We start from the raw sequence: 115,343 nt of genomic DNA, 5'->3' as shown, positions 1-115,343 counted from the left end.
CCGACGTCACTAATAACCCCCGCAGCATCCCAACCTAAAATGATGGGAAAGGCAAACTTGAGCCGTTCTTGTAAATGACCTTCGCGCACTTTCCAGTCAATTGGATTAATGGATGTGGCGTACATCTCAATTAATACCTCATCAGCTTTCGGCATCGGCTTTGGATAACGTGCCATCATGAGTTTGTCCCTGCCGCCATATTGATTAATCACGACTGCTTTCATGGTGATGCCTCCTTTGGCCATAGCTGTTTTCGTCTATAAGTCTAATGTGGTCTATGTTGCAGAGTTTTATGTTCACTAAGTGAGGTCACTGAACATATTCAAGGCTAAGTAAAAAGCTGCCTCAATGTTTGAGGCAGCTTTTTACTTATTAACTCATGTTATCTGGATCAGGACCCACGCGTTCATCACGATTGAGCGCATCAATTTGTTCAATATCTTCTTGAGATAACTCAAAATCAAAGATATCGGCATTTTGCTTGATGCGTTCTTCATGAACGGATTTTGGAATGGTGACAATGTTACTCTGTAAATCCCACCGCAAAATAATTTGCGCCGGTGATTTATTATATTTTTTACTTAATGACTCGATGACAGGATCATCAAAGACTTTGCCGCGCATCAACGGGCTCCAAGCTTCAACGAGAATCTCGTTTTTCTGACAAAACTCCCGAACGTCTTCCTGGGTAAGGCGTGGATGCAACTCAATTTGGTTAATCACTGGTTTAACGGTGGCATCAGCTAAAAGCTCTTCTAAATGGTGAACTTTGAAGTTACTAACGCCAATGGCCCGAACTTTACCGTCATTATAGAGTTTCTCCATTGCGCGCCAAGTGTCTTTGAACTTGCCTTTAATAGGCCAGTGGATGAGGTAAAGATCAATCACATCCAGTCCAAGTTTCTTTCTAGAATTTTCAAAGGCTTCTAATGTTGATTCATAGCCTTGCTCATCATTCCAAACTTTAGTGGTTACAAATATGTCATCGCGTGGAACACCAGAGGCTTTAATCGCTTGACCAACGCCTTCTTCATTTTGATAGAAGGATGCGGTATCAATTGCGCGATAGCCGTTCTGCAAGGCTGATTGGACACTTGTATGTACTTCTTTTCCGTCTTCCACTTTGTAGACACCAAGACCAAACCATGGCATCTCGACACCATTATTCAATTTCACTGTACTATCAAGACTCAGTGACATGCGGTAATCCTCCTCTGGTTTTCTTAAAGATTTGTGAGCCGCCAATCCACTTCCTCAATACCGTTCTCTCGTAAAAAAGCATTCGTCCGTGAAAACGGGCGGCTGCCGAAAAAGCCCCGATTGGCTGAAAATGGGCTCGGGTGCGGCGACTTAATAATTAAGTGCTGCGGGGAAGTGATCAGCGTGCTTTTTGCTTGCGCATTCCTACCCCATAGTATAAACACAACTGGACGCTCTCTTGCATTTAATTTGCTTATGACGGTATCCGTGAACGTTTCCCAGCCCATGCCTTTGTGGGCATTCGGTGTGCCCTGACGAACCGTTAATACCGTGTTCAACAATAGTACACCTGATTTCGCCCAACTCGTCAAGCAACCATGGTTCGGTATCGAATGGCCCAGATCCGATTGCATCTCTTTAAAAATATTTTGCAGGGAAGGGGGTTGCTTGACCCCGGGCTGAACGGAAAAACTAAGACCGTGCGCTTGTCCCGGACCATGATAAGGGTCCTGTCCAATAATAACCACTTTAGTGTTTTCATAGGTCGTATAGTGAAGCGCATTAAAAATATCGTACATGTCAGGGTACACCGGCATACGAGCATATTCCTGCTTTAAAAACACCCGTAATTTCTGGTAATAGTCTTTTTCAAACTCGGAGCCGACGTGGTTTTGCCAATCATTCTCCAAAATGGCAGTCATAACAATCCTCTCCTAATAAATCACTTTCCAATTACCATCAACCGTGGCTTCGATTTCCTTGTGTCTTAAAATATAGTTAGCGATCAGCTCAGACATATCAGTCTGAATGTCTTTGATCACAGGCTTATCCTTATACATTAAATAGTCGCCACCGCCACCCGCACGATAATTATTCATGACAACATCATAGGTTTCGTTCATTTGTACGGGGGCGCCTTGATAATCCAACTGCGTGATGCGCTCACCCTCAGGACGACGAATATCGATGGTATAATCAATCCCTTCCCACATGTCATAATTATAATGCTGCGGCTTCGGGGTCGTGAACCGTTCATTAATTTCAATATCACTGCCGTTGTACTGTTTAAAATAAGTCGCCGATTGCTCTAACGCATCTTTTATATCTTGACCGCTGATACGGATCACCTGTAACGTGTTCGGATAGATATAATTGGAAACAACATCACGCATGGTCACATGGCTCGGAAATCCGGGCGAATCATTGTTGAACAAAGCGGTATGCGAAATGTTAACACCGGCCACATCCATCTGGACTTGATTAATAAATTCAATCAATGGATTGTCTTGCAACCGGATCGCCAGCGGATCATGGACGACCATGTCACCTTTAATAGTTCCGATAGGCTGGTCAAGCCACGCCTGCGTTGCTTGTTCATATGATGTGACAGTCTCTAAAATGGTCTGATCGGGATTTACACCCCCGGTTGACAGTAGCTGTGACTGTGTGTCCACAATCTTCCACTTGTCACCGTCATGAGCTAAGTCAACGATCACTTTTCCTAAAACAATCCCGTTATTTCCCGGCTGAAGCACAGTCACGCCATTGATCGTTTGATCAGCAATGAGACGATGCTGATGACCGGTCAAAAGGATATCTATCCCCTCAACTTCTTGACACAATTGGTAGCCTTGGTTTTCGCCTGTAAGCTTCTCCGTTGCCTCACCTGTATCTAAGTCCCGTTCAAACCCGCCATGATAGGAAATAATCATGACATCAGGCGTTTCTTGTTCTTTTATGTAAGGCACCCACGTCTTCGCGGTCACGACAACATCTTTAAATTCCATGCCTTGAATATGGTCTTGCTGCTCCCAGTTCGGGATATATTGAGTCGTCAGTCCTAGAACTGCCACCTTTAAGCCTGACGGGAATGTTTTAATGATATAAGGCTGTCCGTAGAACGGTTCGCCGGTTGTGTCATCCACAATATTCGCCGCTAGCCACGGGAATTGTGATGCCTGCACAGTGCGATCAAGCAAATCCCGTCCATAGTTGAATTCATGATTGCCAAAGACACTGGCCTCATAGCCTATCTGATTCATGGCAAGTGTCATCGGGTTCTCTTGATTATTGTTCATACGTGCATAATGATATGTGAACGGCGTCCCTTGAATCACATCACCATTATCCAAAACTAATGTGGCTTCATTTTTGGCTTTCTCCTGTTTAATCAATGTCGATATTTTAGCCAATCCTACATCTGCATGCTGATTCGTACCATAATTGATTGGAAAGACATTACCGTGAACATCACTCGTCTCAAGAATCGTTAATGTGATCTCATCCATAGACAGGCTCCTTTTAAATGCTACATTCCATATCCATTTTACAATTTTTCCGGAGTGATCGCACCCGTTATTGGATGTTAAAAATCCTTTTGTTTTAAAGTACATTCCCTACTCAACAAACAAATTTCCACAACTTGGTGTAAGTTCAGTCTTGGGTTATGTTATAATCAAATGAACAATAGTTAGTTTTCTCAAGGTGGGTCGGCGCACTCCCGGTTGATTGTTGTGCCCTGCGAATGTGGGAACAAAAGGGGGGTGACGCCTTAATGACAGTTTACCAAATCATTATGATGTCCTTAACTGCGGCATCTCTTGGCGTGGCCATACTGTCGCTTTTCATTAAAAAAAAGAAATAGACCCCCTTGAGTATCCGGCTCGGGTGAGGTCTATTTCCTTGCTCCTGCGCCGTCCCCCTTTGTAGGGGAACTGACTATTGCCGGCCGTCCGGTGTACCAGCACCGGCGGCCTTTTTTATTATATTCAATATAGCTATTTCTATGTTCATTGTACCACGTTTTGTGAGCTTGTACACCCACGCTAAAGCACAGCGACCAACTTCAAGACCATTTCTACAATAGAAGAAATAATATTCTAAACACTAAAAACTCTGATTATGGATATAATAATAAAGATAATATAGAATGAACATGAGAAATGAAAGCCAAGGTGGTGCTTACATGCGCTCAGTAAAAATCACTCAAATTGAAGACAACATTAAAAGGAACCGCCAAAAAGTCAACGCAGCATTACGGGATGCCCGTGTGAATCAACCGCGTATTCGTCGTAAGAGACCCCGTTCAATGGATGAGCGAGCTGCATTAACAAAGATCACCAAGGCAACTATTGAAAGAGCCAAGCGGGAAGGCAAAATGAAAATGATCGGAAAGCGAACGATGTATTATGATTACACTGAATGAGTTGAAAACGGAAGTTAAACATTTGATAAGCTTGCCCAAACACGAAAGAATGCTTGAGATGTGTGCTCTGTTAACAGACTTTCTCCAACAGGATGGCATCAGGCCCGTCATTGTCGGTGGCTTATCAGTTGAAGTTTTTACGCGTAATAACTACACCACATATGATATCGATTTAATTTGTGATGGCAGAGACAAAATTGACGCATTATTAACAAAGGAATTAGATTTCAAGAAGGAAGGTCGCAGCTGGTATAACGAAGAATTAGAAATTTCGATTGAAATACCGGATAACTTTCTAGAAGGGAATGGCGACAAAGTTCTCCTCTTAGAACTACAAAGTGGCCGAAATATCTTTGTTATTGGGATTGAAGATATCATTATCCATCGATTAGAATCAGCAGTCGTTTCCCATCCTAAAAATCCTGAATGGGCAGATGATTACGAGTGGGCAGAGCGCCTTTATCAAATTCATAAAGCAGACCAGGAAATCATGGATTTAGATTACTTAATGAAGGCAGCTAATAAAGCAGGTGTCAAGTCTATTATAGATGAGTGGCTAGAAAGTGAATAGACCATAATACACAAAAATGGAAGCGCATCCTAAATCAGATGTATCTTCAGCCCTGCATTATGTTATAATTAGCAAAAGAAATAGACCCCCTTGAGTGTCCGGCTCGGGTGAGGTCTATTTCCTTGCTCCTGCGCCGTCCCCCTTTGTAGGGGAACTGACTATTGCCGGCCGTCCGGTGTACCAGCACCGGCGGCCTTTTTTATTATATTCAATATAGCTATTTCTATGTTCATTATACCACGTTTTGTGAGCTTGTACACCCGAGATGTAAGCTATGATTGCGCTGTTTTAACATGGAATTGTGCTCTTCTTAAACGGAATTGCGGCGTTATCACATCGAATTGCGCTCTTTTTACACAGAATTGCGCTTTCACCCATGAAATATAAAAAGACGACCTGATCAGGCCGTCTTTTTTTACTTAATAAACGTCTCTTCAACGAAAGAAACGACGTCTTCAGTTGTACCCATATTTAAAATCGTGTCACGGTGCTTGGCAGCGTCTTCGCGGTTCAAACCACGCAGTTGGCTGCGCGCTGGCAACACGGAGGTTGCACTCATGCTGAACTCGTCCAAACCAAGAGCGAGTAACAACGGTACCGCTTTTTCTTCGCCAGCCATCTCACCGCACATGCCAGCCCATTTGCCTTCGGCGTGGGCCGCTTGGATGACACGGTCGATTAAGCGCAAAATCGCTGGGTTAAACGGTTGATACAAGTACGATACATGTTCGTTCATCCGATCAGCCGCCAATGTGTACTGAATCAAATCATTGGTGCCGATGCTGAAGAAATCAACTTCCTTAGCAAAGATGTCAGCCATCGCAGCAGTGGATGGAATTTCGACCATCATGCCGACCTCAAAGTTGTCAGAAACGTCAATGTGGCTCGCAGCAAGCGCGTCTTTCTCTTCATTCAAGATTGCTTTCGCTTGACGCAATTCATCCAACGTTGCAACCATCGGGAACATGATTTTCAAATTACCGTAAACACTGGCACGCAATAACGCTCGCAGCTGCGTTCGGAAAATTTCTTGTTGATCTAAACAAAGACGAATCGCACGATAACCAAGAAATGGGTTCAATTCCTCAGGCATGTCAAGATACGACAATTCCTTGTCGCCGCCGATATCCAATGTCCGGATCACAACCGGCTTGTCATCCATTTTTTCAAGAACGGCTTTGTATGCATCGAATTGTTCATCTTCAGTCGGCAATTGGTCGCGGCCCATGTACAAGAATTCCGTCCGGTATAGACCGATACCCTCAGCACCATTATTCAATGCCCCATCAGCATCATCAGGGTTACCGATATTTGCAACAAGCTCAACTTGGTGACCATCTTGTGTCACCGTGCCCTCATCCTTAAGCTTGGCCCATTCAGCTTTCTGCGCTTCATAGTCCGCTTGCTTTTGACGATACTCGGCTAACTGTTCTTCCGATGGGTCAACAATCACATGACCATCAAGGCCGTCAATAATGACCAAAGTGTCATGGCTGGCCTTGTCTGTGATGTCCTTGGTCCCGACAACCGCCGGAATTTCCATGGAACGGGACATGATCGCTGAGTGTGACGTCCGGCCGCCAATGTTCGTGGCAAAGCCTTGCACATATTGCTTATTCAATTGAGCCGTGTCGGATGGTGTTAAATCATTGGCAACAACCACGACTTCTTCTGTGATACTTGCTGGTGTTGCAAAAGTCACACCCATAAGATGACTAATCATTCGTTTAGATACATCTCGAATATCGGCTGCGCGTTCCTTCATATATTCATTATCCATGTTCTCAAACATGCTGATGAACATATTAGCGACATCATTTGTTGCTGCTTCAGCGTTGACTTGTTCGTTCCCTATTTTATCCTTAACGGCATCAAGAAACTCTGGATCTTGTAACACGAGAAGATGGGCGGCAAAGATCTCCGCCTGTTCGTCGCCCATATTTTCTCGCGCCTTTTCCTTAATGGCTTCTAATTCCGTTTTCGATGTCGCTACAGCATCATCTAATCGCTTGATTTCACTATCAGCATCCGTAATTGACTTGGCGCTAGTGTCTAACGCCGCATCTTCCATTACAAATGCTTTGGCGATTGCGATGCCTGATGAAGCAGCAATTCCAGTGAGTTGCTCAGGCATGAATTACTCCCCCAAACCTTCATCTTTCATCACTTGTTCAATTGCAGCCAAAGCATCTTCTTCATCGTGACCATCGATTTTGATTGTCACTTCGGAATCCTTTTGGATACCCATCGCCATGACGCCCATAATTGATTTAAGGTTAGCGTCTTTACCATTATGTTGAATTTTTATTTCTGAGCTGAATTGACCAGCTTTGTTGACAAGCGTTGTTGCCGGGCGTGCATGAATACCTGTTTCACTTGTTACTGTAAATGTTTTTTCTAACATAAGACACAATCTCCTTACTGAACATTTATGATACTTTCTTATAGTATAGACTAAAATCAATCCAACATCCATTATGCCTTTTTTGTTCAAATGATGCTAGTGTTATGCATCATTTGTCACAAAAAAATTGACACATATCGACATCGCCCAAGCCGTTTATTCTGATTTTTTCCATATGCCATAAATAATACCAGTCACAATCGCGCCTACTATAATGGATATGGCATACATAAACCAACTGCCGCCAACACTCCATATTACGAAAATACCGCCATGTGGTGCTTGTAGTGATATATTGAACAGCATGGACAGTCCTCCGGCTAGCGCTGAACCGATGACACTTGAAATAATCACACGAATAGGGTCAGCCGCCGCAAATGGAAGCGCCCCTTCAGTAATAAACGAAGCCCCAAGGAAGTAGGCTGTTTTACCAGCACTGCGCTGCGATTGATTGAATTTCTTACCAAAGAAGGTTGTCGCAATAGCCATTCCTAAAGGCGGAACCATACCGCCCGCCATAATTGCCGCCATCGGGTGATAATTTCCCGATGTAATCATCGCAATACCGAAAGCATATGCGGCTTTATTGATAGGTCCGCCCATGTCAATCGACATCATCCCGCCGAGAAGAATGCCCATGATGACAAGATTACCTGTTCCAAGACTGTTTAACCAATTTTCCACACCATTCATAATTGCTTCTACCGGAATGTTAATATAATGCATCAAAAAACCGGTGATGAAGATACCAAATACCGGAAATAATAACACCGGTTTCAAACCATCTAACATATCAGGCAGATGATCGAATAGACGTTTCAGTCCGATAGTGACATAACCGGCAAGAAAACCGGCGATCAATCCGCCAAGAAAACCAGCGCCACTGCTAGCCGCCATTAAACCGCCGACAATACCTGGCGCCAAACCCGGACGCTCCGCAATACTAAAGGCAATATAGCCAGCTAAGATCGGAACGAGCATTGACATAGCTTGGCCGGCAATATCATTCTTTAATATATCAGCAAACCAGTTGAACTGTTCAGGATATTGATCAGGTTCAGCTGAATGAATACCGAAGAAAAAGGACAATGCTGTTAGAATCCCGCCGCCGACAACAAATGGCAGCATGAAGGAAACCCCGTTCATCAAATGCTTATAAAAAGCCGGCTGTTTCGATTTCTTTTCTTGTTTCTGTTCTTCGATCTCTTCTTGATAACTTGACTGGCCGTTTTGGTAAACGTTCGCTTCCCCAGTTGTGATTTGATTAATTAATGCTTCGGGTTGACGAATGCCATCAGCTACCGGCGCCTCAACAACAGGCTTACCGATGAAAGGGTCCATATCTACTTTTGTATCAGCAGCAACGATAATCCCCATTGCATCCTTAATATCTTCATCCGTCAGCTTATTTTTAACACCGGTTGAACCATTCGTTTGCACCTTAATGTCATACCCTAGTTCACCTGCTTTTTCTTTTAACGAATCTGCTGCCATATACGTATGGGCAATACCCGTTGGACACGCTGTTACCGCAAGAATTTTCCCTTTGTGTTCCTTACTCTCTGTTTCCATTTCATCATCATCGGCGTCTTCGTTTTCCTTGAGTCCAATCAACTCGATGACATCTTCCTTAGAGTCAGCGGCTAACAAAGCCTGGCGAAAATCTTCCTTCAATAAAAATGTCGATAACTTAGACAGAGCTTCCAAATGAGTGTTGTTCGCTCCCTCACCTGCTGCAATCATGAAAAACAAATGAGCCGGCTGCCCGTCTAATGAATCATAATCAACGCCTTGCTGACTACGTCCGAAGGCAATAGCAGGCTGCTTGACAGCGGCTGTCTTCGCATGAGGGATCGCCACACCTTCACCAATCCCTGTTGTACTCTCTGCTTCTCTGGCTTTGATAGCTTCTTGATAGCCTTGAAGGTTATTCAACTTCCCGGCCCCTTCAAGCTTTTGCGTAAGCTCTTCAATCACATCAGCTTTATTGGTTGCTTCTAGATCCAAAATAATGGTATCTGTTGTTAATAAATCTGTAATTTTCATATTATTCACCTACCCCATTGATCGGTTCCATACCGACTTGTTCAACTAAATCATCCACAGCCTTTTGCTGACATAAATCGACTGAGAATGCAGTCGCACTGCCAGCAGCCACACCATAACGGAACGCTTCATGGGCGTCATTAGTTGATGACCATTTTGCCAAAAATCCAGCCACAAGCGAATCACCGGAACCAACTGAATTTTTTAATTCACCTTGTGGCGTTGTTGCTTTTATAGCGTGTTCCTCATTGACAAAAATTGCCCCTGCACCCCCGAGGGAAACAATGACATTCTGTGCGCCTTGTGCCAGCAATTGTCTAGCATAGAACACCGCTTCTTCAGACGTCTGTATATCAATATCAAATAGTGCTCCAAGCTCTTGTTCATTAGGTTTGATGAGAAAAGGCTGTTCACCTAGACACGCTTCAAGCGCATTTCCTGACGTGTCAACAACGGTTTTGATCCCTTGGTCTGAAGCTGCCTTCATGATCGTCTGATATATAGTTGCAGGTAAGTTTCCAGGGATGCTACCTGACAGCACTAAAATATCACCAGACGACATTTGTGCCACTTTTTGCATTAAAGCTTCCACGGCTTCATCAGGTATCACCGGAGATATACCGTTAATTTCTGTTTCAACATCAGATTTGACTTTCACATTGATTCGGGTATCATCATCGACTTCACTAAAGTCACTTTCCACACCCTCACTAATCAGACGTCTGCGAATAAAGTCACCTGTAAAACCGCCAATAAAGCCTAAGGCGCAATTTTGTACATCGAGTCTGCTAAGCACCCGAGAAACGTTAATCCCTTTTCCGCCGGGCATTTTATCCTGACCATCAATCCGATTTAAAGTCCCAGACCGAAATTGATCGACTTCAACAAAGTAATCCAAAGATGGATTTAATGTACATGTGTAGATCATGCTGTCACCACTTCTATTCTTGTTTGATCTTGATAATCCGTTAATGCGTGTTCAACATTGTCATCGCTATTCGTCACAATTGCAGCTGCCGCTAGATTAGCGACACGTGCAAATGATGTTTTGTTAAATTTGGAACGATCCGCCAAAACATAGCGCTCGTTTGATAACTGAAGTGCCGTTTGTTTAATCAGCGCCTCTTCCGGATCAGGCGTCGTCATCCCATCTTTTAGGCTCAATCCGTTCATTCCGATAAAGCATTGATCGAACCGGTATTGATTCAAGGCGTTTAGCGCACCGTGACCAATCATGGCCTTCGTAATATTTTTCACCCGACCACCAATCAAGTATGTTTGTAACCCACGTTCGACACATCGTTCAATGAGGGTGAGTCCGTTAGTCACAACAATAGTATTTTCCCTTAAGTGATCAATCATATGATAAGTTGTCGTTCCCGCATCTAAATAAATGCAATATCCGGATTGCACATGATCTGCTGCATGACGAGCAATCATGATTTTTTCTTGTGTATATTGATCAGCCCGGTCCGTCACAGATACTTCTTCTGACTTTGTCCGTAGCCTTTCCGCCCCGCCGTGAAAACGCCGCAATTGATTGTCCTGCTCTAACTGTATAAGATCACGCCTAATCGTTGATGCTGAACTCGATGTCGCCTCAGCTAACTGCCCAGCCGTCGCAACCTGATGGTCCTCTAGAATTCTGAGAATCATTTGATGTCTTTCCGGTGTTAGCATCGCCTCACCTCATTTCTCCCTATAAAACTATACAACGAAATCGCCTTCATTTTCAATCATAAATAATCATATTTATTCATTAAAATTCATTAATAATCAAACTTGTGAATATCAATTTAACTTTAAAATTAAATCTAAGTGAGTCAATTTCATCATTCAAGACTAAAGCAGAAAACCCAAACATTTGTAAGTGTGCTTGGCCTGTTGATTTCCACTTTAGGCGGACGCTTTCCGCGGGCATGGCTTGAGCCTCCTCATGCTTCGCATTGCGGGGTCTCAAGACTCATGCTATTCCCGCAGGAGTCGCCGCCTGCCGTTCCAATCAACGATGTTAATGCGCTGAATTGACAAACATTAATACATTAGACCGTTCGAATGTTCGGATCAATGATGAATATAAGCATTTATGAAATTGACTCAAGATAAAATCCGAAATCGTCAAGCACAAATTTTGAACTTTTTGTGTTATTTTTAAGGATAATTTGTTACAATAATAATAAGAAAACACTTACACTTAATAAATTAGGGGATGAATGCGATGCCAATTGTTTTAATGTTTATGTTAGCAACGACAATAACCCCATTTATATTTATCCATTTGAAAAAAACAACACTTGCAATCGTACAAACAGCTCTTCTTGTAGGTATGTGGCTGTACTTTTTTGAAGCCATGTTTGATATAGCACCCGCACCGTTCTCTTTTCTATGGTTCTTGTTCTACGGTAGTCTCGTCATTTCAGAAGCGGGCTGGATCATGTTGATTATAGACATCGTCAAGTCGGGCGAAAAACCCAACAATCGAAGCAGTTATCAATAAAAAACTCCTTTTCCGAAATGGAAAAGGAGCTTTTTTTATCTTTCATTTTCTAATTGATGTGAACGGACATACAACAACTGCCGGACAGCCTGTAAGAAAGCGAAGATTGAGATCACGCTCACCAGGGATTTCATTGAAACATCCGAATATAATACTGTCCAGAGTGATAAAGCTGCTAATATAATCGAAAGGACAAACCCCACCACGTGCCTCCATGGAGATTCGCTACTTTCGTATATAGACTCAGTGTTCATATTTTTCATTTGTGGCATATCACAATCTCCCCCTGTGTTTTGTCCGTTCTTTCTCCTACATCATATAACCAAACGACATGACCCAAATCGATCCAATGACAATAACAAAAGCGGTAAAAAGACCAAAAACAATAGCTGTGATTTGATAGGCTGCGTTTCGCTCAGTCAAGTGCATGAAGAACAATAACTGAACCAGCACTTGAAAAATAGCGAGTGTAACAATTAGCCCAATGGTCATATCAGTAGATAACGATGTCCCTATTACCAGCCATAGCGCAAGAAAGGTTAAACCAATCGAAAGCAAGAATCCAATCACGTGTTTCCATGGAAAACCCTCGTGCCCATGTGACGGATTTTGGGCCTGTGCATCAGTACTCATCTATAACACCATCCCTGTTAGATAAACTGCCGTAAAGATAAACACCCAGACAACATCGAGAAAGTGCCAATATAAACTCACAATGAATAATTTTCTTGCCGTGACAGGCGTCAATTTATACCTTGCTAATTGGATTAATACGCCTATTGCCCACAAAATACCGAGTGATACGTGAGCACCATGGGTTCCAACAAGAGTGAAGAAGCCAGACCAGAAAGCATCTGTTGTAATGGCAGCTCCTTCATGCACATAGGTGATAAATTCACTAATCTCTTCGTATAAGAAGCCAAGACCCAGGATGAGCGTTATAATCATCCAGATCATAATGCCCTTGAGATTACCGCGACGTAATTCGTAAGTGGCCAACCCACAAGTAAAACTACTCGTTAATAGCAACAGCGTTTCAATCATAAAAGCTTTAACTTCAAATAGTTCATCACGAGTCGGGCCAATCGGATTATGGTCAAGATACAAGAGGTACGTCGCAAACAAACAAGAAAATAACACAATTTCCGCGCCAAGGAAAATCCAAAAACCGAAGATCTTCAATCGCCCATCTTCGGATTGATATTCCAAGGGCGTATGAGGATCAATTGTTGTACTATGATCAGACATGTTTGTTACCTCCTGTCCTTAGATGTTCAGTTTCGGCGACTTCTTCCGCTGGAATATGATGACCCGTATCATCCTCAAACGAACGAAGCAGCATACACAATAGTACAATTGCTAGTCCTGGAATGCCCATCCAGTACCATCCAAATATAAAGCCAAATCCAGCAATGAAGAAAGCAACAGACATAATAAACGGTCGCCCTGAATCATCAGGCATGTGTATATCATGAAAGGGTCCTTCATGAATATGATTCGCTTCGCCTTTATCTTTCATTATTTTAAATGCATCCATGCCTTCCACTTTCGGCATCTTAGCAAAGTTATATTCAGGTGCGGGCGACGGTATTGACCATTCCAGTGTGCGACCACCCCATGGATCACCCGTTAAATCACGTTCACCATACCGAATGCTGTAATAAATGGCATACACGAGAATGATAAAACCAACGCCCATCAAGAAAGCACCTATCGTTGAGACAAAGTTCCAAGATGTCCAACCCATTCCTTCTGGATAAGTATAAGTTCTCCGGGTCATGCCCATCAAACCAACAAAATACTGCGGAAGGAATGTAGCATTAAAACCAATGACCCAAAACCAGAACGCCCATTTCCCTAATTTTTCATTTAGCTTGTGACCGAACATTTTTGGATACCAGTAATGGAAACCAGCAAATAGACCAAACACAGTACCAGCAATCAACACGTTGTGGAAGTGCGCCACTAGGAAATAGGTGTTGTGGTACTGATAATCGGCAGGTGCCATCGCTAACATAACGCCTGTCACACCGCCAACAACAAAGTTCGGAATAAACGCTAATGCCCACAAGTGAGCAGTGGTAAACCGTATTTTTGAGTTATATAATGTACCGAGCCAGTTAAAGATTTTAATGCCTGTTGGTATCCCAATAGCCATGGTTGATACGGCAAAGAATGAGTTCACGGGCGCATCAGCCCCCATAGTAAAGAAGTGGTGAACCCACACTAAGAAGCTCAAGCCCGAAATTAAAACCATCGACCAAACCATCGCTGTGTAACCAAACAACTTCTTACCAGCAAAGGTTGATATGACATCGGAAAAAATTCCAAAGGCCGGTAAAACAACAATATAGACTTCGGGGTGTCCCCAAATCCAGAACAAGTTCGCCCACATCATCGGCATGCCACCCGCTGCAACGGTGAAGAAGTGAGCACCAAATAGCCGGTCAATCGTTAACAAGGCTAAAGCCACGGTTAACACCGGAAAAGCAAACACAATGATCATAGACGTAATCAGGGATGACCAAGTGAACATCGGCATTTGCATCAATTTCATACCTGGAGCACGCATTTTTAAAATCGTGACCATGAAGTTAATCCCTGTCGTCAATGTACCAATACCTGCAATTTGTAAGGCAATTAAATAATAATTAATGCCAACCCCTGGACTTAATGTTGCACCAGCCAATGGTGTATAGTTGGTCCAACCGGCATCAGGTGAGCCGCCAATAACAAAAGATATATTAAATAGCATGGCGCCGAAAAAGAAGAGCCAAAAGCTCAGTGCATTCAAATAAGGAAAAGCAACATCCCGAGCCCCAATTTGTAATGGAATAGCAACGTTCATCAAACCAATGATAAACGGCATCGCAACAAAAAGAATCATAATTGTTCCATGTGTTGTGAAAATCTCATTATAGTGCTGAGAATTTAGAAACTCCAAATTCGGAAGCGCAAGCTGGGTTCGCATTAAGAGCGCATCCACGCCCCCCCTAAATAACATCAATAAAGCAGCAATGATATACATAATACCAATTTTTTTATGGTCAACGGTTTTCAACCAGTTCGTCCACAGCCATTTCCATTTTTTAAAATAAGTGAGGACAAAGACAATACCAATCACGGCCAAAATAATTGAAGCATCTGCAGCATAAATCATCGGTTGTCCCGTGACGAAAAAATCACCTAAGAATTCTTTAATCTTGTTCATAGAGTTCCGAACCTCCTCTCATGACAAAGTCAAAGTTTTTCGGATAAGACGAAAATGTCATGCGTTCAGCCAATCCTGGTTTTAGAATGTCATCAAATTTATCCTTTGACAAGTCGGGTGCGTCTTGCTTCACATTTTTTACCCATTGATCAAAGTTACTCTCTGTCTGTGAGTAGACCTTGAATTTCATGTGCGTATACCCTTCACCGGAAAAGTTAGCATTTTGCCCAAGATAAACACCTGGATCATCAGCCGCTAACCAAAGATTAGTCTTCATACCTGACATTGCATATTTCTGCCCACCTAATTCTGGTATCCAGAAAGAGCACATGGAGCCTGCAGATGTCAACACGAAATTAACCGGTCTTTCCTCAGGTATGTGTAAATAATTGACTGTTTGAATCCCTTGTTCCGGATATTGAAAAACCCATTTCCAATCAGCGGCAATGACTTTGATCGTCAAGGGTTCCGCATCTTCATATTTTTCGGGTTTGTTTTTCAAATCAAACGTTGTGGTTACTGTCGGAATCGCCAATAGAATCACGATAATAATTGGAATCCCTGTCCAAATGAATTCCAATTTCTTATTGCCTTCATATTCAGGATCATAATGTTTTTCACCAGAGCGGTTACGAAATTTCCATACAATATAAGTAAAAAGGGCAAAAACAACAACAACGATGCCCATGACCAAGTAAAACGACCACATAATCAATTCTTTCTGTCGGTCTGCAACAGGGCCATCGGGACTTAAAACAAGAACGTTATCCCAAGAACACCCTGATAACATCAGAGTTAAAATTGTAAGTAACGCTCCAGATTTAATCAAACGTCGTAACATCTCTCAAACCTCCTTCTATCTATACATCCATTGACCAACGTCACAGAATATAAAAAAACATTTTATTCATTGCTAGTATCTTCACTAGTTATATCCTATCAAATGTTTTCCCATTCTGACCGTGTTTATCACATTGTTCAACAAATCATCACGTTTTGATAAAAACTTTGTCACGTTTCCTACGCTTTTTGTTCACAATTACCTTCACAGGTTTCCCAGTGGGATATTGTTGACAGAAAAAAAGAAAATTGCTTTCGTCGGATTGCGAATTATGTCGCCCCCATCTATAATGAAAATAGTCTCAATAACTATTAATCTTTGACTAAATTATCCATATTATGGTTTTTATAAATATCATTTTTAGAGGGGGTGACATCTTATGGCATGCCCATCCTGCGGGCAACCAGTTAACGACGAAGATCGGTATTGCGCCCAATGCGGTCACCGGCTGAATACAGAAGATAAGAAGATGAACCGATTATGGTTATTACCTGCAATTACAGCATTCGCTTTCATCATCACTTTCACATCTTATTTTCTCTATCAACATCAAAAAACCGTCGACGCCATGAACTTTTTCGATAAAGGTGAACGCCTGTCACTTGATGGCGACTACACTTCAGCCCAAGCCGCTTTCCAAAAGGCTCTGGAACACCGGTCAAAGTTTCAGGCCGCTCAAAAAAATCAAAATATCACTGGCCTTGCCATTAAAATTGATGACAAAATTCAAGAAGCTAAAGCGTTGAAAAAAGATGAAAACTACCAAGAATCCTTAAATAAACTTCAAGAAGCTGAAAATGGTTTGATACAGACAAAAGGCAAAGTAGCTAACCACTTAAATGAACGAATTAAAGAGTTACGTGACAAGGTCTCAATTGCGCAGATTAACGTCAAATTGAAACAGGCTGATACGCTGACAGAATTGAAAGCTCTTTATAATCAATCGCAAAACCTTACCACAGATAAAGGTAAAGAAGTGGCAAAAACCGTTAAAGACAAAATTGTAACAATCGCCAAGCAACAGGCAACGAGTTACCTTAAAGAACAGCGTTATGAGTCGGCACAGACAGTTTTAGATAAGTCACTAGCCCTTTTTCCTGATAACAAAAATTTGCTAAGCCTTCAAAAAACAGTTAAATCCAAAAAAGAAAGTTACTTGAAGGCACAAGAACAACGATTGCAGGAAGCCCTAACGGCCGCTGAAAAAGAACGCAAACATAATGAAAATGAAGCCGTTGAAGTCGCTAATGTTAATCTGAAAGTCAATAAAAACGGGGATATGACGGTGCAAGGGACAGTTAAAAGTACGGCTACTGTGTCCATCCACTCTGTCAACGTTTATTACACAATTAAGGGAAAAAACGGCAATGTAATTAACAAAGGTTCATGTTATGCGACACCTTATAAAATTTATCCAGATGAACAAGGAACATTTAAAAATACACATTACAACGATTCTAAGAAGGCAAACAAGACTAAGAAACAACACTATCAAGTCTCCGTTAGCAAAGTCCAATGGTATCTTGATTAGACGGGTGAGTTTTTTATGAGAAAATCGACAATTGTCTATATCTTTCTGACCCTATTCATTATTTTTGGTAGTTTGGTGGGCGGCTATTTCGCCATTGAGCACTACACCAATTATACGGTTCAAGCTAATTCCGTACTGGGTCAATACAATGACAAATCAGAAGTGGGTCGTTCAAAGACACTCAGTTTAAAGAAAATCATCCATAATAGTCAGAAAGCCGTTGTTCAGGTTGAGACATCAACGACTGAAGGTAAAGTGATCGGATCTGGCTTTTTATTTAATGACAAAGGTGATGTCATTACGAATGCCCATGTTGTTGGAAAGTCTAACACCGTCTATATTAAGACAGCTGATGCCAGTAAGTATGAAGGTACGGTTATTGGTAAGGGGGAACAAACGGATATTGCTGTAATCCGGGTCCCTGGTTTAGCTGGGCAGTCCCATCTATCTCTACAATCAGACAGTAAGGTGGAAATCAGTGATGATGTCATCGCACTCGGAAGTCCACTCGGCTTTCAGAACACGGTGACCACCGGTATAATCAGCGGCGTCGGACGCAATTTCGATCTTGAAGGCTATCAATATAAAAATGTTTACCAGATTTCTGCACCGATCGCACATGGGAATAGCGGCGGCCCCCTTTTAAATCGTAAAAACGGGAAAGTCATCGGTATCAACTCGGCCGGTGTCAAAAAGGGCAATATGGGTTTCAGCATTCCAATCAATAATGTGATTAACAAAGTCAGTAACTGGTCAAAGCATCCAAAACGCAAGGTAACGGCTAATGCCGAGCCGCTTCCCATTGGTGAACAGGCATTACAATTATCCAAGCAGCAATCTAAGTATATCGTCAACTATTTTTATGACAGCATTTCCCTTGGCGACTTTGTCTCCGCCTACTCTCTGCTTGGAAGTGAGTGGCAGAAGAAGACAGCTTACAAAGACTTTCGCTCAGGGTACATCAAAACTGTCGATGTAAAAGTGCTCAGTATCAGCGCAACACGAAACAATGATGTCATGACCGTCAAAACCTTGATTGAAGCCACCAAGCGCAATAACGGCCGTAAGAAAACGAAACAGAAATACAACGCCACTTACACTATAGGTATTGAAAACGATCAATTGAAAATACTAGAAGGCAGCGCAACAAAAGCCAATCAAAATAGTGACAAAGCCGATCAAGATAAGAAAAAAGAAGAGTAAAACATAAATTAACCGCCGATCATCATCGGCGGTCATTTATTAGCATTTCTTTCAGGGACCTATCCTTTAAGTTACATTTTGATACTTTACGGGCATTTGCTAATAAAAGCAGACCATTGTCTATTGACTTGGCCTGCTCTTCATTTTATCCCCAGTAAACCTCAACAAATCACCGAAAATAACCTGATCAGAATGGTGGAGTTCCTTTTTCGCTTTTTGCATATAAGGCCAACATTTATGGCGCTTTACTTTTTCACCCGACTGGGCATCATAACAAATGTTCTGCGTATAGACGTACTTATTCGACACAAAATTACCATTTCGGAACACAACGAACTGATCGTTTTGCTTTGACAGCAAATCTTGGCCAAAAGAGACATACTGATCGGTTTTCACACCTAACAGATGCAAAAGCGTCGGTCGAACGTCAATTTCCCCGCCAACCGTATGAATCACTTGACCTTCCTGCCCAGGGACGTGAATTAGCAAAGGCACCTTTTCAAACTGAACTTCGGTCATTGGCGTTATTTTTTTGTCCAAAGCCTCTCCAAGTGCTTCACTGTATTTTTCCGAAATACCATAATGGTCACCCATGAGCACAATGACCGAATTTTGATAAAGTCCTTTTTCCTTCAGCCGTGAAAACAGGTGCTTCACTGCTTCATCCTCATAGCGAACCGTCGTAAAATATCGGTTGACAACATCTTCCTCTGTGTCAGCTTTTTGAATCAAGCGATCTTCTTTGTCCAATAAAAATGGAAAATGATTCGTTAATAATAGAAACTTCGCGTAAAATGGCTCAGATAATGATGATAAATAGGGCATAGATTGCTCGATGAATGGTATATCCTTAAGACCATAGTTAACTGAATTATTCTCTGTGACATGATAATCGCGCTTGGAGTAAAAATGGTTGTATCCTAAATTGTCATACATATCTGCACGGTTCCAAAAATCTCGGACATTACCGTGTAAAGCGACGGACGTGTAACCTTGCTTCCCCAAAATATCCGGCAGACTATTGTAGGCATTCTCAGGTTTCCTTACAAATACCGATCCGCTCGGCAACGGATAAAGACCCGTATCCACCATTAATTCCGCATCAGATGTCTTGCCTTGAGCCGTCTGATGATAAAAGTTATCAAAATAATAGCTGTGTTCCTTGAGTTTGTTCAAAAACGGTGTGACCGCTTCCCCGTGCAGTTTCTTATCAATCGCGAAGCCTTGAGTCGATTCCAGCATGACAAAAATTAAATTTTTCCCCTCGGCAACACCGAATGAATCTGCTGGTCCCCCCTTCACGTTATTCTGGACAACATAATCCTCTGTCTCCTCCGTATCCAGTCCGTCAGCCATAGCTTTATTAAATGGATGAGAGATTTGCAGACCGATATCATATAAATGATAGTTGAATAGACCGAGCGACGATACCAGCAATTCACGGTTATAATATTTTGAAAGAAACTGGGGGTGACTGATGAGCGACAAACCCATGCTTAAAGCTATAATAGCAACACTTGTCCCCGCGACCTTGTATTTCAACCGCTGGGTCATGAAACGTCCGTTTATTTCACGCCGTTTCATCAACCAAATGAGAATGGGAATATCCAAGAACAACAATACATCCCATCCATGAATCAACTCCAGTGTGCTTTGGCTGAGCCCGCCAACGTTTTGAAATTGAAACAAGACCGGTACCGTTACAAAATCAATATAAAAGCGATAATAAAGCATGTTAGCATATAAAATGCCGGTAACAACGACAACCAAACAGATGACGAGCCACGGGCGCAACTGTTTAGAAAAGAAAAAGCTGCAACCAAGGATCAAAGCAATAGAACCAATAGGATTGAGAACCAGTACGATTTGCTCAAGAAACGAATGGGCTGGAAAGTCAAAAACGAGCTTATAAACAACATAAATTTTGATCCATATCATCAAAGTCGCTAATACATAGAATAAAAAGGCTGATAAAGGCCGCTTAGTGTTTAATAATCGAATGATGATGACCTCCTGCCAGTGTAGAGATATGTTCCAGCTCAGCGACCGCACCTTCGATTTTGTCTGCAGAATGATCCCCCATCAAGGATAATTGAATCCAATTCCGCATTAACAAGTAATCACTTTGATAACTGACATGATACCCTTTCTTAAATAATTGATCACCGACAGATTGTGAGGATAAAGCATCAGGAAGTTCAATGGTAATAACAGCCGGGGACGTCTGCCTGTCATCCCCCACTAACTGAAAGCCTTTCTCTACCAATACTTCTCGCAGCCATCGAGCGTACTTTTGCAGTTCATCGTTCATCGTTTGCTTGCCTCTTTCTCTAAGCGCTGTCAGTAACGACGATACGAGATTGGATGAATGCGTGAACGGCACACCCTCTTTTTTAGCATACAAACCAAGGTCAAGATACCGTGGTAATTGCTCGGAAGGCCGGACATTGTGATTGTAAAAAACAATCGTCAATCCTGCGTAAGACCCCAGCGCTTTACCACTTACTGTTGTCGCTAAATAAACTTGCCCAAGGTCAATTGGAATCGCGCCGATGGAACTGCTGCCATCCAGACACAACTTGACATCATACTGTTTTGACAAAGTCATTAAGGTCTCAGCATCAAAAACATAACCCGTCGATGTTTCACAGTGAACCGTCCAAATCCATCCAATCTCAGGATGATTACTTAAAAAGTGTTCAATTTCCTTCTGATTAAAGGGTGTTCCCCATGCCTTTTTCAAGACTTCAAATGACAGTCCAAATCGGCTAGCATGGTCAACTAATCGCTCACCAAATTCACCGCCCACAAGAATCAAACCCGGTTCTTGCAAAAGCGACAATTGACCGGCGACCACATCATTACCTAATGTACCCGTACCGACGAATAGTTCAGCATGAGCTGCACCAGTATAGTTACACAATGCGGTTTTCGTACGGTGCAGCTCATCCTTGAAAGCATTCGAACGATGCGACAATGGCTCAACGCCCATTGCCTGTCGAACATCTTTGGAGACATTAACAGGACCCGGAAGCAAACTATAAGTCTGGCTTTGGCGCTCAAGGACCCGTTTAAAGGCCACAGTCTTCCGATCAAACCGCTCCTTAGTTAAGTACATCGGCTGATATTGCGCCTCACCCGTTCCGACCAAGGGCCCGAATGATTTGAAACCAAGATGCCGGTACAACTTTTCCTGTCTCGTTGTTCCCGAAATGAGTGCCATATCGTAGCCATTCTCAAGACAATAGGAAACCAAAGTTTCACACAAACCAAAAAAAACACTTGTATGCCGATAGGACTTTTTGACCGATAATAAGCGGATTTCACATGCTGAAAATCCATCCGGTAAATAATCATCTAAATGATCTAATTTTTGATCAAGAGAAAAAGGACGGTTGCCGCGGATAGCAATCATGCCGACAAGGACACCGCCATCAAGAGCAATGATGTAAGTATTTTCATCATGGAAACGATCGATCAGCTGCCGTTCCGAATTTTGCTCATGCTGGGGGATTTCTTCCACAAAAGTTTCATAATTGAGTGCATAGATTTGTCTGAATTCATCAGACTTTGATGCTATCTTATATGTAAGGGATGTTGTTTGATTGTTCATCTTCTTCCTCCTCAGACACGCCACTCTTATCTTTTCGTAAGTTTGTCCGATGGGCATAAAGTAACAAGGCCGCCATTAGAAGCAAACCCACACACATCACCCACGAATGCTGCTGAACGATAAGGACGAGCGGTAAAACGCTAATGGTGAGCAAGCCACTGATCGTAAAGCGTCGCAGCCATAACCAAATGATTATAAATAGACCAACTAAATAGAAAGCCAACCATCCATTGATGGTAAGAATAACACCTAGATAAACAGCAATGCCTTTTCCACCTTTAAAGCCAAGTTGGAACGGCCAGAGATGGCCAAGCACAGCAGCTAAACCACAGATTATGACCCAAAACTCATTTATATTTAACCATATAGCTGGAGTAACGGCCAATACACCCTTCAGCATATCACCGAGTAATGTTAAGATAAACCCTGGTTTACCTAGGTATCTACTAACATTGCGAGCCCCGGGATTGCGACTTCCCATTGTTCTGATGTCTTTTCCAGTACGGATCCTGTATAGGTAATAGCCGGTGATAAAACACCCAAATAAATAAGCAACGATGATCAATCCATATGGCAGAACACCCACATGACCGCCCCCAAATCTTTGTCATGTCAATAGTAGCAAGACCTTCAGAAAATGACCAGTCTTAATTTGAAAATATCGTCAATTTTTCTTAACTATACAATGATCCCTTTTAAACAGTGCCTGCTTAAAAGGGATCATCGCAAATGGTTGCAGCCAAGCTATTGTTTCTCAGACGAATCCTCAAACAAGGCCTTATATTCACCGTAACCTTCTTGATCCAGATCAACTTTCGGTATAAATCGCATGGCAGCAGAGTTGATACAGTATCTAAGGCCATCTTTGCCCGGCCCATCGTCAAATAAGTGACCGAGGTGTGAATCGGCAAATTTGCTGCGAACTTCTGTCCGGATCATCCCATGGCTTTGATCTAAGTCCTCATTAATATGATGTTTGTGTAACGGCTTGGTGAAGCTCGGCCATCCGCAACCAGCGTCATATTGGTCTTTTGAACTGAACAACGGCTCACCTGATACGATATCAACGTAAATGCCTTCCTGCTCATTGTCGTAGTATTCATTCTCAAAAGGACGTTCCGTCGCATTTTCCTGTGTCACCTTATATTGAATATCTGACAATTCCTGCTTCAGTGTGTCCTTATCCTTGGCCAATTGCCAATGATGTTCAGTAAAACCTTTACGTCCGGAGCCTTCGTAATAACGGCTATAATGGAATGGATTTTTCTTATAATAGTCTTGATGACCTTCCTCTGCTGGATAAAAAGTAGCTGCTGGTAAAATATCCGTCACAACCGGATCTTGGAATTTCCCACTAGCATCCAAATCTTGCTTAGACTTTTCAGCGAGTTGTTTTTGCTTGTCATTGTGATAATAGATCGCTGTCTTATAATGTTCACCACGATCATGAAATTGGCCGCCAGCATCAGTTGGATCAATGTTCATCCAAAAAATGTCGAGCAATTTTTCGTATGGAAAAACAACCGGATCATAGGTGATTTGAACGGCTTCCCTGTGACCCGTTCGATCTGTTGATACATCCGCGTAGGTTGGATTTTCCGTTGTACCGCCCGTATAACCTGAAACCACTCCATGGATCCCCGGCATTTCATCAAATGGTTTGACCATACACCAGAAACATCCACCGGCAAAGGTTGCATGCTCAAGCTTTTTTTCTGTCATCAATAACACCCCTTAACATCATTTCTCTTTAATTTTAGCGCCGTATCAAGCTTTTATCCAAGTACGGTGCTTAAAACTACCATTGATTATGAGTAACATATGTACCGGCGGCCAAATCATGAATACTTCGTTTGTCCGCCCGCAATCCAACCATAAATGCACTGACAATGCCGCCAATACCCAATGTGATCGTAAAGCTTATGGCCATGGTCAAATACCTTATAAGCATCGTCCAAATCGTTACATTCTCACCATCCACTTTAACGATACGAATCCCCATTGCCCTCTTTCCAATCACATAACCGTGCCAATAGACAGGGACAAGAATCCAATATAATGCGAGGAGAATATCCGTCCACCAGCCTCCCATAAATGTATCCTCTGTTGTCACTTGACCCGTTATTAAATAAATCACAATTGATATTGGGATGCCCGTTGCTAATCCATCTAATATTGAAGCGACTAGACGAATCCAAAAGCCGGCGGGGCGATCAATTGTCATTGTTCAACTCCCCCCTTTTTTAGTTGCCTTAATAAGCAAACTCAGCTGCGCTTTTGCCCGCGTTATACCCAGTGGTAAATGCTGCTGTGATATTATAACCGCCTGTGTAACCATGGATATCCAAGACTTCCCCACAGAAAAACAAGCCTTGCATCCATTTCGATGCCATTGTTTTCGGATGGACTTCTTTTAATGACACGCCGCCACCGGTAATAAAGGCTTTTTCAATAGACAGGGTTCCGTTTACTTTGACAGGAAAGACCTTTAACGCTTGGGCTAACTCACGAGCAGCTGATTTTGGTAATTCATGATAATTGGTTTCACCGCTCAATCCGATTCGTTCTAATAGAAATAGGAGATACCGTTCAGGAACGAGCCCTTTCCAAACATTTTTTACAGCCTTTTTTGGATCGTTCTTGCTTCGTTTTATCAACATTTGGACAACTTGTTCTTCATTATTGTCGGGTTGAGTATCAATGCTGATATCCAGCGTATCTACCGCAAACTTTTTAAGCGCCTTAACGATAAATTGGCTGCATCGCAGTACCGCCGGGCCAGATAGACCAAAATGAGTAAAAATCATATCCCAGCGATGCGTAATGATCGCTTTACCTTTCGGATTATGTACCGTTAATGCTACATCCTGAAGTGATAAGCCTTGGAGTGTCTTATTTTTAATAAAAGGCTCATTTGATGTAACGGGGACTTCGGTTGGATACAATTCAGTGATGGTATGCCCAGCCATTTTCGCCCATGCGTATCCATCACCTGTAGAACCTGTCCGCGGGACTGACTTGCCGCCAACGGCAATGATGACATTGGTAGCCTCTATTTTCTGACCTGACTTTAACTTGATACCCTGCACCGATTGTCCGTTATACAGAACCGTTTCGACCGGTTCATTTGTTCTGATGTCAACATTCAAATGCTTTATTTTTCGTAAAAGGGCATCAACAACGGTTTTTGCGGAATCCGATACCGGGAACATACGTCCGCGGTCTTCTTCCTTAAGGGCAATACCAAGGTCCTCAAAGAATTGGATAATCGCTTCATTATCAAACGTGGCAAACGCACTGTATAAAAACTTCCCATTTCCCGGGAGATATTCAACTAATTCTCTAGCAGGCTTCCGGTTCGTTACATTACAACGGCCGCCACCTGAGATTTCTAGTTTGCGCCCAAGCTTATTACCTTTATCAACTAATAAAACGGCAGCGCCATGTTCAGCCGCTGAAACTGAGGCCATTAAACCCGCAGGTCCGCCGCCAATTACAATAACATCATAACTCAATCGTAGCCACCTCATTTCCATCCTTATACAATACCATATATTGTTGACTGAACAAAGATGGGTGAGCTTGGCACGTATTGAATCATCGTCCGCCTGCTGACTGTAAAACGATACTCATTGCAAAAACCCGGCCTCAGCCGGGTTTTCTTCATCATTTATTTAGGCATTCGCTAAGGATGAATCTTCACTTTCATCTTCATCGTGCTTCTTCTCAGTTTCTGACACAACTACCGCGCAGGCAGCATCGCCCGTAATATTAAGAGCTGTCCTTGTCATATCAAGAATCCGGTCAACACCAATAATCAAGCCAATCCCTTCGACAGGCAAGTTAACTTGGTTAAGCACCATCGCCAGCATAATTAAACCAACGCCTGGTACACCTGCTGTTCCAATACTGGCCAATACAGCCGTCAAAACAACTAAGACTAACTGTGTGAAAGCCAGGTCTGACCCATACACTTGAGCAATAAATATGGTTGCTACACCTTGCATAATTGCCGTACCATCCATATTAATGGTCGCACCCAATGGCTGAACGAATCCGCTAACCGACTTCGGCACCTTCAAATTCTTTTGCGCCATATCCATGGACACCGGCAATGTTGAACTACTGCTAGAGGTACTAAAGGCAACCGTAATTGCTGGTAAAAAACCTTTGAAAAATTGAATCGGACTGCGTTTTGCAATAAAGGCAACGGCTGACCCATAAGTAACAAAAGCATGAACAAATAGGACCAACAAAACAACGATCATATATAATCCCATCGCTTTTGCAGCATCCCATCCCATTTCACCGACAGCGGAAGCCACCAATCCGAACGCACCATATGGCGCAAATTTCATGATGACATTGACAAGATACATCATTATATCATTGCCCTGTTCGATTAGCTTCTTAATTCCCTCTGTCTTTTTGCCCAACATCGTCAAAGCCAATCCAATAAAAATCGAGAAAGCAATGATTTGTAACATGTTACCTTCCACCATTGCCTGAATCGGGTTCGTCGGAATAATGCTCGTGAACGTGTCAACCACAGATGGCGCTTCTTGACTCTCATACGCCGCTCCAGAAGTATCAATATTCCCAAAATTACCGGGTTGAATCAGGTAAGCAAACGCAATAGCCAATGAAATCGCTATAGTTGTTGTTATTAAAAAATAAACAATCGTTTTCCCACCGATTCGACCCAACTTTTTTGGATCACCCAAACCAGCTGTCCCAAGAACAATCGAGAAAAACACGATCGGAACAACTAACATTTTAATAAGGTTGAGGAAAATCGTTCCTAAAGGATTGAAGAAATACTTATCAATGGGCTGGAACACGTCGGGTGCAAATAAATTAAGTAATAGACCGATAGCAAAACCAGCGATCAAATAAATGATAATCTTCGCTGTGAGTTTCATGTTGTTTCCCCCTTTTATCATCATTTTTCAAAGATTGAGCTTAAAAACCAGACAAGTCACATAACTCGTCTACATTGGTATTCAATTGTTATCATCAATATAAAGAGGTATTTGTGGAAAATCCATTGTTTTAACATGCTTCTCAAAAGCACTTTAAATTGAATAGGAAATGAGTTGGGGTATAGTGAGCAACAACTGCACATTAAATTTTTGTGAAAATCGCCATACTTATATTAAAATATGAATAAGTCAAAGTGTCAAGGTCATAATTTTCCAATAACAACTCAATGGCCTTTTAAAGGACGTGAATGAATGACTCCTGAAATTGAAACTGTGATTATTGGAGGCGGGCCAGCAGGGATTGCTGCTGCGGTATGGTGTCAGCGTTTGGAGATCAAACACTTCATGATCGAGAAACGCCCAACGTTAGGTGGGCAACTTGAAAACATCAAAAACAACATTATGGATTATCCGGGGCTGCCTCATGTTACAGGTGAGAACATGCGGCAAGCATTTATCCAACACTTAAAACAAATGACGGATCATTATGAAACAAACTGTTTGATAAAAGACCTTAATTTGAGCCATCGTACCCTAACTTTATCTGACCAAAAGGGGCACAACCGCAGCCTATCTTTTCAATCTCTCATCATCGCTACTGGAGCGGCGCCTAAACGATTACATATTTTAGGTGAATCTGAATTAACGAGACATAATGAGGTCTATTCAGCATCACGTGATGCCCATCTTTTTAACAACAAACATGCAGTTGTGATTGGTGGAGGTGACCGCGCGTTTGAAGGCGCATTTCTCCTCGGAGAGGCGGGGGCGAATGTCACATTAATTCACCGTTCGAACCGGTTTAAAGCGCAGCCATCGTTCCAGAAACGTGTATGGCATCATCCCAACGTTCAAATGATGACACATGCCGAGGTCACGCGGATTGATGTTAACCAAACGGGGCAAACGATTGAGATTATTAAAAATGGCGCAGATAGAAAAATCATGGACGTAGACGGTATTTTTATTAGAATTGGCGTTGAACCGAACAGCCACCCGTTTCAGTCATTCATTAAAACGGATCAAAGCGGCTATATCAAGACTAACGAAGTCATGCAGACGAGCAGTCCATATATTTACGCTATTGGCGATGTTTGTACGCCTCCTGAATATTCAAGTTTGTCATCCGCCACTGGACAAGCGATGCTAGCTGCAAAAGCGATAACCAATCAAAGTGAACAAAATTAACTTATTTAGCCAAATGGTTGCGATGAGCATAAATAGCGGCTTGAGTGCGATCTTCAACTTCTAATTTGGACAAAATGTTTGTGATATGCGTCTTGACAGTCTTAATAGCGATAAATAACTCGTCCGATATTTCTTGGTTGGTTCTGCCATCGGCAATTAAGCATAAAATTTCTTTTTCCCGCTCTGTCAGAGCCTCATGCGGCTTGAACTCCGTCTTATCACGCATGCGTGATAAGACTTTGCCAGTCACCTTCGACTCAAGCACTGGTTGACCTCGCATTGCCGAGCGTATGGCTTCCGCAATATCCTGTGCTCGGGAGGTTTTTAATAAATAGCTCATGGCGCCTGCTTCAATTACAGGATAGACTTTGTCATCATCAATAAAGCTCGTTAGCACAATGATCTTTGGGTTATCTTGCACGCGGCAAATTTCCTTTGTTGCTTCAACCCCATCCATGCCTTCCATAACGAGATCCATCAATATCACATCGGGTTGGCGTTCCGCAGCCAACTGAACGCCTTCTTCGCCATCCGAGGCTTCTCCGACCACCTTTATATCTGATTGTGATGATAAAAAGGCCGATAAGCCCATACGTACCATTTCATGATCATCGACTAACAGGACTTTAATCATATCCATCCCCCTCTTGTTCCAACAATGGTATTTTAACCTCAATTTGTGTCCCCTTATCTGGAAAAGACACAATTTCAGCAACAGCCCCAATTTCATGGGCGCGTTCTTGAACCGAACGCAAACCATAGGACGCTCGCTTCTGTTCATCCATATAAAATCCCACACCATCATCAATGATTTTCAAATGGAGTTGTCGATTTAACACATGTAGGCGCAGACTGACCTTTTGGGCCTGTGAATGTCGGAAAACATTTGATAGACCTTCTTGGACAATCCGAAAAAGGTGGTCCTCAACACCTTTGGTGAGCCGAGGGATATCATTAATTCGCCAATCCATATTAAGGGATTGCTTAGCTTGAAACTCTGTTAAAAGATCCTCTATCCCTTCCTTTAGACCTTTCCCTTCCAAAGTTGCTGGCCGCAAATGCAGCAACAATGCGCGCATCTCATTTTGAGCATTGCCCGCCATGTTTTCAATCATGCCTAACTGTTGCGCAGCTTGGCCATCCATTTGTTCATCAGCTGTTTCTAAAATCGCTGATGACATCATAGAAATAGCAAATAATTGCTGACTAACAGCATCATGCAGTTCACGCGCCAGACGCTGTCGTTCTTCCGTGACTGCCGCCTTTTTCATTTGCTCATTCCACTCTGCCTTCTCAGACGACAGTTTTTGTAAGGAAGCCACTTGTTTTTCAATTTGAACGGCCATTTGGTTCAAATGTTCAGCGACCATTCCTATTTCATCCTCGCCTAACTCTGGAACCCTATAAGTGAAATCGCCTCGCTCATACTTTAAAATGGATTCTGCGAGACGTTCGAGTCGTTTTTTTAACAAATTACCATAAATATAACCAGAGATACCGCCAATCACTAATGCAATCACCAGTAACCACATAGCAAACGGTATAAGCAGCCATCGTCCAGTTAGTAAAAATTCAGGATCCAAATGATGAGTTGAGTAGATCATACCAACTGTCAATAGTGCGGATATGACTGCTATCCACAGGCCAAAACGCAGCATGCGCCATTGGATATTCGTCAATTTCTTCTGCCCCATCTATAAATACCTCACATCGATGTCACCGATAAATAGGGATAGAATCAGTTTCACTTGACGGGTTGATGTTGGATAGTCTTTTGTTTGGAGAGACAAGTGACGATTGATGCCGCCTTGATTATGACCCATCACCTCAAGGTCACCAATCGTGACCGATGCATTCACTGCAACGTCCAAGTCATAGGGAATATAAACATCAATATCACCGACCCATCCATTAATCATAATGACGGTTTCACCTTCTGAAATGATCGCCTTTGTTAAATCGATTTTTACATCGCCGACCCCATGCCAGATATTCATGTCATCTAGTTCAAAACGTTGATTCATCAAACGTAAGTCACCGATTAGCGCACTTCTGATTTTCGGTGTAGTCACAGTCACATGATCATAACCAACCGTCTTTTTCGTCTTTTGTGCTCGTTCTTCTGCACGCCGGCGTTCCTTTTTTAATTGCTCAATTTCCTTATCGATCCAGTCATCGTCGTCTTCCTTCATTTCTGTCGCACTATTCGAATGTTTGGCCTTCTTATATTTTTTATCCGTTCTCTTACCTTTACTTTTCCCGCTTAATAAACGATAACCGAAATAAATAAAGAGACAGGCCACCACCAATCCACCGATATCTATGTTCAGAAAATGATTAGCGAAGGCGATGATTCCTAATATAAAAAACGTGTAAGCAATATAACGATGACCATAATGATAACTAAGCACACCAATAAGTACGAGGAATGCTGGTCCTACCAACATGCCGCCAATGCCAACAACGTTAAGAAAAATAATCGTCCCAATTATAATGATAATGATTCCTATATACTGATTGCCTGATCGCCGCATCACATCGCCTCCCTTCTAAAGTGTCTGTCTTTACCTATTGTATCAACCTTTGGGTCTGAAATGTGAATACAAGTTGCCTTAGGAGGCGGTCAGCCGCCACCTAAGTTCTTGCCCTATTTCCTACGCCTCATCCAAAGCAGTATCATCATGCTTTGTTTTCTTCTGTCTCATTTTTTCGATTTCATGTTCAACATCATCAGCGTATTCTAAGTGCATGTTACTACTATGATCACTTGACCACTGACTTGTATAGCCCGTATCCACACGGAGCTCCATTTCCATAATACGATCTTCAAGTCGCTGGAATTCCGTAAAGGCACTTTCTGAATGCACATTCTCCATAGAATATTGCATATGTTCTTTGGCTCTAGCAGCATTGGCCCTTGCGACTAAAGCATGTTTTTGATCTTTCAACTGTTGGAACTTCTCTTGGAGTTCTTCCAATTGCGATTTTAACTCTGCGACTTGTTGTGAGGCTTTTTGATACAAATCTTTATAATAATCAACTTTAGCTTCGTAATGCTTCATCTCACCAAGTGCTTTGCGCGCCAGTTGCTCTTCACCGGCATCAAACGCTAATTGTGCTTGTCTTTGCCGTTTGCTTGTCTTTTCAATGGCCTGTTCCATTTGCTTTTCAAAGCCTTTTTCAATCATCTGTTGTTTGACAACGGAGTCCTTCGCTTTTGCTAATTCTGTTTCCATATCTCTGAGATATTGATTTAACATCACAACAGGATTTTCCACTTTATCCAAACCATCGTTCACCGACGCTACCACTATATCACGAATCCTTTTAAATACCATGTTAATGCCCCCTATTTTTCATGATTTTATTCCATTCCATATCAAAATGTTCCCCATTGTCATTGTGATCGTCAAAGTGAATATCGACTTCCGGTCCTTCTGCAGCTGGCTTGTCACGGTTATCTGGGTGTTTCATCAACCGCCAACCAAGATAGATACATCCGATTGAAAGAACCGCAGCAATCATGAATGGCAGTGAACCGACTAACAGCATCAAGCCGATAATCAAAACAATCCAACCCAATATGGGGTGCTGATTCTGGATGTGCTTCCAACCATAATAGGTAAGGACAACGCCTAAGATGAGCGATATGATCCCACCAAGGTGAATACCGAGCATGCCAAATAATGTGATGATCCCTAAGGTGAGTAAAATGAGACCTGCTACAACTTTACCCGTCATATGCTTCCCTCCTTTGCTAACTAGTTATAGTTTAAGAAAAATCAAGATTTCCCATAACGTACTAGAGAAGAGTTTTGGCATAAGACCTTGGTCTTAAGTCGTATACGACTGGATTGTTCAGCTTTCTAAAAAGTGGTTATAAAAAAAGATTGACGGTCTTTAAGACGAGTTGTTAGAATAAATTATTGTCAGCCAAAACAAAATATCCTTGTATATGTTCGAGAATAAGGCTTGAACGTTTCTACGAAGCTACCGTAAATGGCTTTGCTACAAGGTGTGCGTCAGGTAAAAGAATCACTTTTCCCTGTTACGCCCCCTTATTCGCAAAGCTTCGGTAAGCATTCCTTACTGAAGCTTTTTCGTTTATCGGGACAATTTTAAAAGGAGGGATTGGGAGTCAAATGAACGCTTTTTTTAAATTTAATGAACGCGGGACCAATCTCAAACAGGAGACGTTAGCAGGGGTTACAACCTTTCTCGCTATGGCCTATATTATGATTGTTAATCCCATTGTCCTTAGCGATGCTGGAATGGATAAAGGTGCTGTTTTTACAGCCACCGGGCTTACGATTGTCTTCGGCTGTCTTTTAATGGGGATTTTAGCGAATTTTCCTATTGGTGTCGCACCTAGTATGGGGCTGAACTCATTCTTCACTTATTCTGTTGTTATTAATTTAGGCATCCCTTGGGAAAATGCACTCACGGGTGTGTTCATCGCAGCTATATTATTTCTGATCCTTAGCTTATTAAAAATCCGTGAAAAAATCGTTAACGCCATTCCACAGGATTTAAAATTCGCTGTATCAGGCGGGATTGGTTTTTTTATTGCTTTAATTGGTTTGAAAAGTGCAGGGATCATTAAAGCCAACGAAAGTACATTGGTCACACTTGGTGATTTGACTAAGCCGAATGCACTACTCGCCATTTTAGGATTTATTCTCATCGTCCTTATGATGGTTCGCGGTTTCCGGGGCGCCATCTTCTTTGGGATCATTATTACCACGATTGTCGGTATCTTGACCGGCGTGATTGATGCACCGAAGCAGATCATTGGGGCGGTCCCTAGTATGGCACCGACTTTCGGCGTTGTTTTCGACCATATCCCCGATATTTTCTCTAAGGATATGCTGACGGTCATATTCACCTTCTTATTCGTGGCTTTCTTTGATACGGCAGGAACGCTAATCGCCATTGCCAGTAAGGCAGGCTTGGTCAACAAAAATAATGAAATTCCAAACGCCGGACGTGTCCTCTTATCCGACAGCTTAGCTTCAACATTTGGTTCGATTACCGGGACGTCGACAACCGCATCGTTCATTGAGTCTACAGCGGGCATCGCCGCTGGCGGGCGGACAGGATTCACGGCCATCGTCATTGCGATCTTATTTGCGTTATCCTTACTATTTTCACCTTTAATTGCCGTTGTCACTTCCGCTGTCACAGCCCCAGCCTTAATCATTGTTGGCTCGCTCATGGCAGCCCAAATTAAAGAAATTCGTTGGGATGAACTGCATTATGCCATTCCCGCATTCATCACGATTATCATGATGCCGTTAACCTACAGTGTTGCAAACGGTGTGGCGCTTGGCCTGATCATCTATCCACTCACCATGCTTGCTGTGAAGAAGCACAAAGACATTCATCCGATTATGTATGTACTGTTTGTGATTTTCATCCTTTATTTTGCTTTCGTCTAGATACAAGGCTAGGAAAAAAGTATATGAGTCACAGAATCCATCCGAACTGATTAATCAGTTCGGATGATTTGTTGAAAATAGCATTTCTGTCGTTGCTTCATCAAAATCCTTCGCTTGCCGCGGGCAACACTTCAGCGAGGTCTTCAGCTGTTGCCTTTCCCGCAGGACGCTAGTAAAGGCTTCTTGAGTAAGCGGCGTTGAGGAACACACTAAGTTTCAGTGTTCCGAACCTCGAACGCCTTCCTCTCCAATCAACGAAGGGTAAAAAAAACCCTAGCCTTAATAATTAAGTGAATGTCATGGATTCATCAATCTTAAAATCGCCTGTGCGACGCCATTATTGTCATTGGTCGCTGTTACCCAGTCGGCTTCATTCCGAATATCATCATTCGCATTGCCCATCGCAACAGCTGTACCCGCAGTTTGGAACATACTGATGTCATTATAGTTGTCACCTATAGCCGCCACTTGTTCCAACGGGATCTGTCTTGCTTCAGCAAATGTTTGTAAAGCGACACCTTTCTGCGCCTGCTTAGCTGTGATTTCCAGATTATCATAACCTGATGAACTGACAGCAATTGATGTTAAACGATTGATCTGTTCCTGAGCCTTGGTGGTTTTGGCTTGATCCAATGAGAAAGCCAGTAATTTAAAAACTTTAATGTCACTGCGGCCTAAAACGGAGTCATAATCGTCAATGACTTGAATTCGCCCTTCCTCTAACCGGCGCCTGGCACCGCGGACAACTTCTTGATAGTCATGCTCAGGGTCAGCACTCATGAAAATATCCACGATAAGTGACAAGGCTTTATCGCGATCGTTAGTATAGGTTCCATTGTTTGTATAAACTTCATAGTAAATGTCGCTTGCTTGTAAAATGTTGCGAGCGGATTGAACTAACTCCGTGCCGAGCGGCGTACTGCTGACTTCACTGCCGTCAGGATGTCGAACATCGGCGCCGTTGACACATATCTTTGGTAAACTCAAACCCGCCTCATCAAGTACATAATCGGCCTCAGGGTTGGAACGTCCCGTCGCAATCACGATCTCGACACCCTTAGATCGCGCTTCCCTAATAGCGGCTGCATTTTCCTCACTAATCACATGTTTATTGTTAAGCAAGGTTCCGTCCATATCAATAGCAATACAATTAATCATGTCACCAGGCTCCTGTATATTGTCTTTTTAGTTGATCGTTTATAGATATGTATTGGTTTTTGCAACAAAAGAGCAAGCCGCAGCCTGCTCTCTTTATCATATATTATTCCATTTCCGATGCAAAGGCTTCCGCAATGAGACGATAAGAATTGATCTTAGCTTCAATATCCGGGATAAGCGACACGAGCATCAATTCATCCGTATTGTAGAGTTGGCTTAACGCTGTCATTTGCTCTTTAACCTTATCCTTTGTACCGACAATCATCCGCTTCCGGTTTTCCTGAATGCGGTAGCGGTCATAAGGTGAATATGGATAGTTCATCGCATCTTCGACTGAAGGAGCTTTCTTTCTTTCACCTTTTTCTATCAGTAACAGAGACAAATCAAGCGCTGAAGCCAGTCGCTCGGCTTCATCCTCCGTTTCACCACAGATGGCAAAGATGGCCACCAGCGTCTGCGGTTGGTCATTAATGATGGATGGCTGAAAACGATTCTGATACCAGCGGACAATTTCGGCGCCGCCTTCACCGTTAATGAATTGAGCAAACGCGTATCCAGCTCCGCGCTGGGCGGCTAACATGGCGCTGCCCCCACTGGAACCTAAGAGCCACATCTCGGGCGTTGTTTCTAGCTGTGGTGTGGCCTTCAGCCCTCGAAAGCGGTGATTGTCATCTGCAAGGTCGTACGTATACGTCATCAAATCATCAAGCTGTCCAGGATATTGATCGATGTTTGTCATTTTTCCTTCTTGTAATGCTTGTGTCGCAAGTGGCATCCCGCCTGGTGCACGGCCAAGCCCTAAGTCAATGCGATTAGGGTATAGTCCCTCTAAAACCTTGAAATTTTCGGCAACTTTATAGGCACTATAATGCGGCAGCATGACACCACCGGAACCAATACGCAGTCGCGATGTTTTGGCACCCAAATGACTGATTAGCACCTCTGGGCTTGATCCTGCTAAACTTGACGTGAAGTGATGTTCAGAAACCCAAAAGCGGTGGAAACCTAATGTCTCAGTTTCCTGTGCTAAACGCGCGGTATCCGCCAATGCCTGTGCGGCGGTTTTGTCTTTAGGTATCGGTGATTGATCGAGCACACTCAGTTTTACCATAGCCTGATCACCCTTTCTCACCTATCATTATATGCGCCTAAAATGATATTACGCTTGGAATGTGCTCGAAGTAAACTTTGTATGAATCTGACCTTTACAACGCGGCATAATTCTGAATTTATAAACTTCTTTCTGAGATGCTGGGACAAATCTAAAACAGGATACTATATGAAAGCAAGTTTTAGCTGAGGCCGTGCCCGCAGCAAGCGAAGTATTTTGACGAAGCGATGCCTCAAATTAATCATACAACCGAAGGGTCACTTTCCCCTTGCTGCAGGAGATACATCTTATGGTACAGGCCTTCTTGCGCCAATAAATCCTGATGGTTGCCGCTTTCGACAATTTCGCCGTTGTGTAAGACTAGGATTTTATCAGCGTCTTGGATGGTCGATAACCTATGAGCAATCGCAATCGTTGTCCGGCCTTTGCGCATTTTTGACAAAGCCGTTTGAATGGCTTCTTCCGTTTCGGTATCAACGTTGGCCGTTGCTTCATCCAGAACGAGAATTTTAGGATCAATCGCCATAGTTCTAGCAAAGGACAATAGTTGACGTTCACCGCTCGAAAACATCGATCCCCGTTCCGGGATGGGCTCATCATAAGTGTTCGGCAATTTTTGTATAAAATCATCAGCTTGAACAAATCTTGCGGCCGCTGCCACGTCCTCATCAGAGATATCTTGGCGGCTTAATCTCACATTGGAAGCGACATCTCCTGAGAATACAAATGGATCCTGCAACACCAGACCGACTTTCCGGCGCAATTCACTGTCATCATAGGCCATTAGCGACGTACCATCAATCGTGATGTCACCCTTTTCTATCGGATAAAAGCGCATTAATAAATTTGTAATCGAGCTTTTTCCGCTGCCGGTATGTCCAACAAGCGCAACGGTCTCACCAGGATTTGCAGCAAATGTAATGTTCTTAAGCACATTGGTCTTGCCGTCATAGGAAAACGTCACATTGTTAAATTCAATTTTCCCGTCACTGATAGCCGGTTGTTCCTCCTTCAATCCAGACTTAACTGGGGCCACCGTTGTCTCATCTAAAAGGCCAAAGACACGTTCAGCTGACACGGTCGCTTGCTGAAAATGTTTCAATTGTTGCATTAAATCATTTACCGGCTCAAAGAAACGATCCAAGTAGTTCGCAAACGCGTAAATGACACCAACTGAAACAGCGGCATCAAACGATTGGACACCAAAATAACTGAGAACAACCACAAGTCCAATCACGTAAATCATTTGGACAGCCGGTCGCAGCAGTAAGCTATTTAAACTAATATTTTTACGTTCGGCATTTCTATGTTCCAAATTAATTGCCGCAAATTCCTTGCGCAGTCGCTTTTCTTGGCGCATCGCTTGAATCATGTTCATGCCTTGAAGCGATTCATTTAATCTTGCGTTGAGTTCGCTTAACTTTCCCCTGGCTAGCCGAAATACGGCGGAACTGAGTCGCCGATAGAGATACATTAAAACAAATAAGATTGGAAGAATGATCAAGCAAAAAAGAGCGACCCTCACATTCAATGCAAACATCCCGATGAATATCCCAATCATGAATACAGAGCTTTGCAAGATCGTTGACAGCACAGTCACGAAAAATTCCTTAATCTCCTCGGTATCGTTTGTCATCCGCGAGATCAAACTGCCACCAGGGGTCTTATCAAAAAAGGCCAATCCCAGCCGTTGAACTTGATTAAACACATCCACACGAAGCTGTTGCACGATTCTTAGTGCGACTTTCTGAAAAGTTATTAATTGGAAATAATTACAAACAGATGAACCAACATAGAGTAAAACAAAAGCTATGCCTAGACCCGCTAAAGCTCCCCAGTCAAAATCACGCGGTGTTAAATAGCTATCGATAAATACTTTAGCAAGAATCGGACCGAGTACGTCGGCAGCAGTAGCCAATATTAAAAGAATAAATGCTCCCACTAACGTTTTCTTGTGCGGCTTAGCATAACCTAGCAAGCGGCGGAGCACGTTATCCTTCGATAGCTTTTCAGTCGTATAAAATTGAGACACTTTACATTCCTCCTCTGGCTACAAAGGATTCTAGTTGTTGTCGGCGGTACATCGTTGCGTACCAACGGTCATCGGTCATCAAGCTTTCATGCGTACCGCGCTCAATGATACGCCCATCATCAAGAACAATGATGAGATCAGCGTGTTGAATGGCACTAAGACGGTGAGCTGAGATCAACGTTGTTTTATTTTGTCTATGACTCTTTAATGAGGCTAAAATCCCTTCCTCAGTACGTGCATCAACCGCTGACAGGGCGTCATCCAAAACAAGGATTTCTGGATTGACGAGCAAGGCTCGAGCAATGGATATCCGTTGCTTTTGACCTCCCGACATCGTGACACCCCGTTCCCCGACAACCGTTTCGTAGCCATCAGCAAAATTCATGATATCCTCGTGAATATGAGCGATGTTTGCTGCTCTTATAATTTCATCCCTCGTTGCATCAGGATGTGCAAATGCGATATTTTCACCAACCGTTGCCGAAAATAGGAAATGATCTTGCGGCACATAGCCGATCGCTTCTCGAAGTCTGTCCACCTTATAATCATAAATGGATGTTCCTCCAATTTTAATATCGCCGTCTATTCCATCATCTTCACGCAGCAGCAACTTAAGCAGTGTCGATTTTCCACTACCTGTTCTGCCAACAATCCCTAACGTTTGGCCTTGGGCCAAAGCAAAATGGATGTCGCTTAATGCTGCAGGCATATCCGCATCATAATGAAATCCCCGTATATCATAAGAGATGTGACCACTCGGGACTTGATCCAAGGCGTTATCGCGGTCAACAATATCGGGTTTAACTTGTAGAAGATGATGAATCCGGTCATAAGAGGCCCGGCCACGCTCAACGATGTTGAACAGAAGGCCAAAGGCCAGCATCGGCCAGACCAACTGTCCTAAATAGAGTGTAAAACTCGTCAATTCACCAATTGTCATCGTTTGATGAACCACAAAGACCGCTCCGAAAACGAGGGTCAAAAAATAAGATAAACCCACAATCAATGTGATCGTTGGATCAAAGAGAGCATCCACCTTGGCTACGGAAATATTTTTATTAACCACATCTTCCGATTGCTCCCGAAATGAATGCTGTTCCGCTTGTTCCTCACCAAACGCTTTAATGACGCGAACACCTGAGACATTCTCCTGAACTTTATCATTTAAGTCAGCAAAGGCTTCCTGCGCTTTATGAAAATGCTTATGAAGTAGCGAACCATAATGACTGATTGCCCAGGCCATAAACGGCATCGGAATCAGCGCAATGATAGCCAAACGCCAATCAATCACAACGGCCATCGTGACAATGACCATAGCTCCCATCGTAATTGAGTCGACCAACATTAAGATGCCCTCACCTGCTGCTTCTTGGACAGCCTTAACATCATTCGTGGAATGCGCCATTAAGTCGCCGATCCGACGCCTGCCAAAGAATTTCGATGACATGTTAGTAAAATGTTGATAAAGACGATCACGTAATTGCTGTGCTAAGTTGATGGCCGAACCAAAAATCAGCAAACGCCACCCATAGCCAAATCCATAAGCTGCTAGCCCTGATCCAAGTAAAATCACGAGCCACATCATGAGATTTGTCCCAGTTAATGTATCAAGTCTAATGTCATCGACAATGACGCCAACAATATAAGGCGGAACCATGGACATGAAACTTGAGCACATCAAGAGAACAGCCCCACATAGATACATCCACTTTTTTTCTTTAAAATACCACACAAGATCCGCAAAAATTTTCATACCCATACCCCCAAACTGCCTATAAAGACATAGGAAAATACCATGGACATCAAACCCAACCCATGGCATGACCCAGCTGTTTCTATTTTTGAATTTTAATATCAGTAAAATTGCTAACGTTGATATTATACTGAAAATAGCGACGGAAAGTAAAGCGTCAATCCCTCTAACGTCCCTGATTTTCACGATCTATAGAACAGAAATATTAAAGAACAGAATACCTATTGAACAACCACTATTTTTAATAAGACACATCCTTATGATTCATGTTATATTGTAACAAGAATTTTCCGTTAAGGTGTGGAATTATGGACCGCTTAGAGATGACCTTTGTACCGCAATTGCCGGGTGACGGTAAATGTTTTGTTTGGCTAACCGACGGGCGCGGCAAACCTAGACCTCAGAAAAATAATAACTTATATTTTCACTTGCTTGATCGTCCGGAATGGCGGGAGGTTTTTGATAATGAACAGCCTAATCAAACGACCTTGACGATTCGTTCGGATGAACGTTCAGATCACATTACCGGCTTATGTTTGTCCATGACAGCAATTCAGCGATTGTTAACCAACCATTGGTTTCATGACAGTTTGACAAGGCAATTTAGGTATGGCGAATCCTTCAACTATTTTGACAACATGCTTCATAGCATTCAACCGATGTTGGCAGAGGGACACTTTTTTCCGATGATCACCCACTTTGGTCCAGATCATCACCTTCATTATTTCAGTCATTGGTTACTGGACCATCGCATCTTAACAGAAAGCCGTGTTCAGCAGGAGTGGCTTAAAGGTATGCCGCAACAAGTATTAACACCCGCACTCCTAGAACCGTTAACACTCAACCAGTGGCTCTATCTCGTGATTGACACATTTGCGCATCAACTGATCAACCAATCATTAGGCACGTCCAACCCCATGCAGGGCCAAAACCAGCAAGATGCGTATTCGCGATGGTTAAATGCATTAATGTCAACGGACGACCAAACTTTGGCTACCACTGACACAAAAGATGATCAATCGTCGTTGGCTAGGCTAGAAGCCACCGTTAATGAACACAGCAAGAGCTTTTTAACAGGAGCCAACCTTCAAGCTTTAAAACATTTGAAAACGTTTAAAGAAAAGCACTTTGAAGCAGTCATTCAACCAGAAGTTATAGAATGGCGTCTAGAACCCGATGATGATCAGGAACCGTTTTCCGGACATACTGAGTGGGCATTAGATGTTAAAGTGACTGGGACTCAAGATGGCGAAAGCGGCACCTATGATTTAGATACGTTTCTTAGCAACCATCCCGATCATTCGATATGGTTCATGAATGCTATCCAGCCAATAAAAGACCGTCATCCATCCTTATATATGGAGCTCTCCCAGTTTAAATCATTGTGCTTCTTTTCAACGGATCGTGTGCTCCGGTTAAACGCGGATAAAGACGATCTGGCTCAAGCGGGCATTCAACTTAAGTTCCCGTCATGGATGAAATTAAGTAAACTTAAGCAACCGGTTCAACTTGACTTAAATATTGATACGGACGTATCCCATTTTGATTTGTCGACCATTGTCGATTTTGACTGGCGCATCTCGTTAGGGGATGCGGACATGTCCTATGATGAGTTTCAACAATTGATGGAACGACAGCAACAGATCATCAAGTCAGGGGATGAATGGATTGAACTCCCCTTAGAAGCGGTTCAAAAGGCCTATGAAACGCTCAAACAAGTTGAGGGAAAACAATCCCAGACAACCGGGTGGGATGCGTTAAGAGCAACATCTTTGCAAGGTGATGACACAGATGTTCAATTCAATATCCACACACCGGAAAAAATGAATGATTACTTACAATCACTAACGGAACTTAAAGGTAAAACGTATCAGAAACCCCGGAACTTTTACGGTGATCTACGACCTTACCAGAAGAAAGGTTATCAATGGCTGGTTCATTTATATGATAAAAAGATTGGCGGCTGCCTTGCTGATGATATGGGGCTCGGAAAAACGATTCAAACCATTACGTACTTGTTGAAAACAATCAAACGCGGAGAGCCCGCATTAATTATTTGTCCGACGTCGCTAATCCGTAACTGGGCCAATGAGTTACACACATTTGCGCCATCTCTAAGCGTCAGTATTCATCACGGACCAGAGCGTATGGGGCCGGACTCATTTGCAAAGGAAGGACCGCAGTACAATGTGATTCTGACGAGTTACTCGTTGATAGCCAAAGACATCGCTACGTTCAAGGCCATGGGTTGGAACAACATTATCATTGATGAAGCGCAGACGATCAAGAATCCATCAGCGAAAAAAACTCAAGCGATCCGGCAGCTTGAAGGCAAACACCGTCTAGCCTTAACAGGTACACCCATTGAGAATAAACTTGAAGAGCTTTGGTCGATTATGCAGTTTCTCAATCCTGGTTATTTTGGCTCGCTAACCGATTTTCGTGAGCAATTTATTACGCCAATCGAAAAACATCAAAATGATGTGAAAACAACCGTGTTGCAGAAATTAATTCATCCATTTATTTTACGGCGGAAGAAAACAGATCGGCGGATTATCAAAGACTTGCCTGATAAAGGTGAACACAAAATGACGTGTCATCTCGCACCACAGCAAGCGTCCCTTTATCAAAAAACCGTTGAAAATCTTATGGAACAAATTGAAGAAACAGCAGGCATGAAACGGCGCGGTCTAATATTAACTTCCTTAAATCGGCTGAAACAAATTTGCAATCACCCAGCCTTGGTACAGACAGACGCCCAACCTGATCTCATATCATCCGGCAAGTTGTCCGCCTTTTTTAACATTCTAGATCCTTTAATGGCCGAAGATGAAAATGTCCTTGTGTTCACGCAGTACGTTCGCATGGGCCATATGATTCAAAGCACAATCGAACATCAATATCCGGATGCTCAGGTCGCGTTTTTCCATGGACAGCTTAATGCAAAAAAACGTCAGACCGTCGTTGATCATTTTCAAGACCCAAGTACACAGAAAAAAGTCCTGATTTTATCATTAAGGGCTGGTGGACTAGGTTTAAATTTAACCGAAGCGAATCACGTCATCCACTTTGATCGTTGGTGGAATCCGGCGGTTGAAGAACAAGCAACCGACCGCTCGTACCGGATCGGCCAATACAAAAATGTCGAAGTCTATAAATTAATCTGTGAAGGCACACTAGAGAAGCGAATTGACGAGCTTATTGATAGCAAAAAGGCATTAACAGAAAATATCCTTGGTCAAGGGGATCAGTGGTTAACAGAAATGAACGACCAGGAAATTTACGAACTGGTTCAATTACGAGAAAAGGTTGATCTTTAATGAATCGTGGATCGATAAGACTTAGAGGGGTCAAAGAACGTCTTGAAAATGATTGTTTGGATTTAGCTGATGATAGCCGTTTAACCCGCGGAAGACGCTTATACAAAAGCGGTAGTGTTGAATCCTTTCATCTTAATGATTATGGGCGGGAGGCCATGGCTGCTGTTCAAGGCAGCCGCGCCTACACCTATCAAGTCATGCTGCGGCTAACGACAACCCCAGATTATGTCGTCAACAACGTCATGTTCGGCTGTGATTGCCCTGACGATGCCAGAGTATGCAAACACATCGTCGCCGCGGTCTTGTACTGGCTGGAACATATGAATGACCTTCAGATGGTATCAACAGACCATCGAAAATCGAAAGCTAACCCAAATCAAGATCGTTTGCATGAACAACTAAATCAACCAGCAGCGATTGATACGCTTATCAAAAACTGGCGCACCCATGGCACGCACAAACCAAGTCAAGATTTTCGTGATATCAGACAATGCGTCCGGGATGCATTTAAAAATCAATAATGATGTAAGCTGCATCATCCTGCTGATGCAGCTCAGGGTATACTATGAAGTCAAAAGGGATGACTGATTTAAAATATGAAATTAGTACAATAACCTTTTAAGTCAACTGGATGTTGAGATAGAAAAGGAATTAAATCAGTTAAAGTAAAAAAAGACATCTCAACCAAGAGATGCCTCCACCCGTCTCCTTATATTCCCTTAACCCTTCACAATCGCCTGGTAACCTTTATGCTGTAACTCATCTTTGAGTTCATCCGCATTCTGTCGTTTCTTAAAGGCACCCACTTGCACTCTATAAAACGTGCCGCTCATATCTACGGACTGTTTTACATGCTCGGGCTTTCGGTAGTCGGCTCCGATCCAATTGCACATTGCACGGACTACAGCTTCCGCAAAGATTTGCCGTTCTTTTGATGTATTTAACAGGTTATAATCATGTTCATTATCGATAAAGCCGTATTCAACAATGATCGTTCGAACTCTTCCAGTTAGCCGGTGCATGTAGTAGTAATCGAGACCGTTCTGATCTCTTCGACTATAAGTCCTGCGGTATGACATACCACCAACATCCGCAATGCCGTGACCCAGCTTTTCGGCAAGTTTGGCATTCGTAAATATCGAATGGATCGTTTCACAGCCGCTACCACCACCAGCGTTGAAGTGGTTACTGATACAGAAATCAGCGCCACTGTTTTTGACAATATTAGAGCGTTCCGATGAATCTAATGTGATATCATGATCTCGCGTAAGTGATACGGAAACGCCAAGTTCCTTAAAACGGTGGTATTGATAAAGCGAAACATCTAACGTCCAGTCCTTCTCTTTTGCTCCGAAACCATGAGTGCCTGGATCTTTTCCACCATGTCCAGCATCAATGATGATTGTCATCATCATCACCCCTTCCTTAGATTTGCGATCGATGTTTCATCCGATACGGCCAGCGGCTGCTCTTTCATCCGTTCCGGAAGCATCACAATAGATTGATTCAACGTATCCAGCTTTCGTTCAATGCGATGCAACAGATACAGTGTCACAACAGCCGGAAAACCAACATCACTAATGAGAGACAACCATTGTTCCACGATCTTCACTCCTCCTTATCTTGAAGATAGAAAAAAGAGAGAGCCTAGCCCTCCCTTTCCTTTTAACCTTTTAACCTTTTAACCCAATTCAATATCTGTAACATTTCGTTCAACGATGCGAGCACCCTTTTTGGATACAAGATTACCGCCAGAGGATGAGAACGCATCTTGCTCAATGATGCTATCCATCGCCGCTGAAATAGCAGCAGCATCAGCCGGTTCAACAGGGTTGTCAAGACTATAGGTAACGGTGTGCTCTTCTTCATTATAGAATTGCAAATCGAGTTGCTTAGCCATTTAAATCCCTCCCTTCCTTTCCTGTCATTCATCTTTCGTACTAACCAGCAATCGTTAACGTGTCATCGCGCTCAACGTTAATGAGCGGCAATGTCTGAAGCGGTTCAAGTGCTGTTGCAATCGTGTACAGTTGATCAGGTGTTGCTGAAATTTTGACGTTATTGAAGCTTTTGTGCTTAGTTACCGGACTGCCTTTTTCATCCACTCCGGCATCAAAGCTTAACTGCATGCGGGAATCCACTTTTGTTGAAGTCGCCATGTCTGTCACCTCCCTTCACCCTATATATAGAAGACAGACAACAAAAAGGGGGTGAGTTAACTCATATTTTTAAAATAAAATATCTCTCCATACAAAAAACCCGTATCATTATTCGATACGGGTTTTCGTTACTTCATTTGTATGACTAGTCATTCCGTTGTTGACGGCGGTTTTTGTGTTGACCGCCGCGACGGTTAGAGGATTTATAATTATTGTTCCGGCCTTTTTGGTAGCCTCTGCCTTTATTATGAGGCCGACCGCCGCCTTTGTTACGATTGTTGCGTTGGCGGGAACCGCCTCCACCTCTGTCTCGTTTTACGCTAACAGGCGGAATATCTGTAATTTCGACCGGCGTCTGGCTCGGTTCTTTGGTTAGAGCTTTAAGAGCTGCTGATACCAAATCAACGGCTGTATGCTCTTTAAGAAGCTCTTCAGCTTTCCCTTGATGCTTTGATTGAGAACCGTCGTTCACAACATCCAACAATTGTTGGATCGCATGCTGTTGACGGCCTTGAAGGGCTTCAGCCTCCGACGGTTTCGGCTGTTTGCTTAATTGCTTTTTCGTCATGCCCTCAATTTTGCGCAAATGATCCATCTCCGGCGGGGTCACAAATGTAAAGGCCCAACCACTCTTACCTGCCCGACCGGTCCGGCCGATGCGGTGCACATAGCTTTCAGGATCCTGCGGGATATCAAAGTTGATGACGTGGGTTACGCCACTAATATCAAGTCCTCTAGCCGCAACGTCCGTAGCGACAAGGATATCAATGGTTCCTCGCCGGAACTGCGTTAGAACGCGGTCACGTTGTTTTTGCCGCAAATCACCGTGAATCCCCTCAACGTTAAAGCCGCGCTTTGTCAGCGCCTCCGTCAATTCATCCACCCGGCGTTTCGTCCGGCCAAAAATAATGGCTAGTTCTGGGGTGTAAATATCAAACAACCGCGTCAGAGTATCAAACTTTTCTCTTTCCTTAATTACATAGTAATGCTGTTCAATATTGGTGACCGTCAATTCTTGAGCTTTAACCGCAATGACCTTGGGTTGATGCATAAACTTCTCAGCGATGTTTTGCAGTTGCTTCGGCATAGTCGCGGAGAACAACATTGTGTGGTGTTGGGTCGGGATTGCTCCAAGGATTGTCTCAATATCCTCAATAAAGCCCATGCTAAGCATTTCGTCAGCTTCATCAAGAACAACTGTCGACACATCATCAAGGCGAATCGTTTTACGACGCATATGATCCATAAAACGTCCCGGGGTCCCGACAATAATCTGTGGCCGGCGCTTTAAAGCTTTAATTTGGCGATCAATATCTTGGCCGCCGTATACAGCCAAAGTTCTAATACCTTTAACTCTGCCGATCTTATTCAATTCATCGGCGACTTGTATCGCTAATTCACGGGTAGGAGCGAGCACAACACCTTGTGCGTTTCTACTTTCTGTTTGCAGATTTTGAATGAGTGGAATCCCAAATGCAGCCGTTTTTCCTGTACCCGTCTGTGCCTGACCGATGATATCCTGACGTTCCAATCCCGGAGGAATCGCTTCTTCCTGAATGGATGTCATTTCTTCATAGCCCATTTGGCTAACAGCTTTGAGAAGTGGTTCGTGAAGATTTAACTGTGAAAATAATACCAAAAACCATTAACTCCTTTACTTTTTATATAACTTTTTATTCAAGCTCTTGCCGGTCTATCCATACACCGGTCATGTCTAGTGAAAAAAGGGCGTGATTCCATACACGGAATACGCCCTTTCTGAGATTCAATGTGGATCACATGTATTATAAGCGAACGACATTGACAGCTTGCGGTCCGCGTCTGCCTTCTTCAACATCGAATTTAATTGATTCACCATCTTCAAGCGTTTTGAATCCTTCACCTTCGATCGCTGAGAAGTGAACGAAAACATCGTCGCCGCCTTCTCTCTCAATAAATCCGTACCCTTTTTCGGAATTAAACCATTTAACTGTACCTTCCATTTGAGTCGGCCTCCCTAATTAAATTGGATAAAAAGTTGAATACCGTCAAACACTTCTTTCGTCCATTAGGGCAATTCATCAGAGGCCGATAAAGGTTTTTCGATGTCCGTACTTTTTAACTTTATAAGCTTATCATAAGATCATATCAAAAGCAATGGATGAAGGAAAGTTTATTCAAATCAAGCCGATGCTCCTATCTAACAAGATACCATGTTTTCTTAAGAATTATACAGTCTGACTCAAATTATTTATGTAATCAAGCATCCTTCACTGATTTCCTTGATTTCTGTTCTCGATATCTCCCAACGCTGTCTTAATTTCCAACAAAATTCGACTAAAGTCTGTAAATACACTGCCTAAATTCATGATCACTGTCGTATCTTTCTCTTGTTCATGAATGATATGGTAATTCGATTCTAATTCTTGCTGCGCTTTATTTAAAGCATCCCGTAACAATTCAACAGAAACTTTATTTGAATAACTGACAAAACTTCCAAATAAGTTCAGACATCCTGAGACGGATCTAATAGTCTTGCTAAGATTGTAGACATGATCCGTTTTCGTATTAATATCCATTAAACTTCTAACAATTCCCCTCACTTGAATGATCATTCGTTCAATCACTTTCATATGATGGATAAGCTCACTAATTTGACTTCGAGCTTTCTTCTGCAGCGGGCTATAGCGAAGGTTTTTTCTGGCTGATTCTAATTCTTGAAAAATATCCTCGGCTTCAGCCACCAAGCGTCTCGCTTCCAATAAGCTGTACATCACATCATGGTTGGATTGATTGGACATTTCCACGCCACGTAAGACCGTTGCGGTTTTATGACAAAGTTCAGGCATTCTGCGTTCAAACGCTGGTATAGGGTTCGGCGGGCGAATCAAAATATTGATTAAGACGCCTGTGACCGAACCAATTAAAGTTTCAAAAATTCTTGCAAGCGCATAGGCCTCCTGTTGACCGAAAAATAACACGAGTAAAGCACTAACGCTAATTTGTACCAATAAATAAGGGGGAAATTTTAAAGCCGTCGAAATGCCGAAACTGATTAACACAACCAATGTGATTGATAAAGCATTAAGCGGCAACCACTGTCCAATGATAATGCCGATACAGACGCCGCCAACCGCCCCCATGACTCGATAAAAAGCCCTTTCTAACGTATCAAACACAGCCACTTGGATGATCAAAATCGCTGCCAACGGCGCAAATATTGGAAAGGCACTATCAACAACATTATTAGCAAAAAACCAAGACAAACCAGCCGCCAGAGCTGTTTTGGCCACTTGAAACGTCAGTCCGATCTTCTGAAAAACATTGATACTCTCTCTGAACAGCATGTTGAATCCCTCATTTATAAACGACCATCTTCCCATATTATGTACGAGAAAGGGTCCTTGCATAATGTTTCAAATAATATACGAGGGTACCCTAGAAATAAAATACTTGGGCACCCTCGTATTCGGTTGATTTTATGATTAATTGTGGCAATTGTAAAGTGATTTGCGGCTTCTTTAAAGAGAATTGCGCTTTCCTGCACATAATTGCGCTGTTTTTAAACGGAATTGCGCTGTTTTACATTTATTATGATGTTATTTTGCCACAGAACGATCTTCACGACACACAATTTCCGATTTGATTTGCTCCGTGATATCATCAATTTTAGTGAAATCCATGGCGTTAACGTAGATGGTTTCAAGTTGATCATGCCATGCCTTGGCATTCGCCAAATGGGCTGTTGCTTCTTTCATTCTTTCCGAATATCGTTCCGATACATCTTTTAATCCAACGGCATATTTTTCATCAACACCTGGTTCGATGACCCGCTCATACATATCAATCACTTCGTCACTGTCACGTTCTGGATAATGTTCATGCGGCGCCGTGCTATCAAAAATCGCAAAATCTAATTCTCTAACAATAATCATATCTAGACTATACGGATCAAAACCACAATGATAAACCTCAACATCAAAACCACGGTCTTCAGCCATCTTTGCCAGCGTCTTCAACATGGTTGATTTACCCGATCCCGGACGACCTTTAATAAAATAACGTTTAGCGACGTCTGATGTTAAATTCGGTATGAAATCAACGGCACCTTGTGGCGTCGCAGCTCCCAAAAAGCGATGCCGGACATCCGCCGTCTTATTCAATACTTGGTCCCCATAAAGTCTATTGATCAATTCATCTGTCAGTTGGTTGGCTTGCTCACGATCAAGATGGTCAATGTAATACGCCTCCCACTCATCGTGAATTGTTAACGCTTCTTGAAAGCAAGCATATGCGGCGTCATATGCCGCACGATTATTTTTCTGAATGCTTAAAATCTGATCTTTTTCTTTGGCTAATGCTTCCGAATCCCATGCTACACCTAGATTGACATACTCCTCGATAGCTCCAGGAGCTTTTGGCTCAATCACATGCGGTGCCGTTCCATCAACAATACCCACTGTTAATGTCGGAATAATCACACCATCAATGGAACCATTATCGGATGCGCAATGTAAATATTCAATATCAAATCCTTTTTCGAGCCATGTTTCACCAATGGTTTTCATTAACGAAGATTTACCTGTTCCTGGACCGCCTTTTAGAATAAATACACGTTCAAGATGTTCTAGATTCGTAGCAAAAAGATCATGAAAGCCTCGGGCGGTATTCCCGCCTGCATAGTAATTTAAGACCTGACCTGACATGTACTGACGCCTCCCATTTAAGATCAATCATTGACTCAATACTCTAAGGTATGCGCAGCCTTTGTAATAGGTGAGTGCCTAGGATACAAAAATTATGATTGACAGTTGTGTCATGATCTCGTATCATTATTTTTAAATTAAAAACCCTATACGGATAACTTCTTATCCAGAGAGGTGGAGGGAACGGCCCTTTGAAACCTCGGCAGCGGGCTTCAAAACATGAAGCACCGTGCCAATTCCGACAAGTCTTTAGGCTTGTAAGATAAGAAGAGCGTGGTTGTTTCATATGCAATAATGATTTGAACCCCTCTTCTTACTGAAGAGGGGTTTTTATTATGCTTATTTACGTTTACAAGGGAGTGAGGCAGCAATGATTGAACTGAAAGGACTCACGAAAGTCTACGATTCGGGTGAATCACAAATTAAAGCCATCGACAACGTGAACTTAACTGTTGAGAAAGGTGATATATATGGTGTCATCGGCTTTAGCGGGGCAGGTAAAAGCACACTGTTAAGGTGTGTGAATTTGCTTGAATATCCTGACCACGGTCAGGTCATCATTAACAATACTGATTTAACGAGACTAGCCAAACCTAAACTCCGTGAAGAACGGAAGAAAATCGGGATGATTTTCCAACATTTTAATCTTTTAGAATCCAAAAAAATCTATGACAATATCGCTTTTCCTTTGAAACTTCTCGGTGAAAATTCATCAGCTATTAAAAGACGGGTTGAGGAATTACTAAAATTTGTCGGACTCAGTCAACAGGCTGATCAATACCCAGACCAGCTCTCCGGCGGACAAAAACAACGTGTCGGTATTGCGCGGGCGTTAGCCACTTCACCTGATGTCCTCCTATGCGATGAAGCAACATCAGCTTTAGACCCGGATACCACGGCATCTATTTTAAAGTTGTTAAAAAAGATTAACCGTGAATACAAAATAACCATTCTCATGATTACACATGAGATGCAGGTGATTCGTGATATTTGCAACCGGGTAGCTGTGATGGAAAACGGACAAATCATTGAGGAAGGAAGCATTTTTGATGTGTTTTCCGCCCCTGAAACCACAACCGCCCAAAATTTTGTCAGTTCGGTTATGCAGGATGACATACCGGCATCCATCATAAAATCGCTGGAAAACGGTGCAGAACATATTTATCGCGTTACATTCATTGGTGATTCAACAAGTCAGCCGATTCTGTCCGATGTCGCAAAACAATTTAATGTCAACGTCAATGTCTTATACGGGCAGATTACCGAACTCCAGGAGACACCGTTTGGCCATTTAATGATTGAACTTCAAGGTGAGGCGAGTGAAATTAACAGGGCCAAACATTATATCAATCAAAACGTCCAAGTTCAGGAGGTCTTAGCTCATGCAAATTGAATGGAGCAGCTTTTGGCTGACCGTTGCCAATGCAACCTATGAAACCTTTCTAATGGTGGGGATATCTCTCATATTTGCAACCTGCATCGGGTTACCCTTAGGCATTGCTGTGGTCGTTACAAGACCGGGTCACCTATTAGAGAACAAAATCATTTTCAATATTTTAAATCCAATCATCAATATTATCCGTTCGGTCCCGTTTATTATTTTACTCGTTGCCATCATTCCATTTACCCGGTTGCTTGTACATACATCGATTGGTACTACTGCGACGATTGTGCCGCTCGTTATCTTTGCCGCTCCATACATCGGCCGGCTCGTGGAAACAAGTCTTTTGGAAGTCGATCCTGGTGTGATTGAAGCTGCTGAATCCATGGGGGCAAAACCTAGGCAAATTATTTTCCGCGTCCTTTTACCAGAGGCCCTCAGTTCACTCGTTCTTAATATTACCATTGCAACCATTGGTCTCATCGGTGCGACTGCGATGGCCGGCTTCGTTGGCGGCGGCGGTCTTGGTGACTTGGCTATTACTTACGGTTATCAAATGTTCAAAACAGACGTCATGATTGTCACGGTTATATTATTAATTGTTATCGTTCAATTGGTGCAAACAACAGGTAATCATTTATCCCGCGCAATCAGAAGGCGATAAACTCAATTAAAAGGGAGATTGACTCATGAAAAAATACATCGCTATCATCACATTGTCTTTACTCAGCATCGGTGTCTTAAGTGGTTGTGGTAACAGCGCATCAAGTTCAGAGAGCGGCAACACCGAAGACAAAACAGTAAAGGTTGGCGTCAACCCTTCAGGCGTGCCGATTTGGAATTATGTTAAGAAAAAGGCGGCTAACAAAGGGATTAACGTTCAACTCAAAAAATTTTCCGACTATGTTCGCCCGAATCTGGCGTTAGCGGCCGGCGATATTGATATGAATGCATTCCAGACGGTTTCCTATTTCGATTCGTTTATTAAAGAACGTGATCTTGATTTAAAACCGATCGCAACAACAATTATTGCACCTATGGGCCTATATTCAGATAAATTCAAGTCACCTAAGAACATTCCTGATGGCGCCCAAATTGCCCTGCCTAAAGAAGCCACTAACATGGGGCGGGCGCTCTTACTTTTACAATCAGCTGGTTTAATTGAACTGCCAAAAGATTTTGATGGTGTCGGTACCTTGAAAGCTATTAAAAGCAATCCAAGGGATCTCAAATTCAAACCTGTTGCTGCTGCACAAACACCGAGGTCCATACCAGATGTTGCCGCATCTGTAGTTAATAATGGCGTTGCCGTTGAAGCTGGATTCACACCTGTGAAAGATGCAATGTTCCTTGAAGACGACACAGCAACACCTTATATCAATATCCTGGCGGTCCAAAGCAAGGACGTGGATGATCCAACATTACAAAAACTCGCTGACATCTACCAACAAGAAGATGTGGCTGAGCACATCAAAGAAGTCTTTGACAATTCATTAATTCCAACTTTTGTACCCCTTAAGAAAATTGGATGGTAAGCATACGTACGCGAGAATGATACCGTCGATCTCGACAACAAGGAAATAATACTCATTGCTTTTGAAAGCCACCCTGAATATACAAAAAATCAGAGGATATAGGTCAGATCAGTGTGCCTATATCCTTTTTAACCTTGCCGCTTAAATTTCATAATCAGTTCATAGTAAAGCAAAGTTATTGTTTGGACAACGAGAAAAACTGGGACGGAATAAGGGATTTGATAACCTCGTTGGTGATGAGTGACACCCATCACAGAGGATACCCACTCGGCCCCTAAGCCAATGATCGTCCATACGATAATGAACCCAATGACGGTTTTTTTATTAATGCCTAATGCATCATAGATGTAAATAAAAAAGTAACTGATCGGCGCGAACATAAAGTAAGTCACCACATCAAACAATTCATAATCCCCTGAATCATTGACCTGGTAGAAATTAATGAGCCCTCCTCCGATGGTAAAATCAAATAAAGTTGCAATAGCAAATCCCCATACTAAATACATCATGGTCACATCCCGAGGGAATCGCTTTGGCAAAAGGAAAAAAATAGCATATACGATGACAAAGGCGATCGATAAATATATTTCATTTTTGTCAAAATGTTCCCATAACATCATGAAACATCCACCTCACCATGCGTCAATTTTCTAAATAAGTAAAGTGCGAAAAACGTGATGACATACATGACGATTAAATAGATCACATCATAGCCAAAGTTCCACTTAACATAGGTAATGATATTAAAATAGAGGGAAAAGCCTCTCATTATAAGTAAAAATACCAAGGAAGCCATCATCGTTAATAGGGATCCTGTAAAGGTCTTGGTTCGATAAACGAGATTTAATTGCGTAATTAATGTCATTGGAATGATGACACTCCGGTTCAGTAAAAAGGAAACGTGCTTCATCCCCTCTTGCGTTTCTTTAATCAGGGACATTTCCTCAAAAACGATCCATGATACATTAATCGTTAAGATCAGTAAGATTAAAAACACAAATGTATTCTCTACAATAGAGAATTTTTTTGGTATAAGGGCAAATATGACAATAATGAGCCATGAAGCCAAGCAAAAAACGGCAAATCCCATGATGTAACCTCCGTTCAAATTCTTTTGCTATGATTATTGTTTTGATTTCCAAAGAAAATATACAGAAATAAAAAGGTAAGGACCTATTAACATGATTAATAAGCCCTTACCTTTTTTGGATCGGTTAATGAACTGACTTAGCCTAACGGATGCTTAGACTTTTGTTCCTGTGGCGTATTCTAATTGCTCGCGCAAATATTTCGCAATCTCCAACATACCGTATTTGTTAACTTTAGCTTCAGCATCTGAGTTATAGTTCGTATTTGTATTCACGTCGTAAGTGTAAATTTGCCCATCTTTGTCACGAATAAATTCAATACCGGCAAAGGCGATCTGATTCTCCTGCAAAAATGCTTGATATTGCTGAATGATGGATTCATTAAAGTTCTCAATAATTAAGAACTGTTCGCCTGAACTTTCGCCATCGATCGGGCAATTTAAGTCGTCAATGGTACATGCATCAGCGGGGCATAGTTCAAAGCCTTCTGAAGTGTCCACTCTCACCGCATATAAAAATTGGCCGCCGACAAACTCACAACGGGTAATAGAGGATTCAGGTGAATCAATGTATTCCTGAATGAGTGTTATGCCGTCAATGGGCACCTCAAATTCAGGGGACTCAACGTATTGCTCTAAAGCTGCAATGGAATTAAACAACTGCACGCCCAATCCTTTTCCCGCTCGATTGTGTTTTGTGATAAACGGTGTTGTACCAAATGCCTTTGCTGCTTGAATAACCTGCTCCTTCCCACCAACCGCTGCAACGGTTTTCGGTGTTCGTACACCATGCACACCGAGCGCCTGATATTGCGCCACTTTACTCACTTCAAGTTCCAGTGCCCGCCGGCCATTGAATACTTTCCTCCCATGGCTTTCTAACCAATGGAGGACAGCTTGCGTATATTCAGGTGCAAACCGGTGATCGCGGGTATGGGAAGAAGCACTCATACGATTATAGAACACACCCTCAGGCGGTTCTTCTGTTAAATCCAAGGTTCCTTCATCGAGGAACCATTCTTCGTATGGGACGTTTAATTCATCCAGTCGTTGCGTTAGATGTTCAGTCCAATCTGAATTCTCATGAATAATGTATACCTTCGCCATCGTGCATCACTCCTTCCTCATTTTCATTGAACGGCCTGACGTCTTTGTTCAACAAGCGGCATAACTTGTTTTGAAAAGCGTTCCATTTCTTCGAGCTGCGGTGAGCATTGTAGCAATAATAGATTAACGCCGGCATCTTCAAATTCTAAGATTTTATCAGCGATTTGCTCTGGTGTGCCAATCAACCGTGGTCTTAGTCCACGATTGGAGACAGAATAATCAAACCGTTTGACCTCTTGCTCCAACTGTGACTTATTCGTGAAATCCGCCATGCTTTCGAAACCGGCAGCCGATTCGTTGTCTTGAGTAATCCGCTCGAGTTCAGCCAACGCTTCTTCCTCAGAATCCCGGCAAATCACGAACGCAGCGAGTCCAAACGATTGGAAAGGATCCTTGCCCGCTTCTTGGCGACGTTGTTTCATATCCGTTACCTTGTCGTGAATTTCATCCACAGTACCCCCATGCATCACATAAGCATCACATTGGGAGGTGATGATGTTTTTCCCTTGTTCACTTTCACCACCCGCATACAGCTTCGGATTCGGTTGCTGAACAGGCTTTGGCTCTAAGCGTGTGTTTTCAATGTCATAGAATTTGCCTTTATAACTGAACTGATCTTCTGTCCAAAGGCCTCTCATCACATCTAAAAATTCTTTCGTCCGCTCATAACGTTCGTCATGTTCTGTAAAAGCGCCGCCATACTGGCGGGCCTCTTCCGCCCACCAACCGGAAACAATATTCAGCGTAAACCGTCCGCCGCTGATATGATCAATATTAGCAGCCATCTTAGCTGTCACCGCTGGATTATGAAAAACAGGACGGACCGCCGCCATGATTTCCATCGAATCCGTTACCGACGCTAGCCCCGCCGCTGTTGTCCATGCTTCAAGCGTATCGGCTTCGGTGCCTTTGATATCATTTAAATACAGTTCCGCAATTAATGTTGTATCATAGCCCCATTGTTCCGCTGATTGGACCACTTCTTTGGCATAATCAAACGTTGGCGGCATCTGCTCATCATTTACGTTCCGTAACCAGCCGCCAAAAATAGGCAGCCAAAAACCATATCTCATCAAGCTCAACTCCTTGTTGTCAATTAAACAAAATGTTCCCACAGTTTAAAATTACACTAAGCCTACCACCTTGCTTGGGTTTTGGTCAAAGGTTTTGACTCGGTAAGAATTGCTCGCTATTTTATTAGGTATGAGTATGCCATGGAATTGCGGTGCTTTTGCTGAAATCACGCCGATATTCCTAAATATGAAAAAACAAAAACAGGCCCTCAAGTTACCTTGAGAGCCCCAATCCATTTTGATTTCCGGGAAATAATATGACTCATTAATCTATATATCTTCTAGCTCCAGCAAACTCCTTGGCATAGGCTGAGTCAAAGACATCAATGATTTCAACAGTGCTGCTAGAGTTCGGGGAATGGATCATTTGGCCATTACCGATATACATACCTACGTGATGTACGCTGCCTTTTCCTTCATTATAGGCAAAAAATAGGAGGTCGCCTTTTTTCAAGTCTTCCTTAGCCACTGGCTTTCCGTTTTCTGCCTGAACGCTTGAATCACGCGGAATAGTGACGCCATGTGCCCGATGAATGGTATAGGTGAAACCTGAGCAGTCAAAACCAAATCCAGACACACCTGCCCATAGGTACGGTAAGCCTAGGAATTGCTTCGCCGTTTCGACAAGATCTTCACCCGTAGGCTTAGGAATATCTTTTTCAGAGTCATAGATCGTAACGTCAGATGCAGCGATCCATTTCATCCCGTTACTCGGTGTCGCGACTAGGGCTGTATCCCCTACTTTAGTAATTACGGGAAGACGCGTATTAAAACTGATTTCTTTAAATTTTCGCTTCTGTTGCTTATCATCATAAAGCCATGCCGTCGGGTCGGTTACTTGAGCAAAGGCTCTGCTGTTTTTCATGTGGTCATACATCGCATGATTGGCAAGCTGGCGTTTCGGCATCCAAGCAGGATAGCCTAACTGATTCTTGGGTGTCGGCTGACCATGGACAGCGACTTTAGCCCATTGACCCTGTTCCTCAAGAATGGTCACTTCCTGCCCATAAAGTCCCTGGGTTTGTAGGTTGCCAACTAAATTTAACTTCTGATCTAAGGTCATGCTTGTCGTCCACTCCCACATATCGACGGGATTAGAAATCGTTGGTGCATCAACGGGCCGATTCAATCCTGGTTCAGACCATAGCGTAGCAACAGATACATCAATATACGATGTTTTTTGCACTTGATGTTGTGTAGCGGCATCGGCATGACCATATAAAGGATTTAACACACTCGCAATGAGCACAACAACTAAAGCATAAATGAACTTAGAGTAACGTTTTGTCATATAATAATACCTCCAAAAAGTTATTTTTCAATGCCAAGTCCTGCACCATCCGGTAACGTGATCACTTTTCCGTCGAATTGCATCCCCCCACGCATTGATTCATGATTAAGCCATAATGGCGCATCGAGGTCATAATGGGTGATATTCCGATGAGCAGTGGCCACATGAGCGGCAGCTGTCACCGACAATTGGGATTCCATCATACTGCCCATCATACATGCCACACCCGCTGCTTCTGCGACATCGGCAATTTGACAAGCTCGGCGAATGCCACCGGATTTCATTAGTTTAATATTTAGTAGATCAACAGCCTCTTCCTTTAGAAGATGGAAAGCGTCATGGGATGAAAAGACACTTTCATCAGCCATAATCGGGGTTGCGACGCGGTCGCGAACAAATTTTAATCCTGCAAAGTCATGCATAGCGACAGGCTGTTCGACCCATTCAATCGCGATATTATGATCTTCAAAGTACTGAATCATTTTCACAGCCTGTTTACTGGTCCACCCCTGATTAGCGTCTAACCGCAAGCGCACATGATCACCAACAGCTGCCTTAACCGATTGTATCCGTGCAATATCCTCTTGCTCATGGTTACCCACTTTTATTTTCAGCACGTCATACCCTTGTTGCAAGCATTTGGCAGCGTCCGCCTTCATCACTTCAGGTTCATCAATGGATATTGTCATATCGGTTTCTAACCCTTGCATACGACCCCCAAGCAAGGCATAGAGCGGCAAATCAAACACATGGCAATATAGATCATGGAGCGCGATGTCCACGGCAGCTTTAGCACTTGAGTTAGCGACACAACTGCGATCAACATCCACCAGTAAACGTTCCAAGTCCAGAATGCTCCGGTTTTTAATAGTCTCATAGATCGGTCCGGTGATAGCAGCTTGAATACTGCTTAAAGATTCTCCAGTGATCTTCCAGGTTGATACAGCCGATCCCAAACCAATGTGTCCTGTATCCAAATGAAGGACGACTTCAACTGTTTCTATAGCGGTTGCTGTTCTTAGTGCGGTTTTAAAAGGTTGATTTAATGCTACAGACGTCTGACGGCATTCTAAATCGACAATTTTCACTGCTCATATCTCCTTATAATACTGATAAAATCTTGGCCGTTATTAATCCGAAGTAAGTTCCCATAAATGATCCCGCAAGTGCCATTAATACACCGATGGGAATGAGAGCCCGATTGTACGCCCCTGCTAAAAGCGGCGCTGACGCCATACCACCGATATTGGCTAAGCTTGAGACACCTAGTGTGAACAAGTCGAGTTTGAACAACTTAGCCACCAACGCCATGATCACAGCGTGCACAAGAAGGATCATGAAACCAGAAACAATATAGATCGGTGCCTGTAACAGATCAGAGAAATCGGCACGCGAGGCGATCAGCGCTATGACGACATAAAGCAAAACATTGGCCACATCCATCGAACCTGGGATCTTCGAAACCTTTGTCATCGCTAGTAAAATACCAATAATAGATACAATAAAAATGGTCCACGTCGTCGTACTCACAATCGTTCCAAACTCCGGTAACAGACTGCCTACTTTTGTCGCAACTGCAGCCGTGAACAGACCGATCGCAAACAAACCAATGATATGAACAAAGGACACCGATTGGTCCTGCTTTTCTTCGTGTTCAGCGATGAGTTCAGAACTCACTTCATCTAAGTGCGATGTATTCGCCTTCGCCCAGCGATTAAAAATCGCTGCAAAAGGAACCAGCCAAAACATAGCCATTACCCATGTCGAATAATTGATGGTATCCATAATAAGGGCATAACCAAAAATATTTTCCGGAACATCGAGAATACCTTGAATGATGACCATATTGGCTGAGCCACCTGTCCAGCTTCCCGCTAGCGCCCCAAGCGCCTGCCACGTATCAGATACGTATAGCCCTTTAAAGATAAGAAAAGTGATGACAAATCCTAAGATAATACTGACAACAGCTGTAAAATACCCCAGCAGCATTTTCGGGCCTAACTTGATCAATTTCCTCAGATCACAGTTCAATAACATTAATAAAATGAGGGTTGGCAGTAATGCGCCGCGAACATTGCTATAGGCTGAGTCAATGGCATCTGAAGAACCGAGAATTCCGGTTGTTTTCAGAAAGGCGCCAACCAAATAAATAAGGATAATACCAGGAACAACATTGAAAAACCGGCTTGCTGAACTTTTTTCGATATAGGCGATAAGTCCAGCTAATCCAATCATAACGCCAAGGTATAAAAAACCATCTTGTATCATATCGATACCTCCCTTTTTAATGATATATATGATAAAAACCCAGCCAATAGGAAAAGATTGATTCCTATCAGCTGGGTTTTACCTACGCATCAAATAGATAAAGCAGCTTCCCTACTTTTGCAGGGTGTCATCATATTTTTTCTGGGCATTCTTGAATGCGACAATCAAAGCTTTTTGTGAAGAGCCAAAGTATCTTTCCTCGATGGCTTTAATGACCCCATCTGGATCACAAAAACTTTTGCCAATAAACAGGGCTTGAATAAATTGTTTCGTAGAGTCGAGAATGGCTGTACAATCAACATCTATAATTTCGCCATTCTCACGGTTTATGACAAACCCAGCGAAAAACGTCGTGTATTGTTTCGTAATTGGGTTATTCTCCGGTGATTTAGCTTCACCGACAAAATCAACGGTATTCTGTTCGTACACTTTATCACTCCTCAGAAAGTTCCAACATCTTCCGCATGGGATACCTGTCGATGAAAACAGATAGACATTACAGAATGTGCGCTTTCCGGGATTTTGAATTTTTGAATTTTCATCATTACTTTAGCATATGGTGTATGCGATTTCAATATGATTGTTAAAAAATATGTCGAACTTTTGATCTGTCCTGCCCATAAGGGGTTAATTGCGGCGAGTTGAATGAGAATTGCGCTATTTTTACGTGGAATTGCGGCCTTTCTACAAGGAATTGCGCTCTTTAGACCGTTTATTGCGCTCTTATCCATTTTTAGGAAGATAATAATGTCTACCTTTGGTTGATCCTTGAGAGCATAGATTCATTGAATTTAAAATTCTATTGGCAACATGTCGGGATGGAATATGGAGAAATTGACAACACGCTTGGTTGGTGATAAATGGATGAATAAGAAGAAGATAGTCTCTTATCGCTTGTTCATGAGCTGCTTTCGAATAGGATTGACAGAAGGGGCAATACCAATTTCGAACAATACGTTTCATTGCAAAGGTTCCACAATTAGGGCATTGGACACCACGTCTAATGTCTTTTTTATCAATACCATAAGTCTCAAGGATATTAAATGCGGGCGGTTGATGTGCCTGCAATAAGCATTCACTGATTTGATCTAGCCTATTAGAACTCATAACGGGATTGTGATATTTCGTTTTTAATTCATTGATTTTATTTAGCAGTTGCTCATTATGAATGACCTTTTCATACACAGCTTGATTGTTAGGTGTTGTTTTGAGGATGGTTTTGGGGTTACTAATGCTGACGAGCGTTTCAATCGGCAAAGGTGTGAGGTTATTATTATGTAAAAATGTGTGCCATTCGAACTTATGACGTTCAACCTGTGAGAGTGGATCGATAAAGCCTTCTTCCTTGTCTAGATATGATCTAATCAGCTGATGGAAAGATGTATCGAAGAACAGCGTCCCAGCTATATTTTTGACTTCAATAATGAGAGCAAAGAACTTTGAGAGGACTAATGTGTCGATTTGAAAGACACTGCCATGGCGTGCAGGAAGTCGAAGATCATTAAAAATCCGATATTCAGTCTGGGGTAGGCCGTCGAGGTAATAATCTAATGACATTTCACCGCGGTAACCAGCGCTTCTCTTGGTTGCATCCGTTTGAATGTCCTGCCGTTTTACGTGACCATGGACCAGTCTTCTTAACAATGCCTCATCCATTTCTAGTTTAAGCGGAACAGATCTTTTTTTGACAATCAAATAAGTAACCCTCCTATATTATTATTGCCCTCTTTTTTGCGGACTTTTTCACCTAACATTCCACCGCTTTTCTATATAATAATGATTCATAGATCAAACGTAAATACATAATTTAAATTTTTACATACAGAGTTATTGCGGCGAGTTGAATGAGAATTGCGCTATTTTTACGTGGAATTGCGGCCTTTCTACAAGGAATTGCGCTCTTTAGACCGTTTATTGCGCTCTTATCCATTTTTAGGAATATATCCATTTGACCTTCATGACTCATTATAAAGATTGCATAGATACCACGACCATATTAGAGAATAGTGAAGCAATTAGGGGATGATATACGCTTACATCATTTTTGGTGTTTTGACATTATCATGTTATGATGTTTTGGTCTGAATAAAAAATATCAAGCTTAGTTTTGCTTTATATATAATTAACTATTTTAAAAGGAGGTACAGTCTTTGAATCTAGCAACAATTAAACAACAATGGTTTTCCAATATTCGCGGGGATGTCTTAGCTGGAATGACCGTGGCACTTGCTCTGATTCCCGAGGCCATTGCCTTCTCGATCATCGCCGGTGTTGACCCGATGGTAGGACTCTATGCATCTTTCTGTATCGCCGTTGTCATTGCCTTCACGGGCGGACGTCCGGGTATGATTTCAGGTGCCACGGGAGCAATGGCTTTGTTAATGGTCACACTTGTCGCCGATCACGGTCTTGAATATTTATTCGCAGCCACCATTTTAACCGGCATTATTCAATTGATTATGGGTGCGTTAAAACTCGGCCGTCTTATTACTTTTCTACCACAAACGGTCATTATTGGATTTGTCAATGCCTTAGCGATTCTGATTTTCATGGCCCAGCTGCCACATTTTGAAGGACAATCCTGGATGATGTACGCCATGGTTGCAGGAACCTTAGCAATTATTTACTTGTTACCTCGACTCACAACAGCCGTTCCCGCGCCATTGATTGCCATCATCATTATGACGATCATTACCATTTCATTTGGCCTTGAATTAAAAACCGTCGGTGATATGGGCAACATAACGCAGTCCCTTCCAACTTTTCATTTGCCTAACATTGATGTATCATTTCACACTTTCATGACCGTTTTACCTTATTCAATTACTTTGGCCATCATTGGTATGACTGAGACCCTACTCACGTCAACCATCGTTGATGAAATGACCGAAACCAAGAGTGATAAAAATCGAGAAATAAAAGGACAAGGCATCGCTAATGTTGCGACTGGATTTTTCGGCGGTATGGCTGGTTGTGCCATGATTGGACAATCCGTCATTAATGTTAAATCAGGCGGCAACGGACGACTGTCAGCTTTGGTGGCCGGTGTCTTCTTACTATTTCTGATTATGATCCTTGGTGATGTTGTGACACAAATTCCGATGGCTGCGCTTGTCGGTGTGATGTTCATGGTGTCCATTGGCACATTTGACTGGCAGTCCTTACGTGACTTGTGGAGAATGCCGCGCTCAGATGCATTGGTTATGATTCTGACCGTCGCCGTTGTTGTCTCCACTCACGATCTATCTAAAGGTGTCATTGCCGGTGTGATTGTAAGTGCCTTGATTTTCGGTTGGAAAATGGCCAAGATCAAAGCAACAAACAGCTACCAAGACGACGTTAAAGTCTACACGATATCTGGACAGCTGTTTTTTGGCACAATGAGTCACTTTATTGATTTATTTGAAGTTAAAGCAGATCCTGAAGTGGTCACCATTGACTTCAGCCATTCCCATGTCTGGGATCACTCAGCCGTCACGGCGATTGCCAAAGTCATTGCTAAATACCAAAAAGCCGGAAAAACCGTCCATATCATTGGTCTTAACGAAGAAAGTCAATCGATTGTGAATCAAATTGGCCTCTCGTCGACGGGTCACTAAACGGCAATGTTAAGCCCCCTCCTTGTTAAGAGCGGGGGGCTTTTTATATCTTCTGATGTAAACATCACTGACCGTTTATCCTTGTTATTGAAAAAAACACAGTGAAAAAGTGATGAATACGATTATGTCTACGCCTAACCTTAGGCTTTTGCCTGCCTTCATTCGCAAATTCGGCACCTTTAAGTGCTTGCATGGCTTGACGTCGGTATTGAGATTCCATGATCATTGAACAATCACCCAACCTTTGTAACCGCTTTCTTTTTATGATAATCCTTATACCTTCTCATGTAAATACCTTTTAAAATTCTATTTTGCCCCTTATACAATATGCCCGACTTACGCTATAATAAATCATCCAGGGAGGGTCATTGATGAGAGTAGTTAAGGAAATACAAAGTCAGCAGGCAACCATGCAGTATCAACGAATCGCTCAGCTCGCTTTTCCAGATTTAAACGTGATGAAGTGGCCGACGCTCAAAGTCCATCCCAATCAGCACTTGTACGGATTGTATGAAAATGATCAGCTACTTGGTGGGATGAGGTTATTTGACTTTGACATGAATGTTTATGGACAATACATGCCTACCGGTGGGCTCGGTTTGCTGGCCGTTGATCTTTTGCATAAGAAGGAGAAAGTCGCTCGTGACCTTGTCCAATTCTTTATTGAATACTACCGTCAACAAAACGCTGCATGGGCAATGCTTCACCCCTTCAATACACACTTTTATAAACAGATGGGGTTTGGCACAGGCACTGAAGTGAGACAATACCACGTCAAACCAGAGGCTTTTCCAAGTCATGGATCAAAAGCCTACCTTGTCCACTTAACAGATAGCGATAAGCCCAACATAATGGATTGTTATAATCGTTTTGCTGCACACAATCATGGTTTGTTCTATCGTCCAAAATTCGAAAGTGAACTAAATCGCAGTTACAACGCTTGGTCCATTATTGGATACCGGTCGTACTCTGGTCGATTAACGGGCTATCTCATATATTCCTTTCAAAACGATCAGCTGCTTATCCATGAGTTCGTCTATGAATCACCTGCCGAGTTAAAAGCACTCTCGCGGTTTCTGTACGATCAACGTGACCAAGTTGACCGAATCGTGTTGAATACTACTGACGAAGCGTTTTATTTTCTTTTAGATCATCCGGAAAATGGGTACCACCACATGACGGATGGCTTTATCGCCGATTATCACGAATCTTACATAGCTGGTGTTGGCCCCATGTACCGCGTGCTTAATATTAAAATGGTGCTTGAATCTTATGGACAGCAACACGCCAACCTTACCGATACTCGATTTAAGCTGACCATTAACGATCCGTTTATGACAGACGTTCATGGGGATTATTGGGTCACAACATCTCCAGAAGGTATCGAAGTAAGCCGCAGCGAACAATCCTATGATTTTGCAATGAAGATAGGTATTAGCGAATTTTCCTCCCTTATGATGGGAACCGCATCCTTCCAGAATCTCTATCAAATAGGGCTCGTGGAACTATCTGATCCAGAGGCCTATGCTGTAATCCAAGCGATCTTTCCAGCTACGAAGAAACCAATGTGTATGACGGCTTTTTGATAAAGGCTATTTTCGTAAACTTTGTTGCTATTTGAGAGGAGAGGTTGATTTTCGACCTTTAGCTTTCATAGGTCTATTTAAAATAGGCAACAATCTCTTAGAAAGAGCCCTGATAAAAAACAGCGTTGCTCGTCTTTGAGCAACGCTGTTCAATATCTTATCTTCGATGGAACCTCGTCCGGTCACCGGCGATCTTCTTCCACTTTTTCTTTTCTTCTAATTGCGCTTTCTTATCATTCTTTCTCTGTAAAAAGGCAAGTTCCCTTTGTAATTTTACATAACTGTCATAACGTCCTTGATCCAATTGACCATCCTTAATCGCTGCTTTCACCGCACAGCCAGGCTCCGAGTCGTGGCGGCAATCATTGAACTTGCATTCACGTGCGAGCGCTTCTATATCAGAAAAACTGTGATCAATACCATCTATTGAATCCCACAATTGCAGTTCACGCATGCCGGGTGTGTCAATGAGAACCCCTCCACTTGGCAAAAGGATCATTTCCCGATGGGTCGTTGTATGTCGACCTTTATCGTCCCCTAGGCGGGTATCCTGTACATGTTGAACAGCTTCACCGTAAAGATGATTAATCAATGTTGATTTTCCAACACCTGAAGAACCTAATAAAGCGATGGTTTGCCCTTCATCCAAGTATTGAGTTAGTCCATCGAAGCCTGTTTCATCCACCACACTGATGACATGAATCGGGACACCCAACGCCACTGACTCAACGTCGCTGACTTTTTCATCTGTATCGTCACAAAGATCTGCTTTACTTAGAATGATCACAGGATTGGCGCCACTTTCCCATGCCATGACAAGATAACGCTCGATTCTGCGAATATTAAAATCATGGTTTAAAGCCATGACGAGAAAGACCGTATCAACGTTCGCTGCGACAATTTGCTCATCACTCTTCACACCCGCCGACTTTCTTGAAAACTTACTCTTCCTCGAAAGAACAGCGTGGATCATGGCTTGATTCATTTCAGGCCTTAGCGAAATCACCACCCAATCACCGACAGCCGGGAAATCCTCCCGCGTCTCAGCTTGATAGTGGTACTTCCCTGAAATTTCAGCCCGTAACGAGCCATATTCGGCAAAAACTTGGTAACTTCCTTTATGCTCCAAGGCAACCCGTCCGACGGTTAAACCTTCTTTTCTATAACCTGTAAATGCCTCTTCAAAATCTGTATGCCATCCTAATTTATTCAAATTCAATACAAACATCTCCATTAAATGATTTTGTAAAACACAAAAAACCCCTGAGCAACTGGCACAGCCCACGGGTCATCCATTTCACCTATAAACAATCATCAATGGAAATGAAAAACTATAAAATTCGTCCGGCGGGCTGTGCTATGAAATTAACGGCAACTTCAAACATGATGTTCACTTGTGTCATAACACATCACCCTTTCGTTTCATTGTTAATCGTAGTATAGATTAAATGTCACTAAAAGTAAACCCTTTCATTGTGCTATAACGTCGCATTTAATAACATTATCGCTTACAATGGGGACGACAGTTAACGCCGACGTCATTGAGAGACCTTTGCCTTGGCATGAAGTTATTGTAGGATGTGAGGTGAGACCATGATACGAACACTGATTGTAACAACTAACGGACGTTTGGAAACAGACGCTTCCCTAACGCGCTTAAATGACCCAGATATTGACCGTTATTGGGTCGATTTTAATCAGCCAACTGAAGCGGAAATCTTGCAGTTGGAGACCTTCTTTCATTTTCACCCATTGGCCATTGAAGACAGTGTTAAAACCCTTGAACGTCCAAAATTAGATTATTATGATCAATTTTTTTTCATTGCTACCCATGCTATTGAGAAGGGTCATTTAGACAAGCACGAAATTGATATGTTTTTAGGCGACAATTTTATTGTTACCTTTCATAAAAAGGCAACAACAGAAATCAACAATGTATGGCAGCGGATTGAGAATACGGCAGACAGAGAACAGAGATGGGATGAGTACTATATTGTCTATGAAATTCTGGATAAAATGGTCGATAATTATTTTCCATTACTGTATGAAATCGAAGACCACTTAAATAAAATTGACGAAAACACGGATGAGGAACCGATGCAAGTATTAATGGAACAATTATTTGATACGAGGAAGGATTTATTGAATATTCGACAGACCATCAATCCCATGCGTGACTTACTATACCGGATGTTAAATTCAACCCATTTGCCAGGGGTCCACGAACGGCGAGAGTATTTTGCCGATATCCACGACCACCTTTTAAAACTAACGGACATGATCCAATCCAACCGGGAAATGACCGCAGATATCCGTGATAGCCATCTTTCAGTCAACTCTTTTCAGCAAAACCGGACAATGATGGTATTGACCGTGATTACCGTTATTTTCAGTCCACTAACCTTTATTGCCGGTGTTTACGGTATGAATTTTCAATATATGCCCGAACTTACATGGGATTATGGCTACTTTATCATTCTTGGACTGATGCTTATAGTCGGGGCCGGTTTGTTCATTTGGTTCCGGAAGAAAGGTTGGTTTGACTAATACAAAGGACATCCAGATGACTACTAGTCATGACTTGTCACAAAAACGTTATTTTCATCTCTCTATCGCCGAGCAGCCGTTGTTATAATAGCTGTAAAATCAGTCTCATAGGAGATGATGACATGTCAAAAAACCTTCCAGGCATATTCCGCATGATCGGCTATGCAGAAGGTGTGTCCTACTTAGTATTACTGTGTATCGCCATGCCTTTAAAGTATATCTTTGACTATCATATGGTCGTCACCATTGTGGGGGGCCTTCACGGCGGCCTGTTTATTCTATATATCCTTGGAGCCCTCATTATGACAGTTGTCTACCGTTGGCGGATAATTAAAACATTGTTAGCCGCATTAGCATCTGTGATCCCGTTTGGCCCGTTTATTTTCGATGCGAAGTTTGTAAACAATTAGAGTATAATAAAGCTGGGACAAAAAGTATTTTAGTCACAGAATAATCCGAACTTGTTTTAATCAGTTCGGATTATTTGTTGAAAATCGCCATTCCTGTCATCGCTTTATCAAAATACTTCGCTTGCCGCGGGCGTCTACATATTTTGACGACGCTTAGAATTTGCTTTTATATCTAATTGTTCGGCTCTTGAGTATCCTGTTTTAAATTTATCCCAGCCTCTTTTCACTATTCATTGGCTGCAACTTTTTTTGTGTGATTCGGTTTTTGACCCTGCTTATTGTCTGATTTAGCCAATACCGTCAATAATGAAACCGCAACAAAGCAAAAGCTCGCAATCTGAAAAAGAGCGCCGTAAGACACAAACGTTGAAATAAAGCCGAACACAATCGCGCTCAAACCAATACCGCCATCAATGCACGAGAAGTACATTCCGTTGGCGACACCGCGACGTTCGGTTGTTGTTTTGGACAAAATCCACGCTTGCAATGAAGGCAGCATGGATCCATAACCAATCCCGAATAATATGCCGGCAATAATGATGTAAATATCTGATGTTGCGAACGACAGTACCCACAGAGCCGCGAATGCAAAGATGGCACACACGGAAACCATCGCTTTTGGTCCATGGCGGTCAAACCATTTTCCAGAGAATGGCCGAGACACTGATGCAAATGTCGCGTTAAACAAATAGAAAAGAAAAATATGCTCGAGACCACGCTCTTGGGCAAAAATCACAATATACGTAACAATAGATCCATAAGCAAATGTCGTTAGTAAGGTGATCAACGCTGGGTACCAACTTCTTTTTTCTATTAAAGATCCAAAGTAGGAGAAATGAACATCCTTACGCTCTGTTTGTTTAATGGCCTCAGGTGTTTGAAAACGAACGCGCGACATGAGAATGAATGACGTTACACAGAGAAGCGTCGATATGACAATCACCCAGTTAAAATTAAACTGTTGATACACATAAATCCCCAAACTCGGGGCAATTGCTAAGGATAAGGTTACTGATAATCCATAATAACCCATGCCTTCACCGATCCTAGAATTCGGAACAAGGTCAACTGCGGCGGTTCCGTTCGATGTTGACGTCCATCCCCATGCCAAACCATGAACGAGACGAAACAAAAGAAAGATAAAAATGATTTGAGTCACAGGATAAAGGATGGTTAGCACCAAAAGCGTCGCTACACCCAGTAAGACCATTGGTCGTCTTTTATTAAATGACAACAGATAGCCGATAAATGGGCGGGCAAACACAGCACCAACTGAGAAAAGCGTCGTGACTAGGCCAATTTCTAGACTCGATGCGCCTAAAGATTGAATATAAGGCGGAAATGTTGGGATTAACATTTGGAATCCCATGAACACAAACCAGTTTGCAAATATTAGCATAAAAAATGATTTCGTCCAAAGTGGGGCTTGCTTTGTGTTAGCTGACATACACTCACCTCTTTCCATTTCTCAAAAATAAACCCCTCTCCTGTCTGTCACATAAAGAGAGGTGGTTCCTATTGAATCTAAAAATATATCATTAGGTAAAGCACATTTTATAATCAACCTTTTAATTATACCGATATTGTCCGAATATGTCAAAACCCAATTTCCTTCAATGATATCGTTCATGCGTGGTTAAAACGAATACAAGCAGATAACAATAACGGACAAAAGGAGATGATTCAAATGAAACAACATGAGCATAGCAAATCGAACGTAACCGAAGCTGGGACAGCTATCGATAAAGTCAAGCGTCAGAATGATGATTCAGGAATGTCATATAATGAGGCCATGGAATATATTGCCCGGACAACGGGTGGGCAAGATACACAGTTTCTTAGCAATACTGATGTTGAGACAGTCAGACAACAGATACAAAGATCAGAAGAACATTAACAGGATAAAAACGACTCATTGGAATGGTTGACTTGAATTTTGGTGATTATATTTCACCTGGAGGGTTCATAAACCTTTTTAACTGTCGCTTAACGATTACCAGCGGAAGACCGCTGGTTTTTTTGCCATATAGATACCAACCCAAACGGCAAATACAACAAACTGAAGATCAATAAAGCCACGGCCTCCAAAGACAAAATATAATAAGGATAAGGCCCAAGAATATCCAACATACTAGATGAATCAGGTTTCCCTGCCAAATACATATAATTAACATTCAACCAGGCATCGATGACAAAATTAACAAGCGCAATGCCATTCACTGCGATAAAAGACTTCAATAGTGATTGCCATGTGATCTTATATTGGTACAGCCAGGTCATAATAAGTGGTGCTATCAACACCAATAAATGGGCGAAGAAAAATTGCATATAACGAAATTGTGGAAATCCATAATTTAAAAAAGGTGTCATGACTGCCTGAATAGCCCCACCAATAGCAATAAAATAGATGATTTCAAATAATACCCTGTTCTTAGTCAACAACATAATACCGCCCAATATCAAGGAAATACTACAGAGCTCAAGCGGCAAGGCAAACTCGTAATGCCATTGACCCGTTGCCAAATACCAGATGTCCAGGGCCAACCGGGTACCAATCATTGCCCAGCCAATGGTGATGCGGATGCCCTCACGATAGGGTAATAGCTTTTTTCGAAATAAGTAAAACGCAATAACGAGTAACGCAACCGTCCCGATGGTTACTATATGAGCGGAACCAAACATATCAAATTCAACCTGTGGATTATAAAACCATTCCGACATATCCATCACCCCGAACCAATGATACCATACAGAAAGGATCAGGCCCCCATTGCTTAAAAGCAGCGGGGGCCTGACCCCAATTGTTAAATAATCAGACTGATAATCAGGGTAACTACAAATCCGACAAGCGCAATGATCGTCTCCATCATCGTCCATGAACGTAGGGTATCTTTTTCAGATAAGCCAAAGAAGCGGTTGACCATCCAAAAACCAGAGTCATTAACGTGAGACGCAATCGTTGCACCTGATGCAATTGCAATCACAAGAAGACCTAGCATCGGCCCGCCAATACCGAGGGATTCAATCATAGGATGAATCAAGCTTCCAGCCGTTACCATAGATACTGTTGCCGAACCTTGGGCAATCCGGACAACTGCTGCTACAATAAAAGCAAACACAATGATTGGCATGTTCAGGTCCGCCATAGCATTCGCCAAAATATCACCGACACCGGTTTCCACTAACATTTGCCCGAAAACGCCGCCGGCACCCGTAATCAAAATGATCACGCCGGCTGGTTCCAATGCCTTCGACGCAATTTGTTGGAGGTCTTCCTTCGAGTAACCACGGCGGGTCCCCAATAAATAAAAAGTTAGCAAGGCGGTAATCGTTAGAGCAACACCCGGGTTACCGATAAATTCAAAAACAGCCCGAACATTGTTGCCTTCTTCTAAAACAGCTGTTGAAAGTGTATTCGTTAAAATGAGAATGAGTGGAATGAGCACGAGAAACACGATCATACCAAAGCTCGGAAGTTCCTTTTCATCTTTTTGTTCCGGCATTTGTTCTAACATAACTTCAGGGACTTTAACATGAATTTTTTTGGCAATATATCTACCGAATACCGGACCAGCTAAAATGGCAGCTGGAATACCCGCACATAGACCGAAGAGAATCACCCAACCAATGTTTGCCTCTAGCAAGGAAGCTACGGCAATCGGCCCTGGCGTTGGCGGCACAAAACTGTGCGTAACGGCTAGACCCGCTAGCAATGGAATACCAAAGTATAGCAAGGATTTTTTAGTCCTTTGCGCCATACTATATAAAATCGGCACTAAGATAACAAAAGCAACATCGAGAAAGACGGGAATGGAAATAATAAAACCGGTTAACATAAGGGCCCAGTGTACGCGTTTTTCACCGAATTTTTTCATAAGAGTGAGCGCCAATCGCTCAGCACCGCCGGATACTTTTAACACCTCGCCAAACATGGCACCTATACCGATAATAACGGCAATCTCACCAACAGTACCACCCATACCATCCTGTACAGCCTTAAGAATTTCCGATGTGTTCATCCCCGATAGAAGTCCAACGATATAACTGACAACGATTAGGGCAAAAAACGCTTGTAATTTCGTCCGCATAACAAGGAAAAGCAGCAAGGCAATCCCAAATGCGGCAATTAATACGAGTGCTGTTGAAGACATGATGTTCCTCCTAAATATTGAATCATTAATGACTATGCCAGACTACCATTCAGCAATAGTGCCATCTTCATGGCGCCAAATTGGATTTTTCCACCGGTGATCTTCCTCTACCGCAGCCTTAACGCGGTCCTCATTAATTGTTATGCCAAGGCCGGGTCCTTTCGGCATTTCTACAAATCCATCAGTATATTTAAACACAGTCGGATCTTCCAAATAATCTAGTAAGTCACTGCCTTGGTTGTAATGGATCCCTAGACTTTGCTCCTGAATTATACAGTTCGGCGTACAGGCATCGACTTGCAATGAAGCTGCTAGATTAATCGGCCCAAGCGGTGCATGTGGCGCCACAGCAACATCGAAAGTCTCGGCCATAGCAGCAATTTTTTTTGCTTCTAAAATACCACCTGTATGGGATAAATCGGGCTGAATAATATCAACATGGCCATCGATGAGCATTTGCTTAAAGCCCCAACGTGTATAATTACGCTCACCCGTGGCAATAGGCGTTGTTGTATGATTAGCAATCTCTTTAAATGCTTCCATGTTTTCAACTAAGACAGGTTCCTCAATGAACATCGGCCGATAAGGTTCAAGCTCTTTAACTAACGTTTTGGCCATTGCCTTATGGACGCGCCCATGAAAATCAATGCCAATCCCGAAGTCATTCCCAGTCGCTTCCCGAATTGCGGCCACACGGGAAACAGCCGCTTCAACTTTTGAATAACTATCAATATAGTCGATCTCTTCTGTGCCATTCATTTTAATGGCTGTGAACCCAGCGTCAGCTTTTTCTTTTGCTGCTGCGCCCACATCTTGTGGACGGTCACCGCCAATCCAGGAATAGACACGAATCTTATCACGGGCTGCACCTCCGAGCATTTCGTATACAGGCATATCATGATACTTGCCTTTGATATCCCAAAGAGCCTGTTCAATGCCGGATATCGCACTCATGAGCACGGGCCCCCCACGGTAAAAACCGCTGCGGTATAACACTTGAAAGTGGTCTTCAATATACCTAGGATCTTTTCCAATTAAATAATCCATCAATTCATCAACACATGCTTTTACTGTATGAGCACGGCCTTCAACAATCGGCTCGCCCCAACCCGTAATGCCTTCATCTGTCTCAATTTTGAGAAACAGCCAACGCGGGGGGACCTGATAAAGTTCAAAATGTGTGATCTTCATATAATAAAGCCTCCTCATTAATCATCAAGAATGTATCGTCTCATAACCTAATTTGTAAGATATCGCCTCAGCCGTTGACTTGAGTTCATTGACAATCGATGCCTTTCTGGAAAAAACTCTGTCCTTGGGCCCGGCAACACTGATTGCCGCTTCCATGCGTCCCTCAACATTGAAGACAGGCGCTGCCAAACAATAAAGACCTTCTTCACTCTCCTCGTCATCAATCGCATACCCTTGCTGCCGGTATTGCATCAGCTGAGTCTTCAATTCATAGGCATCTGTGATCGTGTTAGGCGTGACAGCAGGCTGACCAGACTCCGAGATCATGTCTTCTCTAATGTCGTCCGGTAAATAGGCAAGGAAGGCTTTCCCTAGCCCTGTACAATATAGTGGCTTCCGTGCACCAATTTGTGCACTTGTCCTAACGGAACGATGATTGTCAACCTTAGAAATGTAAACCAGCTCCCGATCAAGAAGGACGGCCATAAAAACCGTTTCTTCCACCGTCTCCATCAACCGGCGAAGCTCAGGCCCAGCTTCCGCATTAATATCGATGGATTCCAAAGCTTTGGTTCCAACTTGGATTAACTTTGGTCCTAATTTAAACGTTTTCAAATCTGTTTGAATTAAATAATGATAATCAGCCAACGTCCGAACTAAATGAAAGGTGCTGCTCTGCGGTAAGGACAGACGCTCAGCAATGTCATTCATCGTCAATCCTTCGGGATAATGAACAAGCAATTCGAACATATCTAATACCCGTACCGCTGACTTTACTGCCATCTGTCACCCTCCTTTATTTATGTATGTGATTTCAAAATCATATCTGTGAATTCGTTTTCACATATGTATTTTAATAGATAACTGTAAGCGTTTCAATGATTATTTAAAAAAAGACGCAAAAAAAGCTCTTACAATGTCGTCTAATGGGACATCGCAAAAGCCTTTATAAAGATTACTTACATTTCTTTGGTCATCGAATTATGCTTTGACTGCTTTTTAAATATATACCGCACCCCCAACGTTAACATCGGTAACGCATAGACAATGATCATGCCGTAACCCATCCATGTATAACCTTTGGAAATCAAGTTGATAACACCGACCCGGGCTAAGATAACGGATAGAGCGAGTGCTCCCATCGCAACCAACGCTTGTTGAGGTTTTGTTAATTGGCGATGCCTTTTTTCTACGATGTGCTGGTTGATACGGTCAAGGAAAGCATGGATCATGCCCGATGACGTTTCGATTAACGTCCAACCGACAACAATACCAAATAAAATAATAACCCAATAGGAATAACCATTAAGCATTTCTAACCATGGAACGGATGCTCCTAAGACGTTCTCTGACGGATAGAAACCTAGAATACTAATATACGTTAAGAACCAGGGAATGGTCATGAGCACACCAGCAATGATGCCAGAAATCACACTTTCTTTTCTCGCCTTCTGTCTTTTAATAGTAAATAATGTAGCTGGATAAACGGCAAGGTTATAACCAACATATAAAATACCGCTCCATAACACACTTAAGAGACTAACCTCTCCGCTCATATAGCTTGTATCACCAGATGACAACACCTCTTTTGCTTGATCCCAAGTCGTTGAAATAACAAGTATCCCAAAAATAATATAACCAATAAAGAGTGCGGCTGTCCCGAAAGTTTTGAATTTCTCGATTAAACCTTTGCCATAAAAGTTAAGAACACCGACAATCGCCGCCACGCCAATCACACCGACCCAGTAATTGAGCCCCAGTGTATTCTCTAAAATTTCACCGGTCGCTGAAGCCATAATGGAAATGATTAAAATCGCTAAAAGTAAATAAATAATGTCATATAACACCCAAAACGGACCAATCAAGCGTTTCATAAGACTTCGATAATCATAGGCTTGGAACATTCGAGCTAATTCAAAAGTGAGGATGGCCATAATCGTAAAACCAATGAAGATGGTCAGACCACCGATCCAGCCTAGGGCCCCATACTTAGCTCCATATTCCACAATTTCACGGCCAGTTGCGTACCCTCCTCCGATTAAAACCGATTGGAGAACGATCCCTGGCACGAGATACCTTCCAAATGCCCCGTCAAACAAACGATTCATACACATCTCCCCCCTTAAAAAATCCTACTTTTGATCTGTAAGGACCTTCTTAGAAACCGTATAAGCCTCCATTGCCTCGCGATCGATATGATAACCAATGCCCGGTTGATCCGGAACTTGAATCACACCATCGTTCACAACCACTTCAGGCTTAATAATATCCTTTTCCCAATACCTTGAAGAACCAGCCGTATCACCAGGTAAAATAAATTGATTGAGCGTTGTTAATGCAATATTATGAGCCCTCCCGACACCTGCTTCGAGCATACCGCCACACCAAACGGGAATACTGTGATCGCGGCAATAATCATGGATTTTTTTCGACTCAGTAAGCCCCCCGACGCGTCCGATTTTAATATTTATGATTTGGCAGCTACCCAAATCAACAGCTTTCTTTGCATCTTGGAGAGAATGAATACTTTCATCTAAACAAATTGGTGTATCAAGCGCAGCCTGCATCCGGGCATGGTCAATGATGTCATCATGGGCCAGTGGTTGCTCAATCATCATCAAGTCCAAATTGTCTAACTGTTGCAAATGTTTGGTATCATGTAGAGTATATGCTGAGTTCGCATCAGCCATTAATGCAATTTCGGGAAATTGCCTCCTAACCTCTTTTAAAACATCAACATCCCACCCCGGCTTTATCTTGATCTTTATCCGCTTGAACCCTTCCGCCACATGGGTTTCGATTGTGTTTAGAAGTGCCTCAATTGAAGGCTGGACACCAATACTTATACCAACATCTATGCTAGTCTTGTCGCCGCCTAGTGCTTTATAAAGGGGAAGCTGTTCCCGTTTAGCATAGAGATCCCAAATCGCACCTTCAATCGCTGCTTTAGCCATCCGATTACCACGAATCGTTGAGAAACGCTCCATGAGTTGGTCGGGATGCGCTACCGGTTGCTCGAATAGTAATGGAATCAAAAAATCTTCAAGCATATGTTCAGTGGTTTTCACAGTCTCCTCGCTATACCAAGGACTGTCAAAAGCCACAGATTCACCGAAGCCTTGGTTTCCGTCAGGATCTATCGCTTCAATAATGAAGAACGTTTTGTCCGTAAACGTCCCAAAACTGGTTGAAAACGGATTTTTTAGCTTCATTTGTAGTTTATGTAAAATGACTTTCTCTACGGGTATCAATGATTCTATAGAACTCATCCGATCCCCTCCTTATCTAAAGTGATAACTGCTGACGCTTTTTAAAAATATAATAGCTTGTTTTAGATTGCTTTTGCCGAACGAAATCCACAGCAACAAAACCGTTAGCCAAGAGAAGCTGAAAGGCGGTCCTTGTTTTCAGACGCCAATCCCGCGCCAATTCGGCATGACTTTTTTTGATCGATTGAAACTGATTGGGAATGGGAACAAGCCACGCTTCAACACTTGAATCAAATGTTTCGATCAGATCGCGATAAATGAATGGCTGCGCGTCCCGGTTCAGTTCCGTCTCAAGAAGAGGGCTAGCAGCAGAAGAAGTTTCGCTTCGCTGTTTCTTCAGGTAATCACTTTTGAGCCACCATTCAATTAAAAAACGATCCGTGGGCAAACCTTTGTTTAACTTATCGTTCATCTCTCCATAGTGATTTTTTAAATAAACGGCCCCTATACTGCATAGTTTATGAAGATTTAAATAGCCATTCACACTTTCAAGCGGATCAAATGTCCATGTTATGAGCTCATAACCCATGTTAATCGCTTCTTCCTTCTGCCTAAGCTTCATTCGTTCACCAAGACCGGTCATCTGATAATCCGGATGGATCCCTAACATATGCGAACAAAGATAAGGGTGACCATTTTTAAAACCTGGAAAACTATATAGGAATCCGACTAATCTATTCTGATCATAAGCGCCAAGGATGATTCCGCCGTTTTGAGCCACGGTATACGTTTGGTGAATCGGTATGGGATTCATATTCCAAACATCCGCTTCAATCGTTTGTATGTCTTGTATGTCATCTAATTTTGTGAGTCTTTGAATATCAATGGAATGTCGCATTGTTCTAATCCCTTTCCTTATTAAGCGTTCGTAGAATGACGTCTGTCAAAATATCGACACCATTCAAAATCGCTTCATGATTAAATGACATATGTGGATGATGCAAACCCGGCTCAAGATCACACCCCAATCCGAGCATGGTTGCCTTTAATTCTGGACGCTTGATCGTGTAAAAATGAAAATCATCGCCACCGGTTGTGACAAGCGGCGCTCGATACTGTTCTGATCCTAATACACTGATAATGGTCTTTTCCATTAAGCTTTGTGCTTCCGGGTGAACAACCGCCGCGGCAACGTCAGCTTGCCTTTGCAACTCAATAGTGACACCATAGTCTTCTTCAAGTGTGCGCACACTTTTTTCCAATTGGGCAGTCAATCCTTCCATTACCTCATTCGACTGCGCCCGCAAGTCAATACTGAACTGCGCTGAACCGGGAATAATGTTCGCACTTTCTCCACCCGCATGAAAGGATGTGAGCTTCGCTGAGTGAGGGATCATCGGATCCTGATGTATGCTATTAACCCGATTAACAAGCGCCGCCCCTATATCAATGGCATTGGTATTTAAATGCGGACGAGCACCATGAGCATCTTCACCTTTTATTTTCCCGGAAATAAATCGTGCAGCACCATGATAAAGCGATGGAGAAGCCGTCCCATGAGGGATTTCTTGAATGGGGCGTAAATGAACGCCATAAAGATAATCCACATCATCGACAACCTGTTCGTCAACCATTTTCAGAGCGCCGGTCCCCTTTTCCTCAGCAGGCTGAAAAATAAACCGTACTGTTCCGTTCAATGGCTGATCGCTCTGTTTAATGGTCAACAAAGTCCCAAGCACCACGGCCATATGGGCATCGTGACCGCAAGAATGATTGCCCTGGAAGTCACCATCAACCTCCTGCCATAATGCATCCATATCCGCCCGAATAGCAACAACCGGCTCACCTGCACCGATGTCACCGACAACACCTGTGCAATCAGCAAATGTCCTGACACGGCATCCGTTTTCTTTTAATAGATTCGTAATGTATGCCGTCGTTTCGACCTCATGCCAGCTTGTTTCCGGATGACTATGAAAATGATGAAATAAATCTAAAATAGGGTTTTTTAACGTATGGTTCACGGAGATCACCTTTCTCTTCTTTAAAAGGATGGTATAAAAATTAAAACACAAACATTAAATTTTCGCAATATTTTGCCTGTAAGTATTCTTATAATAAAACTATAGCATCACAAAAACAAAACCCTAAGCAAAAATGTTGCTCAGGGTCGACTTCACTACTCCTCTGGTCTATTTCATATCCTCTATGAAAATTTGCTTCCCCATTTGGTGAGACCGGGCAGCGGCCTGATTCATGACCGTCAATTGATACATGTCATCCTTCGTAATCGATGGTGCTGAACCCCTTTTAATTGCACGAACCCATTGTTCCATCGGCATAGGCAGAGATTCAGGCAGATGATCAGGCGTATACCAATCATCAGTTTCCATATAATCACTTTTTAATCGCACGTTGTCATCTTCAATAAGCAGCGTTCCCCCGGTTCCATACAATTCCAGTTGAAAGGGGCTACCATTGGAAATGAAACTGGTCTCAATCGTTCCAAGAGTGCCGGACTGATAGTCAAGTAAAACCATTGCGTTGTCATCCACTTCAGAAGCAAAAACAGATGATAGACGGGCGGTCACGGCTTTTGGAAGTCCTGCCAGCCGATTCGTTAAATAAATTGGATGGGCACCCAGATCAATCAAAGCCCCGCCACCACAGGTTTCTTTATCAAAAAAACGCTCAGGCAGCCAGCCGCCCGGATGTTCATTGGATGGCACAGCACCATTATGTGCGACCCGGCAACGAATCATGCTCAATTGACCGAGCATGTTCCGATCAACGATATCCTGAGCATATAAATAATAATTTTCCGTTAACCGGGGCAGGGATAACATGAGTTGGACCCCCGATGCTTCAACGGTCCGAAAAATGGTCTCGCAGTCTTCAACCGTCAAACCTAACACTTTTTCCGTGAAAATGTGCTTGCCACTGGCTGCTGCCTGAACGATGACATCTTTATGCATATTGGTCGGCGTATCAACGATCACAGCATCAATATTGGGATCCGTTAGCACGTGATTTAAATCTGCTTCAAAGCGCACCCCTAGCTCCCCGGCCCATGCTTTGCCACGAGCTGGATCCTCATCCCAAACCATTTCAATGGAAAGATCCGGATGATCTTGGGCTTGTTGAGCATAATCTCCGGCGTGAACATGCCATCGACTTAGTAAAGCTATACGAATCACGTCATTTCCCCCTTACTAGACCCACCACATATCGGCAGGTTTATCCCTGATTAATACGGATTGCAAGTTATTGACAGCACGATTGAATCCTTCATCAATGGACATCAGTGGATCCTCATGTTCAATACTCACGGCATAATCATAGCCATAAGTTCTTAGTGCGCTCATCATATCAGACCATTCCTGAACACTATGTCCGCAGCCGACGGATCTGAACGTCCAAGCCCTTGTCTGCACCTTGTCGTATGGCTGCATATCCGTTAAACCATACATATTCACATTATCTTGATCAATGTAAGTATCTTTCGCGTGGAAGTGATGAAGCGCACCAGCTTGACCTAAAATCTTAATCGCACCCACAGGTTCAATCCCTTGCCACCATAAGTGACTTGGATCAAGATTCGCACCGACAGCATCACAAGTTTCCTCGCGTAACTTTAATATCGTGTACGGCGTATGGACTAAAAATCCGCCATGGAGTTCGAGTCCAATTTTGACATTATGATCCTTAGCGTATTGTCCCCATTTCTTCCAGTAGGGAACGAGTTTTTCTTCCCATTGCCATTTGAGCACTTCACTATATTCATTGGGCCAAGGGGACACTGGCCAATTCGGATATTTCGCCCCTTCATGGTCACCTGCTGTTCCTGAAAAACAATTAACGACGGTAACACCCAGAAGTTCAGCCAATTGAACCGTTTTAACGAAAGTTTCATGCGATTCCTTAGCATAATTGGGATCAGGTGAGATGGGATTGGCATGACAACTGAACGCACTGATGGTCAATCCTCTGGAATGTACAGCGTCAAGGTACTTCTTTCGTTTGTCTTCACTTTCAAGTAATTCATCGAGGGGACAATGAGCTTCGCCAGGATTGCCACCTGTGCCGATTTCTACAGCATCAAGGCCAGCAGCCTTCACATGGTCAAGCATCTCCTCAAAGCTTTTATCGGAAAATAAAACAGTGAATACACCTAGTTTCATAGTTTCACAACCTTTCACATTGATTGGGAATTAACTAAATTTGCACAAATTGTTTCGTTTCATTGGACTTTAAGGCAGCTAGAATCACTTCAAGTGACTTCTTACCTTCATCTCCTGACACGGGCGATGGTCCCCCATTCAACACGTAATCAACAAATTGCTCAATGACATGGGAATCCGATTGCCCATCGTTATCATTGAATTGAATTTGTCCTAACTGATAATTGACGGTTTCACCATCTTTATATTGAACAATCAACGAATAATCTGGATCATCCTCAAGCCGTATAATGCCTTTTTCCCCATAAATAATAGTCGAATTGTCTTCTCGGGACACATAGGACCAGCTGGCTGTTAAAGTCCCGATAACGCCGTTTTCCATTTTGAGCACGCAAACAGCATTATCATCAACATTGGTATTGGACTTGGCGCTCGTTTCCACCATCGCTGAAACTTCAATGACTTCTTGACCGAGCAAATTCCGAATCAAATCCGATTTGTGCACGCCCAGGTCACCCATGGCACCGATAAAAGCCTCATGTTTATTGAAAAACCAACTCTCCTTACCGTCAATACTCCAATCTTCAGGGCCACCATGGCCAAAGGTGGTCCGAAAGCTATATACCTTACCTATATCACCGTTTTCAATAAGCCGTTTCGCTGTAACATGAGATGGCACAAACCGTTGATTATGGGCAATCATGAGCTTTTTACCGTTCTTTTCGGCTGCTTGCATCATATCATGGGCTTCTTGCTCCGACGTTGCCATCGGTTTTTCACAGAGCACATGCTTACCGGCGTTTAAAGCATCAATCGTAACTGGTGCATGCAAATAATTGGGCAAGCAAATACTAACAGCATCAACGTTGTTATCAGCTAGTAGCTTTTTGTAGTCCGTGTAGGCCTTAGCACCATAGTTCTCAGCCATAGCGGCGGCCCGTTCTTCAATAACATCACAAACAGCAACAATATTCACCTGCTCATTGGCGTGATATTCTGGTAAGTGACGATGTTTAGCTATGCTTCCGTTTCCGACAACACCTATATTTAATTGCATGGATCACCATCTCCTTCTCTGTATATCTTCAACTATTCCTTCTCAGCAATTGTTTCTAATGGCTTGGCGTTCCCGCGAATCGGTTGTGGACGTGTCGTTGGCTCTGCCCAGCGAACCGCATTGGTGATCACGCTTTGAATTTCCGAATGATGGTACGTCGGATATGTTTCATGACCCGGCCGGAAGTAAAAAACTTTTCCTAAACCACGTCTATAAGTGCACCCACTGCGGAAGACCTCGCCACCTTCAAACCAACTGACAAATACCAACTCATCAGGGACCGGAATATCAAAGTGTTCGCCATACATCTCTTCTTTATCTAATTCAATGGTTTCCCCGATGCCGTCAACAATCGGATGACTTGGATTAACGACCCACATCCGTTCCTTTTCATCAGCTTCACGCCATTTTAAGTCACAAGACGTCCCCATTAATGTCCGGAAAATCTTTGAAAAATGACCGGAATGCAAGACAATCAATCCCATGCCATCAAGTACGCGCTGCTGAACTTTAGCGACAACATCATCATGGACATCATCATGCGCTTGATGTCCCCACCATATCAAAACGTCAGTCAGACTCAATACGTCATCTGTCAAACCATGCTCCGGCTCATCAAGTGTCGCCGTCCGAACACCAAATCCTGCTTCCTTCAAAAAGCCCGCTATCGCACCATGAATGCCTTCAGGATAAACCTCTCTAACTTTTGGATTCGATTGTTCATGACGATTTTCATTCCATACTGTAATGTTCATTCTATAACTCTCCTCTTCTATTTATTCTTTGACCGAACCGGATGTCAAACCTGAAACAATGCGTTTCTGGAAGATTAACACCATAATGACAAGTGGTATCGTAACGATCACTGTAGCCGCACTAATTTCACCCCATGGAATCGTGTACTGCCCCTGAAACATGGCGATGCCAACCGGCACGGTTTTATACTCCTGGACGGTATTGATTGTTAATGCATATAGGAATTCATTCCATGCGGCGATAAAGGCAAGAATGGCGGTTGTAAAAATACCCGGAACAGCCAATGGAAAAATAATTCGCCAGTACGTCTGCATAAGAGAAGCACCATCAATTTTCGCTGCTTCCTCAAGATCATGCGGTATTTTTTTAAAAAAGGTCACTAAAATCCAGATCGATAAAGGAAGCGTAATCGTCGTATAAGGAATAATCAAACCAAGATAACTATTCGTTAGCCCTAAGTTTTTCAAAATAATATAAATCGGTGACAACGTTGCGATTTGTGGAAACATTGAAACTGATAAGACAAGACCCAAAATCACAGCTTTTCCGCGAAATTCTAGACGTGCAATGGCATAAGCCGCAAACGAGGCAATAAAAACAGTATAAATGGTGGTCACCGATGAAACGATGAAACTATTTTTCAAATACGTTAAAAACGGGTGATCAAAAAAAACTGAAGCGTAATTTTTTAAAGATGGGTGATCTGTAAACCAATTAAAAGCCTCTGCCCCGAACAGTTCTGAAGGAGGTTTAATTGAACTTAGAAACACCCAAATAAATGGAAACATTACAACAAAAATAAAAGTAACAAGAAATATATAGAAAAATGGGCCAGCTTTCCTTTCCATGTTCATCCCCTCCTTATTTTTTCGAGCCTTCCGGTAACAGGTCGGAACCAAGCAGTTTGACATATATAATTGATATGATCGCAACACAAATAAACACTATAACGGATATAGCAGATCCTGCTCCAAAGTTTGTTTGGGAAAACATAATTTCATAGGCATAACCTGAAATAGTTTCAGTCGCGTTCGCAGGTCCACCTCCAGTAAGAATATAAACCAAGTCAAACACGCGAAAGGCATCTAATGTACGGAACAACAGAGCAACTAGAATACTTGACTTCATCAGCGGTAAGGTGACGCTAATAAATTGCTTCCACTTACCTGCACCATCAATAGCTGATGCCTCATAAAGCGATCTCGGGATCACCTGCAAACCGGCCAATAATAGCAAAGCTATATAAGGCGTTGTTTTCCACACGTCTGCTAAAACAACAGCAAACATGGCTCCCGCATCGGTCGTGAGTAGGGAACCCATGCTATCGATCAACCCAATTTCCGTAAAAAACTTCGCGATGATACCATTCTGACCATCATAAAGAAATTTCCACATCATCGCCGATACAGCTGTGGGAATCGCCCATGGAATAAGCACAGTTGCCCGAACCATTCCCCTACCAATGAACACTTTATTAATTAAAAGGGCTATTGCGAAACCAAGCACAAATTCAAAGAAAACTGAAAGGACGGTAAATACAACTGTATTCCATAATGACGACCACATCCTTGGGTTCGTTAATTGATTAGCGTAATGTTCAAAACCGATAAAGTTGGGTTCAATCACTGCACCACGTAGACCATCAGCAAGACCAATTAGTTCCTTGGCATTTGAAAGGGCCTCTCTATTTTCAATGCCTGTTAATCTTTTATTAATACTGGCAATTCTTTGGGTAAATTGGTTGGCCATTTCATTACTTATTTCAACCGTTGCCAATTCTTGAGATGGGGTTTCGTAATTATTTAGGGTTTGATTAACTTTTTCATAGGCACCTTCTGAGTCATCGCGAATTTGTTTATTAAGTGCCGTTAAGTCTTTTTTAATATCAGTGAGTTTGCCTTTCAACGGTTCATCTACTTCACTTATTTCATTTGTGAGTTCATCTTCTAAAAAGGGATAATATTTTAAGTACTGATCCAGTTGAATATTGTATTTTAAATGTGTTGATGACTTTGTGGGCGTATTCAGTTGCAAATCAAACAAACTAAAATAAAACGATTGAAGGACAGGATATATGGATATCGCAAGGATAAGGATCAGAGATGGTGCAATCAGCAACCAAGCCGCGTTCCTGTCAGATCCTCCTATCTTACGTTTTTTCGGTGGTTTATTGTCATTCCTCATCTTTGGTACCTCCTTTTCAAAAAGGACATTAGCCTCCTACCTAATAGAAGGCTAATGTACGGCCTATTATTTACCTACTGCTGCTTTGAGTTCCTTTTCCATGTTTTTGGCCGCCTCTTTGACTGTTGCTGCACCAGAGATGGCTTCGGAAACATTGGTTTGGATAATTTGGGATACCTCTTGATAATTTGGCACAACAGGACGTGATACTGCACTTTCTAAAGCCTTTTGAAATCCTCCCTTTTTGAAATATGGATTAGCCTTAATGACCTCTTCATCCTCATATAAAGACAGAATAGTTGGTGCATGACCACCGTAAATGGCATCAATTTTCTGCCCTTTTGGCCCAGTCATGAATTTCAAAAACTCCCATGCAGCTTTCTTATGCTCAGAATACTTGTTGATGCCTGCCATCCAGCCACCTAATGCTGCTGCATGACCTGCGTCTCCAGCAGGAAGTGGTGCAACACCGACATTGCCGGCTATCTCTGACTTCTCTTTATTATTAGCTGTGGACCATTGATATGGCCAGTTACGAACAAATGGTGATTCACCTTCGATAAACGCGATGTTCGATTCAATCTCTGTAAAGGTCGTTACATTTCCAGGTACAAAATCGGAAGTTGCGACCTGAACCATTTTCTTTAATCCTTGTATCGTATCCGGACTGTTAACAACGACATTACCGTTTTCGTCAATGATTTGTCCGCCGTAAGCTGCAATAAATTCCACTGCATTAGTTACAAGCCCTTCATATTGCTTCGCTTGCATAACATAGCCGTAATCCATGCCCTTTTTACCTTGTAATTTTTTCGCCTTAGCGATGAGTTGATCCCACGTCTGAGGTACTTCTTTTACGAAGTCTGTGCGATAAAACATCATCCCTGCATCGATAAATTTCGGTAGCGCCCATATTTTCCCATTAAATTTAGCTGCGGATAATGCTCCTTGGTTATATCGATCTAAATTGATATTATCTTGCTTAATAAAACGATCGAGTGGAAGCGTATAACCCGCCTGTGCAAATTCAGCTGGCCAAACAACATCCATCTCAAAGACATCAATCTTTGATGATTTGGCATTTAATTGCGTGACGTAGGCATCATGCTGTTTGCCGCTGTCACTAGGCATTTCCCGAAATTCTACTGTAATATTTGGGTGAGACTCTTCAAATGCCTTGATGGTTTTGGCAGTAGCTGAAGTGACATCTTTACCACCTGCATAAACAATCTTGACCTTTTTCTGATCACCTGAGTTTTCCGTTGATGCGCCTTCCCCGTTGCCTTCACTCCCAGATGAATTGCTTGAGCTACAAGCGGAAAGGGCTAATACGACTGCCAAAATAATTGAAAGGAATTTTACTTTTTTAACCATCGTTATGCCTCCTTTATGAAATCGATTCCACATTTTTAAAAAATTTGCTTTGATCGTCACCATTAGGTTGACTCCCTGACAATGAGATGCAATGACAGATCAATTGTTTGCCGTTCTAGTTTTCCTGGATTTTTAAGCATATCGAACATCGCTGCCATCGTCTGATAACTAATCGTTTTAATAGGTTGATAAATGGTTGTTAATGTAGGCTCCATTAATCTCGCTAATGGTTGGTCATCAAAACCCACGACAGCAAAGTCATTTGGAATTTTAACATTGAGAACTTTGGCTTCTCTTATAATACCTGCCGCAACCTCATCACTGCCGGTAAAAATAGCCGTTGGTGAATGATTCATTTGGACAATTTTGCGCATCAACTGTCTGCCATCTTCAATTTTTGAAACACCTGTAAACATCCAGTCATCATGACTCGAAAGACCTGATTCCTCTAATGCATATAAAAACCCGTCTTTCCGGTCCTGAGTAAGGTTTGTCAGATGATTTCCTCTTGAATGGGCGATCTTATTATGACCTCTTTCAAGGAGATGTTTCGCCCCAATATAACCGCCTTCAAATTGATTCAGACGAATCATTGGCACCTCAGCTCGATCATCATATTCATTGCACATCACAATAGGACCATACTGAGTATAATCCTGAATATCGTTCCAATCATTTTCAATGGAAGCAAGAATGACACCATCAAACTGTTTTGTTTTAAATAGATTAAGATAGACAAGTTCCCTCTCTTTACTATACATCGTTTGACAAACGACCAGTTGATAACCGTTTTCCGCCGCAGCATTTTCCATAACTTCCACCATCACACTAAAAAAGGGATTGGATATTCTTGGGATCAGTACAGCGATCGTTTTTGTTACCTGTTTGCGCAAATTTTGAGCAATGGAATTCGGGACATAACTTAGCTCATTCATCGCTTGACGGACCAACGCCTTTTTTTCTTCTGATACATAAGGATGATGATTTATCACTCTGGAAACCGTCGTCCGAGAAAGACCCGCTAACTTTGCAACATCACCGATTGTAGCCAATTTAATCTCCTTCCGCGAACACCTCCCGACTCATAATGGGATAGAATGATATTGGGTCGTTTGGATTGCGATTAGTTCATCTTATAGTTGTGATTAATGTGAAATCGTTTCCACAATCAATATACAACAATCAATTCTCCGTTGCAACATTATTTTCTAAATTTTAAAAACAAACCTGAAATTAAGAAATATCAATAACTCAGATATCCTAACTTATGTTATATTTTCAATTTTATTTATGGTGGGATTTAAGTGTTATTTTGAAAACAATAAAATAGTATGGGGTTTGAATAAAGAAAAGCATTCAAAAAGCCGCCCCATTCTGGAGCGGCCTTTGTCATACAACATTTAGTTGCTTAACAAGCCATTGTCTAGAAGCCATTGTTTTGCAACTTCTTTAACTTGTTTCCCATCAATATCAACTTTGTAATTCAATTCTCTCATCGTCTTAGAATCTAATTTCTCAGCAATATCAGCGGTTAAATCCTTTAATTTAGGATATTTATCAAGAACCGGTTGTCTGATCGATACAGCCGCATAATAACCTGGGAAGAATTGCTTATCATCTTCTAACAATCTTAAGTTAAAAGCGTCAATTCTTGAATCCGTCGAAAATGACATGGCCACATCAATCTCACCTTGTTTTAATGCTTTATATTGAATACCCGCTTTCATTTGTTTGATATTGTCTTGGCCAAAAGAAAAGCCATAGGTTTTCTCAACACCCTTAAGGCCATCAGAACGATTGGCGAATTCCGCATCCGTACCCATTGTTAATTCGCCAGGATGATCGTTAATATAAGCCGCTAAATCACTAATGCTCTTAATCCCTAATGCCTTAGCGTCTTTTTCTGTCATTATAAGACCATACGTATTGTTGACATCGGTCAAGTTTATCCAACCCAAATCATTTTTTTCCTTGTCCATTTTCTTAACAGCATCAAAGGACTCTTGGGCATCGGCGATGGGATCTTGTTTTAAATAAGTCACCAGGGCGGTCCCCGTGTATTCCCACGTAAAATCAACTTGTTCATTTAATAAAGCTTTCCGCAGAGCTGTACTTCCCAGATCACTCTTTTCATCAACAGTGAACCCGTTATCCTCCAAATAGAGACCTGTTATTTTGGAGAGCAAATATTGCTCAGTATAATTTTTCGCACCAATGGTGACATGCTTATCACCACTGCCTGATGTTTTATCGCTGCCGCAAGCAGCAAGTAAAGCTATAGAAAGTATTGCAACCATGACTAACGAAACATATTTTTTCATGCTTATCCCCCTTGGTTAGCTTGCTTCTGCTAATGATTGACGTAATGACTTCGGAACTATCATATATTCAACAAAACGTAATAGATAGTCAACAGCAATCGCCAACAAGGTGACTGGAACGGCACCCGATAGTAAATAAGAGTTATCAAACAAGTTAATACCTGTGATAATCCAGCTTCCTAAACCGCCACCACCAATTAAAAATGCAAGCGCTGCGGTTCCGACATTAATGACAATTGACGTCCGTATGCCAGCGATGATGGAATACGAAGCATTTGGTAATTCGATACGAAATAGGATTTGATAGGGTTTAAAACCCATACCCTTAGCGGAATCAATCACATTATCATCAATAGAATCAATCCCCGCTACTGTATTACGAAGAATGGGCAGGATGGAATAGATAAATAAGGCGAATACTGCAGGCTTAAAGCCCAAGCCTAAGAACCCCATCGATAAAGCCAACACCGCCAGACTTGGAATGGTTTGGCCCAAATTAGCTATATTAATGATCAACCACTCTAGCTTACGAAAGCTTGATCGTGTGATCAAAATGCCCAGTGGAATAGCCACAATAATCGCCGAAAGTGACGACAAACCAACAATGCCTAAATGTTGACCTAGCAAAACCAAAAACCTATCTGGTTCATTAACAATTTTTGAGAAATACCCTTTTTGTATTGCCCAGAAAAAAAAGGCAACGACAAGGAGCACAAAGATCCATCTAACGATCTGAGCCACAAGATTGTTCGGCTTCATTTTTCCACTCCTTGTTGAAGACTCTTTCCATCTATGGTTTGATGCAGGAAGGTCTCAATATGATTCATTGTTATTGAACCTAAAGGTTTTCCTTTTTGATCAATCACAGCCAAAGCACCTGTATCATTATTAAGAAGGACAGACAATGCCTCCTTCAAATCGCTGTCGGCCACAATTTGTTCTCCTTTGTGCCTTTTTGCATCAATCGGGCGCAGCTGCTGTCGATCCATTAAATCCCATATTTTGAATAGGCTTAGGCTCTTCAAAGCCCGATCTTCTCCGACAAATTTAGCAATAAAGTCACTGTTGGGATGAGCCAATAATTCTGCTGGTGTGTCATACTGCATAAGCTTGCCTTCCTTCAAAATGGCAATCTTATCACCCATTTTAATCGCCTCATCAATATCATGACTGACGAAAACAATCGTTTTATTCACTTCTTTTTTGATCTGTAAAAATTCATCTTGTATATGCGTACGAATGATGGGATCAAGCGCGGCGAATGGCTCATCCATCAACATAACGGGCGGGTCTGCAGCAAGGGCACGTGCCACACCAATCCGCTGTTGTTGTCCACCCGACAATTCATGGGGATAGCGTTTTCGGAATTGGTCTGGATCAAGTCCCATTAAATCCATTAATTCGTTGTAGCGCTTTCGCTTATCACGTTTACCCCAGCCTAAGAGATCAGGTACAACAACAACATTGTCTTCAATGGTTAAGTTCGGAAACAGACCGTTACTTTGAATGACATAGCCGATCGTTCGACGCAACTCAATTTTATCCATTGAATGAATATCTGAACCATTTATGGAAATAATCCCATCCGTAATGGAATTCAGACGATTAACCATACGAAGTAACGTCGTTTTCCCACATCCAGAAGGCCCAAGAAGAACAACGGTTTCACCATCTGGAACCGTCAATGAAACATCATCTACCGCCTTCTGATTTTCTTCATAAATTTTAGTGACATTCTTGAATTCAATCATTTATCATTCACCTCTGCAATCATCCCTTCCTTCTACGATTGTAGGCCTTTCGGTGTCAGCCATCTCTGCAATAGGGCAAGAAGTACATCCGCAATAATCGCTAGAATTGAGACAGCAATCGAGCCGGCTATAACCATCGTTTCATTGGTCCGGGCAATACCTTGGTTAATGATAACCCCAAGTCCCCCTGCTCCAATAAAAGATGCAATCGCACCGATGCCAATACACAAAACAACTGCGGTTCGAATACCACCCATAATTAACGGCATCGCATTAGGAATTTCAATTTTGATAAGCCGTTGCCAAGCCGTCATTCCAATGCCGTTTGCGGAATCACGGATCTGTGGATCGACGTTTTTAATTGCAACATAAGTGTTTCTAATAATGGGGAGTTGTGAGTAAAGAATTAAGGCAATGACACCGGGTACAAATCCAATGCCTTTATTGATTATAGATAAAAGAGGCATCATAATCCCAAATAAAGCAAGGCTAGGAATCGTCATCATGATCGAAGCAATTTGCAGAACCGTTTCAGCTAGCTTTTCATTAACGGTTAGATAAATTCCTGTTGGAACTCCTATAATAATCGCGATGATAATAGCTAATCCCACTAACTGAATGTGCTCTCCTGTTAATGTGATGAGCTTTTCTTGGTAGCTAACAAAGAATTCCCATAAACTTTGATCCAATCTGTCACTCACCTCCTGTTACTTGCGTGACAGCAATTGGTACGATCCATATGTCTGATAACATGCACAACGTCATTTATTTTAATATTAATTAAACAAACCGTAAAGTTTAATATTTTTTAAATTGGTTTGATATATTGTTATCATTAAACAAATTTTGTTGCAAATGTCGATATTACTTACAATTGCTCGAAATAACAATCCCTGTTTTATATTATCGGTAATAAAAAAGGGGGGGCTGAGAGGTTTCCAGAGGCAAAAAAACGACCACATGGATGTGGTCGTTTTGCAGTCATTAGCTTTCAGTTGCTGTTTGGTTACTATTTTGCTGTTCGCTTCCCTCATGATCGTCTTTCTCAGGCTGACTACGTTTAATAAAGAAGGCTAAAACAAGGCCTACAACCGCAACACCTGCAGCAACGTAGAATGATACGTTAACGCCATGAATCGCTCCGCTAGGGTCTTGAGGCGTTGACTTGTGTAAGACGTTGTTTACCATAACAGTAACAAGCAACGCCGTTCCAACCGCGCCCGATACTTGGCGCATGGTATTATTCATTGCTGTACCATGTGGAATTAGATGCTGCGGCAACTGGTTCAATCCAGCCGTTGTCACCGGCATCATAACCATCGCAACACCCAACATCCTAACGGAATTGACTGCGGCCAAATAAGTGAATGACGTCTGTGCCGTCAAGTCAGTAAACATAAACGTCGTAACGGTTACCACAATTAAACCAAAAACGGCAAGCCATTTGGCCCCGAATTTATCAAATAGCCGGCCCGTAATTGGGTTCATAATCCCCATGACGACAGCACCTGGTAATAACATGAGCCCCGAGTCCAATGCTGAGTACTGCAACATATTCTGCATAAAAAGCGGTAGAACCGTTTGACTGCCAATCATGGACATAAACACAATCATACCAACAGCCGTGGTTAACGTGAACATAGCATATCGAAATACCCTAAATTCAAGGATGGGCTCTTGCAATTTCAGCTGTCTAAATATAAACCAGATAAGTGCTATCACACCAATTGCTAGTGAAATGATAACCTGTTCATCTCCCCAGCCGCTATTTCCTGCTGTACTAAATCCATATAACAAACCGCCAAATCCTAATGATGATAGGATAATGGATAAGATATCAACTTTCGGAAACGTCCGTTTCGTTACGTTAATAAGAACGAAATAAGCAACAATAAAATCAATAACAACGATTGGGAAGATAACATAGAACAAACTTCTCCATGGAAACTGTTCCACGAGCCACCCCGATAGAGTCGGACCAATAGCAGGTGCAAATGCAATGACTAACCCAAACATCCCCATGGCTGTTCCGCGTTTCTCAACAGGAAAGATAAGCATAAGGATCGTTTGCATCAATGGCATGATAATTCCAGCACCCGAAGCTTGGATGATTCTTCCAACCATTAATATTCCAAAATTAGGGGCAATCGCACAAATTAAAGTCCCTAAAGCAAATAAACCCATAGCTGACAAAAACAACGTTCGAGTTGTAAAACGTCCAATTAAGAAGGCCGTAATCGGAATCATAATGCCATTAACAAGCATAAATATAGAGGTTAACCACTGAGCGGTACTCGCTTCAAGGTGTAGATCCTTCATAATATGGGGCAGCGCTGTCGCTAATAGTGTCTGATTCAAAATTGCGGCAAAAGCCCCTGAAATAAGTACAAGCATGAGCGGTATTTTATTAAAAGTCGGCCCGGTGGTTTCTTGATTGTGACTATTAGCCATATCGTGCCCTTCTTTCTTTCATTAGTATAGATATTTTATTAATAACACTTACGACCTTTTTTTATGAAGACGTTAAATGTTGAAGTGGGATAATTTCATGTACAATAAGATATCATACCACAACCATTGAAATGCTAACAAGAAAAAAGTTTTTTAAAGTGGGCCTTCCTTTATATACACAAACTAAATTTCAGTTGAATGACAGCCATATGTTATTCACTATGCCAATCAAATTTTTAATTGCACCCGACTTCAATTGGATGTCTCACCATGAAAAGACTTAAAGAGATAACTGAAAGTAATCAAAATAAAGATACAGGGAATGGAGATAAAGCAAACTAAAGGGGATGGCAAACTCATGATTGGAGAAGAACCTATCCGCCATTTGCTTTCCACAATGAAAAAGCGGAAAAATCGACATGATTTGATGTCGAAATTGCCCGGGAAATAGCGAAGCGTCTCGGAGTTAAACCTGTTTTTAAAGAAACACACTGAGAAACCATATTCACAGAACTTACCCGTTGTTAGTTAATGACTGCGACCCATAGGATAAAAAATCCTATGGGTCGCAGTTGACATATTTTAATAAACACCCCGGATGTTCTCATGAACCTCTTGATCATAAAATGCCCTTAATTGCTTGAGTTCATCCTGACTAAAGGACGGTACATCCGCTGCCTGCAAACTATCTTCAACTTGCTTAACATTTCTAAACCCAGGGATTACACACGATATTCCTTGCTGATCAAGAATCCAGCGCAAAGCAGCTCTTGTCATATTCCCTCTATTTTCAGTTATCCAATTAAGTTGTTCACTTAACTCAACACCCTTATTAAATTCAAGTCCTGCAAATGTTTCGCCGACATTGAAAGCCTCACCCTCGCGATTAAAATGTCGATGATCATCCGCTTCAAAGGCGGTTTGTTTTTTAAACTTGCCTGTTAATAACCCGCTCGCAAGTGGTACACGGGCCAAAATACCAACGCCTTGTTCTTTGGCTTTTGGCAACAATTGTTCCAGTGGTTTCTGGCGAAAAATGTTAAATATAACCTGTAATGTGCTGACATTCGGATTTTCAAGGCAAAACTGGCCTTCTTCCACCGTTTCGACACTGACACCATAGTGGCGAATTTTGCCTTCCTGCTTTAGCTGATCAAGAACCGTAAACACTTGCCCGTCCTTTAAAATATCAAAAGAAGGACAGTGAATTTGATAAAGATCAATGCGTTCACGATTCAACCGTTTCAAGCTGTTTTCACAGTAAGTTTTAACAGCCTCATAGGAATAGTTCGCTGGGTCATGAATATCCCCAGCACGACAAAATTTAGTTCCAATATGTATTTTGTCTTCTTGACCTTGAGTGGCTTTGGCCAACAATGCTTCACTATGCCCATCACCATAAACATCAGCTGTATCAAAAAAATTCACGCCGGCATCAATAGCCCGCTGTAGGCCCTTCAGTGCCTCTTCATCATTGGTTTTCCCCCAAGCTCCACCAATGGCCCAAGTCCCAAAGCTGACTTCACTAACTTCTAAACCGGTATTCCCTAATTGACGATAGTGCATCATTTTTTCCACCTTTCATATAACTTATTTTTAATTCAATGCTTTAGGTCTCCGTACGCGAAAACCGCATTGTTGCAAGAATGACAAAAACAACGCTAAGTAATGCGACACCAAGAATTTCTTGTGGTAAGGTCATAATATGGTCAAAGAGCGATAAATTGAGGCCCATGGCTTCTCTTAAGGCCGCAGTCATTTGGTCAGGTTGTAAAATAATCTTTTTGAACATATCCACAGCGTAAGTAAGCGGATTGATTTTAACTAAGATGTTCATCCAAATAGGCATTCCGTTAAGTGGAAACAGCGCACCAGATAGGAACAGCATCGGGAAGACTAACACTTGAATCACCATCTGAAACCCCTGCGATGTCTTGAGAGCACTTGCTATGAGCAATCCAATAGAGGATAACGCAAACGCAACTAAGAACATGACCGGAATCAATTTCAATACCATAAGAACCGAAATCGACACACCGATAAAGGGAACAAAAATGAGCATAAGCAAACCTTGAAACACCGCAACCGTACTACCGCCAAGAATTTTACCAATCGCTATCGCTACCCGGGACATAGGCGATACCAGAATCTCGCGCATATAGCCAAATTCCTTGTCTTGAACAACTGATAAAGCTGAAAAAATCGCTGTATTAAAAACCGTCATTCCGATAATGCCAGGAAACATGAACTCCACAAAGTCAAAATCACTTAGCGGTCCGGATGACATTCCACCGCCTAGCATCGATGCCATCGCACCACTCATACCACTTCCAAACAAAATGAGAAACATGAAGGGCATGGCAAAGGAGCCAATCAACCGGGCACGATCCCTAAAAAATTTAATGACATCACGTTGCCAAATCGCTAGCATACCTTCCATACTATCCGCGCCCCCTTCGCATGTTTTGTTTGGCTATATCACGCTGCGACAGGGTCTCTTCTCTAATTTCCCGGCCTGTCAGATGCAAAAAAACATCGTTTAAAGTGGGACGCCGTAAATTTACACTTGTTATGGGTATTTCGAACTTTTTAACAAAATTAACCAAAAACTCATTGCCTTTATTCACATTAAAGGTTAACGTGTCTTCACTTGACTCAGTTACTTCCGCCTGATAAGTGTCTTCAATCATCTTTTTCGCGGCTGAATTATCTTCAGTTGAAATCTCCAAAATATCGCCACCAACATTGGTTTTCAACTGCTCTGGTGTATCAAGCGCAATTAATTCCCCATGATCCATGACAGCCACACGATCGCAAATTTCCGCTTCATCCATGTAGTGTGTCGTTAGGAATATCGTAATCCCGGCTTTTTCCTTTAATTTTAAAATATATTCCCAAATATGGTTACGCGTCTGTGGATCCAGTCCAACTGTCGGTTCATCTAAAAAGAGTACTCTGGGATAGTGAAGCAACCCTCTAGCAATTTCAAGCCGCCGCTTCATACCTCCGGAAAACGTCTGTACGATGTTTGACCGTTTATCTGTTAAATCCACGATTTCCAACACTTCCTGAATACGCGCCTCCCGCTTATCTTTTTCAACACCATAGAACTTGCAATGAAGCTTCAAATTTTCGTTAGCTGTTAACTTCTCATCAAGCGTTGACTCCTGAAATATCAACCCAATGCTGGCACGGACATCATTCTTCTGCTTCACATTATCGTACCCGTTGACACGAGCGATTCCTTCCGATGGTCTGATAATCGTCGATAGCATATTAATCGTTGTACTCTTACCAGCTCCATTTGGACCTAGAAATCCAAAAATCTCGCCCGTTTTAACTTGCAAATCAACGCCCTTAACCGCCTCGACGTCTTTATACCGTTTCTTTAAATCCTCAACTTCGATGATATTAGTCATTGATGACGCCTCCCCATCATTTCACCGACCCAGCGGACTAAGTGCTTTCATAATTTGAATAAGACCCTTTTAATGATACTATTTCGAGATATTTAAAGATAATCCTTTTTTACAAATTAAGGCCCAAGCGATCCTATAGGTTCGCTTGGGCCTTAAAAATTATTGATTCATCCGAGATAGAAAACCTCCAAGGAGATCTTCTGTACTTTCTTCTTCCTTTTCTTCTGTTTCCTCTTCCGAAGATGCGACTTGCTTTTGAGCCTCATTCCAATCAAAATTTGCTAAATCGTCTTCGATATCACCTAAAGGTTGATCAACCTGAGGTTCCTCAGACTCTATTTCTACCTTTTCATCTTGATGTTTTACCTGCTGTTCTAATGGCGCTGACTCTGGCTGCTCCTGAAGATACAATGCTTCGTCTATGTCTAGGGCATCACTGTTTAACGATGCCAACAATGATGCCGAGCGCACAGGATCAGCAATTAACTGATACATGATCGTTCCTAGAAGCGCTTCAGAATGTTCATGCTTGACCCAATTACGCTGAGATTGACTTAACATTTTCGGAAGCGGTATCGTCAATGCTTCCTTGTCTTTTGTCAACGACTGATTAACCCCTTCTAACACGTACTCCGCCATTTTACTAGAAAAGTTACGTCGCTCCGTCTCTTTTAGACGTTGCAACTGCTTCAATAGATGGTCAGGGGTATCTGAAGGAATGCGGAACGTAATGGCCTGGCCCCTTTTAATCTCGGTATTCGCCATAAAACATCACCTTATTTATTGGATGCTGCTTTTTGTTTCTCGGCTGGTTTTTCTTGTTTATCTTTGCTCTGTTGTTGGATGAATTCACTAATCAACTTGTAGTAAGCATTAGCCATCATCCAAATGCTCTCTTTCTCATCTTCAAAGAAATCGATATTAAATCCATCTAAACTATTATTTAAGGTCTTAATATAATCTTTTAATACACTAGATCCGCCGCCGACAAAATAACAGATTTCCGTTTGCGAGTTTCTTTGCCACGTATTGCGCAAATGACGATATTGTTTCTTCGCTAATTCAAGAAGCACCCGATCCGTAATGTCGTGAACGCTGGTCCGGCTACCTTTGACCATAATGTGGTTACGGTCATTTTTCTTCGTAATGATATCAACCACATCACGTCGGCTGTCCAATTCAACCCCATGCTTCTTATTAATTTCATCTCTAATCGTTTCCAAGGCTTCAGATACACCTAAGTTATACCCTTGCGCCTTGTCATCATCGACATTGCGATTCCGAATCACAGCAATATCCGTGGATAAACCACCGATATCCTGAATCAAGATTTGCTTATCAATTAAATCTTTATTAATAATATTCAAGTTGTTATCCATCACAAGATTAATAAAAGCAGCAAAGCCTTCAGGGTAAATTTTAACTTCATCCAGTTTGATATTAACTTTAAGACCTTGATATTTTGGCGTGACCAAAAACTCCACTTGGTGAACGGAACCAAGCAATTGCGAGCGATAGCCGACATCCTTGCCTTCTTTCACTTCACGAAGCGGCAACCCAGTACCCAATGTGTAATTAGCTTCAACAACTTGATTAGACCGATTAAAGACTTGTTTATTTTCCGGTTTGACGGCATCTAAAGCCATAGAAGCTAGCAACATCACTAAAGTCTGATCTTCTTCTGATTTACTGCTACCAGGATCTAACTCAGTAGCGTTGTCTGCCTTAGTTGCTAGATTACCAACCCGATAAATGGTGTTATTTTCTTGTAGGGCAGGGGAGTGAACCCTAATATGGATACCATCTAATGGGTCCTTCTTGTCCAAGTCTTCAATGCCAATGACGGGACGATCCTCTGTATCGATGGCTGTGACATTTGGTATGTATAATTCTGAATCTAACTTTCCGAATAAAGCTTTCACCGAATCGTTTCCGACATCAATGGCCGCTACTCTCGATTGACTCACATTTACCAATCCTTTCTCACTTAATAGAGTTATAGTTTATTTATACAACTTCGTAAGCAAAAACGCAAACTTGTACGCTAGTTTGTATACAACATAAACAATTATGTATACATCGCTAATAAACAAAATGCATACGTCATTGTATTCTTGTAAACGGAAACGAAAACACAAAGAATACATAATGTTTTCATGTATTCACTATTGTATACCTATCTTTTTATAGACTATTTATATACATAAAATACTTAATAAGTAAAAGCAACGTTCATTGAGATATGAACGTTGCCTAAACGTTTCCTCTTCATCTTCCTATTCCTCGTCTTTTTTACTAACGTATTCATTTGGTGTTTCTTCGCCATCGGCAGCATTGTTTTTAAATTGACTCAGACGGCCATTCTTATGCTCACCGCTGTTCTTGTTCTTTTTAAACTGATTATTCCATTCTTTTTCCTTATTGACCATACAGATAGTCCCCTCCTGTTTATTTATAAAATCAAACATGATCAAGAATATTATCTGATTCAGAAACAAACTTTATACAGACTAAGGAATTAAAGGAATGGAAAGGTTATCAACGACTAAACACGTTTCAGTAAACGTACAAACAATTTCAGCAAAGGGCTCACACCTATTTTGATTTACAGTAATGGATTTTCTTCATCAATCCTTATCCTCCGCAATGAAAGGACTAACGAATTGGCAAGAAAAAACACTCTAAATAAGCATGGATTTCATCATCGTCAATCATTTAGATCATCAGATTCAACAGTAAAATATTTGATCATCGAAAGCTGAAGATATAAGGTTATTGCAGGAATGCCATCTGCAACGAGAAATTTTCATTGTTCAATCGTCCCATTTAGACGAAAGGCGAAAACCAAGCAGTACCCTAGATTGATGGAGCCCAACGTAAAAAGTCATTCACAGTCACCATAGGGACTACCGGCCTACTAAGACTATAAGCGATTGCTCTAATCCTTGTAGGAATCCCCCTCTTCAACATAAGTGTTTTTTTCGTAAGCGGTGGGTCGTTCAACAACTTCCTTTGTCAACTCACATTTACTTTTTTACATTTTGATCCAATACCCCCCCCACCACTAAAAAACCAATCAGAATCAAAGATAGAGTTATTTTACTTTTGCTTCATTTGGAATAGCCTCCATATGGCATTTCCATGTGTGACCTAGATTTATAAAGGAATTTAGCTCATTTTAAAAGTACATTAGTGCGAGTTGGACACGGAGGTAGGATTTACAACAATGAAAAAGTTCGGAATGGACCTAATGAAACCCAATGGCCATCACCACCTTTATCTGTCATGGCACAAGCCCAAATCATCCTATAGTTCCAACATACAAGAACCTCTACCTTATCATCTTGCGTTGCGTTTCTCACTACTTTTAAATAGTCAAAGGCCACATTCATAATACAATCATTTTTCGCCTCTATCTATATACCATCTTTGTCTGTTTAACAGGTTATAACCTTTTGACACCTTTTCACTCGCTGATTTCAGTCTTAATCATTGTTATCACCATTTGTCCTTCTATAAATGAGGGATTCTTTCCATATATTCATTTCCTTTATTCCTTAATATGTCTTTGTTTACAAAATAGAAAACATGCATGCATATTAGTATACAACGCAACTAAAATGTATACATACTATTGAATCAATATGCGTACGTATTTGTAATCTTGTACACAAAAATGAGTACATAAAGAATACACAACGTATTCATGTACTCGAAATTGTATACAAAGCATCTAACCCTCTGCATATATTCAAATATAACAAAAACTAGAAAAAGCAACACCCTGACAATGACGGACGTTGCTCCCCTACCCTACATCCATTACTGTTTGGCTTTACCCGTCTGGACGGAATGGCTCATCACTCACCAACTGATTCCACACGATTAGACTTGCTATTTGTGATCTGAATTACGTAATGTGTAAGTCAGATTTTCACCCCTATTAATAATCACTAAACAATCATTTAATCATTTGGTTACAGTATTATTATATTAACGACCAGGCAGGGGTATAGGTAATGTGCATACCCTTTTCATCATTTAAAACCCCTGTTAAATCACCTGCTAAACTATGGAAGGAGAATAATTACCGTGTCAGTTAGTTAAAGAGACAACTTATTTATTTTCGCTCAACGGAAACGAAATTTTTAGATTACATGTTAGAATACAAATATTTGAGGATTATTAAAGCTAAGGGGGATACCAATTTGTTAAGGAAAATTAATATCGGTATTGCGATAATCATACTTATCATGGTTACTTATGATTTAATCAGTCAAAATTTTGAAATGAATGATAAAGTATTTGATACTATTATGTTCCTTTTGGGCTTATCGTTTGGTACAGAAAAACTTAAAAATAATGAAAAGTTTCTAGGAGGGCTTTGGTTATTTGTTGCTTTTGTTATTCTTTTAGGAACAATTATAGAATTTATATAAACCTAAAACAATGACCCTTTAATTAAAGGGGCGGCCTTTACTATAAATGCCGATTTTCCTACCGACATCAATCAAAGTGATGTTATCCTCTGGAAGATAAAAGCAGGTTCTACACTTATCCACTATTATCCGTCCTTGTTATTTGTGGTCAATTAAATATAAAAATACGGCAATAACAAGTTCTAAGCGTCGTCAAAATACGTAGACGCCTGCGGGAACAGCACGAACGCCTTAGAATATGCCTCTTTGGACTGCGACGAAGCATATTGCTTCTCTGAATAGGCTTGAAGATGCAGGAGCACGAACGCCTTAGAATATCCTTCTTTGGACTGCGACGAAGCATATTGCTTCTCTGAATAGACTTGAAGATGCAGGAGCACGAGCCGAAGATCCACTTGGTAAAGGTTTTTTTACCAAGTTAGCTGAGGCCGTGCCCGCGGCAAGCGAAGGATTTTGGCGAAGCAATGACAGGAATAGCTATTTTCATATGTGACGAATATACTTTTGTTCCAGACCCTTTTTATTTAACTCATGATAAGTTTACATCTATCAGAAAATTTGTTAACATTTTAATTATTTAGTAGGCAAAAGGGGGAGTTCGTATGACTCAACAGGCTAATCAAGTCATCCAGCAACAATCATTACTTCATCGGCAAAAGCCACCCTATCGAGCGGATCAGGTCGGTAGTTTGTTAAGATCAGAACGCATTAAAACAGCGCGTTCGCAGAAGACTGCCGGTGACATCTCTGCTGAACAATTACGGCTGATTGAAAATGAAGAGATTACCCGCATCGTCGAGAAACAAAAAGAAATTGGATTACAGGCGGTCACAGACGGAGAATTCCGCCGAAGCTGGTGGCATTTTGATTTTCTTGAAGGTCTCGATGGCGTTGAGAGTTATGAAGCCGATACAGGCATCCAATTTCAACAACAACAAACTAAGGCCCGGGCGATTAAAGTGACCGGCAAACTGGACTTCACGGATCACCCAATGCTGGAAGATTACAAGTTTCTGCATAGCATCGCTGGCGATCATACCGCCAAAATGACGATTCCGAGCCCGAGTATGCTTCATTTTCGCGGGGAAATTGACGAACATGCTTACCGTGATCAAGAAGCGTTTTTTCATGATTTAGCCCTTACGTATAAAAAAGCAATTCAAGCTTTTTATGATGCGGGCTGTCGCTATCTTCAGCTTGATGACACATCGTGGGCTTATTTTTGCTCAGAAGAACAAAAAGAGCAAATGCGCGCCCGGGGATTAGATCCTAATGAACTAACCACTTTGTATGCAAAAATGATTAATGAAGCCATCGCGGATCGTCCTAATGATCTCACGATTACCATGCACATATGCCGGGGTAATTTCCGCTCAACATGGATTGCATCTGGCGGTTATGAACCCGTGGCAGAAACACTCTTTGCCGGCCTTAATATCGATGGATTTTTCCTAGAATATGATAGCGATCGGGCAGGTGGATTTGAGCCTCTTCGTTTTGTGCAACGACCCGATCTGCAGGTTGTCCTTGGCTTAATTACATCCAAATTTGGTGAATTGGAAAATCCCGAAGATATCAAGCGTCGCATTGATGAGGCATCGCGTTTTGTCGATGTGAACCAATTATGCCTCAGTCCACAATGTGGATTTGCATCAACAGAAGAAGGTAATTTGCTCACAGAAGACCAACAATGGGCAAAATTGCGACACGGCATTGATATCGCTCAAGATGTTTGGAAGTAATTCCTGCAAAAAAACAGGTGAAACCGCTGACGGTTTCACCTGTTTTTTATATAACTAAAATGAGTGGTCCATGGTCAAAACAACCCCGGATTGATCTTTTCAGGTAGGTACATAACAATACCCGGGATAAAGGCGACTGCAAGTAGTACAACCACAATAATTGAAATATACGGAATCACAGCACCAAACGATCGCTCAATCGTTAGGTTACCAATTTTAGCGGCCAGTAGTAGACACAACCCATAAGGTGGGGTCACTAAACCAACCGCCAGCGTCATAACCGTGACAATTCCAAGAATGACTGGACTGATGTCAAACGCTAAAGCGACGGGCAAAATAATTGGAATGAACAAAATCATGGCTGGAATCGCATCCATAAATGTTCCAATGAACAAGAAGAAAGCAATAATAATGAGTAAGAACACCCATTTACTATCAATGTTATTCGTAAAGAATTGCTGTACCCAATCAGAAAGTTGATAATAACTCATCAGTTCCCCGAGGGCACTAGCAGCCGCTAAAGCGAACAGAGATAGTGAACTTAAAGTCAATGTATCCCGTAAAATCCCCGGAATATCTTTCAACTTCAGTGTCTTGTAGAAGAACATGCCCACAAATACAGTATATAAAGAAGCAAATGCTGCGGCCTCAGTTGCCGTGAAGATTCCTGTAACAATACCACCAATCAGAATAACAGGAGTCATTAATGCCGGAATCGTCTGAACAAAATGCTTCAAGAATTTCTTCAACGATGCGCGCTGATATGTCGGATAGCCTCTCTTCATAGCAAACGTATAGACAACGGCCATCATGCCCAAACCTATTACAATCCCGGGAATGATTCCAACTAAAAATAGAGCCCCCACAGAAACATTCGTCAGCCCGGCATAGATAATCATCGGAATACTCGGTGGAATAATGACGCCAATCGTGGATGAAGCAGCCGTGATTCCAACGGCATTCTTTGTATCATACCCTTGTTTTTTCATGTTCGGAATCAAGATTTTCCCGACACCCGCCGTATCAGCTTGAGCCGCACCCGATACGCCGGCAAAAAGCATGGATACAAGGATGTTAGCATGAGCCAGTCCCCCGCGGATATGTCCGACTACAGAGAGTGCAAAGTCGATCAATTTTTGCGAAATCTGGCCGCTGTTCATGAGATTCGCCGCCAGAATAAATAACGGCACGGCCAACAGAACAAAGGAATCGAGACCGTTGAACATTTTAACCGGAACCGTCACTTGAGGGATATACTCAACATTCATGATTCCGAGAAAAGCAACAATGCCAATAACAAAAGCAATCGGGATCCCGATAAGCATCAGCAAGACAAATAAACCAACAAGTATAGTCCCAATCATTGGACGGACTCCTCTCTATTAAAATGTTTGATGGTTCTTATTAAATGGGCAATCGTGTAAATAACCATCGTTCCTCCCATAATCGGTACGGAAATCCACACATAACCCATCTTCATTTGTGGCAAGGATACCCAATTATAATTCCAGAAACTTTGAACCGCATCAATACCATAATAGAAAATTGCGAAACTAAATAGTAAAAGAATAAGATCATTAATCATATATAAAACATTTCTTGCCTTACCTTTTAACTTATTTAACAACATATCGAACTTGAAGTGTTCTCTCCTATTAAGCATGACTGCCGCTCCCATAAATACTGACCATATAAAAGAGTATTTGGCCACTTCAGTGGTCCAAACGGCAGAGATGCCTAATAACCTCGTCATGACCTGAATAACAATATCAATGAAAAAAATCGATAAAAATAAGGTTCCAACCGTTATTTGAATTCTCTCAAGAAGTTTGATAAACATGTCTCTCACTCACTCCCTTTGAAGAAGATAATAGGGAAGGATACGCTAAAGTACCCATCCTCAACATTATCTTAGCTCCAAATGATGTTATTTCATGTCTCTAATTTTTTTAAGCACATCTTCCAAGCCAACCTTCTTGGCGATTTTATCTTGAATCGGTTTTGCTACATCGATGAATGGCTGGCGGTTAATTTGATTGACTTCGGCGCCATCCTCAATTGCCTTCTTCTTATACTTTTCTTCTTGATTATGAAGCGCTTTTCTTTCTGCTTTAACAGAAGCTTCAGCCGCCTCCATGATCGTCTTTTTCTGTTTGTCGGTATAAGAATCAAATTTCTTGCCGTTGATTAACAAGAAACGCGTCGTATAATCATGGGCCGTTTCTGTAATATATTGACCATTTTCTGTTTTGTGATGGTTTTGTTGTACAAAGTACGGATAGGAATTCTCAGCGGCATCAACGACACCTTGTTGAAGTCCTTGATAGAGTTCACCCCATGCTACGGACGTTGGGACAGCACCCGTTTTCTTCCAATATTCGGATACCGGACCCGACGTTTGCGTTCTAAATTTCATACCTTTAATATCATCAATCGAATGTAACGGTTTCTTACCATAATAGTGACGAACACCTGCTGACCAATAACCTAGCAATTTAAAGGTATTATTGGACTTTTTATTAATGATATCCGCCATGCGGTCTCCAACTTCCCCATCAACAACTTTTTCCCAATGATCATAGCTGTCGAACATATAAGGAAGTGCAAACATTTGTATTTCATCAATACCTGTTTTCGCCATAAAACCTGGTGAAACAAGGACGACATCAGCAGAACCCAGCTTCAGTTTCTGTACCAGTTCTGATTCACTTGTACCAAGTGTCCCAGCATGAACCTCCACTTCAATATTGCCATTCGATTGTTTCTCAGCGACATCTTTAAACTTTAACATGCCTTTTTGATACGGGTTTTTCGGTGAAGTCTGGTTATGAGCCGCAACAATTTTAATCTTACCGCCGTCCCCAGATTTAGAGCCAGCTTCCTTACCATTCCCACACCCTGTCAAGGCGAAGACCGAAGTCATAACCATAACTAACAATACAGATACGATTTTTTTCATGATCATTCATCCTTCCTATTATTGAAATCCTGGACCTGCCTATATATAAAAGTCTTCATTAATTATTCCAAGTTAGAATGACGCTGGGTCATCTCTTCATATTTAGATCCCGTATCCGCCCCTTTTTGAATGGTATATATAAGAATGGCGTCAAGCAGCAAATGAACGGATTGATCAAATTGATTACCAAGCGGTTGAATGGTTTTCGGCTCTTCCGGCCGACGCTTTTTGGTCGCTGCTGGAACAACGAGAATCCCATCACTGATTGCAGCAATTTTCGAATCAGAGTTTGTTGTAACAAGAAAAACATCAGCGCCAACCTCTTTTGCTTGCGTTGCAAACTGTAAAAGAGAGGCCGTTGATCCGGATCCTGAAATGGCAATCAACAAATCATTGTTTTCAATATTCGGTGTGATCGTCTCTCCCACTACATAGACTTCAAATCCTCCATGCATTAGCCGCATAGCGAGGGCTTTACCCATAAGTCCAGAGCGGCCTTCACCTGACACAAAAATGCGTTTGCTCTTATTCATTTTTTTAGATAATAATAAAGCCTGCGTCTCATCCACACTGGATAGTACGTGAGTGATCTCTTGAGCAACTGTGTTAATCATGTTTTTCATAGTCACATATCACCTCTTTCATTTGTCGAGCGACTTCACTGCGATTGTCTTGCTTCGTAATCGCACTTCCTGCTATAACAATTTCTGGTCGCTGTTTAATGATATCTGGCAGCGTTTGCAAATCAATGCCTCCTGCAACCGCGACTTCAACATCAGAAATATCTTGAATGAGTGAGAACAAATCCGCCTGAAACGCCCCTGTTGTTTGCATATCTTTTCCAAAATGTAAACTAACGAGATTGACGCCCATATCTTTTAATTCAAATAATCTCGTTCGATCAGTCACACCCAGCAAGTCAATCATGACTCGCTTCTCATATTGGCGGGCAACCGTCACCGTATCCTTAATGGTTTGATCTGCGGAAAAGGCCATAACCGTGGTCACATCCGCTCCCGCTTCAAATGCCTGGACGGCTTCATGCTTTCCTGCATCGCATGTTTTCATGTCAGCAACGATTGTTTTATTAGGATAAGCTTGTCTGAGTTCCCTAACAATTTCCATTCCGTACGCTTTAATAACACCCGTGCCGGCCTCAATCCAGTCCACATTCGATGCTGTTTCAGTCAAAACTTGAAAGCATTGCTCCCTCGTTAATCGATCAAGGGCCAACTGTAGAGTCATTATGCCACCTCCAATTACCTTTCTATGAAATCTTTTTCTCCTAAATGGACGAGCACTTCATCGAGATAAGGAAGCCCTTCATTGTCGCCTTCCACACTAACCACCATTGACCCAATCGTATTGGCGAAGCGTAACGTCTTCTCGAGTGGCCAATCATGCATGATGCCGTGAACAAACCCTGCATCAAATCCATCACCGGCACCAACCGTATCAACCACCTTCTTAGGCGGAACAGCTGATAACTTGAGGAACTCCCCTTTATGATATCCAATGGAGCCCTGATCCCCTTGTTTGATAGCGACAGTAGCTATGCCTTGGGATGTGCATTGATCAATGATTTGCTTAGGGTCCGTCACCCCAAACAAAAGCTCAGCTTCCTCAACACCGGTTAACATGATGTCGACATATGGTAAAAACGCGTTCAAAGCATCCCTGGCTTCATCTTCATCCCATAATTTCAGGCGTATATTGGGGTCAAGAGAGATGAGTAATCCATTGTTCTTGGCCACTGTCATCGCATGCTTAATCAACCCAATATTCTTCGTTTGATCAAGAGCTGTGAAAACCCCTGTAACATGCAGAAGCTTAGCGTTTTTTATAAAAGACTCATCCAATGTCTCCATGGTCAGTGTCTCTGTCGGCGAATGATCACGATAATAGAAAGTTCGCCCACTGCCGCCTTCCATCACTTCTTTAAAATTCAAAGATGTGGGATGATTATCCACGAATTGAACTGCCGAGACATCAACACCTTCACCTCGTACAAAGTTGTGAATGTATCTTCCGAATTCATCGTTTCCCAAACGACTGATCCATCCCGTCTGCGACCCCAATCGTGCACAGCCAAGAGCGAAGTTCAACTCAGCTCCCCCCACTTTCCTCTTAAAAGAAGATGCATTCCGCATCGGGCCTTTGGAAGATGGATCAAATGTGATCATCGCATCTCCAATCGTCACTATATCATTCATGTCATCGACCTCCTGTGCAGTCTATTGCTGTTGTTAAACCGAATCCCGAATCATCAATTCTGGCTCGAAACGGTAATTGCAGTGACTATCTTCCATTTGCTTATTCTGAATTTTATCAAGCAGAAGATCTGCGGCTTTCTTTCCCATTTCAAAGGTCGGCTGTGCAATTGTCGTAATCGCAGGTGTATAAAAACTTGCAAACGACACTTCATCAATGCCAATAACAGCCAAGTCAGATGGAATGTTCAAAGAATGGCACTTCGCATATTTCAGAATCTCAATTAAAGTCAAATCGTTTCCAGCTAGAACAGCGTCTGGCGGTTGGTCCAATTCAAGCATTTCTTTTAATCCATCCTGAATGTCATCAATCTCCAGACTTCTCATATAATCATTTTTTATAGGGATACCGCTTTCAGTTATGGCCGTCTTATAGCCTTCAATCCGTTCAATTCTTGAAGCAATATTCCAACTAATAGAGGTCGTCATAATCCCAATATTTTGATAACCTCGATCAATAAAATGTTGAACAGCTAATTCAGAAACCTTCATGTTGTTCACCATAACTGAAGAAATCGGAAGATCTGGAACTGAACGGTCAACGAAAACGATAGGATAATGCTCTTTAAGCATTTTTTCATAAAGGTCAACATTTCCGCCTGTCGGAAAAATAATCATGCCATCCACTTGCTTAGCTCGAAGCATTTCAATATATTCTCTTTCTTTGCTTGGCTCATCATCTGCATTACAAAGAATGAGATGAAAGTCACTTTCATGGCAGACGTCTTCAATCGCCCGGCTAACTTCTGTTGAAAATGTGTGTAAAATATTAGCAACAATAACGCCGATGGATTTCGTAGATTTCTGCTTCAAGCTTCTTGCAACAAAATTAGGTTGATAACCTAATTCCTCAATGGTCCGTTCAATGCGTAATTTCGTGTCCTCTCCCATATAATCAAATCGATGATTCAAGTACTGGGACACGGTGCTTTTAGATACTTTTGCATGCTGTGCTACGTCTGAAATTGTCATTGTTTTCATATAAAATTCTCCAAATCGTGATTGTCTCAATAACTAAATCGGTTTTGTAAACCGGTTTATGAATTTATTATAAATCGTGTGTAAGCGTTTTACAACCACTTTTATATCATTTTTGTAAAGATGATAGAACAGAAAATCTTCTTTGAAGTGTTTGTTAGTATAAGAGGTTATGTTAGTATTAAAGGAATTCTTGGGAAGAGGTGTGACATTAACACCGTTTCTGAAAGATAAAAATGAACAGAGGAGCTCGTTAATGAAATTAAGTCAATTATTTCTGTTAAGTATCGCCTTTATTCTTTTCCTAGCAGGATGTAACGCGAATAATGAACAAAAAGAAGATTCAAAGCAAAATGAAACAAACAAAAAAACCATTACAATCGGTTTGGATCCTTACAATTATGCGACTATGCCGGCCTATCTTTCTAAAGTTATACTCGAACAAAAAGGATATAACGTTAAAATCCAAAATGGCCAAGTCGGCATACTGTACACAGCTTTATCCCAAGGTGAAATTGACGCCTTTATTGACATTTGGACCCCGAACTTGCAGCAAAATTATTTAAAAAAATATAAAGGGGATTTCGACATTATCGGCACACTGTATTCCGATACCCCGCTTGGCATAGCTGTACCGAAATATATGACAAATATCAATTCAATTAATGATTTGAAAAAGCATAAAAAGCAATTTGAGGGAAAAATTTATGCAATTGATAAGGGGTCAGGTATGGCGCTAACGACAAAGAAAATGGTCAAAAAATACAATATGGATTTTGATATTACTAATACCAGTACACCGGCCATGGTTGCTCAGGCAAAGAAGACAATTAATAACAAAGAAGCCATTGCCTTTAACGCCTGGCGTCCGCACGTGATGTTTAAGCAATTGGATATAAAAATGCTGAAAGATCCTAAGAATGTATGGAAGTCTGATGACGTTAAAATTGGGGTTGTCCCTAACTTAAAAGAAAATGCTCCAAAAGCATACACACTGTTTTCCAATATGAAACTTAAAATACCTAGCATTGAAGATTGGCTTATGGCCATGTCAGAAGGCAAAAAACCTAAGCAATTAGCTGAGAAATGGGTTGAAGAGCACCCAGATAAAGTTGATCAATGGCTTACTCAATCAAAGTAACACACGACATAAAAATCTTGAAAACAAATATAGATATTGAAAGCAAACCGATCATCCGAATCTGTAAAGCGATGATCGGTTTTTCTTTTTATCACTACCCATACTCCTCTATTTTTCATAAGTGTTGCTTATCACATTTCATACAAAATGCATCATTTGAGTTATGTGCGGAATGCCGTATACTCTAATATAAGATAAACGGTATTTAAAGGGAGGATTTGATATGTCCTATTCATTTTCCGGCATTGATCACGTGCAGTTGGCAGCTCCGAGGGGTAGTGAAGATGAGTCGCGAAGGTTTTACGGTGACATTCTTGGAATGAAAGAAATTCCAAAGCCCGTCAATTTGGCTAAGCGTGGCGGTGTATGGTTCAAATGTGGTGCACAGCAATTACATATCGGGATTCAGGATGATTTCATTCCTGCGAAAAAAGCCCATCCCGCTTTTGATGTTGATCATTTGCAAGCATTGCGAAAAAGGATGGTTGAGCATGGGGTCAAGGTGAAAGAAGACGAATCCCTCGAAGGTGCGGAACGTTTTTATGTGAACGATCCGTTTGGTAATCGTTTGGAATTTCTTCATTGGTATCATTAATTAAGTGTCACTCCCAGTGAAGTCCATCCTCACTGGGAGCTAACGATACTTCTTATTAAAGAACCGATTTAAATGTATGACGGATAACATCACCGCGGCTAATCACACCCACTAAAACGCCATCCCGTTCAACCGGCAGTTTTTTTATTTGTTTGTTCCCTAAAATCGCGGCAACATTTTCAATATCTTCATTCCATGCGACTTTGACCACTTTGTTTTTAGCAATCCTTAACACGTTTAAATCAAGAATGGATTGAACCCTTTCCTCAAATCCCTCAACGTCACCTTGGAACGCGTTCATAGCATAAATGGAGCTGACGACAATATCCTTGTGCTTACCGATATATCGCATAATATCCCCATCACTTATATATGCGACAATTTCATTTTGGTCATTAATAATGGGCAGACCGCTAATGCGATACTCAATAAAATATTCGAGCACAGTGCGTACAGTATCCGTTTCCTTAACCTTATAAACTTTACTGATCATAATTTCGTGGGCTTGCATACTTTGGCCTCCTAGCCGCTTTTCTTACTCCTATTTTACTCCATTTTATTGCTCTCATCCAACATGATGTCACCCCTGACTCTGAATACAGGTATACCCAGTTTATGAGGCCCAAAATTTTTTGTGCATATATTGTCTCAAGATCGGACATCATAATGTTTGAAGGGGAAAAGAAAGTGATTTTGGACATCGGATCTTTCAAGGAGATGGTTCTGTTGGAAAAGGAAACTTTGACATCAAACAAAACCTTTATTAAAGAAGGTGTCTCTGAAAGATAACTTACCGAACGACCCAAAAAGCTTAACTTCCTTCTTCAGAGAAGGACTCTATCCTCAGCGATGGGGTCCTTTTTTTTTATTTCTTAACTACTTCCCTTCTTTACCCTACCACTATTTATGATACGGTTCACCTCGATTAATCTTGAAAGCCCGATACACCTGCTCCAGTAACACAAGTCGCATGAGCTGGTGGGGAAAGGTCAATGACGAAAATGATAAGTGTAAATCAGCGCGGGCTAATACGTCATCACTCAAACCGTTGGATCCGCCAATAATAAAAGCAATCTTACTGTTACCATAAGTGGCAAGTTGATCAAGTTTGTTCGCGAAGGCTTCAGATGTCAGTTGTTTACCATCGACAGCCAAAGCGATGACATATGTACCTGTTGATATCTTAGATAAAATCTTCTCGCCTTCCTTACGTTTAACAACCTCAATATCCGCTTGGCTTATATTCGCAGGAGCTGGCTCATCGTTAACTTCGACGATATGGACTTTAGCAAACGGGTTCAAGCGCTTGGTATATTCCGCGATCCCTTGCTTTAAATATTTTTCTTTTAACTGCCCTACAGCGATGATGTTAATATTCACAAGTTATCCCTCTCCTATAAACAAGTTATCCCCAGAAATTATCCACATATCCACATCAGTTATCTACATAGTGTATGGAACGCCCGTTTGATACTATATATATCGCTGAATTTCGACAGAATTCACATCCTGTGGATTGTTTGAGTTCCTCTGTCAACTCTTCTAATTGAGGCGGTTCCCCACTGCCTTCTTCAATAACTATATCAATAGCCATATCTACATGCTCAAGACAACTGTAATGCATGTTCATGCCTCCAAATGATTCCAAACTTTATTATATCCTTTCAACATATCTGCAACCCATCCATTTAAATATAAAAAAGGTACAGGAAAATGGACCTGATCCTGTACCTTCATCTATATTTATGAAAAGACTTTTCCACCAAGATCTACTTTTATGTTTTTCTCTTCACCCATCCGGTAAAGCTTCACATTGACCGTTTGGCCAATCTCTAATTTGTTAAACAAGTAGGTGGTAAAGTCGCGGTATGTTGAAATCTTATGGCCATCCACTGAAACAACAACATCTCCAGGTTGAATGCCAGCTTTGGCTGCTGGACCGCCATTTTCAACTTCCTTAACAATAAGACCATTTTCAACGTTATCAGGAACTTGCAGCTCCTCAGCAGAACTTGCTGGTACTTGACCAAGTTCAACAATACTGATACCTAAGTGTGGTCGCTTGATTTTGCCTTTATTTTTAAGTTCTTTAATGACTGGCTCAACGACTTCAGATGGAATGGCGAATCCAATGCCTTCAACAGCCTCTTGAGCGATTTTTAATGAATTGATACCGACCACTTGGCCTTGCAAATTAACAAGTGCCCCACCGCTGTTTCCAGGATTAATCGCTGCATCTGTTTGAATAACTTCCGTTGTCCAAGTCACCTGAGATTTATTTCCTGTCTGAGCATTTCGCGGTATCGTTCTCCCGACTGAAGATACAATGCCTTGTGTCACCGAGCCTGAAAAACCTAATGGATTACCAATCGCCACAACAGGTTCACCCCGTTTTAAATCATCGGAGTTTCCAAAGTCCGCAACCTTTTTGACTGAATCAGAAGGAATTCGTAAGACCGCTAAATCATAAAGAGAATCGCGTCCAAGAATTTTAGCTTTAACCTTTTTATTATTATCAAAGCGAACCTCAACTTTATTAGCACCTTCGATAACATGGTTATTTGTAACAACATAAGCATATTGATCGTTTTTCTGATAAACAATGCCTGATCCTATGCCTGACTCACTATACTTTTCTGTAAAAAAGTTGGCTTGCTTTAGGTTGATGACCCCAACAACGGCTGGTGAAACTTTTTCCACAGCCTTTGTGACGCCTGATGTCACATTGACATTGACGTTTTTGGTTGACGTTGGTCCTGTTGATTCGACTTGATCCCCGCCTGAAGTATTATTAGAATAGCTTGGCATCAATCCTTTCTCCGCTAGGAATGGCATAAAGAAGACCATGGCAATCACACCAACAATAGCACCTATTAGTCCTGATAAAAACCAACCTCTACGGCCCCCAGGCCGATTTTGCCTGCTTTCACTTTTATAGTGATCATCATAGTAACCCATAACTCCATCACCTTGCCTTTATCACTGATTTTCAATGAATATTATATCTCTAATAAGCGAATATCTTACGAATATGTGAGGATTTTGATATTCCTAATTAATGAGAAAACATAGAAATACAACTAAAAGTAATATTACCTCTAATATCAGTCATTAAAACATGAATTATACAGCAGCTACTGGTGTTGGATTTTTAGGATCTGTATCATGAAGGTCCAAATCTCGTCCGACACACAATCCAATTTCTTCTAACTTTTGTTGAACAGACAGCCTGGCAAGGTCTTTCATGTTATTATCTTGGCTCAAATGGGCAAGGTAAATGTGTTTCGTCGTATTGCCGAGAAATCCTGTGAGCGCAGCACCCGCATCTTCATTAGAAATATGTCCAGAATCGCCTAAAATACGGCGTTTCACGTTCCATGGATAGCGCCCCATCATCAGCATTTGAATATCATGATTCGCTTCTAATATAAAAGCGTCGGACTCTCGTACATATCCATGAATACGATCGGAAACATATCCTAAATCTGTAAGTAAAGCGAGTTTTTTTCTATTATGATGAAAAACAAAAAACATGGGTTCAGCGGCATCATGAGAAACGCCAAATGATTCAACATCGATGTCCGCAAATGTTTGCGATGTATCTGTTTCAAACGTGAATTTTTGATCAAGGGCAATGTCACCAATATGCCCATCCATTGCTTGCCACGTTTTTGCATTAGCGTAGATAGGTGTCTGAAATTTACGAGCAAAAACACCCAGGCCCTTGATATGGTCACTGTGTTCATGGGTGACGAGAATCGCATCGATTTCACGGGGATCTTTACCGACTTTATCCAATAATTGCTGCATCTTCTTTCCGCTTAAACCACAATCAATTAGTAAGCGCTGCTGCTCCGTTTCGATATAAACAGCGTTACCTGTACTACCACTGGCTAGAACACTAAATCGCATAGAATCATATCACTCCGTCCCTAATGTCTGAATACTGCCGCCGACCGCCACGACAAAATAATCTTCTGTTCCGCGATCTGACTCAACAACCACATGCCAAGAAGGGGCAAAGGCTAAAGTCTGTTCCTCATCCGTAGTCGGACCTTGACTCGTCCCTGTTGGGTTACTAATACTATAGTAAGAGAGCTCAACTTTTGTAATCACGGGGTTCTGTGTTACCGGCAACTTGTTTTCATCCCATAAAATTTGAATAGCCTTCTTGGGATCAACCACTGATGGCGTACTTTCACTCACACTCTCAAGATCTAAGTATGTCTGCGTATAGCCTTTAACATAGCCTTCCTTATCCACTTTAACATTTAAAGCGACCACTTCTTGTTGGGGCACAACTTGTTTTTTAGTGGTTGTATCCTGTTTATAACTCGCAATAACAGGCTGATGCTGATAAGTCTGTACAAAAGTGAATTCATTTTGCTCCTCTTGGTAACTCCAAAAGCGATATTCAGACCCCTTGTAAACATAATCCTCCAGGAAGCTCCGCCATCCGGTTTGGCTTTCAGACGCTTCAACCTTTTTATGAAAAGTTGCTCTTAATTTTGATCCATCACTGGTGAATGATAACACTGGATCATCTTCAGTTCCCTTTAATGACTGTAACTCCTTAATCAGCGTGTTATCATCTTTCTTAAATGCAATACGGTCTCCCTTAACTGTTTTTACCTTTTCTATTTTACTAGGTAATTGAGTATCAATCTTAACGGTCGATTCGAAGTTAGGTACACTCACATCCGAAATACTCTCAAGTTGATTGGCTTTTTGTTGCTTATATAATTGATAGCCTAAAAATAAATCTAATAGGAGGAAGCAAATGATAAAGATAGACTTTGTCCGACTCCAATTCATTCTTTTGCTCCCCCCATTAAGTGTTCTTTTGTTTGATTGCTGTCATTAAAAATATTCTTATAAGCCAACCATTTGTCATCTTTTTTAAAGAACCATCCTGGTCTTAGCGCAGCTGTTTTCTCTTTAGTGATCAATTGATATCCAAGCCGAATATCTTGAAGCGTATTTAAACCGTACTCGTCATTAAGCTTTTGGATAACATCTTCACTCGATGGGATGGATACACTATAGTTAGCATAGTCATTACTCGTATTGAGATTAAGTATGGTCCGTTTCATTTCTTTGACGGTACCGTTATTCATCGTTAAATTAATCGACGCTGGATAG

General features: G+C 41.9%; 112 protein-coding genes, 1 pseudogene and 2 riboswitches (2 of these 115 cut by a window edge). Of the genes and pseudogenes, 22 read left to right on the top strand and 91 right to left on the bottom strand.

Features of this window, described 5'->3' with window-relative positions; all coding sequences use genetic code 11:
• The 4 genes from B9Y89_RS07215 to B9Y89_RS07200 form a co-directional block, all read right to left on the bottom strand.
• Positions 1 to 224, bottom strand: the start of a protein-coding gene (locus B9Y89_RS07215) for an NADP-dependent oxidoreductase (protein WP_085522563.1). The gene continues 721 nt to the left of window position 1, outside the view; 224 of the gene's 945 nt are visible here — the first part of the coding sequence; its start codon is at positions 222 to 224; the stop codon falls past the left edge of the window.
• A gap of 148 nt (positions 225 to 372) precedes the next feature.
• Positions 373 to 1,200, bottom strand: coding sequence for an aldo/keto reductase (locus B9Y89_RS07210; protein ID WP_085522562.1), 828 nt, complete (start codon positions 1,198 to 1,200; stop codon positions 373 to 375).
• Between the two features lie 23 nt (positions 1,201 to 1,223).
• Positions 1,224 to 1,901: a uracil-DNA glycosylase gene (locus B9Y89_RS07205; RefSeq protein ID WP_085522561.1), complete on the bottom strand. Its 678-nt coding sequence runs from the start codon at positions 1,899 to 1,901 to the stop codon at positions 1,224 to 1,226.
• A 12-nt stretch (positions 1,902 to 1,913) separates the two neighbouring features.
• A complete protein-coding gene (locus tag B9Y89_RS07200) occupies positions 1,914 to 3,488 on the bottom strand; it encodes a bifunctional metallophosphatase/5'-nucleotidase (RefSeq protein WP_085522560.1) in 1,575 nt (524 codons plus the stop codon).
• 677 nt (positions 3,489 to 4,165) lie between these two features.
• On the opposite strand from B9Y89_RS07200, the gene B9Y89_RS07195 reads away from it, so the two are divergent.
• A complete protein-coding gene (locus B9Y89_RS07195) occupies positions 4,166 to 4,405 on the top strand; it encodes a hypothetical protein (protein WP_085522559.1) in 240 nt (79 codons plus the stop codon).
• A 58-nt stretch (positions 4,406 to 4,463) separates the two neighbouring features.
• Entirely contained in the window at positions 4,464 to 4,976 is a 513-nt protein-coding gene (locus tag B9Y89_RS07190; protein WP_139822747.1) for a hypothetical protein, read from the top strand.
• 415 nt (positions 4,977 to 5,391) lie between these two features.
• Here the strand turns inward: B9Y89_RS07190 and ptsP are convergent, their stop codons facing one another.
• From ptsP to B9Y89_RS07165, 5 genes are all read right to left on the bottom strand, one after another.
• The gene (gene ptsP / locus B9Y89_RS07185; RefSeq protein WP_085522557.1) at positions 5,392 to 7,110 is read right to left on the bottom strand and encodes a phosphoenolpyruvate--protein phosphotransferase; all 1,719 of its coding nucleotides are present in this window, start codon (positions 7,108 to 7,110) and stop codon (positions 5,392 to 5,394) included.
• A gap of 3 nt (positions 7,111 to 7,113) precedes the next feature.
• Positions 7,114 to 7,380 (bottom strand): phosphocarrier protein HPr, encoded by a 267-nt coding sequence (locus B9Y89_RS07180; protein WP_085522556.1) that lies wholly within the window; start codon positions 7,378 to 7,380, stop codon positions 7,114 to 7,116.
• Between the two features lie 156 nt (positions 7,381 to 7,536).
• Entirely contained in the window at positions 7,537 to 9,426 is a 1,890-nt protein-coding gene (locus tag B9Y89_RS07175; RefSeq protein ID WP_085522555.1) for a PTS fructose transporter subunit IIABC, read from the bottom strand.
• Position 9,427: 1 nt separating this feature from the next.
• Complete coding sequence (pfkB, locus tag B9Y89_RS07170) at positions 9,428 to 10,354, bottom strand: 1-phosphofructokinase (protein ID WP_085522554.1); 927 nt, start codon at positions 10,352 to 10,354, stop codon at positions 9,428 to 9,430.
• On the bottom strand, positions 10,351 to 11,106 hold the full coding sequence (locus tag B9Y89_RS07165) for a DeoR/GlpR family DNA-binding transcription regulator (protein ID WP_085522553.1): 756 nt from the start codon (positions 11,104 to 11,106) through the stop codon (positions 10,351 to 10,353). Before B9Y89_RS07165 ends, pfkB begins: the two co-directional genes overlap by 4 nt.
• Before the next feature lie 538 nt (positions 11,107 to 11,644).
• On the opposite strand from B9Y89_RS07165, the gene B9Y89_RS07160 reads away from it, so the two are divergent.
• Complete coding sequence (locus B9Y89_RS07160) at positions 11,645 to 11,923, top strand: hypothetical protein (protein ID WP_085522552.1); 279 nt, start codon at positions 11,645 to 11,647, stop codon at positions 11,921 to 11,923.
• 309 nt (positions 11,924 to 12,232) lie between these two features.
• Here B9Y89_RS07160 and qoxD read toward each other — a convergent pair whose 3' ends face one another.
• From qoxD to qoxA, 4 genes are read right to left on the bottom strand one after another with little or no spacing between them, the layout of a single operon-like run.
• Positions 12,233 to 12,556 carry a cytochrome aa3 quinol oxidase subunit IV gene (gene qoxD, locus B9Y89_RS07155; protein ID WP_085522551.1) on the bottom strand — a complete coding sequence of 108 codons (324 nt, stop codon included), beginning with the start codon at positions 12,554 to 12,556 and terminating at the stop codon, positions 12,233 to 12,235.
• The gene (gene qoxC / locus B9Y89_RS07150; protein ID WP_085522550.1) at positions 12,557 to 13,171 is read right to left on the bottom strand and encodes a cytochrome aa3 quinol oxidase subunit III; all 615 of its coding nucleotides are present in this window, start codon (positions 13,169 to 13,171) and stop codon (positions 12,557 to 12,559) included.
• Positions 13,164 to 15,125 (bottom strand): cytochrome aa3 quinol oxidase subunit I, encoded by a 1,962-nt coding sequence (qoxB, locus tag B9Y89_RS07145; protein WP_441351471.1) that lies wholly within the window; start codon positions 15,123 to 15,125, stop codon positions 13,164 to 13,166. The genes qoxC and qoxB overlap by 8 nt, the downstream gene beginning before the upstream one ends.
• Positions 15,121 to 15,975: a cytochrome aa3 quinol oxidase subunit II gene (gene qoxA, locus B9Y89_RS07140; RefSeq protein ID WP_085522548.1), complete on the bottom strand. Its 855-nt coding sequence runs from the start codon at positions 15,973 to 15,975 to the stop codon at positions 15,121 to 15,123. The genes qoxB and qoxA overlap by 5 nt, the downstream gene beginning before the upstream one ends.
• Positions 15,976 to 16,354: 379 nt before the next feature.
• On the opposite strand from qoxA, the gene B9Y89_RS07135 reads away from it, so the two are divergent.
• Positions 16,355 to 17,506 carry a zinc-ribbon domain-containing protein gene (locus tag B9Y89_RS07135; RefSeq protein ID WP_085522547.1) on the top strand — a complete coding sequence of 384 codons (1,152 nt, stop codon included), beginning with the start codon at positions 16,355 to 16,357 and terminating at the stop codon, positions 17,504 to 17,506.
• Positions 17,507 to 17,521: 15 nt separating this feature from the next.
• Positions 17,522 to 18,709, top strand: a complete 1,188-nt coding sequence (locus B9Y89_RS07130; protein ID WP_085522546.1) for a S1C family serine protease — start codon at positions 17,522 to 17,524, stop codon at positions 18,707 to 18,709.
• 120 nt (positions 18,710 to 18,829) lie between these two features.
• On the opposite strand, the gene B9Y89_RS07125 is transcribed toward B9Y89_RS07130, so the two are convergent.
• The 7 genes from B9Y89_RS07125 to B9Y89_RS07095 all read right to left on the bottom strand — a co-directional run bounded on the left by B9Y89_RS07125 (position 18,830) and on the right by B9Y89_RS07095 (position 27,244).
• The gene (locus B9Y89_RS07125) at positions 18,830 to 20,647 is read right to left on the bottom strand and encodes an LTA synthase family protein (RefSeq protein ID WP_085522545.1); all 1,818 of its coding nucleotides are present in this window, start codon (positions 20,645 to 20,647) and stop codon (positions 18,830 to 18,832) included.
• Between the two features lie 43 nt (positions 20,648 to 20,690).
• A complete protein-coding gene (locus B9Y89_RS07120; RefSeq protein WP_085522544.1) occupies positions 20,691 to 22,322 on the bottom strand; it encodes an aminotransferase class V-fold PLP-dependent enzyme in 1,632 nt (543 codons plus the stop codon).
• Positions 22,291 to 22,908, bottom strand: coding sequence for a glycerol-3-phosphate acyltransferase (locus tag B9Y89_RS07115; RefSeq protein WP_085522543.1), 618 nt, complete (start codon positions 22,906 to 22,908; stop codon positions 22,291 to 22,293). Before B9Y89_RS07115 ends, B9Y89_RS07120 begins: the two co-directional genes overlap by 32 nt.
• A gap of 158 nt (positions 22,909 to 23,066) precedes the next feature.
• Entirely contained in the window at positions 23,067 to 24,044 is a 978-nt protein-coding gene (gene msrA / locus B9Y89_RS07110) for a peptide-methionine (S)-S-oxide reductase MsrA (RefSeq protein ID WP_085522542.1), read from the bottom strand.
• 76 nt (positions 24,045 to 24,120) lie between these two features.
• Positions 24,121 to 24,546 carry an RDD family protein gene (locus B9Y89_RS07105; RefSeq protein ID WP_085522541.1) on the bottom strand — a complete coding sequence of 142 codons (426 nt, stop codon included), beginning with the start codon at positions 24,544 to 24,546 and terminating at the stop codon, positions 24,121 to 24,123.
• Between the two features lie 28 nt (positions 24,547 to 24,574).
• Positions 24,575 to 25,837: a BaiN/RdsA family NAD(P)/FAD-dependent oxidoreductase gene (locus tag B9Y89_RS07100; RefSeq protein ID WP_085522540.1), complete on the bottom strand. Its 1,263-nt coding sequence runs from the start codon at positions 25,835 to 25,837 to the stop codon at positions 24,575 to 24,577.
• Between the two features lie 159 nt (positions 25,838 to 25,996).
• Positions 25,997 to 27,244: a dicarboxylate/amino acid:cation symporter gene (locus tag B9Y89_RS07095; RefSeq protein WP_085522539.1), complete on the bottom strand. Its 1,248-nt coding sequence runs from the start codon at positions 27,242 to 27,244 to the stop codon at positions 25,997 to 25,999.
• A 312-nt stretch (positions 27,245 to 27,556) separates the two neighbouring features.
• Between B9Y89_RS07095 and B9Y89_RS07090 the strand changes: the two genes are divergently transcribed.
• On the top strand, positions 27,557 to 28,492 hold the full coding sequence (locus B9Y89_RS07090) for an NAD(P)/FAD-dependent oxidoreductase (protein WP_085522538.1): 936 nt from the start codon (positions 27,557 to 27,559) through the stop codon (positions 28,490 to 28,492).
• Position 28,493: 1 nt separating this feature from the next.
• Here the strand turns inward: B9Y89_RS07090 and B9Y89_RS07085 are convergent, their stop codons facing one another.
• The 5 genes from B9Y89_RS07085 to B9Y89_RS07065 form a co-directional block, all read right to left on the bottom strand.
• Positions 28,494 to 29,126 (bottom strand): response regulator transcription factor, encoded by a 633-nt coding sequence (locus B9Y89_RS07085; protein WP_085522537.1) that lies wholly within the window; start codon positions 29,124 to 29,126, stop codon positions 28,494 to 28,496.
• Positions 29,119 to 30,186: a HAMP domain-containing sensor histidine kinase gene (locus B9Y89_RS07080; RefSeq protein ID WP_085522536.1), complete on the bottom strand. Its 1,068-nt coding sequence runs from the start codon at positions 30,184 to 30,186 to the stop codon at positions 29,119 to 29,121. Before B9Y89_RS07080 ends, B9Y89_RS07085 begins: the two co-directional genes overlap by 8 nt.
• The gene (gene liaF / locus B9Y89_RS07075) at positions 30,187 to 31,026 is read right to left on the bottom strand and encodes a cell wall-active antibiotics response protein LiaF (protein ID WP_085522535.1); all 840 of its coding nucleotides are present in this window, start codon (positions 31,024 to 31,026) and stop codon (positions 30,187 to 30,189) included.
• A 120-nt stretch (positions 31,027 to 31,146) separates the two neighbouring features.
• Positions 31,147 to 31,830 carry a PspA/IM30 family protein gene (locus B9Y89_RS07070; RefSeq protein ID WP_085522534.1) on the bottom strand — a complete coding sequence of 228 codons (684 nt, stop codon included), beginning with the start codon at positions 31,828 to 31,830 and terminating at the stop codon, positions 31,147 to 31,149.
• Between the two features lies 1 nt (position 31,831).
• Positions 31,832 to 32,233: a LiaF transmembrane domain-containing protein gene (locus B9Y89_RS07065; RefSeq protein ID WP_085522533.1), complete on the bottom strand. Its 402-nt coding sequence runs from the start codon at positions 32,231 to 32,233 to the stop codon at positions 31,832 to 31,834.
• Positions 32,234 to 32,421: 188 nt separating this feature from the next.
• A riboswitch (purine riboswitch) is annotated at positions 32,422 to 32,523 on the top strand.
• A 111-nt stretch (positions 32,524 to 32,634) separates the two neighbouring features.
• Between B9Y89_RS07065 and B9Y89_RS07060 the strand changes: the two genes are divergently transcribed.
• Positions 32,635 to 33,930 carry an NCS2 family permease gene (locus B9Y89_RS07060; RefSeq protein ID WP_085522532.1) on the top strand — a complete coding sequence of 432 codons (1,296 nt, stop codon included), beginning with the start codon at positions 32,635 to 32,637 and terminating at the stop codon, positions 33,928 to 33,930.
• A gap of 297 nt (positions 33,931 to 34,227) precedes the next feature.
• Here the strand turns inward: B9Y89_RS07060 and B9Y89_RS07055 are convergent, their stop codons facing one another.
• From B9Y89_RS07055 to B9Y89_RS07040, 4 genes are all read right to left on the bottom strand, one after another.
• Positions 34,228 to 35,088 carry a Cof-type HAD-IIB family hydrolase gene (locus tag B9Y89_RS07055; protein WP_085522531.1) on the bottom strand — a complete coding sequence of 287 codons (861 nt, stop codon included), beginning with the start codon at positions 35,086 to 35,088 and terminating at the stop codon, positions 34,228 to 34,230.
• 103 nt (positions 35,089 to 35,191) lie between these two features.
• The gene (locus tag B9Y89_RS07050; protein WP_085522530.1) at positions 35,192 to 36,199 is read right to left on the bottom strand and encodes an LLM class flavin-dependent oxidoreductase; all 1,008 of its coding nucleotides are present in this window, start codon (positions 36,197 to 36,199) and stop codon (positions 35,192 to 35,194) included.
• Positions 36,200 to 36,440: 241 nt separating this feature from the next.
• Entirely contained in the window at positions 36,441 to 38,231 is a 1,791-nt protein-coding gene (locus B9Y89_RS07045; RefSeq protein WP_085522529.1) for an ABC transporter ATP-binding protein, read from the bottom strand.
• Between the two features lies 1 nt (position 38,232).
• On the bottom strand, positions 38,233 to 39,984 hold the full coding sequence (locus B9Y89_RS07040) for an ABC transporter ATP-binding protein (protein ID WP_085522528.1): 1,752 nt from the start codon (positions 39,982 to 39,984) through the stop codon (positions 38,233 to 38,235).
• Positions 39,985 to 40,292: 308 nt separating this feature from the next.
• Between B9Y89_RS07040 and B9Y89_RS07035 the strand changes: the two genes are divergently transcribed.
• Complete coding sequence (locus B9Y89_RS07035) at positions 40,293 to 43,304, top strand: DEAD/DEAH box helicase (protein WP_176222139.1); 3,012 nt, start codon at positions 40,293 to 40,295, stop codon at positions 43,302 to 43,304.
• Complete coding sequence (locus B9Y89_RS07030) at positions 43,304 to 43,825, top strand: SWIM zinc finger family protein (RefSeq protein WP_085522526.1); 522 nt, start codon at positions 43,304 to 43,306, stop codon at positions 43,823 to 43,825. Before B9Y89_RS07035 ends, B9Y89_RS07030 begins: the two co-directional genes overlap by 1 nt.
• A gap of 198 nt (positions 43,826 to 44,023) precedes the next feature.
• Here the strand turns inward: B9Y89_RS07030 and B9Y89_RS18755 are convergent, their stop codons facing one another.
• From B9Y89_RS18755 to B9Y89_RS06990, 8 genes are all read right to left on the bottom strand, one after another.
• Positions 44,024 to 44,713 (bottom strand): N-acetylmuramoyl-L-alanine amidase, encoded by a 690-nt coding sequence (locus tag B9Y89_RS18755; RefSeq protein WP_176222138.1) that lies wholly within the window; start codon positions 44,711 to 44,713, stop codon positions 44,024 to 44,026.
• A gap of 5 nt (positions 44,714 to 44,718) precedes the next feature.
• Complete coding sequence (locus B9Y89_RS07020; RefSeq protein ID WP_085522525.1) at positions 44,719 to 44,907, bottom strand: YvrJ family protein; 189 nt, start codon at positions 44,905 to 44,907, stop codon at positions 44,719 to 44,721.
• Between the two features lie 78 nt (positions 44,908 to 44,985).
• Positions 44,986 to 45,204 carry a DUF2922 domain-containing protein gene (locus B9Y89_RS07015; RefSeq protein ID WP_085522524.1) on the bottom strand — a complete coding sequence of 73 codons (219 nt, stop codon included), beginning with the start codon at positions 45,202 to 45,204 and terminating at the stop codon, positions 44,986 to 44,988.
• 40 nt (positions 45,205 to 45,244) lie between these two features.
• On the bottom strand, positions 45,245 to 45,463 hold the full coding sequence (locus B9Y89_RS07010; protein WP_085522523.1) for a DUF1659 domain-containing protein: 219 nt from the start codon (positions 45,461 to 45,463) through the stop codon (positions 45,245 to 45,247).
• 145 nt (positions 45,464 to 45,608) lie between these two features.
• Positions 45,609 to 47,102 carry a degradosome RNA helicase CshA gene (locus B9Y89_RS07005; RefSeq protein ID WP_085522522.1) on the bottom strand — a complete coding sequence of 498 codons (1,494 nt, stop codon included), beginning with the start codon at positions 47,100 to 47,102 and terminating at the stop codon, positions 45,609 to 45,611.
• A 145-nt stretch (positions 47,103 to 47,247) separates the two neighbouring features.
• Positions 47,248 to 47,445 carry a cold-shock protein gene (locus tag B9Y89_RS07000; RefSeq protein WP_085522521.1) on the bottom strand — a complete coding sequence of 66 codons (198 nt, stop codon included), beginning with the start codon at positions 47,443 to 47,445 and terminating at the stop codon, positions 47,248 to 47,250.
• A 267-nt stretch (positions 47,446 to 47,712) separates the two neighbouring features.
• The gene (locus tag B9Y89_RS06995; RefSeq protein WP_176222137.1) at positions 47,713 to 48,789 is read right to left on the bottom strand and encodes an FUSC family protein; all 1,077 of its coding nucleotides are present in this window, start codon (positions 48,787 to 48,789) and stop codon (positions 47,713 to 47,715) included.
• 252 nt (positions 48,790 to 49,041) lie between these two features.
• The gene (locus B9Y89_RS06990) at positions 49,042 to 50,148 is read right to left on the bottom strand and encodes a PRK06851 family protein (RefSeq protein WP_085522519.1); all 1,107 of its coding nucleotides are present in this window, start codon (positions 50,146 to 50,148) and stop codon (positions 49,042 to 49,044) included.
• 159 nt (positions 50,149 to 50,307) lie between these two features.
• Positions 50,308 to 50,417: riboswitch (SAM riboswitch) on the top strand.
• A gap of 101 nt (positions 50,418 to 50,518) precedes the next feature.
• Here B9Y89_RS06990 and B9Y89_RS06985 point away from each other — a divergent pair.
• Genes B9Y89_RS06985 through B9Y89_RS06975 form a run of 3 tightly spaced genes read left to right on the top strand, consistent with a single transcriptional unit; the run spans position 50,519 to position 53,064 of the window.
• The gene (locus B9Y89_RS06985) at positions 50,519 to 51,541 is read left to right on the top strand and encodes a methionine ABC transporter ATP-binding protein (RefSeq protein ID WP_085522518.1); all 1,023 of its coding nucleotides are present in this window, start codon (positions 50,519 to 50,521) and stop codon (positions 51,539 to 51,541) included.
• Positions 51,531 to 52,193 carry a methionine ABC transporter permease gene (locus B9Y89_RS06980; RefSeq protein ID WP_085522517.1) on the top strand — a complete coding sequence of 221 codons (663 nt, stop codon included), beginning with the start codon at positions 51,531 to 51,533 and terminating at the stop codon, positions 52,191 to 52,193. Before B9Y89_RS06985 ends, B9Y89_RS06980 begins: the two co-directional genes overlap by 11 nt.
• A gap of 25 nt (positions 52,194 to 52,218) precedes the next feature.
• A complete protein-coding gene (locus tag B9Y89_RS06975) occupies positions 52,219 to 53,064 on the top strand; it encodes a MetQ/NlpA family ABC transporter substrate-binding protein (RefSeq protein WP_085522516.1) in 846 nt (281 codons plus the stop codon).
• A 128-nt stretch (positions 53,065 to 53,192) separates the two neighbouring features.
• Here the strand turns inward: B9Y89_RS06975 and B9Y89_RS06970 are convergent, their stop codons facing one another.
• The 9 genes from B9Y89_RS06970 to B9Y89_RS06925 all read right to left on the bottom strand — a co-directional run bounded on the left by B9Y89_RS06970 (position 53,193) and on the right by B9Y89_RS06925 (position 61,585).
• Entirely contained in the window at positions 53,193 to 53,684 is a 492-nt protein-coding gene (locus B9Y89_RS06970; RefSeq protein ID WP_085522515.1) for a hypothetical protein, read from the bottom strand.
• Complete coding sequence (locus B9Y89_RS06965; RefSeq protein ID WP_085522514.1) at positions 53,681 to 54,154, bottom strand: hypothetical protein; 474 nt, start codon at positions 54,152 to 54,154, stop codon at positions 53,681 to 53,683. Before B9Y89_RS06965 ends, B9Y89_RS06970 begins: the two co-directional genes overlap by 4 nt.
• 153 nt (positions 54,155 to 54,307) lie before the next feature.
• Positions 54,308 to 55,258 carry an ATP-grasp domain-containing protein gene (locus B9Y89_RS06960; protein ID WP_085522513.1) on the bottom strand — a complete coding sequence of 317 codons (951 nt, stop codon included), beginning with the start codon at positions 55,256 to 55,258 and terminating at the stop codon, positions 54,308 to 54,310.
• 23 nt (positions 55,259 to 55,281) lie between these two features.
• Positions 55,282 to 56,331 (bottom strand): LLM class flavin-dependent oxidoreductase, encoded by a 1,050-nt coding sequence (locus B9Y89_RS06955; protein ID WP_085522512.1) that lies wholly within the window; start codon positions 56,329 to 56,331, stop codon positions 55,282 to 55,284.
• 265 nt (positions 56,332 to 56,596) lie between these two features.
• Positions 56,597 to 57,622, bottom strand: a complete 1,026-nt coding sequence (locus B9Y89_RS06950) for a C40 family peptidase (protein ID WP_085522511.1) — start codon at positions 57,620 to 57,622, stop codon at positions 56,597 to 56,599.
• Positions 57,623 to 57,642: 20 nt separating this feature from the next.
• The gene (locus B9Y89_RS06945; protein WP_085522510.1) at positions 57,643 to 58,710 is read right to left on the bottom strand and encodes a dipeptide epimerase; all 1,068 of its coding nucleotides are present in this window, start codon (positions 58,708 to 58,710) and stop codon (positions 57,643 to 57,645) included.
• Positions 58,711 to 58,723: 13 nt separating this feature from the next.
• Complete coding sequence (locus B9Y89_RS06940) at positions 58,724 to 59,890, bottom strand: DUF819 family protein (RefSeq protein ID WP_085522509.1); 1,167 nt, start codon at positions 59,888 to 59,890, stop codon at positions 58,724 to 58,726.
• Positions 59,891 to 60,001: 111 nt separating this feature from the next.
• Positions 60,002 to 60,319 (bottom strand): DUF3870 domain-containing protein, encoded by a 318-nt coding sequence (locus B9Y89_RS06935; protein ID WP_085522508.1) that lies wholly within the window; start codon positions 60,317 to 60,319, stop codon positions 60,002 to 60,004.
• 294 nt (positions 60,320 to 60,613) lie between these two features.
• Positions 60,614 to 61,585, bottom strand: a complete 972-nt coding sequence (locus B9Y89_RS06925; RefSeq protein WP_085522506.1) for a nuclease-related domain-containing protein — start codon at positions 61,583 to 61,585, stop codon at positions 60,614 to 60,616.
• A gap of 455 nt (positions 61,586 to 62,040) precedes the next feature.
• On the opposite strand from B9Y89_RS06925, the gene B9Y89_RS06920 reads away from it, so the two are divergent.
• Complete coding sequence (locus B9Y89_RS06920; protein ID WP_085522505.1) at positions 62,041 to 63,489, top strand: SulP family inorganic anion transporter; 1,449 nt, start codon at positions 62,041 to 62,043, stop codon at positions 63,487 to 63,489.
• Positions 63,490 to 63,553: 64 nt separating this feature from the next.
• On the opposite strand, the gene B9Y89_RS19000 is transcribed toward B9Y89_RS06920, so the two are convergent.
• Positions 63,554 to 63,715, bottom strand: a complete 162-nt coding sequence (locus B9Y89_RS19000) for a hypothetical protein (protein ID WP_176222136.1) — start codon at positions 63,713 to 63,715, stop codon at positions 63,554 to 63,556.
• Positions 63,716 to 63,860: 145 nt separating this feature from the next.
• On the opposite strand from B9Y89_RS19000, the gene B9Y89_RS06915 reads away from it, so the two are divergent.
• Complete coding sequence (locus tag B9Y89_RS06915) at positions 63,861 to 65,075, top strand: GNAT family N-acetyltransferase (protein ID WP_085522504.1); 1,215 nt, start codon at positions 63,861 to 63,863, stop codon at positions 65,073 to 65,075.
• Positions 65,076 to 65,232: 157 nt separating this feature from the next.
• On the opposite strand, the gene rsgA is transcribed toward B9Y89_RS06915, so the two are convergent.
• Entirely contained in the window at positions 65,233 to 66,303 is a 1,071-nt protein-coding gene (rsgA, locus tag B9Y89_RS06910; RefSeq protein WP_176222157.1) for a ribosome small subunit-dependent GTPase A, read from the bottom strand.
• 365 nt (positions 66,304 to 66,668) lie between these two features.
• Between rsgA and corA the strand changes: the two genes are divergently transcribed.
• Positions 66,669 to 67,622: a magnesium/cobalt transporter CorA gene (gene corA, locus B9Y89_RS06905; protein WP_085522503.1), complete on the top strand. Its 954-nt coding sequence runs from the start codon at positions 66,669 to 66,671 to the stop codon at positions 67,620 to 67,622.
• Between the two features lie 122 nt (positions 67,623 to 67,744).
• The gene (locus tag B9Y89_RS06900) at positions 67,745 to 68,032 is read left to right on the top strand and encodes a DUF3817 domain-containing protein (RefSeq protein ID WP_085522502.1); all 288 of its coding nucleotides are present in this window, start codon (positions 67,745 to 67,747) and stop codon (positions 68,030 to 68,032) included.
• 226 nt (positions 68,033 to 68,258) lie between these two features.
• Here the strand turns inward: B9Y89_RS06900 and B9Y89_RS06895 are convergent, their stop codons facing one another.
• Positions 68,259 to 69,479, bottom strand: a complete 1,221-nt coding sequence (locus B9Y89_RS06895) for an MFS transporter (RefSeq protein WP_254901202.1) — start codon at positions 69,477 to 69,479, stop codon at positions 68,259 to 68,261.
• A gap of 240 nt (positions 69,480 to 69,719) precedes the next feature.
• Here B9Y89_RS06895 and B9Y89_RS06890 point away from each other — a divergent pair, with 240 nt between their 5' ends.
• The gene (locus B9Y89_RS06890) at positions 69,720 to 69,929 is read left to right on the top strand and encodes a hypothetical protein (RefSeq protein WP_085522500.1); all 210 of its coding nucleotides are present in this window, start codon (positions 69,720 to 69,722) and stop codon (positions 69,927 to 69,929) included.
• 89 nt (positions 69,930 to 70,018) lie between these two features.
• Here the strand turns inward: B9Y89_RS06890 and B9Y89_RS06885 are convergent, their stop codons facing one another.
• The 21 genes from B9Y89_RS06885 to B9Y89_RS06785 form a co-directional block, all read right to left on the bottom strand.
• The gene (locus B9Y89_RS06885; RefSeq protein WP_176222135.1) at positions 70,019 to 70,753 is read right to left on the bottom strand and encodes a YwaF family protein; all 735 of its coding nucleotides are present in this window, start codon (positions 70,751 to 70,753) and stop codon (positions 70,019 to 70,021) included.
• 83 nt (positions 70,754 to 70,836) lie between these two features.
• Complete coding sequence (locus B9Y89_RS06880; RefSeq protein WP_085522499.1) at positions 70,837 to 72,183, bottom strand: GntT/GntP/DsdX family permease; 1,347 nt, start codon at positions 72,181 to 72,183, stop codon at positions 70,837 to 70,839.
• A 42-nt stretch (positions 72,184 to 72,225) separates the two neighbouring features.
• The gene (dgoD, locus tag B9Y89_RS06875; protein ID WP_085522498.1) at positions 72,226 to 73,374 is read right to left on the bottom strand and encodes a galactonate dehydratase; all 1,149 of its coding nucleotides are present in this window, start codon (positions 73,372 to 73,374) and stop codon (positions 72,226 to 72,228) included.
• Between the two features lie 24 nt (positions 73,375 to 73,398).
• The gene (locus B9Y89_RS06870; protein WP_085522497.1) at positions 73,399 to 74,157 is read right to left on the bottom strand and encodes an IclR family transcriptional regulator; all 759 of its coding nucleotides are present in this window, start codon (positions 74,155 to 74,157) and stop codon (positions 73,399 to 73,401) included.
• Positions 74,158 to 74,333: 176 nt separating this feature from the next.
• Positions 74,334 to 75,482 (bottom strand): YkvI family membrane protein, encoded by a 1,149-nt coding sequence (locus B9Y89_RS06865; RefSeq protein WP_085522496.1) that lies wholly within the window; start codon positions 75,480 to 75,482, stop codon positions 74,334 to 74,336.
• 24 nt (positions 75,483 to 75,506) lie between these two features.
• Positions 75,507 to 76,643, bottom strand: coding sequence for an o-succinylbenzoate synthase (gene menC, locus B9Y89_RS06860; protein WP_085522495.1), 1,137 nt, complete (start codon positions 76,641 to 76,643; stop codon positions 75,507 to 75,509).
• 16 nt (positions 76,644 to 76,659) lie between these two features.
• Complete coding sequence (locus B9Y89_RS06855) at positions 76,660 to 77,481, bottom strand: GNAT family N-acetyltransferase (protein WP_085522494.1); 822 nt, start codon at positions 77,479 to 77,481, stop codon at positions 76,660 to 76,662.
• A gap of 4 nt (positions 77,482 to 77,485) precedes the next feature.
• Positions 77,486 to 78,616, bottom strand: coding sequence for a M20 peptidase aminoacylase family protein (locus B9Y89_RS06850; protein WP_085522493.1), 1,131 nt, complete (start codon positions 78,614 to 78,616; stop codon positions 77,486 to 77,488).
• A gap of 159 nt (positions 78,617 to 78,775) precedes the next feature.
• Positions 78,776 to 79,780, bottom strand: a complete 1,005-nt coding sequence (locus B9Y89_RS06845; RefSeq protein WP_085522492.1) for a Gfo/Idh/MocA family protein — start codon at positions 79,778 to 79,780, stop codon at positions 78,776 to 78,778.
• A gap of 15 nt (positions 79,781 to 79,795) precedes the next feature.
• Positions 79,796 to 80,764, bottom strand: coding sequence for a sugar phosphate isomerase/epimerase family protein (locus B9Y89_RS06840; RefSeq protein WP_085522491.1), 969 nt, complete (start codon positions 80,762 to 80,764; stop codon positions 79,796 to 79,798).
• A gap of 34 nt (positions 80,765 to 80,798) precedes the next feature.
• Entirely contained in the window at positions 80,799 to 81,821 is a 1,023-nt protein-coding gene (locus tag B9Y89_RS06835; protein WP_085522490.1) for a Gfo/Idh/MocA family protein, read from the bottom strand.
• A gap of 32 nt (positions 81,822 to 81,853) precedes the next feature.
• A complete protein-coding gene (locus B9Y89_RS06830) occupies positions 81,854 to 82,576 on the bottom strand; it encodes a ThuA domain-containing protein (RefSeq protein ID WP_085522489.1) in 723 nt (240 codons plus the stop codon).
• A gap of 21 nt (positions 82,577 to 82,597) precedes the next feature.
• Positions 82,598 to 83,425: a carbohydrate ABC transporter permease gene (locus tag B9Y89_RS06825; RefSeq protein ID WP_085522488.1), complete on the bottom strand. Its 828-nt coding sequence runs from the start codon at positions 83,423 to 83,425 to the stop codon at positions 82,598 to 82,600.
• 13 nt (positions 83,426 to 83,438) lie between these two features.
• Positions 83,439 to 84,761, bottom strand: coding sequence for a carbohydrate ABC transporter permease (locus tag B9Y89_RS06820; RefSeq protein ID WP_085522487.1), 1,323 nt, complete (start codon positions 84,759 to 84,761; stop codon positions 83,439 to 83,441).
• A 66-nt stretch (positions 84,762 to 84,827) separates the two neighbouring features.
• On the bottom strand, positions 84,828 to 86,135 hold the full coding sequence (locus tag B9Y89_RS06815) for an ABC transporter substrate-binding protein (protein WP_085522785.1): 1,308 nt from the start codon (positions 86,133 to 86,135) through the stop codon (positions 84,828 to 84,830).
• Between the two features lie 62 nt (positions 86,136 to 86,197).
• A complete protein-coding gene (locus B9Y89_RS06810) occupies positions 86,198 to 87,187 on the bottom strand; it encodes a LacI family DNA-binding transcriptional regulator (RefSeq protein ID WP_085522486.1) in 990 nt (329 codons plus the stop codon).
• 348 nt (positions 87,188 to 87,535) lie between these two features.
• Complete coding sequence (locus B9Y89_RS06805) at positions 87,536 to 88,456, bottom strand: ABC transporter substrate-binding protein (RefSeq protein WP_085522485.1); 921 nt, start codon at positions 88,454 to 88,456, stop codon at positions 87,536 to 87,538.
• Between the two features lie 15 nt (positions 88,457 to 88,471).
• A complete protein-coding gene (locus tag B9Y89_RS06800; RefSeq protein WP_085522484.1) occupies positions 88,472 to 89,215 on the bottom strand; it encodes an ABC transporter permease in 744 nt (247 codons plus the stop codon).
• On the bottom strand, positions 89,212 to 90,207 hold the full coding sequence (locus B9Y89_RS06795; protein ID WP_085522483.1) for an ABC transporter ATP-binding protein: 996 nt from the start codon (positions 90,205 to 90,207) through the stop codon (positions 89,212 to 89,214). Before B9Y89_RS06795 ends, B9Y89_RS06800 begins: the two co-directional genes overlap by 4 nt.
• Positions 90,208 to 90,239: 32 nt before the next feature.
• On the bottom strand, positions 90,240 to 90,896 hold the full coding sequence (locus B9Y89_RS06790; protein WP_085522482.1) for an ABC transporter permease: 657 nt from the start codon (positions 90,894 to 90,896) through the stop codon (positions 90,240 to 90,242).
• Between the two features lie 295 nt (positions 90,897 to 91,191).
• Complete coding sequence (locus B9Y89_RS06785) at positions 91,192 to 92,658, bottom strand: MDR family MFS transporter (RefSeq protein ID WP_085522481.1); 1,467 nt, start codon at positions 92,656 to 92,658, stop codon at positions 91,192 to 91,194.
• Between the two features lie 372 nt (positions 92,659 to 93,030).
• On the opposite strand from B9Y89_RS06785, the pseudogene B9Y89_RS06780 reads away from it, so the two are divergent.
• Positions 93,031 to 93,147 (top strand): annotated as a pseudogene (locus B9Y89_RS06780) (transporter substrate-binding domain-containing protein); the annotation flags it as partial.
• 93 nt (positions 93,148 to 93,240) lie between these two features.
• Here the strand turns inward: B9Y89_RS06780 and B9Y89_RS06775 are convergent.
• The 6 genes from B9Y89_RS06775 to B9Y89_RS18995 form a co-directional block, all read right to left on the bottom strand.
• Complete coding sequence (locus tag B9Y89_RS06775) at positions 93,241 to 94,224, bottom strand: aldo/keto reductase (protein ID WP_085522480.1); 984 nt, start codon at positions 94,222 to 94,224, stop codon at positions 93,241 to 93,243.
• A gap of 43 nt (positions 94,225 to 94,267) precedes the next feature.
• Positions 94,268 to 95,098, bottom strand: a complete 831-nt coding sequence (locus tag B9Y89_RS06770) for an ABC transporter permease (RefSeq protein ID WP_085522479.1) — start codon at positions 95,096 to 95,098, stop codon at positions 94,268 to 94,270.
• A 1-nt stretch (position 95,099) separates the two neighbouring features.
• On the bottom strand, positions 95,100 to 96,077 hold the full coding sequence (locus tag B9Y89_RS06765; RefSeq protein ID WP_085522478.1) for an ATP-binding cassette domain-containing protein: 978 nt from the start codon (positions 96,075 to 96,077) through the stop codon (positions 95,100 to 95,102).
• 159 nt (positions 96,078 to 96,236) lie between these two features.
• Positions 96,237 to 96,842 carry a hypothetical protein gene (locus B9Y89_RS06760; RefSeq protein ID WP_085522477.1) on the bottom strand — a complete coding sequence of 202 codons (606 nt, stop codon included), beginning with the start codon at positions 96,840 to 96,842 and terminating at the stop codon, positions 96,237 to 96,239.
• An 11-nt stretch (positions 96,843 to 96,853) separates the two neighbouring features.
• Positions 96,854 to 98,044 carry a ParM/StbA family protein gene (locus B9Y89_RS06755; RefSeq protein ID WP_085522476.1) on the bottom strand — a complete coding sequence of 397 codons (1,191 nt, stop codon included), beginning with the start codon at positions 98,042 to 98,044 and terminating at the stop codon, positions 96,854 to 96,856.
• A gap of 309 nt (positions 98,045 to 98,353) precedes the next feature.
• Entirely contained in the window at positions 98,354 to 98,506 is a 153-nt protein-coding gene (locus tag B9Y89_RS18995; RefSeq protein ID WP_176222134.1) for a hypothetical protein, read from the bottom strand.
• A gap of 1,779 nt (positions 98,507 to 100,285) precedes the next feature.
• Here B9Y89_RS18995 and B9Y89_RS06750 point away from each other — a divergent pair.
• On the top strand, positions 100,286 to 100,516 hold the full coding sequence (locus tag B9Y89_RS06750; protein ID WP_085522475.1) for a hypothetical protein: 231 nt from the start codon (positions 100,286 to 100,288) through the stop codon (positions 100,514 to 100,516).
• A gap of 182 nt (positions 100,517 to 100,698) precedes the next feature.
• On the opposite strand, the gene B9Y89_RS18750 is transcribed toward B9Y89_RS06750, so the two are convergent.
• Positions 100,699 to 100,896: a hypothetical protein gene (locus B9Y89_RS18750; protein ID WP_139822743.1), complete on the bottom strand. Its 198-nt coding sequence runs from the start codon at positions 100,894 to 100,896 to the stop codon at positions 100,699 to 100,701.
• A 222-nt stretch (positions 100,897 to 101,118) separates the two neighbouring features.
• Between B9Y89_RS18750 and B9Y89_RS06745 the strand changes: the two genes are divergently transcribed.
• On the top strand, positions 101,119 to 102,258 hold the full coding sequence (locus B9Y89_RS06745) for a 5-methyltetrahydropteroyltriglutamate--homocysteine S-methyltransferase (RefSeq protein WP_085522474.1): 1,140 nt from the start codon (positions 101,119 to 101,121) through the stop codon (positions 102,256 to 102,258).
• Positions 102,259 to 102,332: 74 nt separating this feature from the next.
• On the opposite strand, the gene B9Y89_RS06740 is transcribed toward B9Y89_RS06745, so the two are convergent.
• The 7 genes from B9Y89_RS06740 to B9Y89_RS06710 all read right to left on the bottom strand — a co-directional run bounded on the left by B9Y89_RS06740 (position 102,333) and on the right by B9Y89_RS06710 (position 108,468).
• Positions 102,333 to 103,622: a TRAP transporter large permease gene (locus tag B9Y89_RS06740; protein ID WP_085522473.1), complete on the bottom strand. Its 1,290-nt coding sequence runs from the start codon at positions 103,620 to 103,622 to the stop codon at positions 102,333 to 102,335.
• On the bottom strand, positions 103,619 to 104,098 hold the full coding sequence (locus B9Y89_RS06735; RefSeq protein WP_085522472.1) for a TRAP transporter small permease: 480 nt from the start codon (positions 104,096 to 104,098) through the stop codon (positions 103,619 to 103,621). Before B9Y89_RS06735 ends, B9Y89_RS06740 begins: the two co-directional genes overlap by 4 nt.
• An 87-nt stretch (positions 104,099 to 104,185) precedes the next feature.
• The gene (locus B9Y89_RS06730; RefSeq protein ID WP_085522471.1) at positions 104,186 to 105,217 is read right to left on the bottom strand and encodes a TRAP transporter substrate-binding protein; all 1,032 of its coding nucleotides are present in this window, start codon (positions 105,215 to 105,217) and stop codon (positions 104,186 to 104,188) included.
• Between the two features lie 62 nt (positions 105,218 to 105,279).
• Entirely contained in the window at positions 105,280 to 105,840 is a 561-nt protein-coding gene (hxlB, locus tag B9Y89_RS06725) for a 6-phospho-3-hexuloisomerase (protein WP_085522470.1), read from the bottom strand.
• Positions 105,824 to 106,462 carry a 3-hexulose-6-phosphate synthase gene (hxlA, locus tag B9Y89_RS06720; RefSeq protein ID WP_085522469.1) on the bottom strand — a complete coding sequence of 213 codons (639 nt, stop codon included), beginning with the start codon at positions 106,460 to 106,462 and terminating at the stop codon, positions 105,824 to 105,826. The genes hxlB and hxlA overlap by 17 nt, the downstream gene beginning before the upstream one ends.
• Before the next feature lie 14 nt (positions 106,463 to 106,476).
• Positions 106,477 to 107,430, bottom strand: a complete 954-nt coding sequence (locus B9Y89_RS06715) for a sugar kinase (RefSeq protein ID WP_085522468.1) — start codon at positions 107,428 to 107,430, stop codon at positions 106,477 to 106,479.
• 33 nt (positions 107,431 to 107,463) lie between these two features.
• On the bottom strand, positions 107,464 to 108,468 hold the full coding sequence (locus B9Y89_RS06710) for a LacI family DNA-binding transcriptional regulator (protein ID WP_085522467.1): 1,005 nt from the start codon (positions 108,466 to 108,468) through the stop codon (positions 107,464 to 107,466).
• Between the two features lie 253 nt (positions 108,469 to 108,721).
• Between B9Y89_RS06710 and B9Y89_RS06705 the strand changes: the two genes are divergently transcribed.
• Positions 108,722 to 109,606 (top strand): glycine betaine ABC transporter substrate-binding protein, encoded by an 885-nt coding sequence (locus B9Y89_RS06705; protein ID WP_176222133.1) that lies wholly within the window; start codon positions 108,722 to 108,724, stop codon positions 109,604 to 109,606.
• A gap of 223 nt (positions 109,607 to 109,829) precedes the next feature.
• Positions 109,830 to 110,201, top strand: a complete 372-nt coding sequence (locus tag B9Y89_RS06700; protein ID WP_085522465.1) for a VOC family protein — start codon at positions 109,830 to 109,832, stop codon at positions 110,199 to 110,201.
• A gap of 55 nt (positions 110,202 to 110,256) precedes the next feature.
• Here B9Y89_RS06700 and B9Y89_RS06695 read toward each other — a convergent pair whose 3' ends face one another.
• From B9Y89_RS06695 to B9Y89_RS06665, 7 genes are all read right to left on the bottom strand, one after another.
• The gene (locus B9Y89_RS06695; RefSeq protein ID WP_085522464.1) at positions 110,257 to 110,712 is read right to left on the bottom strand and encodes a CBS domain-containing protein; all 456 of its coding nucleotides are present in this window, start codon (positions 110,710 to 110,712) and stop codon (positions 110,257 to 110,259) included.
• A 389-nt stretch (positions 110,713 to 111,101) separates the two neighbouring features.
• Positions 111,102 to 111,581, bottom strand: a complete 480-nt coding sequence (rlmH, locus tag B9Y89_RS06690; protein WP_085522463.1) for a 23S rRNA (pseudouridine(1915)-N(3))-methyltransferase RlmH — start codon at positions 111,579 to 111,581, stop codon at positions 111,102 to 111,104.
• Positions 111,582 to 111,636: 55 nt separating this feature from the next.
• A complete protein-coding gene (locus B9Y89_RS06685; RefSeq protein WP_085522462.1) occupies positions 111,637 to 111,825 on the bottom strand; it encodes a CxxH/CxxC protein in 189 nt (62 codons plus the stop codon).
• A 119-nt stretch (positions 111,826 to 111,944) separates the two neighbouring features.
• Positions 111,945 to 113,159, bottom strand: a complete 1,215-nt coding sequence (locus B9Y89_RS06680) for a S1C family serine protease (RefSeq protein WP_085522461.1) — start codon at positions 113,157 to 113,159, stop codon at positions 111,945 to 111,947.
• Between the two features lie 165 nt (positions 113,160 to 113,324).
• Complete coding sequence (locus B9Y89_RS06675) at positions 113,325 to 114,113, bottom strand: MBL fold metallo-hydrolase (protein ID WP_085522460.1); 789 nt, start codon at positions 114,111 to 114,113, stop codon at positions 113,325 to 113,327.
• Between the two features lie 9 nt (positions 114,114 to 114,122).
• Positions 114,123 to 115,016 carry a two-component system regulatory protein YycI gene (locus tag B9Y89_RS06670; RefSeq protein ID WP_085522459.1) on the bottom strand — a complete coding sequence of 298 codons (894 nt, stop codon included), beginning with the start codon at positions 115,014 to 115,016 and terminating at the stop codon, positions 114,123 to 114,125.
• Positions 115,013 to 115,343, bottom strand: partial view of a YycH family regulatory protein gene (locus B9Y89_RS06665; protein WP_085522458.1) — the 3' portion only. 983 nt of this gene lie beyond the right edge of the window; 331 of the gene's 1,314 nt are visible here — the last part of the coding sequence; the start codon falls outside the window, past its right edge; its stop codon occupies positions 115,013 to 115,015. The genes B9Y89_RS06670 and B9Y89_RS06665 overlap by 4 nt, the downstream gene beginning before the upstream one ends.

Source organism: Tuberibacillus sp. Marseille-P3662 (genome assembly GCF_900178005.1).
GTDB lineage: Bacteria > Bacillota > Bacilli > Bacillales > Sporolactobacillaceae > Marseille-P3662.
The sequence above is the reverse complement of the archived record's forward strand: the minus strand, read 5'-3'. Positions and strand labels throughout refer to the sequence as shown.

Coding starts and splice junctions, on each gene's coding strand:
- B9Y89_RS07195 (WP_085522559.1), top strand. CDS start 4,166: ATGCGCTCAGTAAAAATCACTCAAATTGAAGACAACATTAAAAGGAAC.
- B9Y89_RS06800 (WP_085522484.1), bottom strand. CDS start 89,215: ATGAAGCCGAACAATCTTGTGGCTCAGATCGTTAGATGGATCTTTGTG.
- B9Y89_RS06865 (WP_085522496.1), bottom strand. CDS start 75,482: ATGAATCGTTTGTTTGACGGGGCATTTGGAAGGTATCTCGTGCCAGGG.
- qoxD (WP_085522551.1), bottom strand. CDS start 12,556: ATGAGTACTGATGCACAGGCCCAAAATCCGTCACATGGGCACGAGGGT.
- B9Y89_RS07030 (WP_085522526.1), top strand. CDS start 43,304: ATGAATCGTGGATCGATAAGACTTAGAGGGGTCAAAGAACGTCTTGAA.
- B9Y89_RS06765 (WP_085522478.1), bottom strand. CDS start 96,077: ATGACTAATATCATCGAAGTTGAGGATTTAAAGAAACGGTATAAAGAC.
- B9Y89_RS06760 (WP_085522477.1), bottom strand. CDS start 96,842: ATGGCGAATACCGAGATTAAAAGGGGCCAGGCCATTACGTTCCGCATT.
- B9Y89_RS06965 (WP_085522514.1), bottom strand. CDS start 54,154: ATGGGATTTGCCGTTTTTTGCTTGGCTTCATGGCTCATTATTGTCATA.
- B9Y89_RS06735 (WP_085522472.1), bottom strand. CDS start 104,098: ATGTTTATCAAACTTCTTGAGAGAATTCAAATAACGGTTGGAACCTTA.
- B9Y89_RS07205 (WP_085522561.1), bottom strand. CDS start 1,901: ATGACTGCCATTTTGGAGAATGATTGGCAAAACCACGTCGGCTCCGAG.
- B9Y89_RS07120 (WP_085522544.1), bottom strand. CDS start 22,322: ATGAACAATCAAACAACATCCCTTACATATAAGATAGCATCAAAGTCT.
- B9Y89_RS06805 (WP_085522485.1), bottom strand. CDS start 88,456: ATGAAAAAATATGTTTCGTTAGTCATGGTTGCAATACTTTCTATAGCT.
- B9Y89_RS06740 (WP_085522473.1), bottom strand. CDS start 103,622: ATGATTGGGACTATACTTGTTGGTTTATTTGTCTTGCTGATGCTTATC.
- B9Y89_RS06675 (WP_085522460.1), bottom strand. CDS start 114,113: ATGCGATTTAGTGTTCTAGCCAGTGGTAGTACAGGTAACGCTGTTTAT.
- B9Y89_RS07090 (WP_085522538.1), top strand. CDS start 27,557: ATGACTCCTGAAATTGAAACTGTGATTATTGGAGGCGGGCCAGCAGGG.
- B9Y89_RS07200 (WP_085522560.1), bottom strand. CDS start 3,488: ATGGATGAGATCACATTAACGATTCTTGAGACGAGTGATGTTCACGGT.
- hxlA (WP_085522469.1), bottom strand. CDS start 106,462: ATGACTCTACAGTTGGCCCTTGATCGATTAACGAGGGAGCAATGCTTT.
- B9Y89_RS19000 (WP_176222136.1), bottom strand. CDS start 63,715: ATGATCATGGAATCTCAATACCGACGTCAAGCCATGCAAGCACTTAAA.
- B9Y89_RS06830 (WP_085522489.1), bottom strand. CDS start 82,576: ATGAACATTACAGTATGGAATGAAAATCGTCATGAACAATCGAATCCA.
- B9Y89_RS06955 (WP_085522512.1), bottom strand. CDS start 56,331: ATGAGATATGGTTTTTGGCTGCCTATTTTTGGCGGCTGGTTACGGAAC.
- B9Y89_RS07080 (WP_085522536.1), bottom strand. CDS start 30,186: ATGGGGCAGAAGAAATTGACGAATATCCAATGGCGCATGCTGCGTTTT.
- B9Y89_RS07070 (WP_085522534.1), bottom strand. CDS start 31,830: ATGGTATTTAAAAGGATTCGTGATATAGTGGTAGCGTCGGTGAACGAT.
- B9Y89_RS07165 (WP_085522553.1), bottom strand. CDS start 11,106: ATGCTAACACCGGAAAGACATCAAATGATTCTCAGAATTCTAGAGGAC.
- B9Y89_RS07055 (WP_085522531.1), bottom strand. CDS start 35,088: ATGATTAATTGTATTGCTATTGATATGGACGGAACCTTGCTTAACAAT.
- B9Y89_RS06785 (WP_085522481.1), bottom strand. CDS start 92,658: ATGGCTAATAGTCACAATCAAGAAACCACCGGGCCGACTTTTAATAAA.
- B9Y89_RS06730 (WP_085522471.1), bottom strand. CDS start 105,217: ATGAAAAAAATCGTATCTGTATTGTTAGTTATGGTTATGACTTCGGTC.
- B9Y89_RS07065 (WP_085522533.1), bottom strand. CDS start 32,233: ATGACGGGTAAAGTTGTAGCAGGTCTCATTTTACTCACCTTAGGGATC.
- B9Y89_RS06710 (WP_085522467.1), bottom strand. CDS start 108,468: ATGAAAACAATGACAATTTCAGACGTAGCACAGCATGCAAAAGTATCT.
- B9Y89_RS06900 (WP_085522502.1), top strand. CDS start 67,745: ATGTCAAAAAACCTTCCAGGCATATTCCGCATGATCGGCTATGCAGAA.
- B9Y89_RS06985 (WP_085522518.1), top strand. CDS start 50,519: ATGATTGAACTGAAAGGACTCACGAAAGTCTACGATTCGGGTGAATCA.
- B9Y89_RS07160 (WP_085522552.1), top strand. CDS start 11,645: ATGCCAATTGTTTTAATGTTTATGTTAGCAACGACAATAACCCCATTT.
- hxlB (WP_085522470.1), bottom strand. CDS start 105,840: ATGAAAAACATGATTAACACAGTTGCTCAAGAGATCACTCACGTACTA.
- qoxA (WP_085522548.1), bottom strand. CDS start 15,975: ATGTTACGACGTTTGATTAAATCTGGAGCGTTACTTACAATTTTAACT.
- B9Y89_RS06950 (WP_085522511.1), bottom strand. CDS start 57,622: ATGACAAAACGTTACTCTAAGTTCATTTATGCTTTAGTTGTTGTGCTC.
- B9Y89_RS07125 (WP_085522545.1), bottom strand. CDS start 20,647: ATGATATGGATCAAAATTTATGTTGTTTATAAGCTCGTTTTTGACTTT.
- B9Y89_RS06975 (WP_085522516.1), top strand. CDS start 52,219: ATGAAAAAATACATCGCTATCATCACATTGTCTTTACTCAGCATCGGT.
- B9Y89_RS06795 (WP_085522483.1), bottom strand. CDS start 90,207: ATGATTGAATTCAAGAATGTCACTAAAATTTATGAAGAAAATCAGAAG.
- B9Y89_RS06670 (WP_085522459.1), bottom strand. CDS start 115,016: ATGAATTGGAGTCGGACAAAGTCTATCTTTATCATTTGCTTCCTCCTA.
- B9Y89_RS07085 (WP_085522537.1), bottom strand. CDS start 29,126: ATGATTAAAGTCCTGTTAGTCGATGATCATGAAATGGTACGTATGGGC.
- B9Y89_RS06695 (WP_085522464.1), bottom strand. CDS start 110,712: ATGCAAGCCCACGAAATTATGATCAGTAAAGTTTATAAGGTTAAGGAA.
- B9Y89_RS06980 (WP_085522517.1), top strand. CDS start 51,531: ATGCAAATTGAATGGAGCAGCTTTTGGCTGACCGTTGCCAATGCAACC.
- rsgA (WP_176222157.1), bottom strand. CDS start 66,303: ATGTTTGTATTGAATTTGAATAAATTAGGATGGCATACAGATTTTGAA.
- B9Y89_RS07040 (WP_085522528.1), bottom strand. CDS start 39,984: ATGAAAATTTTTGCGGATCTTGTGTGGTATTTTAAAGAAAAAAAGTGG.
- dgoD (WP_085522498.1), bottom strand. CDS start 73,374: ATGAAGATCACACATTTTGAACTTTATCAGGTCCCCCCGCGTTGGCTG.
- B9Y89_RS06815 (WP_085522785.1), bottom strand. CDS start 86,135: ATGGTTAAAAAAGTAAAATTCCTTTCAATTATTTTGGCAGTCGTATTA.
- B9Y89_RS06885 (WP_176222135.1), bottom strand. CDS start 70,753: ATGTCGGAATGGTTTTATAATCCACAGGTTGAATTTGATATGTTTGGT.
- B9Y89_RS06825 (WP_085522488.1), bottom strand. CDS start 83,425: ATGGAAAGGAAAGCTGGCCCATTTTTCTATATATTTCTTGTTACTTTT.
- B9Y89_RS06855 (WP_085522494.1), bottom strand. CDS start 77,481: ATGCGACATTCCATTGATATTCAAAGACTCACAAAATTAGATGACATA.
- B9Y89_RS06700 (WP_085522465.1), top strand. CDS start 109,830: ATGTCCTATTCATTTTCCGGCATTGATCACGTGCAGTTGGCAGCTCCG.
- B9Y89_RS06685 (WP_085522462.1), bottom strand. CDS start 111,825: ATGCATTACAGTTGTCTTGAGCATGTAGATATGGCTATTGATATAGTT.
- B9Y89_RS07180 (WP_085522556.1), bottom strand. CDS start 7,380: ATGTTAGAAAAAACATTTACAGTAACAAGTGAAACAGGTATTCATGCA.
- B9Y89_RS06745 (WP_085522474.1), top strand. CDS start 101,119: ATGACTCAACAGGCTAATCAAGTCATCCAGCAACAATCATTACTTCAT.
- B9Y89_RS06775 (WP_085522480.1), bottom strand. CDS start 94,224: ATGCACTATCGTCAATTAGGGAATACCGGTTTAGAAGTTAGTGAAGTC.
- B9Y89_RS06835 (WP_085522490.1), bottom strand. CDS start 81,821: ATGCAATTAAATATAGGTGTTGTCGGAAACGGAAGCATAGCTAAACAT.
- B9Y89_RS06870 (WP_085522497.1), bottom strand. CDS start 74,157: ATGGCAGTAAAGTCAGCGGTACGGGTATTAGATATGTTCGAATTGCTT.
- qoxC (WP_085522550.1), bottom strand. CDS start 13,171: ATGTCTGATCATAGTACAACAATTGATCCTCATACGCCCTTGGAATAT.
- B9Y89_RS18755 (WP_176222138.1), bottom strand. CDS start 44,713: ATGACAATCATCATTGATGCTGGACATGGTGGAAAAGATCCAGGCACT.
- B9Y89_RS07135 (WP_085522547.1), top strand. CDS start 16,355: ATGGCATGCCCATCCTGCGGGCAACCAGTTAACGACGAAGATCGGTAT.
- B9Y89_RS07105 (WP_085522541.1), bottom strand. CDS start 24,546: ATGACAATTGATCGCCCCGCCGGCTTTTGGATTCGTCTAGTCGCTTCA.
- B9Y89_RS07010 (WP_085522523.1), bottom strand. CDS start 45,463: ATGGCGACTTCAACAAAAGTGGATTCCCGCATGCAGTTAAGCTTTGAT.
- B9Y89_RS07095 (WP_085522539.1), bottom strand. CDS start 27,244: ATGAAACTCACAGCGAAGATTATCATTTATTTGATCGCTGGTTTTGCT.
- B9Y89_RS07130 (WP_085522546.1), top strand. CDS start 17,522: ATGAGAAAATCGACAATTGTCTATATCTTTCTGACCCTATTCATTATT.
- B9Y89_RS06705 (WP_176222133.1), top strand. CDS start 108,722: ATGAAATTAAGTCAATTATTTCTGTTAAGTATCGCCTTTATTCTTTTC.
- B9Y89_RS07190 (WP_139822747.1), top strand. CDS start 4,464: ATGTGTGCTCTGTTAACAGACTTTCTCCAACAGGATGGCATCAGGCCC.
- B9Y89_RS06770 (WP_085522479.1), bottom strand. CDS start 95,098: ATGGAAGGTATGCTAGCGATTTGGCAACGTGATGTCATTAAATTTTTT.
- B9Y89_RS07210 (WP_085522562.1), bottom strand. CDS start 1,200: ATGTCACTGAGTCTTGATAGTACAGTGAAATTGAATAATGGTGTCGAG.
- liaF (WP_085522535.1), bottom strand. CDS start 31,026: ATGCGGCGATCAGGCAATCAGTATATAGGAATCATTATCATTATAATT.
- B9Y89_RS06970 (WP_085522515.1), bottom strand. CDS start 53,684: ATGATGTTATGGGAACATTTTGACAAAAATGAAATATATTTATCGATC.
- menC (WP_085522495.1), bottom strand. CDS start 76,643: ATGAGTTCTATAGAATCATTGATACCCGTAGAGAAAGTCATTTTACAT.
- B9Y89_RS06960 (WP_085522513.1), bottom strand. CDS start 55,258: ATGGCGAAGGTATACATTATTCATGAGAATTCAGATTGGACTGAACAT.
- B9Y89_RS06915 (WP_085522504.1), top strand. CDS start 63,861: ATGAGAGTAGTTAAGGAAATACAAAGTCAGCAGGCAACCATGCAGTAT.
- B9Y89_RS07175 (WP_085522555.1), bottom strand. CDS start 9,426: ATGAAAATTACAGATTTATTAACAACAGATACCATTATTTTGGATCTA.
- B9Y89_RS06820 (WP_085522487.1), bottom strand. CDS start 84,761: ATGAGGAATGACAATAAACCACCGAAAAAACGTAAGATAGGAGGATCT.
- B9Y89_RS06890 (WP_085522500.1), top strand. CDS start 69,720: ATGAAACAACATGAGCATAGCAAATCGAACGTAACCGAAGCTGGGACA.
- B9Y89_RS07050 (WP_085522530.1), bottom strand. CDS start 36,199: ATGGTAAAACTGAGTGTGCTCGATCAATCACCGATACCTAAAGACAAA.
- B9Y89_RS06995 (WP_176222137.1), bottom strand. CDS start 48,789: ATGCTGTTCAGAGAGAGTATCAATGTTTTTCAGAAGATCGGACTGACG.
- B9Y89_RS07035 (WP_176222139.1), top strand. CDS start 40,293: ATGGACCGCTTAGAGATGACCTTTGTACCGCAATTGCCGGGTGACGGT.
- B9Y89_RS18995 (WP_176222134.1), bottom strand. CDS start 98,506: ATGGTCAATAAGGAAAAAGAATGGAATAATCAGTTTAAAAAGAACAAG.
- msrA (WP_085522542.1), bottom strand. CDS start 24,044: ATGACAGAAAAAAAGCTTGAGCATGCAACCTTTGCCGGTGGATGTTTC.
- B9Y89_RS06680 (WP_085522461.1), bottom strand. CDS start 113,159: ATGGGTTACTATGATGATCACTATAAAAGTGAAAGCAGGCAAAATCGG.
- B9Y89_RS07015 (WP_085522524.1), bottom strand. CDS start 45,204: ATGGCTAAGCAACTCGATTTGCAATTCTATAATGAAGAAGAGCACACC.
- corA (WP_085522503.1), top strand. CDS start 66,669: ATGATACGAACACTGATTGTAACAACTAACGGACGTTTGGAAACAGAC.
- B9Y89_RS07060 (WP_085522532.1), top strand. CDS start 32,635: ATGAACGCTTTTTTTAAATTTAATGAACGCGGGACCAATCTCAAACAG.
- B9Y89_RS06895 (WP_254901202.1), bottom strand. CDS start 69,479: ATGTCAGCTAACACAAAGCAAGCCCCACTTTGGACGAAATCATTTTTT.
- B9Y89_RS06840 (WP_085522491.1), bottom strand. CDS start 80,764: ATGAAACTAGGTGTATTCACTGTTTTATTTTCCGATAAAAGCTTTGAG.
- pfkB (WP_085522554.1), bottom strand. CDS start 10,354: ATGATCTACACATGTACATTAAATCCATCTTTGGATTACTTTGTTGAA.
- B9Y89_RS06940 (WP_085522509.1), bottom strand. CDS start 59,890: ATGATACAAGATGGTTTTTTATACCTTGGCGTTATGATTGGATTAGCT.
- B9Y89_RS06715 (WP_085522468.1), bottom strand. CDS start 107,430: ATGAATGATATAGTGACGATTGGAGATGCGATGATCACATTTGATCCA.
- ptsP (WP_085522557.1), bottom strand. CDS start 7,110: ATGCCTGAGCAACTCACTGGAATTGCTGCTTCATCAGGCATCGCAATC.
- B9Y89_RS07000 (WP_085522521.1), bottom strand. CDS start 47,445: ATGGAAGGTACAGTTAAATGGTTTAATTCCGAAAAAGGGTACGGATTT.
- B9Y89_RS06880 (WP_085522499.1), bottom strand. CDS start 72,183: ATGTCTTCAACAGCACTCGTATTAATTGCCGCATTTGGGATTGCCTTG.
- B9Y89_RS06990 (WP_085522519.1), bottom strand. CDS start 50,148: ATGTCAGGTCAGGTCTTAAATTACTATGCAGGCGGGAATACCGCCCGA.